The sequence below is a fragment of the Bacillus sp. FSL W7-1354 genome (genome assembly GCF_038002405.1).
GTDB classification, from domain to species: Bacteria; Bacillota; Bacilli; order Bacillales; family Bacillaceae; genus Bacillus; species Bacillus paralicheniformis.
The window spans coordinates 286,880-397,625 of the sequence record NZ_JBBOCL010000001.1; the positions used below are offsets into that span (position 1 = coordinate 286,880).

At 46.2% G+C, this 110,746-nt stretch carries 125 protein-coding genes, 1 tRNA gene, 5 pseudogenes, 3 riboswitches and 1 other annotated feature (2 of these 135 cut by a window edge); of the genes and pseudogenes, 80 read left to right on the forward strand and 51 right to left on the reverse strand.

Features of this window, described 5'->3' with window-relative positions; genetic code table 11:
• The 3 genes from metH to MKZ04_RS01480 all read right to left on the reverse strand — a co-directional run.
• Positions 1-1,556, reverse strand: the 5' portion of a protein-coding gene (metH, locus tag MKZ04_RS01470; protein ID WP_341045118.1) for a methionine synthase. 1,861 nt of this gene lie to the left of the window's left edge; only the first 1,556 of its 3,417 coding nucleotides appear in the window; its start codon is at positions 1,554-1,556; the stop codon falls past the left edge of the window.
• On the reverse strand, positions 1,549-3,378 hold the full coding sequence (locus MKZ04_RS01475; protein WP_341045119.1) for a bifunctional homocysteine S-methyltransferase/methylenetetrahydrofolate reductase: 1,830 nt from the start codon (positions 3,376-3,378) through the stop codon (positions 1,549-1,551). The genes metH and MKZ04_RS01475 overlap by 8 nt, the downstream gene beginning before the upstream one ends.
• Positions 3,379-3,456: 78 nt before the next feature.
• Positions 3,457-3,568, reverse strand: a riboswitch (SAM riboswitch).
• A gap of 77 nt (positions 3,569-3,645) precedes the next feature.
• A complete protein-coding gene (locus MKZ04_RS01480) occupies positions 3,646-4,137 on the reverse strand; it encodes a YajQ family cyclic di-GMP-binding protein (RefSeq protein WP_003180528.1) in 492 nt (163 codons plus the stop codon).
• A gap of 140 nt (positions 4,138-4,277) precedes the next feature.
• Here MKZ04_RS01480 and MKZ04_RS01485 point away from each other — a divergent pair.
• A pseudogene (locus MKZ04_RS01485) lies at positions 4,278-5,146 on the forward strand (CvfB family protein).
• 37 nt (positions 5,147-5,183) lie between these two features.
• Here MKZ04_RS01485 and MKZ04_RS01490 read toward each other — a convergent pair.
• A complete protein-coding gene (locus tag MKZ04_RS01490) occupies positions 5,184-5,306 on the reverse strand; it encodes a DUF3941 domain-containing protein (RefSeq protein WP_023856637.1) in 123 nt (40 codons plus the stop codon).
• A 155-nt stretch (positions 5,307-5,461) separates the two neighbouring features.
• Between MKZ04_RS01490 and MKZ04_RS01495 the strand changes: the two genes are divergently transcribed.
• Positions 5,462-5,668 carry a spore germination protein gene (locus MKZ04_RS01495; RefSeq protein ID WP_020450910.1) on the forward strand — a complete coding sequence of 69 codons (207 nt, stop codon included), beginning with the start codon at positions 5,462-5,464 and terminating at the stop codon, positions 5,666-5,668.
• Positions 5,669-5,911: 243 nt separating this feature from the next.
• Here the strand turns inward: MKZ04_RS01495 and MKZ04_RS01500 are convergent, their stop codons facing one another.
• Positions 5,912-6,772 carry a DegV family protein gene (locus MKZ04_RS01500; protein ID WP_341045121.1) on the reverse strand — a complete coding sequence of 287 codons (861 nt, stop codon included), beginning with the start codon at positions 6,770-6,772 and terminating at the stop codon, positions 5,912-5,914.
• Between the two features lie 163 nt (positions 6,773-6,935).
• On the opposite strand from MKZ04_RS01500, the gene MKZ04_RS01505 reads away from it, so the two are divergent.
• Entirely contained in the window at positions 6,936-7,778 is an 843-nt protein-coding gene (locus MKZ04_RS01505) for a YitT family protein (protein WP_020450912.1), read from the forward strand.
• 15 nt (positions 7,779-7,793) lie between these two features.
• Positions 7,794-8,246 (forward strand): BsuPI-related putative proteinase inhibitor, encoded by a 453-nt coding sequence (locus MKZ04_RS01510; RefSeq protein ID WP_341045122.1) that lies wholly within the window; start codon positions 7,794-7,796, stop codon positions 8,244-8,246.
• Between the two features lie 87 nt (positions 8,247-8,333).
• Here MKZ04_RS01510 and guaC read toward each other — a convergent pair whose 3' ends face one another.
• The 4 genes from guaC to MKZ04_RS01530 all read right to left on the reverse strand — a co-directional run bounded on the left by guaC (position 8,334) and on the right by MKZ04_RS01530 (position 10,732).
• A complete protein-coding gene (guaC, locus tag MKZ04_RS01515; protein WP_341045123.1) occupies positions 8,334-9,314 on the reverse strand; it encodes a GMP reductase in 981 nt (326 codons plus the stop codon).
• Positions 9,315-9,490: 176 nt separating this feature from the next.
• Complete coding sequence (locus MKZ04_RS01520; RefSeq protein ID WP_020450915.1) at positions 9,491-9,679, reverse strand: DUF3813 domain-containing protein; 189 nt, start codon at positions 9,677-9,679, stop codon at positions 9,491-9,493.
• 1 nt (position 9,680) lies between these two features.
• Positions 9,681-9,821 carry a hypothetical protein gene (locus MKZ04_RS01525; protein ID WP_003180548.1) on the reverse strand — a complete coding sequence of 47 codons (141 nt, stop codon included), beginning with the start codon at positions 9,819-9,821 and terminating at the stop codon, positions 9,681-9,683.
• Positions 9,822-9,919: 98 nt separating this feature from the next.
• Positions 9,920-10,732: a Cof-type HAD-IIB family hydrolase gene (locus tag MKZ04_RS01530; RefSeq protein ID WP_020450916.1), complete on the reverse strand. Its 813-nt coding sequence runs from the start codon at positions 10,730-10,732 to the stop codon at positions 9,920-9,922.
• Positions 10,733-10,854: 122 nt separating this feature from the next.
• Here MKZ04_RS01530 and MKZ04_RS01535 point away from each other — a divergent pair, with 122 nt between their 5' ends.
• From MKZ04_RS01535 to argF, 9 genes are all read left to right on the forward strand, one after another.
• Entirely contained in the window at positions 10,855-11,622 is a 768-nt protein-coding gene (locus MKZ04_RS01535; protein ID WP_003180551.1) for a prolyl oligopeptidase family serine peptidase, read from the forward strand.
• 62 nt (positions 11,623-11,684) lie between these two features.
• Positions 11,685-11,993, forward strand: coding sequence for a metal-sulfur cluster assembly factor (locus tag MKZ04_RS01540; RefSeq protein WP_003180552.1), 309 nt, complete (start codon positions 11,685-11,687; stop codon positions 11,991-11,993).
• A 350-nt stretch (positions 11,994-12,343) separates the two neighbouring features.
• Positions 12,344-13,381: an N-acetyl-gamma-glutamyl-phosphate reductase gene (gene argC, locus MKZ04_RS01545; RefSeq protein ID WP_341045126.1), complete on the forward strand. Its 1,038-nt coding sequence runs from the start codon at positions 12,344-12,346 to the stop codon at positions 13,379-13,381.
• Positions 13,382-13,400: 19 nt separating this feature from the next.
• Positions 13,401-14,621 carry a bifunctional ornithine acetyltransferase/N-acetylglutamate synthase gene (gene argJ, locus MKZ04_RS01550; RefSeq protein ID WP_050820921.1) on the forward strand — a complete coding sequence of 407 codons (1,221 nt, stop codon included), beginning with the start codon at positions 13,401-13,403 and terminating at the stop codon, positions 14,619-14,621.
• Positions 14,622-14,634: 13 nt separating this feature from the next.
• A complete protein-coding gene (gene argB / locus MKZ04_RS01555) occupies positions 14,635-15,411 on the forward strand; it encodes an acetylglutamate kinase (protein ID WP_020450920.1) in 777 nt (258 codons plus the stop codon).
• Positions 15,408-16,565: an acetylornithine transaminase gene (locus tag MKZ04_RS01560; protein WP_143261161.1), complete on the forward strand. Its 1,158-nt coding sequence runs from the start codon at positions 15,408-15,410 to the stop codon at positions 16,563-16,565. The genes argB and MKZ04_RS01560 overlap by 4 nt, the downstream gene beginning before the upstream one ends.
• A 68-nt stretch (positions 16,566-16,633) precedes the next feature.
• Entirely contained in the window at positions 16,634-17,698 is a 1,065-nt protein-coding gene (locus MKZ04_RS01565; RefSeq protein WP_020450922.1) for a carbamoyl phosphate synthase small subunit, read from the forward strand.
• A complete protein-coding gene (locus MKZ04_RS01570; protein ID WP_050820919.1) occupies positions 17,691-20,780 on the forward strand; it encodes a carbamoyl phosphate synthase large subunit in 3,090 nt (1,029 codons plus the stop codon). Before MKZ04_RS01565 ends, MKZ04_RS01570 begins: the two co-directional genes overlap by 8 nt.
• Positions 20,768-21,718, forward strand: coding sequence for an ornithine carbamoyltransferase (argF, locus tag MKZ04_RS01575; RefSeq protein WP_020450924.1), 951 nt, complete (start codon positions 20,768-20,770; stop codon positions 21,716-21,718). The genes MKZ04_RS01570 and argF overlap by 13 nt, the downstream gene beginning before the upstream one ends.
• Before the next feature lie 37 nt (positions 21,719-21,755).
• Here argF and MKZ04_RS01580 read toward each other — a convergent pair whose 3' ends face one another.
• Positions 21,756-22,568 (reverse strand): undecaprenyl-diphosphate phosphatase, encoded by an 813-nt coding sequence (locus tag MKZ04_RS01580; RefSeq protein ID WP_020450925.1) that lies wholly within the window; start codon positions 22,566-22,568, stop codon positions 21,756-21,758.
• Positions 22,569-22,749: 181 nt separating this feature from the next.
• Between MKZ04_RS01580 and MKZ04_RS01585 the strand changes: the two genes are divergently transcribed.
• Positions 22,750-22,929, forward strand: a complete 180-nt coding sequence (locus MKZ04_RS01585; RefSeq protein ID WP_003180573.1) for a YjzC family protein — start codon at positions 22,750-22,752, stop codon at positions 22,927-22,929.
• Positions 22,930-22,992: 63 nt separating this feature from the next.
• Here MKZ04_RS01585 and MKZ04_RS01590 read toward each other — a convergent pair whose 3' ends face one another.
• Entirely contained in the window at positions 22,993-23,187 is a 195-nt protein-coding gene (locus tag MKZ04_RS01590) for a YjzD family protein (RefSeq protein ID WP_009328851.1), read from the reverse strand.
• A gap of 231 nt (positions 23,188-23,418) precedes the next feature.
• Between MKZ04_RS01590 and MKZ04_RS01595 the strand changes: the two genes are divergently transcribed.
• The 4 genes from MKZ04_RS01595 (at position 23,419) to MKZ04_RS01610 (ending at position 26,049) form a co-directional block, all read left to right on the forward strand.
• Positions 23,419-24,153, forward strand: coding sequence for a hypothetical protein (locus MKZ04_RS01595; protein ID WP_023856643.1), 735 nt, complete (start codon positions 23,419-23,421; stop codon positions 24,151-24,153).
• Positions 24,154-24,238: 85 nt separating this feature from the next.
• Positions 24,239-24,814 (forward strand): hypothetical protein, encoded by a 576-nt coding sequence (locus MKZ04_RS01600; RefSeq protein WP_003180580.1) that lies wholly within the window; start codon positions 24,239-24,241, stop codon positions 24,812-24,814.
• 85 nt (positions 24,815-24,899) lie between these two features.
• Positions 24,900-25,853 carry a BMP family ABC transporter substrate-binding protein gene (locus tag MKZ04_RS01605; protein WP_080131315.1) on the forward strand — a complete coding sequence of 318 codons (954 nt, stop codon included), beginning with the start codon at positions 24,900-24,902 and terminating at the stop codon, positions 25,851-25,853.
• 10 nt (positions 25,854-25,863) lie between these two features.
• Positions 25,864-26,049, forward strand: a complete 186-nt coding sequence (locus tag MKZ04_RS01610) for a ComZ family protein (RefSeq protein ID WP_011197761.1) — start codon at positions 25,864-25,866, stop codon at positions 26,047-26,049.
• A gap of 52 nt (positions 26,050-26,101) precedes the next feature.
• Here MKZ04_RS01610 and MKZ04_RS01615 read toward each other — a convergent pair whose 3' ends face one another.
• Positions 26,102-26,344, reverse strand: a complete 243-nt coding sequence (locus MKZ04_RS01615) for a hypothetical protein (RefSeq protein WP_003180586.1) — start codon at positions 26,342-26,344, stop codon at positions 26,102-26,104.
• A 168-nt stretch (positions 26,345-26,512) separates the two neighbouring features.
• Here MKZ04_RS01615 and MKZ04_RS01620 point away from each other — a divergent pair, with 168 nt between their 5' ends.
• The 10 genes from MKZ04_RS01620 (at position 26,513) to MKZ04_RS01665 (ending at position 38,029) form a co-directional block, all read left to right on the forward strand.
• Entirely contained in the window at positions 26,513-27,451 is a 939-nt protein-coding gene (locus tag MKZ04_RS01620; RefSeq protein ID WP_003180588.1) for a beta-ketoacyl-ACP synthase III, read from the forward strand.
• A 21-nt stretch (positions 27,452-27,472) separates the two neighbouring features.
• Complete coding sequence (gene fabF, locus MKZ04_RS01625) at positions 27,473-28,711, forward strand: beta-ketoacyl-ACP synthase II (RefSeq protein ID WP_003180590.1); 1,239 nt, start codon at positions 27,473-27,475, stop codon at positions 28,709-28,711.
• A gap of 85 nt (positions 28,712-28,796) precedes the next feature.
• Positions 28,797-29,585, forward strand: a complete 789-nt coding sequence (locus MKZ04_RS01630; RefSeq protein ID WP_080131316.1) for a DUF2268 domain-containing protein — start codon at positions 28,797-28,799, stop codon at positions 29,583-29,585.
• Between the two features lie 191 nt (positions 29,586-29,776).
• Positions 29,777-30,751, forward strand: coding sequence for an ABC transporter ATP-binding protein (locus MKZ04_RS01635; RefSeq protein ID WP_003180594.1), 975 nt, complete (start codon positions 29,777-29,779; stop codon positions 30,749-30,751).
• 42 nt (positions 30,752-30,793) lie between these two features.
• A complete protein-coding gene (locus MKZ04_RS01640; protein WP_341047048.1) occupies positions 30,794-31,777 on the forward strand; it encodes an ABC transporter ATP-binding protein in 984 nt (327 codons plus the stop codon).
• 112 nt (positions 31,778-31,889) lie between these two features.
• Positions 31,890-33,533, forward strand: coding sequence for a peptide-binding protein (locus tag MKZ04_RS01645; protein ID WP_003180598.1), 1,644 nt, complete (start codon positions 31,890-31,892; stop codon positions 33,531-33,533).
• A 78-nt stretch (positions 33,534-33,611) separates the two neighbouring features.
• On the forward strand, positions 33,612-34,562 hold the full coding sequence (locus MKZ04_RS01650) for an ABC transporter permease (protein ID WP_145624423.1): 951 nt from the start codon (positions 33,612-33,614) through the stop codon (positions 34,560-34,562).
• 19 nt (positions 34,563-34,581) lie between these two features.
• Positions 34,582-35,496 carry an oligopeptide ABC transporter permease gene (gene opp4C / locus MKZ04_RS01655; RefSeq protein WP_003180601.1) on the forward strand — a complete coding sequence of 305 codons (915 nt, stop codon included), beginning with the start codon at positions 34,582-34,584 and terminating at the stop codon, positions 35,494-35,496.
• Between the two features lie 292 nt (positions 35,497-35,788).
• On the forward strand, positions 35,789-37,054 hold the full coding sequence (locus MKZ04_RS01660; RefSeq protein WP_341045134.1) for an MFS transporter: 1,266 nt from the start codon (positions 35,789-35,791) through the stop codon (positions 37,052-37,054).
• A gap of 222 nt (positions 37,055-37,276) precedes the next feature.
• Entirely contained in the window at positions 37,277-38,029 is a 753-nt protein-coding gene (locus MKZ04_RS01665; RefSeq protein WP_003180605.1) for a YjbA family protein, read from the forward strand.
• 244 nt (positions 38,030-38,273) lie between these two features.
• On the opposite strand, the gene trpS is transcribed toward MKZ04_RS01665, so the two are convergent.
• Positions 38,274-39,266 (reverse strand): tryptophan--tRNA ligase, encoded by a 993-nt coding sequence (gene trpS, locus MKZ04_RS01670; protein ID WP_025808301.1) that lies wholly within the window; start codon positions 39,264-39,266, stop codon positions 38,274-38,276.
• Between the two features lie 52 nt (positions 39,267-39,318).
• Positions 39,319-39,540: a binding site (T-box leader), on the reverse strand.
• A 461-nt stretch (positions 39,541-40,001) separates the two neighbouring features.
• On the opposite strand from trpS, the gene MKZ04_RS01675 reads away from it, so the two are divergent.
• The 7 genes from MKZ04_RS01675 to spxA all read left to right on the forward strand — a co-directional run bounded on the left by MKZ04_RS01675 (position 40,002) and on the right by spxA (position 46,966).
• Positions 40,002-41,627: a peptide ABC transporter substrate-binding protein gene (locus tag MKZ04_RS01675; protein WP_020450931.1), complete on the forward strand. Its 1,626-nt coding sequence runs from the start codon at positions 40,002-40,004 to the stop codon at positions 41,625-41,627.
• 94 nt (positions 41,628-41,721) lie between these two features.
• Positions 41,722-42,657 carry an ABC transporter permease gene (locus MKZ04_RS01680; protein WP_020450932.1) on the forward strand — a complete coding sequence of 312 codons (936 nt, stop codon included), beginning with the start codon at positions 41,722-41,724 and terminating at the stop codon, positions 42,655-42,657.
• 4 nt (positions 42,658-42,661) lie between these two features.
• Entirely contained in the window at positions 42,662-43,579 is a 918-nt protein-coding gene (locus MKZ04_RS01685) for an ABC transporter permease (RefSeq protein WP_023856653.1), read from the forward strand.
• A gap of 13 nt (positions 43,580-43,592) precedes the next feature.
• Positions 43,593-44,660, forward strand: a complete 1,068-nt coding sequence (locus MKZ04_RS01690) for an ABC transporter ATP-binding protein (protein ID WP_025808305.1) — start codon at positions 43,593-43,595, stop codon at positions 44,658-44,660.
• A gap of 1 nt (position 44,661) precedes the next feature.
• Positions 44,662-45,585 carry an ABC transporter ATP-binding protein gene (locus tag MKZ04_RS01695; RefSeq protein ID WP_025808307.1) on the forward strand — a complete coding sequence of 308 codons (924 nt, stop codon included), beginning with the start codon at positions 44,662-44,664 and terminating at the stop codon, positions 45,583-45,585.
• Positions 45,586-45,814: 229 nt separating this feature from the next.
• On the forward strand, positions 45,815-46,393 hold the full coding sequence (locus MKZ04_RS01700; protein WP_341045139.1) for a GNAT family N-acetyltransferase: 579 nt from the start codon (positions 45,815-45,817) through the stop codon (positions 46,391-46,393).
• A 177-nt stretch (positions 46,394-46,570) separates the two neighbouring features.
• Entirely contained in the window at positions 46,571-46,966 is a 396-nt protein-coding gene (gene spxA / locus MKZ04_RS01705; RefSeq protein ID WP_003180621.1) for a transcriptional regulator SpxA, read from the forward strand.
• 30 nt (positions 46,967-46,996) lie between these two features.
• Here spxA and MKZ04_RS01710 read toward each other — a convergent pair whose 3' ends face one another.
• Positions 46,997-47,659 (reverse strand): TerC family protein, encoded by a 663-nt coding sequence (locus tag MKZ04_RS01710; protein WP_020450936.1) that lies wholly within the window; start codon positions 47,657-47,659, stop codon positions 46,997-46,999.
• 178 nt (positions 47,660-47,837) lie between these two features.
• On the opposite strand from MKZ04_RS01710, the pseudogene MKZ04_RS01715 reads away from it, so the two are divergent.
• The 3 genes and pseudogenes from MKZ04_RS01715 to MKZ04_RS01725 all read left to right on the forward strand — a co-directional run bounded on the left by MKZ04_RS01715 (position 47,838) and on the right by MKZ04_RS01725 (position 50,142).
• Positions 47,838-47,963: pseudogene (locus MKZ04_RS01715) on the forward strand (hypothetical protein).
• Positions 47,945-48,583, forward strand: a complete 639-nt coding sequence (mecA, locus tag MKZ04_RS01720; protein WP_003180627.1) for an adaptor protein MecA — start codon at positions 47,945-47,947, stop codon at positions 48,581-48,583. The pseudogene MKZ04_RS01715 and the gene mecA overlap by 19 nt, the downstream one beginning before the upstream one ends.
• Before the next feature lie 254 nt (positions 48,584-48,837).
• The gene (locus MKZ04_RS01725) at positions 48,838-50,142 is read left to right on the forward strand and encodes a glycosyl hydrolase family 8 (protein ID WP_130569361.1); all 1,305 of its coding nucleotides are present in this window, start codon (positions 48,838-48,840) and stop codon (positions 50,140-50,142) included.
• Positions 50,143-50,220: 78 nt separating this feature from the next.
• On the opposite strand, the gene MKZ04_RS01730 is transcribed toward MKZ04_RS01725, so the two are convergent.
• The gene (locus MKZ04_RS01730; protein WP_341045142.1) at positions 50,221-50,631 is read right to left on the reverse strand and encodes a hypothetical protein; all 411 of its coding nucleotides are present in this window, start codon (positions 50,629-50,631) and stop codon (positions 50,221-50,223) included.
• A gap of 170 nt (positions 50,632-50,801) precedes the next feature.
• On the opposite strand from MKZ04_RS01730, the gene MKZ04_RS01735 reads away from it, so the two are divergent.
• Positions 50,802-51,950: a competence protein CoiA family protein gene (locus MKZ04_RS01735; RefSeq protein ID WP_003180643.1), complete on the forward strand. Its 1,149-nt coding sequence runs from the start codon at positions 50,802-50,804 to the stop codon at positions 51,948-51,950.
• 212 nt (positions 51,951-52,162) lie between these two features.
• Complete coding sequence (gene pepF, locus MKZ04_RS01740; protein ID WP_341045144.1) at positions 52,163-53,992, forward strand: oligoendopeptidase F; 1,830 nt, start codon at positions 52,163-52,165, stop codon at positions 53,990-53,992.
• 57 nt (positions 53,993-54,049) lie between these two features.
• On the opposite strand, the gene MKZ04_RS01745 is transcribed toward pepF, so the two are convergent.
• The 5 genes from MKZ04_RS01745 to MKZ04_RS01765 form a co-directional block, all read right to left on the reverse strand.
• Positions 54,050-54,217 (reverse strand): hypothetical protein, encoded by a 168-nt coding sequence (locus MKZ04_RS01745; RefSeq protein WP_003180648.1) that lies wholly within the window; start codon positions 54,215-54,217, stop codon positions 54,050-54,052.
• A 411-nt stretch (positions 54,218-54,628) separates the two neighbouring features.
• A complete protein-coding gene (gene spxH / locus MKZ04_RS01750) occupies positions 54,629-55,531 on the reverse strand; it encodes a protease adaptor protein SpxH (RefSeq protein WP_003180650.1) in 903 nt (300 codons plus the stop codon).
• A complete protein-coding gene (locus MKZ04_RS01755; RefSeq protein WP_003180652.1) occupies positions 55,528-55,926 on the reverse strand; it encodes a globin domain-containing protein in 399 nt (132 codons plus the stop codon). The genes spxH and MKZ04_RS01755 overlap by 4 nt, the downstream gene beginning before the upstream one ends.
• Before the next feature lie 283 nt (positions 55,927-56,209).
• Positions 56,210-56,863 (reverse strand): lytic transglycosylase domain-containing protein, encoded by a 654-nt coding sequence (locus tag MKZ04_RS01760; RefSeq protein WP_025811634.1) that lies wholly within the window; start codon positions 56,861-56,863, stop codon positions 56,210-56,212.
• Between the two features lie 12 nt (positions 56,864-56,875).
• Positions 56,876-57,448, reverse strand: coding sequence for a CYTH domain-containing protein (locus tag MKZ04_RS01765; RefSeq protein ID WP_161513181.1), 573 nt, complete (start codon positions 57,446-57,448; stop codon positions 56,876-56,878).
• A 130-nt stretch (positions 57,449-57,578) separates the two neighbouring features.
• Between MKZ04_RS01765 and MKZ04_RS01770 the strand changes: the two genes are divergently transcribed.
• Genes MKZ04_RS01770 through MKZ04_RS01785 form a run of 4 tightly spaced genes read left to right on the forward strand, consistent with a single transcriptional unit; the run spans position 57,579 to position 60,332 of the window.
• Positions 57,579-57,944 (forward strand): UPF0738 family protein, encoded by a 366-nt coding sequence (locus MKZ04_RS01770; RefSeq protein WP_003180659.1) that lies wholly within the window; start codon positions 57,579-57,581, stop codon positions 57,942-57,944.
• 31 nt (positions 57,945-57,975) lie between these two features.
• The gene (locus MKZ04_RS01775; RefSeq protein ID WP_003180661.1) at positions 57,976-58,611 is read left to right on the forward strand and encodes a GTP pyrophosphokinase; all 636 of its coding nucleotides are present in this window, start codon (positions 57,976-57,978) and stop codon (positions 58,609-58,611) included.
• A gap of 18 nt (positions 58,612-58,629) precedes the next feature.
• Positions 58,630-59,430 carry an NAD kinase gene (locus MKZ04_RS01780; protein ID WP_023856668.1) on the forward strand — a complete coding sequence of 267 codons (801 nt, stop codon included), beginning with the start codon at positions 58,630-58,632 and terminating at the stop codon, positions 59,428-59,430.
• 26 nt (positions 59,431-59,456) lie between these two features.
• Positions 59,457-60,332 carry an RluA family pseudouridine synthase gene (locus tag MKZ04_RS01785; protein WP_020450950.1) on the forward strand — a complete coding sequence of 292 codons (876 nt, stop codon included), beginning with the start codon at positions 59,457-59,459 and terminating at the stop codon, positions 60,330-60,332.
• Positions 60,333-60,348: 16 nt separating this feature from the next.
• On the opposite strand, the gene prpE is transcribed toward MKZ04_RS01785, so the two are convergent.
• Complete coding sequence (prpE, locus tag MKZ04_RS01790) at positions 60,349-61,089, reverse strand: bis(5'-nucleosyl)-tetraphosphatase PrpE (RefSeq protein ID WP_145929667.1); 741 nt, start codon at positions 61,087-61,089, stop codon at positions 60,349-60,351.
• 264 nt (positions 61,090-61,353) lie between these two features.
• Here prpE and MKZ04_RS01795 point away from each other — a divergent pair, with 264 nt between their 5' ends.
• The 10 genes from MKZ04_RS01795 (at position 61,354) to MKZ04_RS01840 (ending at position 70,166) form a co-directional block, all read left to right on the forward strand.
• On the forward strand, positions 61,354-63,198 hold the full coding sequence (locus MKZ04_RS01795; protein ID WP_341045146.1) for a monovalent cation:proton antiporter family protein: 1,845 nt from the start codon (positions 61,354-61,356) through the stop codon (positions 63,196-63,198).
• Positions 63,199-63,257: 59 nt separating this feature from the next.
• A riboswitch (TPP riboswitch) is annotated at positions 63,258-63,366 on the forward strand.
• Between the two features lie 83 nt (positions 63,367-63,449).
• A complete protein-coding gene (gene tenA, locus MKZ04_RS01800; RefSeq protein WP_023856671.1) occupies positions 63,450-64,151 on the forward strand; it encodes a thiaminase II in 702 nt (233 codons plus the stop codon).
• The gene (gene tenI / locus MKZ04_RS01805; RefSeq protein ID WP_023856672.1) at positions 64,126-64,737 is read left to right on the forward strand and encodes a thiazole tautomerase TenI; all 612 of its coding nucleotides are present in this window, start codon (positions 64,126-64,128) and stop codon (positions 64,735-64,737) included. Before tenA ends, tenI begins: the two co-directional genes overlap by 26 nt.
• Entirely contained in the window at positions 64,721-65,830 is a 1,110-nt protein-coding gene (gene thiO, locus MKZ04_RS01810) for a glycine oxidase ThiO (RefSeq protein ID WP_105979040.1), read from the forward strand. The genes tenI and thiO overlap by 17 nt, the downstream gene beginning before the upstream one ends.
• Entirely contained in the window at positions 65,827-66,030 is a 204-nt protein-coding gene (gene thiS, locus MKZ04_RS01815; RefSeq protein WP_105979039.1) for a sulfur carrier protein ThiS, read from the forward strand. The genes thiO and thiS overlap by 4 nt, the downstream gene beginning before the upstream one ends.
• Positions 66,031-66,036: 6 nt before the next feature.
• Positions 66,037-66,804 (forward strand): thiazole synthase, encoded by a 768-nt coding sequence (locus MKZ04_RS01820; RefSeq protein WP_020450957.1) that lies wholly within the window; start codon positions 66,037-66,039, stop codon positions 66,802-66,804.
• Complete coding sequence (locus tag MKZ04_RS01825) at positions 66,801-67,811, forward strand: thiazole biosynthesis adenylyltransferase ThiF (protein WP_020450958.1); 1,011 nt, start codon at positions 66,801-66,803, stop codon at positions 67,809-67,811. Before MKZ04_RS01820 ends, MKZ04_RS01825 begins: the two co-directional genes overlap by 4 nt.
• Positions 67,812-67,834: 23 nt before the next feature.
• Positions 67,835-68,653: a bifunctional hydroxymethylpyrimidine kinase/phosphomethylpyrimidine kinase gene (thiD, locus tag MKZ04_RS01830; protein ID WP_341045150.1), complete on the forward strand. Its 819-nt coding sequence runs from the start codon at positions 67,835-67,837 to the stop codon at positions 68,651-68,653.
• Positions 68,654-68,807: 154 nt separating this feature from the next.
• Complete coding sequence (gene fabI / locus MKZ04_RS01835) at positions 68,808-69,584, forward strand: enoyl-ACP reductase FabI (RefSeq protein WP_003180687.1); 777 nt, start codon at positions 68,808-68,810, stop codon at positions 69,582-69,584.
• A 102-nt stretch (positions 69,585-69,686) separates the two neighbouring features.
• Entirely contained in the window at positions 69,687-70,166 is a 480-nt protein-coding gene (locus MKZ04_RS01840) for a CotO family spore coat protein (RefSeq protein ID WP_003180690.1), read from the forward strand.
• 36 nt (positions 70,167-70,202) lie between these two features.
• On the opposite strand, the gene MKZ04_RS01845 is transcribed toward MKZ04_RS01840, so the two are convergent.
• From MKZ04_RS01845 to MKZ04_RS01865, 5 genes are all read right to left on the reverse strand, one after another.
• Positions 70,203-70,652: a CotY/CotZ family spore coat protein gene (locus MKZ04_RS01845; RefSeq protein ID WP_020450960.1), complete on the reverse strand. Its 450-nt coding sequence runs from the start codon at positions 70,650-70,652 to the stop codon at positions 70,203-70,205.
• Positions 70,653-70,802: 150 nt separating this feature from the next.
• Positions 70,803-71,285, reverse strand: a complete 483-nt coding sequence (locus MKZ04_RS01850) for a CotY/CotZ family spore coat protein (protein ID WP_026579896.1) — start codon at positions 71,283-71,285, stop codon at positions 70,803-70,805.
• A gap of 131 nt (positions 71,286-71,416) precedes the next feature.
• Positions 71,417-71,929, reverse strand: a complete 513-nt coding sequence (locus MKZ04_RS01855) for a spore coat protein (protein ID WP_026579895.1) — start codon at positions 71,927-71,929, stop codon at positions 71,417-71,419.
• Positions 71,930-71,999: 70 nt separating this feature from the next.
• The gene (locus MKZ04_RS01860; RefSeq protein ID WP_149169386.1) at positions 72,000-72,404 is read right to left on the reverse strand and encodes a spore coat protein; all 405 of its coding nucleotides are present in this window, start codon (positions 72,402-72,404) and stop codon (positions 72,000-72,002) included.
• A 48-nt stretch (positions 72,405-72,452) separates the two neighbouring features.
• Complete coding sequence (locus MKZ04_RS01865) at positions 72,453-72,839, reverse strand: spore coat protein (RefSeq protein ID WP_328056130.1); 387 nt, start codon at positions 72,837-72,839, stop codon at positions 72,453-72,455.
• Positions 72,840-72,986: 147 nt separating this feature from the next.
• Between MKZ04_RS01865 and MKZ04_RS01870 the strand changes: the two genes are divergently transcribed.
• From MKZ04_RS01870 to MKZ04_RS01890, 5 genes are all read left to right on the forward strand, one after another.
• Entirely contained in the window at positions 72,987-73,343 is a 357-nt protein-coding gene (locus MKZ04_RS01870) for a DUF1360 domain-containing protein (RefSeq protein ID WP_341045159.1), read from the forward strand.
• Between the two features lie 77 nt (positions 73,344-73,420).
• On the forward strand, positions 73,421-73,546 hold the full coding sequence (locus MKZ04_RS01875) for a hypothetical protein (protein ID WP_254926386.1): 126 nt from the start codon (positions 73,421-73,423) through the stop codon (positions 73,544-73,546).
• Positions 73,547-73,629: 83 nt separating this feature from the next.
• Positions 73,630-73,839: a hypothetical protein gene (locus tag MKZ04_RS01880; RefSeq protein ID WP_341045161.1), complete on the forward strand. Its 210-nt coding sequence runs from the start codon at positions 73,630-73,632 to the stop codon at positions 73,837-73,839.
• A gap of 79 nt (positions 73,840-73,918) precedes the next feature.
• Positions 73,919-74,038 carry a YjcZ family sporulation protein gene (locus tag MKZ04_RS01885; RefSeq protein ID WP_341045163.1) on the forward strand — a complete coding sequence of 40 codons (120 nt, stop codon included), beginning with the start codon at positions 73,919-73,921 and terminating at the stop codon, positions 74,036-74,038.
• Positions 74,039-74,164: 126 nt separating this feature from the next.
• The gene (locus MKZ04_RS01890; protein WP_003180710.1) at positions 74,165-74,422 is read left to right on the forward strand and encodes a stage VI sporulation protein F; all 258 of its coding nucleotides are present in this window, start codon (positions 74,165-74,167) and stop codon (positions 74,420-74,422) included.
• Positions 74,423-74,460: 38 nt separating this feature from the next.
• Here the strand turns inward: MKZ04_RS01890 and MKZ04_RS01895 are convergent, their stop codons facing one another.
• Entirely contained in the window at positions 74,461-76,740 is a 2,280-nt protein-coding gene (locus MKZ04_RS01895; protein ID WP_341045165.1) for an ATP-dependent helicase, read from the reverse strand.
• 121 nt (positions 76,741-76,861) lie between these two features.
• Between MKZ04_RS01895 and MKZ04_RS01900 the strand changes: the two genes are divergently transcribed.
• The gene (locus tag MKZ04_RS01900) at positions 76,862-77,119 is read left to right on the forward strand and encodes a hypothetical protein (RefSeq protein ID WP_003180714.1); all 258 of its coding nucleotides are present in this window, start codon (positions 76,862-76,864) and stop codon (positions 77,117-77,119) included.
• Between the two features lie 39 nt (positions 77,120-77,158).
• On the opposite strand, the gene MKZ04_RS01905 is transcribed toward MKZ04_RS01900, so the two are convergent.
• The 10 genes from MKZ04_RS01905 to MKZ04_RS01950 all read right to left on the reverse strand — a co-directional run bounded on the left by MKZ04_RS01905 (position 77,159) and on the right by MKZ04_RS01950 (position 84,129).
• Positions 77,159-77,746: a DedA family protein gene (locus tag MKZ04_RS01905; RefSeq protein WP_020450968.1), complete on the reverse strand. Its 588-nt coding sequence runs from the start codon at positions 77,744-77,746 to the stop codon at positions 77,159-77,161.
• Positions 77,747-77,841: 95 nt separating this feature from the next.
• The gene (gene galE, locus MKZ04_RS01910; RefSeq protein WP_023856677.1) at positions 77,842-78,828 is read right to left on the reverse strand and encodes a UDP-glucose 4-epimerase GalE; all 987 of its coding nucleotides are present in this window, start codon (positions 78,826-78,828) and stop codon (positions 77,842-77,844) included.
• A complete protein-coding gene (gene galU, locus MKZ04_RS01915) occupies positions 78,825-79,721 on the reverse strand; it encodes a UTP--glucose-1-phosphate uridylyltransferase GalU (protein ID WP_161517303.1) in 897 nt (298 codons plus the stop codon). The genes galE and galU overlap by 4 nt, the downstream gene beginning before the upstream one ends.
• Before the next feature lie 16 nt (positions 79,722-79,737).
• Positions 79,738-80,133 (reverse strand): GtrA family protein, encoded by a 396-nt coding sequence (locus MKZ04_RS01920; protein WP_023856679.1) that lies wholly within the window; start codon positions 80,131-80,133, stop codon positions 79,738-79,740.
• A gap of 176 nt (positions 80,134-80,309) precedes the next feature.
• Positions 80,310-80,729, reverse strand: coding sequence for a GNAT family N-acetyltransferase (locus MKZ04_RS01925; RefSeq protein WP_003180726.1), 420 nt, complete (start codon positions 80,727-80,729; stop codon positions 80,310-80,312).
• Between the two features lie 9 nt (positions 80,730-80,738).
• The gene (locus tag MKZ04_RS01930; RefSeq protein WP_003180728.1) at positions 80,739-81,248 is read right to left on the reverse strand and encodes a YjcG family protein; all 510 of its coding nucleotides are present in this window, start codon (positions 81,246-81,248) and stop codon (positions 80,739-80,741) included.
• A gap of 64 nt (positions 81,249-81,312) precedes the next feature.
• A complete protein-coding gene (locus MKZ04_RS01935; protein WP_128822764.1) occupies positions 81,313-82,035 on the reverse strand; it encodes an esterase family protein in 723 nt (240 codons plus the stop codon).
• Between the two features lie 111 nt (positions 82,036-82,146).
• Positions 82,147-82,602 (reverse strand): helix-hairpin-helix domain-containing protein, encoded by a 456-nt coding sequence (locus tag MKZ04_RS01940; RefSeq protein ID WP_003180732.1) that lies wholly within the window; start codon positions 82,600-82,602, stop codon positions 82,147-82,149.
• An 11-nt stretch (positions 82,603-82,613) separates the two neighbouring features.
• The gene (locus tag MKZ04_RS01945; protein WP_341045171.1) at positions 82,614-83,102 is read right to left on the reverse strand and encodes a DinB family protein; all 489 of its coding nucleotides are present in this window, start codon (positions 83,100-83,102) and stop codon (positions 82,614-82,616) included.
• A gap of 79 nt (positions 83,103-83,181) precedes the next feature.
• On the reverse strand, positions 83,182-84,129 hold the full coding sequence (locus MKZ04_RS01950) for a helix-turn-helix transcriptional regulator (RefSeq protein ID WP_328066510.1): 948 nt from the start codon (positions 84,127-84,129) through the stop codon (positions 83,182-83,184).
• 127 nt (positions 84,130-84,256) lie between these two features.
• Positions 84,257-84,373, forward strand: a riboswitch (SAM riboswitch).
• Positions 84,374-84,438: 65 nt separating this feature from the next.
• Between MKZ04_RS01950 and MKZ04_RS01955 the strand changes: the two genes are divergently transcribed.
• On the forward strand, positions 84,439-85,563 hold the full coding sequence (locus MKZ04_RS01955; protein WP_003180736.1) for a methionine biosynthesis PLP-dependent protein: 1,125 nt from the start codon (positions 84,439-84,441) through the stop codon (positions 85,561-85,563).
• On the forward strand, positions 85,553-86,728 hold the full coding sequence (metC, locus tag MKZ04_RS01960) for a cystathionine beta-lyase (protein ID WP_020450974.1): 1,176 nt from the start codon (positions 85,553-85,555) through the stop codon (positions 86,726-86,728). The genes MKZ04_RS01955 and metC overlap by 11 nt, the downstream gene beginning before the upstream one ends.
• Positions 86,729-86,772: 44 nt before the next feature.
• On the opposite strand, the gene MKZ04_RS01965 is transcribed toward metC, so the two are convergent.
• The gene (locus tag MKZ04_RS01965) at positions 86,773-87,963 is read right to left on the reverse strand and encodes a DUF819 family protein (RefSeq protein ID WP_341045175.1); all 1,191 of its coding nucleotides are present in this window, start codon (positions 87,961-87,963) and stop codon (positions 86,773-86,775) included.
• 172 nt (positions 87,964-88,135) lie between these two features.
• On the opposite strand from MKZ04_RS01965, the gene MKZ04_RS01970 reads away from it, so the two are divergent.
• From MKZ04_RS01970 to MKZ04_RS01985, 4 genes are all read left to right on the forward strand, one after another.
• Positions 88,136-88,705, forward strand: a complete 570-nt coding sequence (locus tag MKZ04_RS01970; protein WP_195536183.1) for a MarR family winged helix-turn-helix transcriptional regulator — start codon at positions 88,136-88,138, stop codon at positions 88,703-88,705.
• Positions 88,695-88,979 (forward strand): hypothetical protein, encoded by a 285-nt coding sequence (locus MKZ04_RS01975; RefSeq protein WP_101560727.1) that lies wholly within the window; start codon positions 88,695-88,697, stop codon positions 88,977-88,979. Before MKZ04_RS01970 ends, MKZ04_RS01975 begins: the two co-directional genes overlap by 11 nt.
• A gap of 160 nt (positions 88,980-89,139) precedes the next feature.
• Positions 89,140-90,513: a serine hydrolase gene (locus tag MKZ04_RS01980; RefSeq protein ID WP_212930469.1), complete on the forward strand. Its 1,374-nt coding sequence runs from the start codon at positions 89,140-89,142 to the stop codon at positions 90,511-90,513.
• Between the two features lie 94 nt (positions 90,514-90,607).
• Positions 90,608-91,042 carry an SMI1/KNR4 family protein gene (locus tag MKZ04_RS01985; RefSeq protein WP_145645486.1) on the forward strand — a complete coding sequence of 145 codons (435 nt, stop codon included), beginning with the start codon at positions 90,608-90,610 and terminating at the stop codon, positions 91,040-91,042.
• Positions 91,043-91,129: 87 nt separating this feature from the next.
• Here the strand turns inward: MKZ04_RS01985 and MKZ04_RS01990 are convergent, their stop codons facing one another.
• The 4 genes and pseudogenes from MKZ04_RS01990 to MKZ04_RS02005 form a co-directional block, all read right to left on the reverse strand.
• Positions 91,130-92,080 (reverse strand): glycoside hydrolase family 43 protein, encoded by a 951-nt coding sequence (locus MKZ04_RS01990; RefSeq protein ID WP_445662239.1) that lies wholly within the window; start codon positions 92,078-92,080, stop codon positions 91,130-91,132.
• Between the two features lie 618 nt (positions 92,081-92,698).
• The gene (locus tag MKZ04_RS01995) at positions 92,699-92,782 is read right to left on the reverse strand and encodes a putative holin-like toxin (RefSeq protein ID WP_033155145.1); all 84 of its coding nucleotides are present in this window, start codon (positions 92,780-92,782) and stop codon (positions 92,699-92,701) included.
• A gap of 327 nt (positions 92,783-93,109) precedes the next feature.
• Positions 93,110-93,442: a hypothetical protein gene (locus tag MKZ04_RS02000; protein ID WP_020450980.1), complete on the reverse strand. Its 333-nt coding sequence runs from the start codon at positions 93,440-93,442 to the stop codon at positions 93,110-93,112.
• Between the two features lie 11 nt (positions 93,443-93,453).
• Positions 93,454-94,894, reverse strand: a pseudogene (locus MKZ04_RS02005) (lipase family protein).
• Between the two features lie 53 nt (positions 94,895-94,947).
• Here MKZ04_RS02005 and MKZ04_RS02010 point away from each other — a divergent pair.
• Entirely contained in the window at positions 94,948-95,286 is a 339-nt protein-coding gene (locus MKZ04_RS02010; protein WP_020450982.1) for a DUF1433 domain-containing protein, read from the forward strand.
• Positions 95,287-95,363: 77 nt separating this feature from the next.
• On the opposite strand, the gene MKZ04_RS02015 is transcribed toward MKZ04_RS02010, so the two are convergent.
• On the reverse strand, positions 95,364-95,564 hold the full coding sequence (locus tag MKZ04_RS02015; protein WP_020450983.1) for a helix-turn-helix domain-containing protein: 201 nt from the start codon (positions 95,562-95,564) through the stop codon (positions 95,364-95,366).
• Between the two features lie 319 nt (positions 95,565-95,883).
• Here MKZ04_RS02015 and MKZ04_RS02020 point away from each other — a divergent pair, with 319 nt between their 5' ends.
• The 5 genes and pseudogenes from MKZ04_RS02020 to MKZ04_RS02040 all read left to right on the forward strand — a co-directional run.
• Complete coding sequence (locus MKZ04_RS02020) at positions 95,884-96,153, forward strand: hemolysin XhlA family protein (protein WP_020450984.1); 270 nt, start codon at positions 95,884-95,886, stop codon at positions 96,151-96,153.
• Positions 96,154-96,168: 15 nt separating this feature from the next.
• Positions 96,169-96,432, forward strand: a complete 264-nt coding sequence (locus MKZ04_RS02025) for a phage holin (RefSeq protein ID WP_020450985.1) — start codon at positions 96,169-96,171, stop codon at positions 96,430-96,432.
• 51 nt (positions 96,433-96,483) lie between these two features.
• The gene (locus MKZ04_RS02030; RefSeq protein ID WP_262481421.1) at positions 96,484-96,636 is read left to right on the forward strand and encodes a hypothetical protein; all 153 of its coding nucleotides are present in this window, start codon (positions 96,484-96,486) and stop codon (positions 96,634-96,636) included.
• A gap of 32 nt (positions 96,637-96,668) precedes the next feature.
• A pseudogene (locus tag MKZ04_RS02035) lies at positions 96,669-97,196 on the forward strand (peptidoglycan recognition protein family protein); the annotation flags it as partial.
• A 108-nt stretch (positions 97,197-97,304) separates the two neighbouring features.
• Positions 97,305-97,562 (forward strand): annotated as a pseudogene (locus MKZ04_RS02040) (peptidoglycan-binding domain-containing protein); the annotation flags it as partial.
• Between the two features lie 134 nt (positions 97,563-97,696).
• Here the strand turns inward: MKZ04_RS02040 and MKZ04_RS02050 are convergent.
• A complete protein-coding gene (locus tag MKZ04_RS02050) occupies positions 97,697-98,068 on the reverse strand; it encodes a UPF0715 family protein (RefSeq protein WP_146874217.1) in 372 nt (123 codons plus the stop codon).
• An 81-nt stretch (positions 98,069-98,149) separates the two neighbouring features.
• On the opposite strand from MKZ04_RS02050, the gene MKZ04_RS02055 reads away from it, so the two are divergent.
• Positions 98,150-99,508, forward strand: coding sequence for a DUF3238 domain-containing protein (locus tag MKZ04_RS02055; protein ID WP_188016673.1), 1,359 nt, complete (start codon positions 98,150-98,152; stop codon positions 99,506-99,508).
• A 54-nt stretch (positions 99,509-99,562) separates the two neighbouring features.
• Here the strand turns inward: MKZ04_RS02055 and MKZ04_RS02060 are convergent, their stop codons facing one another.
• Both MKZ04_RS02060 and MKZ04_RS02065 read right to left on the reverse strand, forming a co-directional pair.
• Positions 99,563-99,883, reverse strand: a complete 321-nt coding sequence (locus MKZ04_RS02060; RefSeq protein WP_146874213.1) for a YolD-like family protein — start codon at positions 99,881-99,883, stop codon at positions 99,563-99,565.
• 115 nt (positions 99,884-99,998) lie between these two features.
• Positions 99,999-100,071: transfer RNA gene (locus MKZ04_RS02065), tRNA-Val, on the reverse strand.
• A gap of 172 nt (positions 100,072-100,243) precedes the next feature.
• Here MKZ04_RS02065 and MKZ04_RS02070 point away from each other — a divergent pair.
• Positions 100,244-100,423, forward strand: coding sequence for a hypothetical protein (locus MKZ04_RS02070; protein ID WP_011197793.1), 180 nt, complete (start codon positions 100,244-100,246; stop codon positions 100,421-100,423).
• Positions 100,424-100,460: 37 nt separating this feature from the next.
• Positions 100,461-101,039, forward strand: coding sequence for a maltose acetyltransferase domain-containing protein (locus tag MKZ04_RS02075; protein ID WP_023856696.1), 579 nt, complete (start codon positions 100,461-100,463; stop codon positions 101,037-101,039).
• Positions 101,040-101,121: 82 nt separating this feature from the next.
• Here the strand turns inward: MKZ04_RS02075 and MKZ04_RS02080 are convergent, their stop codons facing one another.
• Positions 101,122-101,481, reverse strand: a complete 360-nt coding sequence (locus tag MKZ04_RS02080) for a hypothetical protein (RefSeq protein WP_023856697.1) — start codon at positions 101,479-101,481, stop codon at positions 101,122-101,124.
• A gap of 136 nt (positions 101,482-101,617) precedes the next feature.
• Positions 101,618-102,508: a LysR family transcriptional regulator gene (locus MKZ04_RS02085; protein WP_020450991.1), complete on the reverse strand. Its 891-nt coding sequence runs from the start codon at positions 102,506-102,508 to the stop codon at positions 101,618-101,620.
• A 317-nt stretch (positions 102,509-102,825) separates the two neighbouring features.
• Between MKZ04_RS02085 and MKZ04_RS02090 the strand changes: the two genes are divergently transcribed.
• Together MKZ04_RS02090 and cysI are read left to right on the forward strand one after the other, a co-directional pair.
• The gene (locus MKZ04_RS02090) at positions 102,826-104,655 is read left to right on the forward strand and encodes an assimilatory sulfite reductase (NADPH) flavoprotein subunit (RefSeq protein ID WP_341045185.1); all 1,830 of its coding nucleotides are present in this window, start codon (positions 102,826-102,828) and stop codon (positions 104,653-104,655) included.
• A gap of 27 nt (positions 104,656-104,682) precedes the next feature.
• Positions 104,683-106,401 (forward strand): assimilatory sulfite reductase (NADPH) hemoprotein subunit, encoded by a 1,719-nt coding sequence (gene cysI, locus MKZ04_RS02095; protein WP_341045187.1) that lies wholly within the window; start codon positions 104,683-104,685, stop codon positions 106,399-106,401.
• 56 nt (positions 106,402-106,457) lie between these two features.
• On the opposite strand, the gene MKZ04_RS02100 is transcribed toward cysI, so the two are convergent.
• Positions 106,458-107,345 carry a LysR family transcriptional regulator gene (locus tag MKZ04_RS02100; protein WP_341045188.1) on the reverse strand — a complete coding sequence of 296 codons (888 nt, stop codon included), beginning with the start codon at positions 107,343-107,345 and terminating at the stop codon, positions 106,458-106,460.
• A gap of 91 nt (positions 107,346-107,436) precedes the next feature.
• Between MKZ04_RS02100 and MKZ04_RS02105 the strand changes: the two genes are divergently transcribed.
• Together MKZ04_RS02105 and MKZ04_RS02110 are read left to right on the forward strand one after the other, a co-directional pair.
• Complete coding sequence (locus MKZ04_RS02105; protein WP_023856700.1) at positions 107,437-108,309, forward strand: DMT family transporter; 873 nt, start codon at positions 107,437-107,439, stop codon at positions 108,307-108,309.
• Between the two features lie 48 nt (positions 108,310-108,357).
• Positions 108,358-108,735, forward strand: a complete 378-nt coding sequence (locus MKZ04_RS02110; RefSeq protein WP_023856701.1) for a VOC family protein — start codon at positions 108,358-108,360, stop codon at positions 108,733-108,735.
• Positions 108,736-108,779: 44 nt separating this feature from the next.
• Here MKZ04_RS02110 and MKZ04_RS02115 read toward each other — a convergent pair whose 3' ends face one another.
• Positions 108,780-109,328 carry an IseA DL-endopeptidase inhibitor family protein gene (locus MKZ04_RS02115; protein WP_341045189.1) on the reverse strand — a complete coding sequence of 183 codons (549 nt, stop codon included), beginning with the start codon at positions 109,326-109,328 and terminating at the stop codon, positions 108,780-108,782.
• Positions 109,329-109,778: 450 nt separating this feature from the next.
• On the opposite strand from MKZ04_RS02115, the gene MKZ04_RS02120 reads away from it, so the two are divergent.
• Complete coding sequence (locus MKZ04_RS02120; protein WP_025811608.1) at positions 109,779-110,519, forward strand: 3D domain-containing protein; 741 nt, start codon at positions 109,779-109,781, stop codon at positions 110,517-110,519.
• A 57-nt stretch (positions 110,520-110,576) separates the two neighbouring features.
• On the opposite strand, the gene MKZ04_RS02125 is transcribed toward MKZ04_RS02120, so the two are convergent.
• Positions 110,577-110,746, reverse strand: the final stretch of a protein-coding gene (locus tag MKZ04_RS02125; RefSeq protein WP_026579875.1) for a DHA2 family efflux MFS transporter permease subunit. Its footprint extends 1,255 nt past the window's final position; the window shows 170 of its 1,425 coding nt (coding positions 1,256-1,425); its start codon lies beyond the right edge, outside the window; it ends in the stop codon at positions 110,577-110,579.

The following is a 110,746-nucleotide window of genomic DNA, read 5'->3' on the forward strand; positions in this document are numbered from 1 at the left end:
TCGATCGTTTCTTTAGCTGAGCCGATGTATTGTTCATCACCTGTTCCGACAGGGAAGACGAGCGGATCGAAGATGATATCGCTGGCCGGTATTCCGTACTTTTCGGTGAGCAGCTGATGCGACCTGACGGCGACGGCCAGCTTCTTTTCCGCGGTGACCGCCATTCCCTCTTCATCGATCGTGCCGACGACGAGTGCCCCTCCGAACTGTTTGACGAGCGGGAGGATGTCAGCGAACCGTTCTTCGCCGTCTTCAAGGTTGATCGAATTGATGATCGCTTTTCCCTGTGAGTATTTCAGCGCCTTTTCAATCACCGTTTTGTCCGTCGAGTCGATGACAAACGGGGCTTTTACTTTTTTCATCGCTTCTGTTAAGAAGCCTTCCATATCTTCCGCTTCATCGCGGTCCGGGTCTGCAAGGCAGATGTCGATGACATGGGCGCCGTTTTTCACTTGGGCTCTCGCGATTTCGGATGCTTCCTCAAATTTCTGTTCAGCGATCAGCCGCTTGAATTTTCTCGATCCGATGACATTTGTCCGCTCCCCGACAAAAAGGGGACGCATCGTTTCTTCATAAATTAGTCCGTCGATCCCTGAGACGGTGTGCGGCTTTTTTTCCGAAGGGACCGTCCGCGGCGGCAGCGAGGCTACTTCATCGGCCAGCGCTTCAATATGGGCGGGCGTCGTTCCGCAGCAGCCGCCGACAATGTTCAGCCAGCCTTCTTCTGCAAACGCCTTGATTTTTTTCGCGAGCGATTGCGGTGATTCATGGTATTGTCCCTCCTCATCGGGGAGGCCGGCATTCGGATAGCAGCTGACGGCCGTCCTCGCAAGGGAAGAAAGGGTTCTGATGTGATCTGTCATAAATTCCGGGCCCGTCGCGCAATTTAAACCGACGCTGACTGGCTTCATATGCTCGAGTGAGATATAGAACGATTCGATATCCTGGCCGGCCAGTGTCGTGCCCATCGGTTCGATCGTGCCTGATACCATGAGGGGAAGGGTTTTGCTGGTTTTTTCGAAGGCTTGTCTGATACCGATAAAGCCCGCTTTAACGTTCAGCATATCCTGGCTCGTTTCGAGCAGCAAGAGGTCGGCTCCCCCTGTGATCAGCGCTCTTGCCTGTTCCTCGTAATTATCGATCAGCTCGTCAAAGGTCGTGCCGCCGGTGACGGAAAGGGTTTTTGTCGTCGGACCCATCGCGCCGGCGACAAACCTTGGCCATTCAGGTGTGGAAAACTTTTCGGCGGCGGCTTTGGCGAGTTTGACTGAAGCGAGGTTGACTTCATAGGCGCGCTGCCCGAGGTCGTACTCGTCCAGAACGAGCCGTGTGGCTCCGAATGTATTGGTTTCGATGATATCGGCTTTAGCGGCTAGATAGGCTTCGTGGATGCCCTGAATGATATGAGGTGCCGTGATGCTTAGAAATTCATTGCACCCTTCATAGGCCTCGCCGCCGAAGTCAGCGGCGGACAAACCGGCATTCTGGATCATCGTTCCCATCGCACCGTCAAGGACGAGGATTTTTTTCTTCAGCTGGTCATTGATGTTAGACATTTGTTTTCTCCTTTTCTTTCTGGTGGATATATGCCGTCAGTTCGGCGGTTAAATCAGACCGCAAAAACGGTGTGATCAGATAAATGCCGTTGAACAGGTCGCACGCCGTATCAAGCAGGGAGCGGGCGATCGCGAGCCCTTCCTCGGCCTGTTTTTGTTTGTCATTTCCCGCCAGCGCCATCTTTTCGCGGATTGAATCGGACAGTTTGATGCCGGGGATTTCGTTGTGGATGAATTCCGCGTTGCGGCTGCTGGTCAGCGGCATGACGCCGATATAGATCGGTGTTTCAAGATGCTTTGTTTCTTCGTGGATTTTGATGAGCTGCTCCTCTGAATAGACAGGCTGGGAAATGAAATAGTCTGCGCCGCAGGCGATTTTTTTCTCAAGCCGTTTCACCGCTTTGTCAATGTGTCTGACATTCGGATTGAAGGCGGCCGCCACTGAGAAATTTGTTTTCTTGCCGAGCGGTTTACCTGAATATGACAAGCCTTCGTTAAACTGTTTGATCAGGCTGATCAAATCGAACGATGTCAGATCATAGACGGAAGTCGCTCCCGGAAAGTCGCCGATTTTCGACGGATCGCCGGTAATCGCCAGCACGTCTGACAGCCCCAGTGTATCGAGCCCCATTAGATGGGACTGCAGGCCGATCAGGTTGCGGTCTCTGCATGTAATATGGATCAGCGACCTCATATCGAGGCGCTGTTTTAAGAGCGCGCCGCAGGCGACATTGCTGATCCTCGGTGTGGCAAGCGAGTTGTCCGCCAATGTCAGTGCATCGATTCCGGCTGATTGAAGCTCTTTAGCGGCGTGCAAAAATTTCTCAAAGTTTAATTGTTTTGGAGGATCGAGTTCGACGATAATGGACCGTTTTTGCTTGGCCAGATCGTCGAGAACGGGCTCTGTCCTTTCGTTTTGAACAGCAAGCGCCGCTTTCTTTCTGATTTTCACGTGTTTTTCGGTGACTGGAGGAAGCCCTTTGACCGCCTCAGCCATCGCCCTGATGTGGTTCGGCGTGGTTCCGCAGCAGCCGCCGATGATCCGTGCGCCTTGATTGCGGAATTCCTCCGCGCTTTCCCTGAAATATTCATCATCTGTCTCATAAACAAGCCTGCCTTCGACAAGGGACGGGAGGCTGCTGTTCGGATAGACGGAAAGATAGGCGTCTTCTAAAAGCGGGACTTCTTCAAGCGCTCTGATCATATGATAAGGGCCGAGGCGGCAGTTGATGCCAACGACGTCTGCGCCGAGGGATGCCAGCTGCTTCAGACCGTCCGCAAGCGGGGTTCCGTCCTGAAGAACGCCCTCTTCGTGCATTGAGACATTCAAAATGATCGGCAGCTCTGTTTCCTTTCTGGCAATCTTTAAAACTTCGCGCGCTTCTTCTAAATCATAATAGGTTTCGAGCAGAAGTCCGTCCGGCTGCTCATTTAACAGAAGATAGAGCTGTTCGCGGAAGCTTCTTTTAATGTCCTCGAGAGAATACGAGTTTTTGTTGAACGTCCGGATTCCGCCGAGCGTACCGAGAACATAAGCAGAACCGGCGGCGGAGCGGGCGAGACGGACCGCTTTTTCGTTGATTTGTTTTGTTTCGTCTTCGAGCCCGTATCTGGACAGCTTGATGAAGTTTGCGCCGTACGTGTTCGTTTGAATGATATCGGCGCCGGCCTGTACATACGCTTCGTGGACGCGTCTCACTTCTTCGGGCTTGGAGATGTTCAGTTCCTCAAAACACCTGTCGATCCCATAGGAATACAGAAGTGTGCCCATTGCGCCGTCCGCGATTAACGTTTTGCTTTTTATATCCTCCAAAAAACCCATCGTTTTCCCCCTTAAGCATTTTTGATAAACAAAAAAGTCTTCTGTGAAGCAGAAGACTTTTCATCGACATTGTCCGTCTTCTTATCTTCCAAGCAGACTGCTTGCTGGATTTAGCACCTTGGTCATGAATATTCATTCACCGGTTGCTGAGGCTTCATTGGGCCAGTCCCTCTGCCTCTCTTGATAAGAACAGCTATTTAGTTTCTATTGATTACTTTTACTCAATTTACCGAAAATCGGGGGAATAATCAACAGTAAATTAAGAATTTATCGAAAATTTATAAATTGGACATCAATCGGCAGGTCGGCTTCCCTCACCATCGCGATGATTTGCTGAAGGTCGTCTTTATTTTTTCCGGTTACGCGGACTTGATCATCCTGCACTTGCGATTTAACTTTCAGACCCGATTTTTTTATCAGGTTATTGATTTTTTTCGCGTTTTCTTTGTCGATGCCCTGAACTAGTTTTCCGCGCTGTCTGACCGTGCCGCCTGAAGCGTTCTCAAGCTTTGAGTATTCGATGTTTTTCGTCGGGACGTTCCGCTTGATCAGTTTGCCGACAAGCACGTCTTTCAGCTGGTTCATTTTAAATTCGTCGTCCGATACGAGAACGAGCTCGTCTCCTTCGAGTGTGATGCTGCTTTTTGACCCTTTGAAATCATAGCGTGTGCCGATTTCCTTGAGAGCGGTCTGAATTGCGTTTTGAACTTCAGGCAGTTCAACCTTTGAGACGATATCAAATGAGCTTTCTTTCGCCATGTGAAAACCTCCATCCATTTTACTTATGAGTCAATTATAGTAGAATAAGGTGAAACTTCCAATATCGAGCGGTTTGCCTGGCCGCGATCCGGCAATAATTTTAACATTGGAGGAATAATAAGAAAAAGAAAAACAGGCGGATAAGAAAGGAAGAAACAGTATGAAACCAGGACAGCAGCTAACATTGAAAATAGATCATAAAGCCGATTACGGTTACTTTTTGACGGACGGCGAAACGGCGGTCCTTCTGCATCAGAGCGAGATCACGGAGGATATTGAAGACAGAGAAGAGGTCGATGTCTTTTTATATGTCGATCATGAAGATCGCTTGGCGGCTACGATGAGAAAGCCGATGATCAGCGCTGAACAGTACGGCTGGGTGGAAGTCGTTGATGCCGTCAGCGGCATGGGGGTTTTCGTCGATGTCGGGCTCTCGAAGGACGCCCTCGTTGCGACAGAGCATCTCCCGCCGTATGAATCAGTATGGCCGCAAAAAGGGGACAGGCTGTACTGTATGCTGAAAATCACGGGGCACGGAAGGATGTTTGCCAAACCGGCGCCGGAGGATAAGATCAGCGAGCTGTTTAGTGAAGCTTCACCCGGTCTGATGAATAAAGAGCTCACCGGAACGATCTACCGCTTGATCGCATCAGGCTCTTTTATGATTTCCGAAACCGGCATCAGAGGCTTTATCCATTCTTCTGAGCGAAAGGAAGAGCCGAGGCTTGGGGAAAAGCTGACCGCAAGGGTGATCAAAGTAAAAGAAGACGGTTCTGTTAATCTGTCGCTTCTGCCAAGAAAGCAGGATGCCCTATCGGTTGATGCAGAACAAATTTTGACTTATATGAGAACGAGAAACGGCGCGATGCCGTTCTGGGATAAAAGCGACCCTGAGGATATCAAAGAGCGCTTCAACATGAGCAAAGCAGCATTTAAAAGGGCGCTCGGCCATCTGATGAAACAGGATAAAATCTATCAGGAAGAGGGCTGGACATACGAGAAAAAATAAATATGAGGCGGCGTCCGATGAGGACGCCGCCGGTTTTTTACAAGTGATCAGGCTTCTTTGATTCCTGGTGTTTACCGGCTTGTCTGTTCTTTTCAGCGAGCCGGTTTTTCTGCTGGTTGACGGCGTTGTTGTCAACTGGCTTTTTATCATCATCTTTCATGAGGAAGCACCTCCTGTCAAAATGTCGCTTTTAGCTTGCACACTGCCGGCGAAACTATGTACTCTCCCAACCGCGATGTTTTTTGCCGGGAAGTTTATGCCTCCTTGTACCGCCAGCATACACATATCATAAGACCCAAAAAAAGGAGACTTGGTATGAAACATTGCTGCTCAGTTTACATTCAAAGTGTTTCGGCAGGAGGAGTCGTCAATTTTGGCGGTGCGTTTAAAATTTGTCCGATCACAATGGAAAAAGTGGTCGAGGGGTCTGGAGGTCCTGATGTCGCGACAGCGGCTGCCGGTTTTCTTGATGGAGCGCTTACACCGGCCGCCGCTGAAGGAACAGTCACCGAAGACAGCTGACGAAGAAGGCCTGCTTTTATCAAGCAGGCCTCAGCGTGTCGACAAACCCTCGCATTCGTTGTCAGGCCTGCGCGTCGGTGCTCACGAATTGCAACATTCGCTCCGCTCCGATGCTCGGCCTTCCTAAACTGCAAGGGTTTTCAATCACGCTGATAGGATGACAAAATCCCAAAACTAAGAGCCGTTTTGGGATTTTGTCAACAATCTAAGGCCTGCTTTTATCAAGCAGGCCTCTGTTTTACCTTATCTTTTGTCTTTCCCCGGAAAAAAGACCGCCAATGTTCCGGGGCCGGAATGGGCGCCGACCGCTGAACCGACCATGTTGACGACGATTTCCCCCGGCTGAAATTCGGCTTCGATCATCCGTTTGACCTCTTCGGCCGTCTCTTCGTCATCTCCGTGGCTGATGCCGACCGTCTGTCCGCTCAAATCGACGCTTCTTTCTTTCATCAAATCGATCATCCGTTTGAGCAGCTTCTTTTTGCCGCGGATTTTTTCCAAGGGGACAAGCTTGCCGTCTTCAACATGCAGGAGCGGTTTAATATTCAGCAAACCGCCGACAAATGCCGATGCTTTGCTGATTCTTCCGCCTCTTGCCAAATAAGTCAGGTCATCTACGGTAAAAATATGTTCAAGATGTTCGCAAAAGTCCTTTACAGACGATTCAATTTCTTGTATTGTATTGCCGTTAGTTGCGAGTTTAAGGGCGTGCTTAACCGCGAGCCCATAGCCTAATGAAGCGCATTTTGAGTCGATGATCCGCAGATCGAAATCAGGGAACTCTTCCTTGACTTCGTTTGCTGCCATCACAGCCGTCTGGTATGTTCCGGAAAGCTCTGAAGAAAAGGCGATATAGAGAGCGGGGTTGTTTTCGCCGGCCAGCTCGCTGAATGCATTCTTGAACCGCATCATGGACGGCTGGGACGTTTTCGGCGCTTTGCCTTCGCGCATCGCTTCATAAACGTCCAGAGGCTGAATCGTCAGAAGGTCATCGTACTCTTTTTCATCAAGCAGCACCTTTAACGGAATAAATGAGATGTGATGTTCATCATAAAAAGATTTCGGCAAATCTGCCGCACTGTCTGCTAAAAGGTGAACGTTCATTTGAACCCCTTCTTTCTAAAAAATGGTTGAAAAGGACGCCAAACTGTCCTTCGGTATATTTCGTTTTTTAGGTCAACTATATCATATATTTTTACATTGACGTTTTCAAAATATTGTTTTAAGGGTAAACCAAATATATACGAAAGTAGCGGAGGAACTAAATATGGTCATAGCTGAAGCAAAAAAATTGTTCATTGTCATCATCGGCGCCTTGTTAAATGCCATCGGATTGAATCTGTTTCTGATTCCCGCCGATGTTTACGCCAGCGGCTTTACGGGGGTAGCGCAGCTTTTATCGAGTGCGCTTGACCAGTACAGCCCGATTTACTTTTCAACGGGGACGCTATTGTTTATTTTAAACATTCCCGTCGGGATTCTGGGTTGGCTGAAGGTCGGGCGCTCATTTACGGTTTACAGCATTTTGAGCGTAGCCTTGACGACGGTCTTTTTAGGAATGCTCCCTGAGGCGAGCCTGTCAAACGATATTTTGCTGAACGCCGTGTTCGGCGGGGTGATCGCCGCGGTCGGAATCGGCCTGACCCTTAAATACGGGGCTTCAACGGGCGGTTTGGATATTATCGCGATGATCCTGGCGAAGTGGAAAGACAAACCGGTCGGCACCTATTTCTTTATTTTAAACGGTGCGATCATTTTAACAGCAGGATTATTGAACGGGTGGGAGAAAGCATTATATACGCTCGTTACACTATATGTGACAACCAGGGTGATCGATGCCATCCACACCCGTCACGCCAAGCTCACCGTTATGATTGTCACAAAGAAAGCGGAGGAGATCAAAGAAGCGATTTACGGAAAGATGGTCCGCGGCATTACAACCGTTCCGGCGAAAGGCGCCTTTACGAATGAACAGAAAGAAATGATGATCATTGTGATTACAAGATACGAATTATACGACTTGGAAAAAATCATTAATGAAGTGGATCCAAATGCTTTCACAAACGTCGTGCAGACAACGCAGGTTTTAGGGTTTTTCCGCAAAGATTAATGAAAGGGTGAATGAATGCGGCTGATTTCCATGATGGTAATGTTGCTGTTTGTCGGTGGATGCGGGCAAAACGGGGATCAAGTCCCCGATAAGGAGGTATCAGGGGAAGTGAATAACGGGAGTGTAACATTAACGGTTGAACCCGTTCAGAAGCAGGGAGAAATCGAATTTCGGATGTCGGTTGTCAACCATACGGATGATGTGGCAGAGTTTGAATTCAGCAGCGGACAGAAATTTGAACTGATCGTCAGCGACAAAGAAGGGAATGAAAGGTACCGCTATTCGAAAGGAAAAATGTTTACGCAGGCGTTCCAGACGATGACGCTCAAACCGAAAGAGTCTTACGATTTTACTGATGTATGGAAAGAGGTGCCTGAATCCGGCACATATGAAGTAAACGTGACATTTTTGGGAAGATCGGAACAGTTTGCAACTTTGAGGGCCGGCAAATCGTTTGAAGTGAAATAGCCGTCAAAAAAGGCATCCCGGGAAGGATGCCTTTTTGTATGCTGTCAAGCAGAAGGGAAGGCGGCTGCCTGAACACGCCTGTGACCGTTAATATTGATCCCCGTTGAAAATAGAATTTTTAACGATAACGTAGTCTACGTTGCGGATCGCATCGAGCTTGTTTCCTCCCGCGTAAGAAATGGATGACTGCAGATCCTGTTCCATTTCTGTCAGCGTATCCATGATCGCGCCTTTATGCTCCACGTACATTTTTTTGCCTTCGACATTTTTCTTTTCACCTTTTTGGTACTCAGAAGCCGAACCGAAATATTCTTTGTAAAGCTTGCCGTCTTTTTCGATCGTTGCCCCCGGCGATTCTTCGTGTCCGGCAAACAGCGAACCGATCATGACCATTGTCGCTCCGAATCTGACCGATTTGGCGATGTCCCCGTGAGTGCGGATGCCGCCGTCTGCAATGATCGGCTTGCTCGCCGCTTTTGCACACCAGCGCAGCGCAGCCAGCTGCCAGCCGCCCGTTCCAAAACCGGTTTTAATTTTTGTAATGCAGACTTTTCCGGGACCGATGCCGACTTTTGTAGCGTCGGCGCCGGCGTTTTCAAGTTCTCTCACAGCTTCGGGCGTTCCGACATTTCCTGCGATCACGAAGCTGTCCGGAAGATGTTTTTTAATTTGCTGAATCATATTGATGACGGCGTTCGAGTGACCGTGAGCGATATCGATCGTGATGTAATCAGGCGTGAGATTCTCTTTCACCAGCTCTTCGATAAACGCGTATTCGTCATCTTTGACTCCGACGCTGATTGAAGAAAACAAACCGCGCGCCTTCATGTCTTTTACAAAATCGATCCGTGTTTCCGGCTCAAAGCGGTGCATCACATAAAAGTAACCGTTTTCCGCTAATGAAACAGCCAGCTTTTCATCTATAATGGTCTGCATATTGGCGGGCACCACAGGCAGTTTAAATGTTCTTCCGCCGAACTGCACGGACGGATCACATTCAGAGCGGCTCTTGACGATGCACTTTGCAGGAATTAGTTGAATATCCTCGTAATCAAACACGTTTTCCAATATAAAAACCCCCAAAAACGAATATTTATTTATTTGTTATATAAAATGTTCGCCTTTTATAATGTACTTCCTTTTGCTTCCGATGTCAAATTTTTATGTTTTGAAATTTGAACATAAAAAAGGAGCCGTGCCGATGGCACAGACTCCTCTCCGGCTGTCAAAAAGCCGGCGTGTTGTTATGATCGTTGATCTAGCTGCTCCTGAAGATCGTGAAGCTGGCGCCGTTCGGCATCAGTTGAATTGGCGTATGCCGAGGAAAGGGCGTTTTTGGCTCTTGCAACGGCTTTCGCCTTTTCGCCTGAATCCGTCGAAGCTTCAGCTTCATGAACGGCTGCTTTGGCCATTTGAAACAGTTCGTTTCTCATGTTACAGCCCTCCGCATTCCGTCGGGCCGCTCTTTTGTTCAGCCTCTTCTAATGTGGAGCGGTAAGGGAACCTGGCGGCATGCTGTTTAAGCGAATCCTTGCCTTGCTGAATAAACCGTTTTGATTTGCTGCGTTTACCCATCTTGAAATTCCCCCTTAACACGAGTGACGGTCCGGTGCGGCCGTCTTCTCATAGTATTGCCGTTTTGAAAAGCCGTTTATGAATGGCAAATTATAATATTATAAAGCGAAGTAGTCCTTCAAAAAGACTGCGATTCCGTCTTCTTCGTTTGATTTTGTAACCTTGTTTGCAACGCTTTTTACCCCTTCGATGCCGTTGCCCATCGCCACGCCGCAGCCCGCGAACTCAAGCATTTCAAGGTCGTTGTCTTCATCGCCGAAGGCAATGACCCGCTCAGGCGGTATCCCGTAATAGTCCGTGATTTTCTCTAAGCCGACCGCTTTATTGATGCCGCTTTTAATCAGTTCGATCACATGCCACGGAGCCGCCCATCTTCTATGATCGACCATCTCCGCGTGAACGTCTGACAGGTAGGAGCGGATCGCCGGAACATCCTCTTCTTTTGCGTGGATCAGTACGCTTGTCACATCTTGGCCGAGGTTTGTCCTTAAATCTCCGACCGTAATATTCGGGCTGCCCATCGTAAAGACATCAATCAGTTTTTCGTCATGATAATGAAAATAAACATCATCGACAATTTCAGCAAGGATATTATGTACGTTGTATGTCTCGCTGACTTCAATGATCTGTTTGACCACCTCGAGATCAAGAGATGTATGGAAGCGTCCCCAGCTTTGATCTTTAGGATGATGGACAAACGCCCCGTTGAAATTGACGATCGGCGTATCGAGCTGGAGCTGATCATAATACACGGAGCTTGCTCGGAACGGTCTTCCCGTAGAAATGCACACGTAATGTCCATCTTCCCGCAGCTTGCGGATGACGTCGCTGGAGCTTTCCGAGATGGTCTTGTCGTCTTTTAATAATGTACCGTCTAAGTCCAATGCAATTAAATATGGTTTTGTCTCCATAAATGCTCCTTTGTTGTGAATTTGAAAGTTCTGACTTACCTATAGTGTATCTTTTTACCTTCTTTATTGTCTACATGTTAAACTTATGATGATGGACATCCTAAAAGGAGGAAGAAACAGTCGTGATCATAATCGAGAAGCAACATATTTCAAACATTCCTCTTTTGCATATTGTAAAAGAGGAGAAAAAAGAGAAAGCTCTTCCTCTTGTTTTCTTCATACATGGTTTTACAAGCGCAAAAGAGCATAACCTTCACTTCGCATATCTGCTTGCCGAAAAAGGAATGCGCGTGGTCCTGCCTGAGGCTCTTTATCACGGGGAGAGGGAAGAACAGCTCACTCAGGAAGAGCTCGCCCCGAGGTTTTGGGAGATCGTCACGAATGAAATCAAAGAGCTCGAAGTGCTGAAAAACCACTTTGAACAGGAAAACCTGATTGAAAAGGGCCGTATCGGCGCCGCCGGAACTTCGATGGGCGGTATTGTCACGCTCGGCGCTTTGACACAATACGAATGGATTACAACTGCCGTCAGTTTAATGGGCAGTCCCGCCTATGTAGAATTTTTTGATCAACAGCTCGCTTTTATGCGTGAAAAGAAAATTGAACTTCCTTTCACAGAAGGACAAATCGAACAGCAGCGCGATAAACTGAAGCGTTTTGACTTGAGTCTGCAGCCGGACAAATTGAAGATGAGGCCGCTTTTATTTTGGCACGGCAAACAGGATGGCACCGTTCCGTTTGCTTTGGCGCGCCGCTTCTATGAATCGACGATTCCGCTGTATGAAACTCGGCCTGATTTGCTGCATTTTATCGAAGATGAGCGGGCCGGGCATAAAGTATCAAGGGAAGGCCTTTTGAAAACAGTCGAATGGTTTGATGCGCACCTTTAAGTGCTATCGGTTTAGAAAATGAAAGAAGTGCGTTATACTGATGAAAAAAGGAGTGAGGAAGAGTGGATGAAGCATTAAAAGAGAACATCATGGGCGCCCTTGAACAGGTCGTTGACCCTGAACTGGGCGTCGATATCGTCAATCTCGGCCTTGTATATGACGTGGATATGGATGAAAACGGAAAAACTGACGTGACTATGACTTTGACTTCAATGGGCTGTCCGCTGGCGCCGATCATTGTGGATGAAGTCAAAAAAGCGCTCGCAGATATTCCCGAAGTCAAGGAAGTTGACGTTCATATCGTCTGGAATCCGCCTTGGACACGGGACAAAATGTCGCGATATGCGAAAATCGCACTTGGCATCCAATAAACGTTTCCAGAGCCTGCTCAACCGTTGACAGGCTCTTTCTGTTTTGAAAAGGGAGCCGCCGTAATAGATAACACGGGCGTATCCAGGCAGATCGCTACTCCCGTTATAAAAAGAACGCTTGTACAAGCGTTCTTTTTTTATTGCAAAAACGCCAGCCGGCACATTCTCCGGTTTGAAAAGCGGAGAATCCGGGAAGATGGGAACGACCAAGCCGCTGAAAAAGGACTGCCGGCGGGAGGAAAGAACCAATATGAAAGATGAACAAAAAATATTAAATATACAATTGAATTAATTTTTATTCATGTTATAATGTTAAATAATTTCACAAAGACCAAGAAGGTGAACTTGTTTTGAAAATAGGTATTATAGGTGCTACTGGCTATGGAGGGGCAGAGATTATGAGGATTATGAAGTTGCACCCTTATGCAGATGAATGCATATTGTATTCATCGAGTGATGAGGGAGCCCGCTATGATGCCGCATACCCGCACCTTATGAAACTGACAGATCAACACCTGCAACCGATCGAAGTAAAGAAAATTGCGAACGAAATCGATTTTTTATTTATGGCTGCGCCTTCGGGGGTATCCAGCCGGCTGACGCCACAGTTTGATGCATATGACATACCGATCATTGACCTGTCCGGCGATCTCAGGCTGCAGAACCCGAGCGTCTATGAAAAATGGTATAAAAGGGAAGCCGCGCCTGAACACGTGCTTCAAAAAGCGGTATACGGACTGTCTGAGCTGAATCGGGAAGACATTAAAACGGCGCAGTACATAGCCAATCCAGGTTGTTTCCCGACAGCGGTTCTTCTCGGCTTGGCGCCGCTCGTCAAAAGCGGCAGCATCAACGAATCTTTTGTCATCATCGATGCGAAAACAGGGGTATCGGGAGCAGGCAGAAAGGCGTCGATGGGCACTCACTTTTCAGAGATCAATGACAATTTCAAAATATATAAGGTAAACGAACACCAGCATACGCCTGAAATCGAGCAGATTGTTAAACAATGGGACTCCGCATTTAAACCGATCACATTCAGCACGCATTTAGTTCCGATGACAAGGGGCATTATGGCGACCATCTACACAGAACTGAAAGACAGCATGGATGCCGAACAGCTCCAACTTATTTTTTCAAAATTTTATAAAGATTCATACTTTGTCAGAGTGAGAGAACCCGGTTCGTTCCCTGCAACTAAAGAGGTGTACGGCAGCAATTTTTGCGATATCGGCGTTACCGTTGATGAACGGACGAACAGAGTGACAATTGTGTCAGTGATCGATAACTTGATGAAGGGAGCCGCGGGTCAGGCTGTTCAAAACTTCAACATTATGAACGGCTGGAGCGAAACCGCCGGGCTTGAATTTACGCCAATTTATCCATAAGACGGGAGAGAACAAACATATGATTCAGGTGAGTCAAGACAGCATAAAAAAAACAGACGGAAATGTCGCTTCGCCTAAAGGCTATTTGGCAAAAGGGGTTCACTGCGGCCTCCGCTATTCAAAAAAGGATCTTGGAATTATCATCAGCTCAAGACCGGCGGTGAGCGCCGCCGTTTATACGCAAAGCCACTTTCAGGCTGCGCCGATCAAGGTGACGCAGGAAAGTCTCAAAAAAAGCGCGCATCTGCAAGCCGTCATCGTCAACAGCGCAAATGCCAACGCATGTACGGGAGAGCAGGGCTTAAAAGATGCATATGAGATGCGCCGCCAAAGCGCTGATATGCTTGGGATCGAGCCGGAACTGGTGGCCGTGTCCTCAACCGGCGTCATCGGCGAATACCTCAATATGGAAAGCATTACAAAAGGCATCAGCCTTCTCGCCGAGACTGAGCCTGCCGAAGGCGATTTCGAAGAAGCGATCTTAACGACAGACACGGTGATCAAACAAACGTGCTATGAACTGACGATCGGCGGTCAAAGAGTGACGATTGGCGGAGCAGCCAAAGGGTCGGGAATGATCCACCCGAATATGGCGACGATGCTCGGCTTTGTCACAACAGATGCATGCATCGAAGAAAGCGCGCTGCAAAGGGCATTAAGGGAAATTACGGACGTTTCATTCAACCAGATCACAGTCGACGGCGACACATCGACTAACGATATGGTGCTCGTCATGGCGAACGGATGCGCCGGAAATGAGCGCCTCCATGAAGAACACGAAGATTGGCCGGTTTTCAAAAAAGGCCTGCAGCTTGCCTGCACAGACCTCGCCAAACAAATCGCGAGAGACGGGGAAGGGGCGACAAAGCTGATCGAGGTTGAAGTGAACGGTGCGAAAAGCAATCTTGAAGCGCAAATCATCGCCAAAAAAATCGTCGGCTCAAACCTTGTAAAAACCGCGGTTTACGGAACGGATGCGAACTGGGGCAGAATCATTGTCGCGATCGGAGACAGCATGGCTGCTGTGACACCGGAGAAGGTAGAAATCTACCTGGGCGGCCAATGCCTTTTTAAAAATAACGAACCGCAGCCGTTTTCAGAAGAGCTGGCCAAAACATATTTAGAAAACAGCGAAGTGAAAATCGAGGTTCGCTTGCAGGAAGGTGACGGAAAAGGTACGGCTTGGGGCTGCGATTTAACTTATGAATACGTCAAAATCAATGCGAGCTATCGGACGTAAAAAGGGGATCACAATGGATAAAACAATCGTTTTTAAATGCGGCGGAAGCGTCATCCGCGAACTATCGGACGAATTTTTTCAAAATCTGAAAGAGCTGACCGAAAGCGGCTGGAAAATCGCACTCGTCCACGGGGGCGGGCCCGATATTACAAAGATGCTGAAGAAACTCAATATTCGAAGCGAATTCGTCAACGGACAGCGTAAGACGACAAAAGCGGTTCTTGAAGTCGCTGAAATGGTCTTATCCGGTTCGATCAACAAATTTTTCGTTGCCGAGCTGACAAAGCACGGCCTTCCGGCTGTCGGAGTATCAGGAAAAGACGGGGGACTGCTCCTTGCCGACTATTTAAATGAAAAAGAATACGGTCAGGTCGGGCGCATTAAAAAAGTAAACGGCCGAATGGCCGAAGCGCTCATGGAAAAAGGCTTTATTCCGGTTATCGCCCCCCTCTCGATGACGGATGGCTGTGAGACTTTGAATGTGAACGCCGATTTGGCGGCGTCGGCTGTTGCGGCAGCCTTGCACGCTGACAAATTAATGTTTGTGACAGACGTTAAAGGGATTATGAAAAACGAAGAAATGCTGAAAGAGCTGACGCCGGCAGACATCGAAAGCCTGATTGCTGAAGGCGTGATCTCGGGAGGCATGATACCAAAAGTGCATTCTGCAAAAGAAGCCCTCACAGATGAAGTGGATGAAGTGATGATCGTGAGCGGAAAAGGATCTTTCCTCACGAAAGACGATTTCATCGGCACGAAAATCATTAAACAAAAGGAGGCCGTATCGTGAGTCATTTATTTCAGACGTACAGCCGCTGGAATATCAATATTAAAAAAGCGAAAGGCACGATCGTTCAGGATGAGAAGGGGAACGCTTATCTTGATTTCGTCCAGGGAATCGCGGTCTGCAATCTCGGGCATTGCCCCGATTCAGTGACAGCTGCTGTCAAAAAACAGCTTGATGATGTCTGGCATGTTTCCAATCTGTTTCAAAATGAGCTTCAAGAAAAGGTTGCACAGCTTCTTGCCAAAAACAGTGCAGGCGATCTCGTCTTCTTTTGCAACAGCGGGGCAGAAGCGAATGAAGGGGCGGTGAAGCTCGCACGAAAACATACGCAAAAAACAAAAATCATAACGTTTCAGCAATCGTTCCACGGACGCACGTATGCGGGAATGGCCGCAACCGGACAGGAAAAGATCAAGCTCGGATTCGGACCGATGCTTGAAGGATTCCACTACTTACCTTACAACGAGCCGAAAGCATTTGCCGAATTGCAGGATGAAAAAGATATCGCGGCAGTGATGCTCGAGCCGATTCAAGGCGAAGGCGGCGTCATCCCTGCGAGCAGGGAATTTCTGCAGAGCGTTCAAGATTTTTGCCGCGATAAGCAGGCTCTCCTTATCGTCGACGAAGTTCAAACCGGAATTGGACGCACCGGTAAAGCTTTCGGATATGAATACGAAGGGCTGTCACCTGATATCATCACCGTCGCGAAAGGACTGGGCAGCGGTTTTCCGGTCGGAGCCGTGATCGGGAAAAAAGAGCTTTCAGAAGCGTTCTATCCGGGTTCCCACGGCTCGACATTCGGAGGGAACATGCTGGCGATGGCTGCGGCAAACGCCACGTTGGAGACCATTTTTGAAAGCAGCTTTCTTGAAGAAGTGAGCGCCAAAGGAGCATTTTTGCATCAACAGCTGAAAGAAAAGCTTCAATTTCCGCTTGTAAAAGATATCCGCGGGAAAGGGCTGATCGCCGGAATCGAGTGCAAGGAACCTGTACAGCCGCTGATCGAAGCGCTTCAAAAGGAAGGTTTGCTCGTTCTTCCCGCGGGTCCGAACGTCATCAGACTTCTGCCGCCATTGACGGTTGCGAAAAGTGAAATCAAAGCGGCCGTGGAAAAACTGAAAGCTGTCATGGCAGATCATTCAGCTGTAAAACAGTAATTTTTTTTCGATATGTAAGTATAAAAATTCATGAATATCATTATTTATTCATCAAAGGTGGGCTTAAGATGGAAGGATATTTAGTTCTTGAAGATGGTACATCCTTCAGCGGTGAACTGGACGGTCTTGACGGCTGCACCGGTGAAGTCGTCTTTTTTACGGGCATGACCGGCTATCAGGAGGTTTTGACAGACCCTTCTTATAAAGGCCAGATTATTGTCTTTACGTACCCGCTGATTGGCAACTACGGAATAAACGAAAGCGATGATGAAAGCAAGCGGCCTCAGGTGAAAGGGGTTGTCGTCTATGAAGCGTGCGACAGGTTTTCCCATCATCAGGCGACAGAAAGCCTTCGGGAATACTTGGCGAAGTGGGATGTTCCGCTTTTATCGCACGTGGACACAAGAGCGGTTGTTCAGCATATCAGGGCAAAGGGGACGCTGAATGCCAGACTGACGAAACAAAAGGACGGCATTCCGGCTCCGCGCCAGCTGGAAAACTATGCGGCACAGGTTGCCGGACAAAACGAAAACGGCGCCTTTAGGGAAGGCAATACGCATATTGCGGTGATCGATTTCGGCTATAAAAAGTCGATCGCTTCATCGCTTGCAAACCGGGGCTGCAAAGTAACGGTCGTTCCCTATCAAGAGATGGACGGCATTTCAAAGCTGAATCCGGACGGGATCGTCCTTTCAAACGGGCCGGGCGATCCGAAAGCGATCCTTCCATATATGGATGCACTCCGGGATATCATCTCTTCCTATCCGACTCTCGGCATCTGTCTCGGGCACCAGCTGATCGCGCTCGCATTCGGAAGCGACACGTATAAGCTTCCGTTCGGCCACAGGGGAGCCAATCATCCGGTCATGGACAAAGAGACCGGACGCGTGTTCATGACAAGCCAAAACCACAGCTATGTCGTCGATCGGGACACCATCAGCGAAAATGAATTTTCCGTCAGATTTTATCATGTCAACGACGGTTCAGTAGAAGGGCTGATGCATAAAACACTGCCTGTCATATCCGTTCAGTTTCATCCGGAAGCCCATCCGGGACCGGCTGAAAGCGAGTGGATATTCGGCGAATATTTGCAGAAATTGAACGAAGCAAGGAGAGAGATCGCCCATGCCTAAAGATCAAACCATCAAAAGCATTCTCGTTATCGGGTCGGGGCCGATTATCATCGGGCAGGCCGCTGAATTCGACTACTCCGGAACCCAGGGTTGCATGGCGCTGAAAAGCGAAGGCTACCGGGTGATTCTTGTCAACAGCAACCCGGCGACCATCATGACCGATGAATCTTTTGCAGATGAAATCTATTTTGAGCCCTTGACAGTGGAAAGCCTCACACAAATCATCAAGCGCGAAAAACCGGACGGACTGCTCGCCAATCTGGGCGGACAGACAGCGCTGAATTTGGCCGTCGAGCTCGAAAAGGCCGGCATTCTTAAAACATACGGGGTAAAGCTGCTTGGAACATCTGTTGATACGATCGAAAAGGGCGAAGACAGGGAAAAGTTCCGCGCCTTGATGAAGGAGCTGAACGAACCTGTGCCGGATTCAGAAATTGTTGACAATCAAGATGATGCGCTTCGTTTTGCGCTCTCAATCGGTTTTCCGATTATCGTGCGGCCGGCCTATACATTGGGCGGAAAAGGAGGCGGCATCGCGGCGACGAAAGAGGAGTTCCTGCCTTTAATCGAAAGCGCCCTCCTCGCAAGCCCGATTCACCAATGTCTTGTCGAAAAAAGCATTGCCGGTTTTAAAGAAATCGAATACGAAGTCATGCGTGACAGAAACAATACATGCATTACCGTCTGCAATATGGAAAACATCGATCCGGTCGGCGTCCATACGGGGGATTCGATCGTTGTCGCCCCGTCGCAGACATTAACGGATGCGGATTATCAAATGCTTCGTTCTGCCAGCTTAAAGATCATTTCCGCGCTCGATGTCGTCGGCGGCTGCAACATTCAATTCGCCCTGGACCCGGAAAGCAAAAATTATTATGTCATCGAGGTGAATCCGAGAGTAAGCCGTTCATCGGCGCTCGCCTCAAAAGCGACCGGCTATCCGATCGCAAAAATGGCGGCTAAACTGGCTGTCGGCTACACGCTTGCCGAGCTGAAAAATCCCCTCACAGATTCGACATACGCCAGCTTCGAGCCTGCGCTTGACTATGTCGTCGTCAAATTTCCGCGCTGGCCGTTCGACAAATTCAAACAAGCCGACCGTAAGCTCGGCACGAAAATGAAAGCGACGGGAGAAGTCATGGCGATTGACCGCAATCTTGAAGCGGCCCTGCAAAAAGCGGTCGCATCCCTTGAGCTGAAAACGTCAGGAACCCATTTGCCCGAACTTGGCGGCGCATCTTCAGAAGTGTTGTGGAAGCTGCTTGAGACTCCTGATGACCGCCGTTTCTTTGCGGTCATGGAGCTGCTGAGCAGGGGGGCTTCCATCAGCGAGATACACGAGAAAACGAAAATCGATAACTATTTCCTTCATGTGTTTTCTAACATCATTCAGCTGGAAAACATGTTGATGGAACAGGGAGACGCGCTGTCCGTCAGCCTTTTGAAAAAGGTAAAAGAAAAGGGATTTACCGACTTTACGATCGCTTCCCTCACCGGAAAGACGGAAGAAGAAGTGCGCGCGTTCCGCAAGAAAATGGGCATTGCCGCATCCTTTAAAATCGTCGATACATGCGCAGCTGAATTTGATGCGAAGACAAACTATTTTTACTCGACGTATTTTGGGAAAAGCGACGGAGACATCTCTCAAAAAACGAAAAAGCGCGCCCTGATCATCGGTTCCGGCCCGATACGGATCGGCCAGGGAGTCGAGTTTGACTACAGCGCCGTGCACGGCGTCATGACGCTGAAAAACCTCGGGTTTGAAACGATCATGCTGAACAACAACCCGGAAACCGTCAGCACGGATTATGAAATGGCAGACCGCCTGTACTTTGAACCGATTACACCCGAGCATATTCTCAATGTCGCTGAAGCGGAAGATATCGATTTTGCGATTGTTCAATTCGGCGGCCAATCCGCCATCAATGTGGCTGAAGCGATTGAAAAAGCGGGCATCACGCTGCTTGGGACATCATCGGAAACCCTTGACATACTTGAAGACCGTGATCAATTTTATCAGCTTCTTGACGAGCTCGGCATTTCCCATGCTAAAGGAGAAACGGCTTCATCAAAAGCGGAAGCGGTGCAGAAAGCAAACGAAATCGGCTATCCTGTGCTGATCAGGCCGTCATATGTGATCGGCGGCATGGGCATGATGATCGTTCACTCCGAAGCAGAGCTCAGAGAGCTGCTGGGCGGAGCGTCGCAAATGCCTTACCCGATTCTGATCGATCAATACGTATCGGGAAAAGAGTTTGAAATCGACCTTGTCAGCGATGGCGACGATCTCTACATCCCGACTTATATCGAGCATATTGAAAAAGCGGGCGTGCATTCAGGTGACAGCTACGCGATTTTGCCGGGGCCTTCGGTCACTCCGGAGATGAAAAGCGCCGCGCGGGATGCTGCCGCAAAAATCGTCCGCAAGCTCGGATTTAAAGGTATTATGAACATTCAATTTATAGCGGACGCGGATGAACTGCTCATCCTTGAAGTCAATCCGAGGGCGAGCCGGACGGTTCCGGTTGTCAGCAAGGTGATGGGGGTTCCGATGATCCCGCTTGCGGCGCAGCTGTTGGCCGGTTCGTCACTCAAAGAGTTGAAGCCCGCCGCCAAAAACTCACGCGGCGTTGCCGTGAAGTTTCCGGTCTTTTCATCGCACGCTATCCAGGATGTCGATTTGAAGCTTGGACCGGAAATGAAATCGACCGGAGAAGGCATGTATGTCGGCTTCAATCCGGAAAGCGCCCTGAAGAAAATCTTTGCGGGAATCTGGCAAACGAAAGGCTGCATTTACATGGAAGGGGCCGGCGAGCTTCGTTCTCTCGCAGAACAGGCGGGTTTCACCGTACAGTCGGACGATTTTCCAGGCTGGATCAAACGGAAAGACAAAGCGCTGCACATCCATTTAGCCGAATCAAAAGAGGCGAGCAAGCAGCGAATGGAAGCCGTCACCCACGGTGTGGCGGTGATGACAGAGGAAGAGACGGTACGGGCATTTTTGACGAGCGGGCATGGAACGACTAAAGCCGTGTCGCTTAAAGATTTATATAAAAAGGAAGTGGAGACATGTCTACTGTAAACATCGGGGCGACCCGGGAAATCAATCTGACGGGTAAGGATTTTTTAAGCCTGAAAGACTTTTCAAAAGAAGAGATCGTTTATTTGCTGAAAGAGGCAGCAGCGATGAAGCAAAATAAAATTCAAGACATCTTTAAAGGAAAAACATTGGCGATGATCTTTGAAAAGTCGTCGACGAGAACGCGCGTATCGTTTGAAGCCGGAATGGCGCAGCTCGGCGGAAACGCCCTGTTTTTAAGCAGTAAAGACATGCAGCTGGGCAGAGGGGAAACGATCGCAGATACCGCGAAAGTGCTTTCGGGTTATGTCGACGCGATTATGATCCGCACATTCGAACACGAAAAAGTCGAAGAGCTTGCCAAGCACGCCGAGATTCCCGTGATCAACGGATTGACCGATCTTTTCCATCCGTGTCAGGCGCTTAGTGACCTCTTGACGATTCAAGAGACGAAAGGAACATTAAAAGGGCTGAAAGCCGTTTATGTTGGAGACGGAAACAATGTCGCGCATTCGCTGTTAATCGGCTGTGCGAAAGTGGGATGCGACATTACGGTCGCTTCGCCTGAAGGGTATGAGCCGAATCAGGAAGTGGTAAGACTGGCCGAGGGATTCGCCGAAGAGTCCGGAGCGGCCGTCACAATCACAAATGACCCCGTGTCAGCCGTTCAACAAGCGGATGTCATCTATTCTGATGTGTTTACAAGCATGGGCCAAGAGAAAGAAGCCGAAGAACGGATGAATATCTTTGCTCCTTACCAGGTCAACAGAGCGCTTGTCTCCCATGCCAAACCGGATTACGTCTTTCTGCACTGCCTTCCTGCCCACAGGGAAGAAGAGGTCACCGCAGAGATCATCGACGGCCCGAATTCAGCGGTATTCCAGCAGGCTGAAAACCGCCTGCACGTCCAAAAAGCTTTATTAAAAGCATTGTTATCTTAAATAAAAAACAGCTGATCACAATTGATCAGCTGTTTTTTTAGGCGAATATCAAAACGGCGATGCCGATGACAAAGCAGTAAATCGAGAAATAAACCAAGTTTCCTTTCGCCATAATATTCATGAACCAGCGCAATGAAAAGTATGTAGCGATAATCGATGCAATGAACGCAAACAAATAAGGAAGGAAAAGCTCCCCTAAACGCGGATCATGAAAAATATCGGTAATGCTTAAAATGGTCCCGCCAAGACTGACCGGTATGTACAGTAAAAATGAAAACCTGAGCGCGGTTTCAGATTTGAGGCCGAGCGCCATCGCAGGGACGATCGTCGCTCCCGAACGGCTGATGCCGGGAACAAGTGCAACCATTTGCGACAAGCCGATGATCACGGCGTCTCTCAGTCTGATTTCGCCGTCGTTTTTGCGGCCGCGCAAATTGCGAATGAGAAACAATGCCAGACCCGTGATCAGCAAAGTAACCGCGGTGATCCGGACGCCGTCTTTAAAGAAAGCCGAAATCTCATCATCAAATAAAACACCGATGACACCGGCAGGAATCGTGGCGATGATCAGATAGATGATAAACCTGAAGTCCGCTTTTCCTTTTTCATTTTTTGATGTGACATAAGACAGTCCGTTTACCGCCAGCCTGAAAATATCGTTTTTATAAACGAGCAATACGGCAATCAAAGAACCGGCATTCATTAAAAGCTCAAAACTGAAGCCTTCAATGTTCAAGCCTAAAAAGTGCTGTGCCAGCACCAAGTGGCCGCTTGAAGAAACAGGAATCGGCTCTGTGAGTCCCTGAAGCAACCCTAAAAGGATATACTTGATCAACATTAAAAAATCCATGATACTCCTCCGTTTCCCACAAGTTGTGACGCCCTTTTAAAAGACGGAATGAACGGGCGGTTCGTTTTAATTTTCGGAACACTTTTCTCATTAAACTATACAAAGCAAACAGATGTAAAGATAAAATCGACATGTTTTTTGGGAGAGTGGGGCAATCTAATAATAAAAGGGAGTGAAGCAAATGGGACAGCAGCGTCAATTCCGGCCGGGCCAAAAAGCGCCCAATAATGGAGTGTATGTGGAGATCGGCGAAACGGGAAGCATGGTTCAGAACCCTCAACAAATCAAATTGAGCGCCGGCGAGTTCTTCCCTGAAACCTCCAACCATAACCGGCTCTGGACATATAAAAGAAAGCCTTAAAAAAACAGCCGTCCGACGGCTGTCTGTCTAAAGCAAAAAACCCCGCTTTCAAAAGCCGGGGTTTTAATGTTGACTTGCATCCTGTTTAACAGGCATAATTTCTCCAAGAACAATAACGGCTGCGGTGATGATAAAGCCCATAATGACACTGGTTTGAAGGTCATACCCAGCACCGTTCATGGCGCCGACAATGTAGCAGGCCATCTGCGTCAAAAGAAATGTCCAGAAAAAAGCGACCACAAATCGCACGTTTCCCACCTCGTCCTTCTCATTCAATTCTAAAACTTATCATACCATATACATAGCCAGCTGGAAAAGACATTTTAGTGAACAAGACAGGGCTTTCAACTCTGTTTTCAGAAATATCAGAAAGGGTATTTCATTAAAGTTTACTTTTCATCATGAAGACTGGGACTTTTCCTTATTCGTTTGCTGCACGTACGACATAAAATAATGAGCAGATTACGGCAGGAAGGAGGCAGGCAAGTGATGAAAATAACCGAACGTTTTTTTCAAATGGATTCAGAATGGAACGTGGTTCATCTTCCGTACAGGCCGAACGGTTTTCTGGTGTTCATTTTCGGCGACCGGAACCATTTTGTCGGGGAAGATTCGAGCTTCTGGCTTCAGCATTACGGAAGAAATCAGCTTCTAACGAGCCTGAGAAACAAAGGCTATACCCTGGTAAACAGCAATTTGTTCGGCAGGCACTGGGGCTCCGAAAAAGCGGTTGCATACGCCAAACAGCTGATTCATTACGTGTTCAAACAAGAGATTTTAAATGAAAAAATTCATCTATTGGCGGAAGGCACAGGGGCCCTCATTGCAGATGAGCTCCTTCGCTCGATCCCGAACCAAATACGTTCTGCAGCGATGGTTAATCCTTGCCTCGATCTTCAGGCTCATCATAAACGAGAAAAAGAAAACAAGTTTTTCTACAAACAGTTTATTAAAGAAATTGCCGAAAGCTACGGAATTACGGAGCGGAAGGCAGCCGATTATCCGTTCAAAAGCATATCCCCTTATCACAATCTCGTACCCGTTCATATTTGGCAAAGACTGAACGGCTCACCGTATCCGTATATGATCCATGCCAAAACGTTTGAGGAGCGCCAGCTTAAAGGCCGTCACAGCGTGGGGCTTACCTTGCACCTGTCCGAACATCCTCAGCGCATTCATTCAGCAATCGCGAACTTTTTCAAAACGCATGAAAAAGTCTTATAGAGAATAGAATAATAGCAGCCCGAAAATGATGAAAGGGCTGTTTTTTGCTTGGTAAAAAAAGCTGAAACGAAAGGTGGTCCATCGAATGAAGCCGGCACTTGTATATGGAGCAGATGAGTTCTTCGGCCTTTCATTTTGTGAACATCTACTTGAAGAGGGTGTTGACATAGATGTAAAGCTGGAACAGACAAGCGACGAAAAAAAGCTGATGTATCTCGAAGAGCGGCTGATGTGGCTGGGAAGAAACGAGCATTTCCGTCTCATCGAAAAAGAGCTTGAAGCCCCGTACGAACAAGTCTTCATCCAATACACAGGCTCAGTGCCGGAAGAAGCGCTGGCTGCAGGCGTTGAAAACAAGCCTGTTATTCTGTTTGTCTACCAGGAACAATTCGAAGAGGATTTACGCGCCGGCATGGAGGAAAAGGGTGTTGAACTGATCGTGCTTCCGGATCTGTTCGGTCCGTGGGACGTCAGGGCAGAGGATAAACAAAACAGGGACGGAGCGCTTTTTGTGAACGACGCGGCCGCACAAGCCGCTGCCTGTGCTGTTGAAAAAGATTTTTCAGATTTGCAGTTTGTACAGAAGACGCCATACGATAAAGCCGATGAGATCATTGAAGAATGGATCAGACAAATGTCTACATTTTTCGACAAAAAATAAGAAAGATCTTCCTAATTTACACTTGAAAGGATACAATAAAGATAGATTTGAATTGCTGTTTTTTCGAAAGGGAGTTGAACATGGCATGGTGTACAGGCTTGTCGCGATTTTTTTCATTCTCCTGGCGCTAAGCGGCTGCGGACAATCGCCGCTGAAAGGGAAAATTGAAAAAGTCGGTTTGCTTGTCCCTGATACGATAAATGACCAAGTATGGGGAACCAAAGGATATAAAGGATTATTAAGAATACAATCCGTCTACAATGTCGACGTCTATTATAAAGAGGGAATCGATAATGACGCTGCCATTAAAATGGCTGTAGAAGATTTTCACAAAAAAGGCGTCAACCTCATCTACGGGCACGGAAGCGAATATGAAAAAGCCTTTAATGAGATATGCAAAGATTATCCTGATATTCATTTTGTTTTAATGAACTCGAAAGCCGATCACCCAAATGTGACAAGCATATCGCTTGAAGGAGCAGCGATGGGGTTCTTCGGCGGAATGACGGCGGCCCATCAGTCAAAAACAAAGAAAATCGGCGTGCTCGCAACGTATAAATGGCAGCCTGAAGTAGAAGGATTTTCCGAAGGGGCTAAATACCTCGATCCGGACATTGAGGTGATGACAGAATATGTCGGCCAGTGGGACGACAGCGAAAATGCCGTCAAACTGTATGAAAAAATGAAGAAGGCAGGCGCGGATGTTGTGTATCCGGCCGGAGACGGGTATAATGTCCCTGTCATTGAACAAATCAAAAAGGACGGGCTGTACGCTATCGGATATGTAAGCGACCAGTCGGAATTGGGTGAGAATGTCGTTTTGACAAGCACCATACAGCATGTAGACGACGCTTATGAACTCACCGCCGACGAGTTTAATAAAGGAACGCTTAAAGGCGGCAAGCGCTCATTTGACATTCAAGACGGCGTCATCGAAATGGGAGAATTCAGCCCTGTTGTCGATCAGTCATTTCAAGAAAAGATGAATCGGCTGATTGACGAATACAAAAAAACAAACAAACTGCCAAACGAACATTGAGGTGATCAAGATGCACGAAAAATCAATGGAATTTTTGCAAATTGCCATGAAATACGTTCCTGAAGCGAAAGCAGAGATGGAGAAAGCGGGAATCGAACTTTCCCCGGAAATGCTTGAGCCATTCATGAACTTGTTTACGAAAGTGATGGCCGAGGCTTACGAGCTCGGTAAAGCGGAAGCCGGTTCAGACGCCTGACTTAAACGCCCGCAAACGCTTAAAAAGCCACTTTTCAGAAGAAGTGGCTTTTTTATATGGAAATCTTATTTTTCAAAGCGCTGACCATTGAGCCGATTTCTTTAAACACAGGCTTCAGCTCATCGAGCGAATCCATAATTTCTCCAACCTGATTCAACACGTGCATATAATCGGCTTCCTGGGATACTTCAGCGTCTTCGGCGGTTTCCGCTTCCGCATCCGTCTCCGTCTCTTCATGCCTGCCGGGTGCGTTTGCGCCAAACATCATTTTTGTGAAAAAATCGTCGTTCGCCACTCTTCATCCCTCCTTTTTCATATATATCACTACTATATGAATGTTTTGGTCTGCTAGATTAGACGAATATATTGCCAACTAAAAAAAAATAGGGTAGGATTAGTACCAGATACTAATAATAACTCATAACATTAGTTGGAAAAAATCATGAATAAAGGAGTCTTTCCTATGAAAGCTGGAATTATTGGAATCGGCCGGTACATCCCTGAAAAGGTGCTGACCAATTTCGACTTGGAAAAAATGGTTGAAACTTCTGACGAGTGGATTCGTACAAGAACAGGCATAGAAGAAAGAAGAATCGCAGCTGAAGATGAGAAAACATCCGACATGGCTGTGGCCGCCGCTAGAAGAGCGATGGAAGACGCAAACATCGAGGCGGAAGATCTTGATATGATTCTCGTCGCCACCGTTACTCCTGACCAGGCATTCCCGACAGTGTCCTGCATGATTCAAGAAAAGCTCGGTGCATTCAATGCCTGTGCAATGGATATCAGCGCAGCGTGCGCCGGTTTTATGTACGGTTTAGTCACTGGAAAACAGTTTATCGAAGCCGGGACGTATAAGCATGTGCTTGTCATCGGAGTTGAAAAGCTTTCAGGCATTACGGACTGGGATGACCGCAATACCGCTGTTCTGTTCGGAGACGGAGCGGGCGCCGCAGTTGTCGGGCCTGTCAGCGACGATAAAGGGATTTTGTCTTTTGAGCTCGGTGCAGACGGCAGAGGCGGAAAGCACTTGTACTTGGATGAAAAAGATCATACAATCATGAATGGCAGAGAAGTGTTCAAGTTTGCCGTCCGCCAAATGGGCGAATCCAGTGTGAATGTCATTGAAAAAGCCGGATTATCCAAAGAGGATGTCGACTTTTTGGTGCCGCATCAAGCCAACATCCGGATCATGGAAGCGGCGCGCGAACGTTTGGAGCTTCCAGTCGAAAAAATGTCTAAAACGGTTCATAAATACGGAAACACATCAGCTGCTTCTATTCCGATTTCTCTTGTGGAAGAGCTTGAAGCTGGTAAAATAAAAGACGGTGACGTCATTGTGATGGTCGGCTTCGGCGGAGGTTTGACATGGGGAGCCATCGCCATGCGCTGGGGCCGATAAAAGAAAGGTGAGGTGCAACTTATGAATAGTAAAAGAGTAGTCATTACCGGATTAGGAGCTTTATCACCTCTTGGTAATGACGTCAAAACGAGCTGGAACAACGCGGTTAACGGGGTTTCCGGAATCGGCCCGATTACAAGGGTGAACGCGGACGAGTATCCAGCTAAAGTAGCCGCGGAACTGAAAGATTTTAAGATAGAAGATTACATGGATAAAAAAGACGCGAGAAAAATGGACCGCTTCACACAATATGCCGTTGTGTCGGCGAAAATGGCCGTGGAAGACGCGGGGCTCGACATTAACGAGAGCAACGCAGACCGGGTCGGCGTCTGGGTCGGTTCTGGGATCGGCGGCCTTGAAACGCTTGAACAGCAGTTCGAAACATTTTTAACAAAAGGACCGCGGCGCGTCAGCCCGTTCTTTGTACCGATGATGATTCCTGACATGGCGACCGGCCAGATTTCGATTTCTCTCGGTGCAAAAGGGGTCAACTCTTGTACGGTGACGGCTTGCGCGACGGGTACGAACTCAATCGGCGACGCCTTTAAAGTCATTCAGCGCGGCGATGCAGATGTCATGATCTCCGGCGGAACGGAAGCCCCGCTTACAAGAATGTCGTTTGCCGGCTTTTCCGCCAATAAAGCGCTCTCCACTAATCCGGATCCGAAAACGGCAAGCCGCCCGTTTGACAAAAACCGCGACGGCTTCGTCATGGGAGAAGGAGCGGGAATCGTCGTTCTTGAGGAGCTTGAGCACGCGTTAAACCGCGGAGCGACAATCTACGCGGAAGTGGTCGGCTACGGATCAACGGGAGACGCCTATCATATCACGGCTCCTGCGCCAAATGGGGAAGGCGGCGTCAGAGCCATGAAAGAAGCGATCAAAGATGCGGGTCTGTCTCCTGATAGCATTGATTATATCAATGCGCACGGAACAAGCACGCCGTACAATGATAAATTTGAAACGATCGCCATTAAAGAAGTGTTCGGAGAGCATGCCTACAAGCTTGCCGTCAGCTCGACAAAATCGATGACAGGGCACTTGCTCGGGGCTGCCGGAGGCATCGAAGCGATTTTCTCCGTCCTTGCCATTAAGGAAGGCATCATTCCTCCGACAATCAATATCGAAACGCCTGATGAAGATTGCGATCTGGACTATGTACCGGATCAAGCCCGCCGCCAGGACGTAAATGTTGTGCTCAGCAACTCGCTCGGTTTCGGCGGACACAACGCAACGCTGATTTTCAAAAAATATGAATAACCGCAATAAAAACGGCTGCCATTTTAGATGGTGGCCGTTTTTTTTAGCGTGCATACCATACAGATGAAAAAGGAGTGTGATCTAAATGAGTATAGCAAGCACGTATGAATGGCTTGAACAGGCTTCATCCGTGCGGGAATTGTCAAGCTTTCTCCTGCCGTATTTTAAAGGCACTTCAAAAGCGGATGCGGCGGCGATTGTCAGCCACCTGCAGACCCACGGCATGTTCCGTTCGTGGACGGACGGCGAGCGTACGATGAAGCAGCTTAAGAAAAACAGCGTATTTCAGCATGTCAGACGGGAAGAACAGCTGCTCTGCAAAAGATGGAATGGGCCGGATGTTCCGATTTTCATCCTGCCGGTCGATGAAAGAAACCGCAAAATCCGCGTCGAATTCGGCTCGAAATCAGGCCTTGCGTTCAGCGACAAATTATTTTTGTTTTTATCGGCCGATCTTCCCCGGTCATCGATTTCTGCGATCATGACGCACGAATATAATCACGTTTGCCGGTTAGAAAATATGCCGAAAGAAGAAAAAAAGATGACGCTGCTTGATACAATCATTCTCGAAGGCATCGCGGAATATGCCGTTTTCGAACGGTTGGGGGAAGCCGAAACAGCTGCATGGACGTCATATTACTCCGAAAAACAGCTTCGTCATTTTCAGGATCGGTTCGTAAAGCCTCATTTCGAGCTGCGCCGACATGATAGCCGACTATTCTCCAATATTTTATTTGGAAAAGGGCATTACCCCGACATGCTCGGATATGCTGTCGGTTACAGTATTGTAAAAAAATATTTATCGGCTCGAAATTTGAAGGTTGCCGACATTTTATCCTTCCCTTCAGAAGACTTTATAAAGCTATCGCTTTAAAATACTAAAATTATGGGATTAAATTAATATTATTACAAAAAATAAAAAAACTCCTTGATTTTGTAATGATTATGTAATAATATACAACTATAAAATTTTAAGATAATTCAGTCATATTAAGAAAATTCTAAAAAAGTAATATATTAGTTTTTCGTAATATTTAACTTCTGGTCTATGGAAGGGGAATCTGGATGAGCGCATTGCTGGAAGTCAATGATTTAAAAACTTATTTTTTCAGAAAAAAACAGCCGATACCCGCAGTGGACGGCGTCGATTTTTCAATCAAAAAAGGAGAAACCGTGGCGCTGGTCGGTGAATCGGGATCCGGTAAAAGCATCACGTCTCTGTCAATCATGGGACTCGTCGAGGGCTCGGGCGGAAAGATCATGAACGGTTCCATCAAGCTCGAAGGACGGGATCTCGTTACATACAAAGAACAAGATTTATGCAAGATCCGCGGAAATGAAATCTCGATGATTTTTCAGGAGCCGATGACCTCGCTCAATCCGGTTTTGACGATCGGCGAACAAATCACAGAGGTGCTGATCTATCATAAAAAGCTATCGAAAAAAGAAGCTGCCAAAAAAGCGGTAGAATTATTAAAGCTTGTCGGATTTTCGAGGGCAGGCGAGCTGATGAAAGAATATCCGCACCGCCTGTCGGGCGGCATGAGGCAGAGGGTGATGATCGCCATTGCCTTAAGCTGCAATCCGAAGCTGCTCATCGCGGATGAACCGACTACAGCGCTTGACGTCACCATTCAAGCGCAAGTGCTGGAACTGATGAAAGACCTATGCGACAAATTCGATACCTCCATACTTCTCATTACCCACGATCTCGGCGTTGTGTCCGAAATTGCGGACCGCGTGATCGTCATGTATTGCGGACAAGTTGTTGAAAATGCCACAGTAGATGAACTATTCGATGAACCCCTGCATCCCTACACAAAAGGACTGTTAAACTCCATCCCTGTTATTGAAGGCTCCATTGAAAAATTAACAGCCATTAAAGGAAATGTGCCGACGCCTGACAACCTTCCGGCCGGCTGCCGGTTTGCTCCGAGGTGTCCGAGTGCGGGCGACAAATGCTGGGGCGCGCAGCCGGACTTGAAGACGCGTCCGGACGGCCGGTCTGTCAGATGTTTTTTATATGAGGAGGGAGAATAAGGGATGACTTCATCAGCTGAACGATTACAGCCCGGACAGGAAATGAACCCGCAAGAATCCCTTCTGGAGCTGAAAGATGTCAAAAAGTACTTTCCGATCCGCTCAGGGATATTTCAGAAAAAAATCGGCGACGTCAAAGCGGTGGACGGCATCAGCTTTTCGCTTAAACGCGGCGAAACGCTCGGCATTGTCGGTGAATCGGGCTGCGGAAAGTCGACCGCCGGACGGACGATGATCCGCCTTTATAAACCGACGGCAGGACAGATCTTTTACAAAGGCCGCGACATTTCAAGTTTGTCGGAAGAAGCGTTGAGAAAGAGTGTCCGCAAAAACATCCAGATGGTTTTCCAAGATCCGTTTGCCTCACTGAACCCGAGAAAAACGCTGCGTTCCATCATCAAAGAACCCTTCAACACGCATCATATGTACAATTTCAAAGAGCGCAACGAAAAAGCCGAAGAGCTTTTGGCTAAGGTCGGGCTGCCCCCGTCGTTTGCGAACCGCTATCCCCACGAATTTTCCGGAGGGCAGCGCCAGCGGATCGGAATCGCGCGGGCGCTGGCTTTAAATCCGGAGCTTATTATCGCCGATGAACCGGTATCCGCATTGGACGTGTCAATCCAGGCTCAAGTGATCAACCTGATGGAAGAGCTTCAGGAAGAATTCAATCTGACATATTTGTTCATTTCCCATGACTTGAGCGTCGTCCGCCATATCAGCGACAGGGTCGGCGTCATGTATCTCGGCAAAATGATGGAGCTGACAGACAAGCATGAGCTGTACGACAACCCGCTTCATCCATACACGCAGGCGCTTCTGTCCGCCGTTCCCGTCACTAGGAAGAAAGGCGGAACAAAGCGGGAGCGAATCGTTTTAAAAGGCGAGCTGCCGAGTCCCGCAAACCCTCCGAAAGGCTGTGTCTTTCATACGAGGTGTCCGGCCGCAAAAGCGATTTGCGCGGAAGTCGAACCTGCTTTCAAGGAAGTGAAAACAAACCATTTCGTGGCATGTCACCTTTACGAATAAAGGGGAAGGCCGTCACATATTAAATCCTTGAGAGGGGGAATGTCTTCTTTAAAAAACGGGGGTCAATCGGGTGGAAAGAAGGACAACAGTTTAATAAGGGGGAATTCATAAAATGAATAAACGCAAAACAGGATTTTCAATTTTAAGCTTGCTGCTGATCTTATCGATTTTTCTAACGGCCTGCAACAGCGGCGAAGTCGGAGGGGATGAAAAAGAAGGCAAATCTGACGGGAAGCCGCAGCAGGGCGGAGATCTGATTGCTGGATCCACAGGTGAACCGACGCTGTTTAATTCACTGTATTCAACTGATACAGCAAGTTCAGATATTGAAAGACTGATCTACAACACTTTGTTAGACGTTAATGAGAAACTTGAAGTGGAAAACCAACTCGCTGATGAAGTAAAGGAATCGGAGGATGGGTTAACATTCGATGTGAAGCTAAAAGAAGGTGTCAAGTTTCACGACGGTGAAGAAATGACAGCCGACGATGTCGTTTTTACTTACAGCATTCCGATGAGTGATGAATACGTTGGAGAACGCGGCTCAAACTTTAAAATGATAGAGTCTGTCACGAAAAAAGGTAAATATGAAGTGCAGTTTAAATTAAAGAAGCAGGATCCGTATTTTTACAATGTTACACTTGCCAGTTACGGTATTCTGCCTAAGCACATTTTAAAAGATGTCCCAATCAGCAAACTCGGTGAACACGAATTCAATCGAAAGAATCCGATTGGAACAGGACCGTTTAAATTTAAAGAATGGAAAGAAGGACAATATGTAAAGGTTGAGGCTTTTGATGATTATTATGCCGGGCGTCCTCATTTAGATTCGATCACGTATAAAATTATTCCGGATTCAAATGCAGCGCTGTCACAGCTGCAAGCTGGAGATGTCGATTACTTGGTCGTTACACCAGGACCAGACTATAAAACGGCCGAGAAATTTAACAATGTGAAGATGGAAACCGATTTAGGTTTGAATTATACGTATATCGGCTGGAACGAAAGAAATGAGCTGTTTAAGGATAAAAAGGTTCGCCAAGCGCTGACACATGCGCTTGACCGCCAGGCGCTCGTTGACCAAGTTCTAGATGGAGATGGGGAAATCGCGAACATCCCGGAAAGCCCGCTTTCATGGAACTACCCGGATAACAAAGATAAGTTTAAAACGTTTGAATACGATCCAGAGAAAGCAAAAAAACTGCTCAAAGAAGCAGGATGGACAGACTCAGATGGTGATGGGATTTTAGATAAGGACGGCAAAAAGTTTTCTTTCGTTATTAAAACGAACCAAGGAAACAAAACACGGGAAGACCTCGCGGTTGTTGTTCAGCAGCAATTAAAAGAAATTGGGATTCAAGCAAAACCGCAGATTGTTGAATGGAGTGCTTTAATTGAACAAATGAACCCGCCGAATTGGGATTTTGATGCGATGATCATGGGCTGGAGCCTTGCTACGTTCCCTGATCAGAGCAACATTTTCCATTCGAAAGAAGCTGAAAAAGGACTAAACTATGTTTGGTATCAAAATGAAAAGCTTGATAAACTGCTGGATGAAGCTAAAACGTTGAAGGACCGTGAAGAATATAAAAAGGCGTATGAAGATATTTACGAAATTCTGGCGGAAGATCAGCCGTATACATTCTTGTATTATACGAATTACCATAGAGCGATGCCTAAAAATATGAAAGGCTACGTATTCCATCCGAAAGAAGATTTCTATAAAGCCGAAGACTGGTGGCTGGATCAAAAATAACGAGAATCCCTTGAGGGAAGTGTAGCTTGCAGCTTCCTTCCCTTCCTTCTTAATGACTTTTAAAAAAGGGGATAAAAAATGATTACATATATCATTCGAAGGACGCTCATGTCGATTCCAATATTATTTGGTATTACAATTTTGTCATTTGCGATTATGAAAGCAGCGCCGGGAGATCCAATGGCATTGATGATGGATCCGACCATCAGCGCGGGAGACCGTGAAAAATTCATTGAAAAATACGGGTTGGATGAACCTGAACACGTTCAATATTTAAAGTGGCTCGGAAATATGGTTCAAGGTGACTTCGGTACTTCAATCGTTAGAAAAGGAACGCCAGTGACTGATTTGATTATGGCGAGGCTGCCGAATACGTTATTGTTAATGCTCGTTTCAACCATTTTGGCTCTCCTCATATCGATCCCGCTTGGAGTGCTTTCAGCTAGGCGGCCATATTCTAAATTGGATTATGGCATCACATTCACATCATTTATCGGTCTTGCTGTCCCAAATTTTTGGCTTGGACTGATTCTAATCATGTTTCTTTCTGTTAATTTAGGATGGTTTCCAACCGGGGGCGTTATGACTCTGAATGCTGATTTTAGTTTATGGGATCGCATTCATCATCTAATTTTGCCTGCATTCGTCCTGGCGACCGCAGATATGGCGGGACTCACCCGCTACACGAGATCGAGCATGCTTGATGTGCTCAGGCAAGACTACATGCGGACAGCGAGAGCAAAGGGTTTTAAAGAAAATCGTGTCGTGTACAAGCATGGGCTTCGAAATGGTTTGCTTCCGGTTATTACGATCTTTGGTCTGATGATTCCTTCTTTCATCGGCGGAGCTGTCGTTACTGAACAGATTTTCAGTTGGCCAGGACTTGGAAAGCTGTTTGTCGACTCTGCTTTCCAGAGGGACTATCCTGTCATTATGGCAATGACGGTTATTTCAGCCACACTTGTTGTCATTGGGAATTTAGTTGCGGATATTCTTTATGCAATGGTCGATCCGCGGATTGAGTATTAATGAAGGAGGGAATTGATTCATGACACAGACAAATCCATCGACACCTTCGCCGGAGATCACATTGCAGGAAAATGTCGCACCAAAGCCCGAGACAATGACAAAAATCTTTTTTGAAAAGTTTTATAAAAACAAGCTGGCGGTAATTGGAGGAGTTTTATTATTTATTATTATCCTATCAGCGATTTTTGCTCCGGTGATCGCTCCATACCCGCCGGAACAGCAAAACCTTCTGAATAAGCTAAAACCGCCAAGTGGTGAACATCTAATGGGAACAGACAAGTTTGGCCGAGATATTTTCAGCCGTTTACTTTATGGGGCTCGGGTTTCTTTACTTGTAGGCTTTGCCTCTGTACTTGGATCGATTACGATAGGTACGGTGGTCGGCGCAATCGCCGGCTACTTTGGCGGAATAATCGACGCTATTATGATGAGACTGGTGGATATTGTATTATCCATACCCGACATCTTTCTGTTAATCACGCTGGTCACCATCTTCCAGCCGGGCATAGATAAACTGATTTTAATATTCGCCTTGACGAGATGGACGACGACAGCGCGCCTTGTCCGGAGCGAGTTTTTGTCCTTGAGGTCGAGGGAGTTCGTCTTGGCGGCGAAAACGATCGGTACAAGAAATTACAAAATCATTTTTTCTCATATCCTTCCGAATGCGATGGGGCCGATTATCGTTGCCGCGACGCTTTCCGTCGGTACCGTAATCCTTGCGGAATCGGCATTAAGCTATCTTGGATTCGGGGTTCAGCCGCCGATGGCAAGCTGGGGAAACATGCTTCAGGATGCACAGAACTTTACGATCATGATCCAGGCGTGGTGGTATCCGCTGTTCCCGGGCCTGATGATCCTGCTCACTGTGCTGTGCTTTAACTTCTTAGGCGACGGACTCCGCGATGCGCTTGATCCGAAGAATATTAAATGATTTATGCAGTGTATTACAGAGGAAATATTTTAACAAAATGGAAGGTCAATAGATTTAGTTTCAATGAATGTATGTAGTGGACATTGAACGAATGTTTCCTGTTAGTCGATAAAGAACACTTTCATAAATGAGGTACCAAAGGGAATATCATTCGTAAATCTTTGGTATCTCACTTTGTTCAAACAGAAGCAGGTCTTCCAACTCCTGAAGATCTTTTGGAACTGTTAGATGAAGAAGTGAACGTCGTAGCAAAAAAATAAATCGCTTTTTTAAATGAATAGAGGTTTTAACGATGTTAAGCGTATTGAAAAATAAAAACTTTTTATTCTTGATATTGGGGCGTTTGGTAACCAATATTGGGGACAGTATGTATACAGTTGCGGCAATGTGGCTCGTGTTTGATTTATCAAAAAGTACATTTTATTCTGGATTAGCTGGTTTTTTAACGATGTTTCCCACTGTTTTGCAGTTTTTAACAGGTCCGATTGTTGATAAAGTCAGATTAAATAAAGTTTTGGTTTGGAGTCAACTCATTCAAGCTATTTTGGTGTTGATTATTCCGCTTTTTTATTTCATTGGGTATTTGAACATTTGGATCATCATGATGATTATGCCTCTTATCGTATTCATTGAGCAATTTACTTATCCAGCGCAATCTGCCGCACTGCCTAAAATAATCAAAAATCAAGATCTGGTTAAAGCAAACTCACTTATGTCATTTTCATATCAGGGTACAGATATTATATTTACCGGTATTGCAGGTATTGTGATTGCTTCGGCAGGAGCTATAAGCATATACTTAGTTGACTCTTTCACTTTTTTGTTAGCGGCGCTGTTTTTTAAGTGCGTAAAATTAGAACAAAAAAATGAGATAGAACATAAGCCCCGATTCCACTTCAAAAAAGTCATACACAATTATACATCGGATATAAAAGAGGGATTTACACTCATTCGTCATTCTCTCATTCCAAAAATCCTCTTGGGCTCGATGATTTCCAATTTCATGCTTAGTGCGACGATTGTGATATTGCCAAGCTTCTCTTCGATTAGAGGAGGAGAAGAATACTATGGATATTATTTGGCTTCCATGTCATGCGGCTTACTGTTAGGTTCAATATTAGCAACAGTGTTTGGCCGATTCGCGATAGGATCACTTACGATATACGGATTTTTCATTTCAGGGGTTTTATGGAGTATTTCGGCGATCGCCACCTCTTCATACATATCGATTATTTTATTTGGTTTGTCTCAAATATCCATCGGCGTGACAAACGTTATTTTCATGTCCATTTTGCAAAGCATACTGCCGGAAGAGTTTATAGGGAGAGTTTTTTCTTTTATCGCAAGTTTGACAAGCATAGCAGCTCCTTTTGGATCTTTGCTGGGAGGGTTTACTGCGTCATTGATCGGCAGCGATAAGGTTTTCTTTATAGGAGGAATTGCCATGCTGTTTGTATCTGTTTATTGGGTGTTTCAGTCTTCTTTAAGATCAATTCCTTCATCTGAAAGAATAAACGCTAAAGAATATAGCTTTTTTACAAACGCTCTAAATAAATAATGTGTGAGCTTGACTGGAATTGCTTCATTAGTCGTGATGATTTTGCCCATTGTCTGAACTCCGCGATGCGCTTGATCCGAAGAATATTAAATAAAAAGCTGAGGGATGCAAGCCCTTGGCTTTTTTGATGGCGATTGCCATAATCTCATCCGCTTGGAATAAATTCCTTCCCCCTTGCCTATACTGTGGACAACAGTTTTTATTAAAAGTGAGGGGTTAGAAATGTTGTTTCTTCATGATGTGTGGGTGAATTGGTTTGAGGGAGAAGAAAATGGCTACAACGTCTGCCACTTTCATGAATGGCGGAAGGAAGACAGTGTTGAATTGCTTGACCAGGTGCCTTTGTTAAGGGTGTCGTCCGTTTTGTTTCACTACATAGAAAATGATTTGTCAGAGCTTCCGGCCGAATTATTGAACGAGGTTCATCAAAAAGCGTATATTCGCAAAAATCATGAGCGGACACAGCTTGATCATTGTTTTGTCGTAACGGACGGCATTGGTATTCTCGCGGTCGATACGGCCGGTTACACAATACCGGTAAGAAAAAGCCGCCTCATTCCGAGACAGGAGCAGCTCGTTTATGAAATGGTGAAGGACGTTGAAGCGGAAACTTACGAGTTTGCACCAGAGAAGCTGCAATCTTCCAAAGAATACCACATTTTATCCTTATCACCGGAGCATGTCAGAGGATTAACGAGAAAAGAACGCCAGCTCAAACAGCTGCTGTTCATGGCGCTCGATCAGCTCAAAGGGCTCCAAAACCGGGCCGAGATCGCTTATTGGTACACCGAATGGAATCCGTATATGTATGAACAGATCAAGCGCATGACATTTGAAGAAATCTGGGACATGCTTTTCAATGAGACGATCGACGGATGGTCAGACAAACACAGGGACTTTTGTGAAAATTTGATTAAAGGACAGCCGTTTTTTGAAAAGCTTTGGGAAATTGAGAATGAGTCTAAAGTCAACTAAATTAAGAATAAAGACTGCCGGAAGTGCGGCGGTCTTTTTATTTGTAAAAGCGAAAATTCTATATTGAAAAATAAAAAATATGAGCTGTCTTCCTGACAAAGCGGTCAATGAAGGACTGGAGACATGTGTTTTGAATCATTTATTATAGAAATATCGTGATCCGGAGGCAAGTGAATGCGGAGCTGCGGCTGTTCTCTATGAAAAACACCTTCCGATTATCGTACAATCGGAAGGTGTTTTTGGATCAGCGTCTTTTTCGGCCGAGTCCCATCGCGTTTTCCATTTTTTTCAGCATCTTGTTTGCTGTTTGATTTGCGCGTTCGGCGCCTTCGTCCAAAATCCGGTCCAGCTCTTCAGATTCGATCAATTCGTTGTAACGGTCTTGAATCGGCTTCAGCGCGCCGATGACGACTTCGGCAAGTTCTGATTTAAATTCGCCGTAGCCTTTGCCTTCGTATTTTGCTTCAAGCTCTTCGATTGAGACTTGTCCGAGAATCGAATAGATCGTCAGAAGGTTGGATACACCGGGTTTGTTTTCTTTATCATATTTGACGATTCCGTCGGAATCCGTGACAGCGCTTTTGATTTTTTTCTCGAGCTGTTTTGGTTCGTCGAGCAGGGTGATGAACGCTTTTTGGTTCGGATCTGATTTGCTCATCTTTTTGAGCGGGTCGGCAAGCGACATAATGCGGGCGCCGACCTTCGGTATTTTAACCTCCGGAACCGTAAAAATGTCATTATATTTCTTATTGAAACGCTCCGCCAAGTTCCGGGTTAATTCAAGATGCTGCTTCTGATCTTCTCCGACAGGGACGACGTCTGTTCCATAAAGCAGAATGTCCGCCGCCATTAATGGAGGATATGTCAAAAGCCCGGAGACGACGGCTTCTTTTCCGGCTGATTTATCTTTGTACTGCGTCATGCGCTCAAGCTCGCCGATGTAGGCGACACACTGGAGCATCCATCCCGCCTGGGCGTGTGCAGGCACTTCCGATTGGATAAACAGCGTCGCTTTTTTCGGATCGAGGCCGATCGCCAAATACAGCGCGGCAAGGTTCCGGATGTTCTTTCTCAGCGCGAGCCGGTCCTGCGGGACTGTGATCGCGTGCTGATCGACGATGCAGAAGTAACAGTTGTAGTCATCCTGCAAGTCGACAAACTGCTTCATCGCTCCGATATAGTTACCGAGGGTGACAGAGCCGCTCGGCTGGATACCGGAAAAAATCGTTTTTTTCATGTGAATCCCTCTTTCCATTTCAAAATAAAAAGGCCCATTCTTCCCTTAAAAGAAAAGGGACGAATGAACCGTGGTGCCACCCTGATTATTTCATTATGGTCAAAATGAAATCGCTCTAGACGTTTGTAACGGAGTCTTCTCCGGCTGAGCCTACTTATCCGTGTTCGGTCAGCTGCTCCGAAGCCCATTCCACATTCGCCATTATCCGCTCCCAGCACCGCGGACTCTCTTTAAATGGGAAGAAATGTGTACTCTTCTTCTTCATCGCATGTTATTCATAATTTTATTATATATAAATTTTAAATGAAAGTCGACAGCCTTGGGGAAAAGAAAACGAATACCGGGCTGAATAAAGTTGGCGCGGCGGCATCTGGTTCGATATAAAGAATGGTTAATGTTATATGTGTAAAACGTTTTAACCTGTAAAACATAAACTTTCCTTTTAATGTGGTTACGCTTTAAAACAGAGAAGTGTATTTGTACATTTGGCAGAAAACCTGACAATCATAAATAGTTTGAATAAAAAAATAATTGAAAATTAATATTGCAATAAATTATTCTATTAATTATAATGAATTTGTTCACCTCGGTGTTACAGGTTTCTTACATAACAAATATTCAGAAAAGACGAAACAGAGGAAAAAGTATGGCAAGTGGGCCTATTACTTTTTTATGATAAATCTGAATGTTCAGGAGTAAGGAACTAAAAAAACAAGAAATTGGGGGGGTTTCTCTTTGAAGAAGCGTTTGTCATTTATCAGTTTAATGCTCATTTTCACACTCGTCCTCAGCGCCTGCGGCTTCGGCTCAAGCTCCGGTGACGGCGGTAAAAAAGACAGCAAAGGGAAAGACACATTAAATGTCAACATTAAAACAGAACCGTTTTCACTACATCCGGGACTCGCAAACGATTCGGTGTCTGCAAACGTGCTTCGTCAGACTTTTGAAGGATTGACGACAATCGGTAAAGATGGAAAGCCGGTTGAAGCGGCAGCCGAAAAAATCGAAGTCAGCGACGACCAAAAAACATACACATTCACGCTCCGCGACGCGAAATGGTCAAATGGAGATCCTGTAACAGCAGAGGATTTTGAATACGCATGGAAATGGGCGCTCGACCCTAAAAACGAATCGCAATATGCGTATCAGCTTTACTACTTAAAAGGCGGAGAAGCAGCGAACACCGGCAAAGGGAAAATTGAAGATGTCGGCGTTAAAGCTGTTAATGATAAGACTTTAAAAGTCGAGCTTGAAAAACCGACACCGTATTTTACTGAACTGACAGCATTCTACACATATATGCCAGTCAATAAAAAGGTAGCAGAGAAGAATGCGAAATGGTACACAAACGCAGATGAGAACTACGTATCTAACGGACCTTTCAAAATGGCGAAATGGAAGCACAGCGGAAACATCGTGCTGGAGAAAAACGACCAGTACTGGGATAAAGACGCTGTTAAGCTGAAGAAAATCAATATGGCGATGGTCAACGATCCGAACACTGGTCTGAACATGTACAAAAAAGGCGAGCTAGACTTTGTAGGACAGCCGCTTGACCAGATTTCAACGGATGCGATTCCAAGCCTGAAAAAAGAAGGCCTGAACATTGATCCGTTCGCATCGGTTTACCTGTACAAATTCAACACTGAAGCGGCTCCGCTGAACAATGTCAACATCCGTAAGGCGCTGACATACGCGATCAACCGCGAAGCGATCGTCAAAAACATCACGCAAGCGGAACAGCTGCCTGCGATGGGATTAGTGCCGCCGGCAGTCCACGGCTTTGAGTCAAATAAAGGCTATTTCAAAGACCATGATGTTGATAAGGCGAAAGAATACTTGGAAAAAGGCTTGAAAGAGCTCGGTTTGAAAAAAGCGTCAGACCTTCCGAAAATCACGCTTTCCTTCAACACGGATGAAGCACACCAAAAAATCGCTCAAGCCGTTCAGGAAATGTGGAACAAGGAACTGGGCTTAGATGTCGAATTAGGCAATGAAGAATGGAACGTATACATCGATAAGCTCCATGCAGGAAACTATCAAATCGGCCGTTTAGGCTGGACCGCCGACTTTAACGACGGAATGAACTTCCTTGAAACATACCGCGACAAAGAAGGCGGAAACAATGATACGAACTGGGAAAACGCAAAGTATAAAGAGCTGCTGAATAAAGCATCGAGAGAAACTGATTCAGCGAAACGCATCGAGCTGATGAAAGAAGCAGAAAGCATCATCATGGATGAGCTGCCGGTCGCACCGATCTACTTCTACACAATGCCGTATCTTCATGATGAAAGCTTAAAAGACTTTGTTTTAACTGGTACTGGTGAGATCTATTTCAAAACCGCGCATTTTGAATAAAATTGCATGAAAGTATATGGGGTTTAGACTTCCCCCCATATACTTTTATTTATGAAAAGAAGTTAATAGACTGAATATTCGGAGGTGTGTAAAATTGATTAAATTTTTAGGCCGTCGTCTTGTTTATATGTTAATTTCTCTCTGGGTTATCGTCACAGCTACCTTCTTCCTGATGAGAGCGATACCGGGCGGACCCTTTTCAGGCGAGAGGAAACTTCCCCCTGCAATTGAAGCCAGTCTCAATTCCTACTATGGTTTAGACCAGCCTCTTTTTAAACAATATCTCGATTATTTAGTATCGGTAGCAAAGTGGGATTTCGGGCCGTCATTTAAATATAAGGGACAAACTGTGAACGACTTGATCAGCTCAGGTTTTCCGATTTCTTTTACACTTGGATTGGAAGCGATTTGCCTTGCGCTCGCTTTCGGCGTATTGTTCGGCGTGATCGCTGCGCTGAAGCGAAACAAGTGGCAGGACTACACAGCGATGATCATTGCGGTTGTTGGGATCTCTGTTCCGAACTTCATCATGGCTGCACTTCTTCAATACGTGCTGGCAATGAAGCTGGGCATGTTCCCTGTCGCACAATGGGAGTCATGGGGACATACTGTGCTTCCTGCCATCGCAGTCGCCTCGATGCCGATGGCGTTTATCGCCCGTTTGACTCGTTCGAGCATGCTTGAAGTGTTGAGCAGCGACTATATCCGCACGGCACGTGCAAAAGGTTTGAGCACACCGGCAGTTACGTTTAAGCATGCGATACGAAATGCCATCATGCCGGTTGTTACATATATGGGGCCAATGGCGGCGTCCATTTTGACAGGAACGTTTGTCGTCGAAAAAGTATTCGGTATACCGGGACTCGGCATGCACTTTGTCACCAGCATTACGAACCGAGACTACACGGTGATCATGGGTGTTACCGTCTTCTTCGGGGCAATCTTGCTGCTTTGCGTCTTGATTGTCGATCTTTTATACGGCTTAATTGATCCGCGCATTAAACTGTTTGGCGCTAAGAAAGGGGAGTAAGAGGATGCAGCAAATACCAAAAGACATGTTTGAACCTGCAGCTGTTGACCATAGCGAAGCCGAAAAGATCTCAAAGAAAAACCTTTCATTTTGGACAGACGTATTCTTGAGATTTAAAGAAAACAAGCTGGCGCTGTTTGGACTGGTGGTTCTGATCCTGATCGCTCTGATGGCTATCTTCGCGCCGGTATTCTCAAGCTTTCAATATGAAGAAACGGATTTAACGAATGCGAACCAGCCGCCGAGCGGCGAGCACTGGTTTGGAACAGATGACCTTGGAAGGGACGTATTCGTCCGTACATGGGTCGGCGCACGCATCTCGCTGACAATCGGACTGGCTGCCGCGCTGATCGACGTTTTGATCGGTGTGATATGGGGTGCGATATCAGGCATCAGAGGCGGACGTACTGACGAAATTATGATGAGAATTGCAGATGTTTTATGGGCGATTCCTTCCTTATTAATGACGATCCTGCTGCTCGTAGTGATGGGAAAAGGCTTGGTCACGATGATCGTCGCGATGGTTATTACGGGATGGATCAACATGGCGAGAATCGTCCGTGGACAAGTACTCCAGCTCAAAAATCAGGAGTTTGTGCTCGCCTCAAGAACTTTGGGAGCGAAAAACTCGCGCATCATCAGAAAGCACTTGCTGCCCAACATCATGAGCCCGATCTTGGTCACCATGACATTAACCGTGCCTACGGCTATTTTCTATGAAGCGTTTTTAAGCTACCTCGGCCTCGGGGTTCCGCAGCCGCTTGCAAGCTGGGGAACGATGGCTACAGACGGTGTGCAGGGATTGGAATATTACCCATGGCGCCTGTTCTTCCCGGCTACTTTTATCTGTCTGACCATGTTTGCATTCAACGTTATCGGCGACGGACTGCGCGACGCTTTAGATCCGAAGCTGCGTAAATAAAGGAGTGAGAAAGATGAAACACTTACTTGAAGTGAAAGATTTAGCCATTTCTTTTAAAACATACGCCGGAGAAGTACAGGCGATCCGCGGCGTCAACTTTCATGTTGACAAAGGAGAGACGCTTGCGATCGTCGGAGAATCCGGATCAGGCAAAAGCGTCACTTCGCAGGCGATTATGAAACTGATTCCGATGCCGCCGGGCTATTTTAAAAACGGACAAATTTTATTTGACGGACAAGATCTGGTTCCGAAAACGGAAAAACAAATGCAGTCAATCAGGGGAAAAGAGATCGGCATGATCTTTCAGGATCCGATGACTTCTTTGAACCCGACGATGAAAGTCGGCCGTCAAATCACAGAAGTGCTGTTTAAGCATGAAAAGATCTCAAAAGAAGAGGCCAATAAGCGGGCGGTAGAGCTTCTCAGCCTGGTCGGAATTCCGATGCCTGAACGCCGCGTCAACCAGTATCCGCACGAATTCAGCGGCGGGATGCGGCAGCGCGTCGTCATCGCGATGGCGCTTGCAGCCAATCCAAAGCTTTTAATCGCGGACGAACCGACGACAGCTCTTGATGTGACGATTCAGGCGCAGATTTTAGAGCTGATGAAAGAATTGCAGAAAAAGATCGAGACATCCATCATTTTTATTACGCACGATCTCGGCGTTGTCGCGAATGTCGCAGACAGAGTCGCCGTCATGTACGCGGGACAAATTGTGGAGATCGGTACGGTCGACGAGATTTTCTACAACCCGAAGCATCCGTATACATGGGGGCTTTTGGCATCAATGCCGAGCCTTGACAACGACGGTGATGAAGAATTAATGGCGATACCGGGGTCTCCGCCTGATTTGACCAATCCGCCGAAGGGCGATGCTTTTGCATTAAGAAGCCCTTACGCAATGAAAATCGATTTTGAACAAGAACCGCCGATGTTTAAAATATCTGATACACACTATGTGAAGTCATGGCTTTTGCACCCGGACGCTCCAAAAGTCGAGCCGCCGGCGGCTGTCAAAAGCAAGATGAAGGAGTTTAGAAATCAGTATGAAAAACCGGTTGAAGTGAAAGAAGGTGAATGATGTGGCAGAAAAACTGCTCGAAATCAAGAATTTAAAACAGCACTTTTCAACGCCGAAAGGGATTGTGAAAGCTGTTGACGGAATCTCTTTTGACATTTACAAAGGAGAAACGCTCGGTCTTGTCGGTGAATCCGGCTGCGGAAAGTCGACGACCGGCCGTTCGATCATTCGTTTGTATCAAGCGACTTCCGGAGAAGTCTTGTTTAAGGGAAAGAATGTCCACGACAAAAAGTCTGCCAAGGACCTTCTCGAATTCAACCGGAAGATGCAGATGATTTTTCAGGACCCGTATGCTTCCTTGAACCCGCGGATGACGGTTGCCGACATCATCGCAGAAGGAATTGACATCCACGGTTTGGCCAAAACGAAAAAAGAGCGGCTTGAGCGCGTTCATGAACTCCTCAAACTCGTCGGCTTAAATAAAGAGCACGCGAACCGCTATCCGCACGAATTCTCCGGCGGACAGCGCCAGCGGATCGGAATCGCAAGGGCGCTTGCGGTCGAGCCGGAATTCATCATTGCCGATGAACCGATCTCCGCTCTGGACGTGTCCATTCAGGCGCAAGTCGTCAATTTAATGAAGGATTTGCAAAAGGAAAGAGGGCTTACATACCTTTTCATCGCTCACGATCTGTCGATGGTCAAATATATCAGCGACAGGATCGGCGTCATGTATTTTGGGAAGCTTGTTGAATTGGCGCCGGCAGATGAACTGTATGAAAATCCGCTTCATCCGTATACACAATCATTGCTTTCCGCCATTCCGCTCCCTGATCCGGATTATGAGCGTACACGCGTGCGGAAGACGTATGATCCAAGCGTCCACCAGCTGAAAGGCGACGAACAGATGGAGCTTCGCGAAGTAAAGCCCGGCCATTTCGTCATGTGTACAGAGGAAGAATTTAAAGCCTATCAAACCAAATAAACGAAGCAGGAAGACAGCCGTCACAAGGCTGTCTTTTTTTTATGCCGAACAACCGCCGGCAATTTTTCGAGAAAAAATTTGAAACCTTCGCGGGAGACAACCGTCTTAGTATATGTAGGTAACATGCTCAGCTTCACTGAAGCTCCTTTCTAAAAAGATTTTGTTTAAACTAAAAAGAAAGCGGGTATATCTAAAGTGTGAAATTAGAACATCCATAAGGAGCAAATCAATGAACTGGTATGAGAAGCTTAGCGAGTATTTCCCAATTGAAGAAATGAAATCAAAAGAGCACATGGAAGCATTGTTAAAGGAACAAAACGATATTTACCATAAAGAAGAAGGCCGTCATCATGTGTTGATGTACGCCGAATTCGACTCTTTTATTTTCATCGACTATTTATTCGTTTCTAAAGACGCGCGAGGACAGGGACTTGGTTCCAAGCTGATTGAGAAGCTGAAAAAGAAAAACAAACCGGTCCTCCTCGAAGTCGAGCCCGTGGATGAAGATGATGCCGATACGGCGAAACGTCTTAAATTTTATCAAAAGGAAAACTTTAAACACGCTGAGTCGATTGGTTACCGTCGCCGGTCACTCGCAACCGGCAAAGTGAACAAAATGGAGATTTTGTATTGGTCTCCAAAATCAAACACAGAGAAAGAAGTATTTGACGCGATGAAAGAAACGTACGAAAAAATCCATACATACAAAGATGAGAAGTGGTATGGAGAATCTTATGAAGATGTGGATGACGTCCTTACGATTGTTGACGATCATAAACAAAAGAACATTTTCGATGAATTGAGCTAAATGAGAATAACAGATGGCATAAAAAAGCAAAAGTCGCTGGATTGTCAAAAAATTTCTGTTACAGACTGTTCACACTTACTTTTTTATAGTATAATACTCAATAAAGATTACTTTTTTAGATTTATTTCAATTTAAGAATACGCTAATTTCATTCTACTTTTTAAGGAGTGAAGCAATATGGTTACATTATATACATCCCCAAGCTGCACGTCTTGCAGAAAGGCGCGCGCATGGTTAGAAGAACATGATATTCCGTATACGGAAAGAAATATTTTTTCAGAGCCTTTATCAATTGATGAAATAAAAGAGATTTTACGAATGACGGAGGACGGAACAGACGAAATTATTTCAACCCGTTCCAAAGTGTTCCAAAAATTGAACGTCAACCTTGAAACAATGCCGCTTCAAGAGCTGTACCAGCTCATCAATGAACATCCGGGCCTTTTGCGCCGTCCGATCATCATTGACGAAAAGCGCCTGCAGGTTGGATACAACGAAGACGAAATCCGCCGCTTCCTGCCGCGCAAAGTGCGCACATTCCAGCTTCGTGAAGCGCAGCGTCTCGCAAACTAAAAGAAGGCTGAATTTTTCAGCCTTCTTTTTTTAATGCTTTTCACTCGTCTGTTCATAATAAATACTGGCTAGAATCACAAAAATCACCGTCAGGACGGGCAGCAGCATTTCGAGGGTGCTGTGCTGCGCCATAAAGGAAGACAACTCCTGCTCCCTGACGATCATTTCGCCGCCGGTATAAGCGAGCAGTCCGCTTCCCGCGTATATGAAGAGCGGAAACTTTGCAAGGGCCGCTTGAATCAGCCTGCTGCCCCAAATGATGACCGGGACGGAGACCATCAAGCCGACAACGACTAGCATCAGGCGTCCGTGCGAAGCTCCAGCGACCGCAATCACATTATCGAGCGACATGAACAAATCGGCAATCACGATGATACGGATCGCCTTAAATAAAGATGTCCCGCCTTTGACATGCTGGGCATCTTTTTTCTCAATCAAAAGCTGATATCCTAAGTACAACAGGAAGATTCCTCCGATAAATTGCAGATAAGGAACCGCGAGCAGGTACACTGCTGCCATTGTTAGCGCGATTCTCATCATGATGGCGATCAATGTGCCGATGATGATCGCTTTTTGTCTTTGCCGTGGAGGCAAATGACGGCTTGCCATTGCAATCACAACAGCGTTGTCGCCGCCAAGTATGAGATCGATTCCGATGATCACAAGGAACGACATCAGTACATCGTGTTCCATCAACTGGCACCTCGCTTTGCCTTTGCATCGGGACTTGCCTAAAAGGCACCCGCTTCTACAGCTGCTGCTTGTACAACTAATATATGAAGCAGGCCGGAAAATATGTTAGCTTGGCCTTGGAGGCGTTTTTATTTCTTTTCCGCCTTTTTTATCATAAAATAGAAAATAAAGATTGATCATGGATAAGGTTAAGAAGTGGACGTAATGGGTAAAGTGTAGTAAAGTACAATTAATTGGGAGCTTAGTTATCCCTTCAACATCTTACAAAGAAGGGAAGGTTGGCAAATGGAAATCGAAAGAATAAACGAACATACGGTTAAGTTTTATATTTCCTACGGTGATATCGAAGACCGCGGGTTTGACAGAGAAGAAATTTGGTACAATCGAGAACGCAGTGAAGAGCTTTTTTGGGAAATGATGGACGAAGTGCACGAAGAAGAAGAGTTTGCCGTTGAAGGCCCCCTTTGGATTCAAGTGCAGGCCCTTGATAAGGGATTGGAAATCATTGTGACAAGAGCTCAGCTGTCCAAAGACGGACAAAAGCTGGAACTGCCGATTCCTGAAGATAAAAAACAGCATGTAGCAGAAGAAAGCCTTGATGCTTTGCTTGACGACTTTCAAAAAGAAGAGCAGGCAGAAGAGCAGAAACTGCAGTTTGTTTTAAAGTTTGACGATTTTGAGGATTTAATCTCACTGTCAAAAATGTCTATCAGCGGCTGCCAAACGACATTGTACTCTCACGAGAACCGCTACTATTTATTCGTGGATTTCAGTGAACTGCCTGATGAAGAGGTGGAAAACCAGCTGAGCATTCTGCTGGAGTATGCCTCAGAATCAAAGACGACGATTCATATGCTGAAAGAGTATGGAACACTGATTGCAGCGGATCATGCTCTTCATACAATAAAAAAGCACTTCGCATAAAAAAGCACTTCGCATAAAAAAGCCGGTTTCTTTTGAAGCCGGCTTTAACTTTCTGGAACAAATATAACAAAGAGCTTCAATTCTCCACAACTTCCCTCCTCCCGCTCTACATCTTTCAAACGGCTCACCACTTTCAAAAGAAAACGATCATTTCGGACCAAACCAAATAGGGTCAATCTGATCTATACACTTCCAGTTTCATTGATTAAGATGGATTGGTGTTATGACAAATTTTGAAAGGTGAGATTGATTTGATGCGAAAAAGTTTAAAATGGATCATGGCTGTCTTTATTGGTTTAACATGTTTTTGTGCCGCTTATTCTCAAACAGCCATGGCAGCCGTACATTCCAAGACTCCGGATATTCTCGGAACAACGGGTAAAAACAATTTGAATCAGGCCTATAAAAAATACTTTGATACAAAAGGCGATGGTAAAGGCGGATCGCTGTTTCATTATATGAAGGACGGTTCAGCTTACATCGCTTCGACGACGGACGATAACCTGGGAAATGGCTACTACAGCGTCAAAACAGAGGGTATGAGTTACGGGATGATGATTACGCTGCAAATGAATGATGAGTATAAGTTCCAAAAGCTGTGGGATTTCGTCCGTAAATATATGCGCCATTCCGACAGAAGCGACAGTTTGTACGGCTACCATAGCTGGCATATGAAAACGAACGGCTCAGACGTGCAAACCATTGATCAGAATGTTGCATCTGACGGCGAGGTCTGGTTTGCGGCAGCGCTCATGATGGCATCTGGCCGCTGGGGAGATAAAAAATACCCGTACGATTACAAAGAGCGGGCTCAAGACATGCTTGACGCTTTGGCCGGTGATGGAGAATACGCCAACACCGGTAAGGAATCGCGAGTGTTTATTAAAAACAGCAAGGATCAGCGCTATGCGATGGTTCGATTCGGCCCTTATGTCAATTGGACGGACCCATCCTACCACGTTCCTGCTTTTTTCGAGTTGTTCGCTAAAAGCGCCAGAAGCAGCCAGCAGTATTTTTGGAAAGATGCAGCAAACAAATCTCGAACATACTTGTCAGAAACAACGTTTAAAAGCGTGTTAAATAACGGATCAACCATCACCAATGCGGCCACAGGGCTGTTTCCCGATGAAGCCGGCTTTGACGGCGTAAGCGATGCGGCTCATTCCTCAACGGAAACAGACCGAAATTTCAGCTATGATGCTTGGCGGACGGTGTCTCATATCGCTATGGATCATACACTTTGGTCCTCGGCAGATAACGCATATCGCGCCAGCGAGCAAAAAGCGGTTAACAAGTTCTTGACGTTTATGAAACGGGAAAACTACGGGAGAACGGCCCATGAATATACGCTGAATGGGACGGCCGTCAAAAAAGGAAGCCCGGTTGGCCTGATCGCCGCCAATGCGGGCGGCGCGACTGCAGCAAGCGATGCATCATTAAGGACGGGATTTGCCAATGCGTTTAACAGCACATATATTCCAGAAGATTATTACGGATCATGTCTTTACATGCTGAACAGCCTTGTGGCAAACGGCAAATTTGCGATGTACCTTCCTTAAAAAATGTAATATCAAATTGAAAGACTGACCCTTCTCTGCGGAGAGGGGTTTTTAATTGGTCAGAAGTTGATCCCATAATTATCCTTTTTCCTTAAGGATCGGGGCTTTGCCCCTGATGGCTGGGCCAAGCGTGCCGACGGCTTCCGAAATATATGCTTCCCCTTTTTCAAGAGCGCGCTGATTGTCTCCGCCGACCATCGGTTTGCCGATTTTTCCCGGGTCCGGATGAGCATAGCGAATCGCATCCGCCGAGCCGATCACAATGTATTGCGCACCGGACTGCTTTCTCGCGTTTTCTGCAATTGGCTGAAGGATTCGGGACGGATCGTCCGTTTCAAAGGCTTCCTGGACGGAAGGCATCTGGGCGAGCGTTTTCGCCATATCGAGCGCTCTGGCTTGAATTTGTGTTTTTAACGAATTTTCTAAAATGATTAAATAGAGGCCGCTCATAACAGAAAGCAAGATGAATAGCAGGGTGAGAATCAGCAATGTAAGCTTGGTGGTCAGCTTCCGTTTGATGTCAAAAACTCCTTTTCTAAAAATTTCGAGTTCTATAATACTACTTTATATAAAATCAGCCTGAATTTGAAGCGTTTTCAAAAAAAGGAAAGCTTCCGCGCATGTTGAATACTTGATCAAACAGGAAGGAGAGAGACAATATGTTCAGTGCAATGATCGATCAAGAAGAGATCATCTGTCTTGCCGACGGATACAAAACCGAAGATCTCAAGCGATTGAGAAAAAGACATGCATTTTACTGTCCGGTTTGCCGGTGTGAACTCGACCTGAAAGTCGGTGCCGTCAAGCTCCCGCACTTCGCTCATAAGCCGGGTGCAGCATGTCCGGTGCAACATGAACCGGAGAGCTCCTATCACCTGAAAGGAAAACGGCTGTTGTACGAATGGCTCGGCAGACAAGGCTTCCGCCCGGTGCTTGAACCGTATTTGCAAGAGATCAGACAAAGGCCCGATTTGCTTCTGGAATACGGAACCCGCCAGGTTGCAGTTGAATTTCAATGTGCGAATCTCGATGCGGCAGCGTACCGAAAAAGAACGGACGGCTTTCTCAAACTGGGAATCGAGCCGTTGTGGATTCTGGGAGGTAACCGGGTAAGACGCTTGGCGAGGAGTTTTTTTCAGCTTTCAGGGTTTCACTGGCAGTTCGCTCAGAAAAGGGATAAGCCTCCTAAGCTCCTGTTTTTTTGCCCCGAACAAAAGGCTTTCATCATCCTCGAACACTTGATTCCCTTTCAAACAAACAAAACATCCGCATCCTTGCGTTTTCTCCCACTTGCTGAAGCAGGCTGGCATGATTTAACCGCATGGGAAAACTGTTCGCCTCTCCAGCTTAAAGGTTGGAAAGAAAACATCCGCAGCTTTCGAATGTCGACCGTGCGTTTTTTATCAAAAGAAGCGAAGCAGATGGCCGCGCTCTTTTATGAAAAGTTCCGGCTCCCGCTCCCTTTTTTCCCCTCAGAAGTCTTTCTCCCGGTGCCGTCAGGCTATATTTTTGCCCACCCGGTTTATGTGTGGCAAGGGCACCTTTTCTTATTTATAACGAAGCATGATACGTTTCGCCTGCAGTCTGCGGTTCATTATATGGACTGGCTCGTCAAGGGCAAAAGGCTGAAGCTGAGATGGAGCGGGCAGCAAACGGCTGCTGATGCCGTTTGTGAATACATTTGTTTTTTGCATAAAAAAGGATTTTTGGAGAGGAAAGAGGAATTTTATTATTCCGCGGGTCCTGTTGCTCCGGAGCCGCGGCTGGAGGCGCTGTTAAAAAGGGATGAACATTATTTTTCCGAATGATTATCAAGCCTTTCGTTCAACCTAAAGAAAGGAAGGTGGTGTCCGGGCTGTTTCAGATCAAAAGATATGTATTTTATTTTTTAACGGCGGGATTTTGCGTCTTTTTTTTCGCATATGATTTGACAAAAGACGGTGAAAAAACAGAAGATAAACACAATACAAGTTTATTGGACAACAATGGACTTGGAGTAAAGAAAGCGAGGGGATTGACAGTGGCTGAAGAAAAAAAATCGAAGAAACTGCCTTCAAGAGAAGAGGTGAAGCAAGAAGACACGTGGAGACTTGAGGATATCTTCCCGTCAGATGATGCTTGGAGCGAGGAATTTCAAGCCGTTAAAGAACTGCTGCCCAAGCTTTCCGAATTCAAGGGCAGGCTCGGCCATTCCGCCGATGATCTATATGAAGCGCTGACTTATCAGGATAAGGTGATGGAGCGTCTCGGGAAGCTGTATACTTACGCTCACATGCGCTATGATCAGGATACTGCAAATTCTTTTTACCAAGGTCTCAATGATAAAGCGGCCAACCTCTATACCCAGGCAGCGAGCGCAACGGCCTACATGGTGCCGGAAATACTATCGATTCAGGAAGAAAAGCTTCAGCAGTTCCTGCTGGAAAAAGAGGAGTTAAAGCTTTACTCGCATGCTCTCGAAGAAATCAATAAAGAGCGTCCTCACGTACTGAGCGAGGAGGAGGAAGGGATTTTGGCCGAAGCGTCTGATGTTCTTTCATCTTCTTCCAACACGTTCGGCATGCTGAATAACGCCGATATGGAATTTCCGGAGATCACCGATGAAAATGGAGAAAAGGTACAGCTCACACACGGCAATTATGTCACCTTTTTGGAAAGCGAGAACCGCGATGTCCGCCGCTCGGCATTCAAGGCGGTTTACGAAACATACGGCCGCTTTAAAAACACGCTCGCTTCCACGCTCAGCGGAGCTGTGAAAAAAGACAACTTTTATGCGAAGGTTAAACATTATAAATCGGCGCGGGAAGCTGCTTTGTCGCGAAACAGCATTCCTGAAGAAGTCTATGACAATCTTGTCAGCACGATCAACAAGCATCTCCCGCTTCTTCACCGCTATGTTGAGCTTAGAAAAAAAGTGCTTGAGCTTGATGAGGTACACATGTATGACCTGTATACTCCGCTGGTAAAGGACTCTGGAATGAAAGTTACCTACGAGCAGGCAAAGGACTATATGCTAAAAGGTTTGACGCCTTTAGGGGAAGAATATTCATCCATCCTGAAAGAAGGCTTGAACAACCGCTGGGTCGATGTGTATGAAAACAAAGGAAAACGAAGCGGCGCTTATTCTTCAGGAACTTACGGAACAAATCCGTATATTTTGATGAACTGGCAGGACAACGTCAATAATTTGTTTACGCTCGTCCATGAATTCGGCCATTCCGTGCACAGCTACTATACGAGAAAATATCAGCCTTACCCGTACGGAAACTACAGCATTTTCGTAGCCGAAGTAGCTTCTACGACGAATGAAGCACTTTTGGGAGAATACTTGCTGAATACAATCGACGATGAAAAACAGCGGCTCTACATTTTGAATCATATGCTTGAAGGCTTCAAAGGAACGGTTTTCAGACAGACGATGTTTGCCGAATTTGAACATGAGATCCATATCAAAGCCCAGGAAGGGGAACCGCTGACACCTGAGCTGTTAACGAGCATCTACTATGATTTGAATAAGAAATATTTCGGTGACAATATTGAGATTGATAAGGAAATCGGTCTTGAGTGGTCAAGAATACCGCATTTCTATTACAATTATTATGTGTATCAGTATGCGACAGGCTTCAGTGCAGCCCAGGCACTCAGTCAGCAGATTTTAAAAGAAGGCAAATCGGCTGTTGACCGCTATATTGAGTTCTTGAAAGCGGGTAGCTCGGATTATCCGATTGAAGTGCTGAAAAAAGCCGGTGTTGATATGACAACTTCGGAGCCGATCGAAGCTGCGTGCAAAAAGTTTGAAGAGCAGCTGAACGAAATGGAAGAACTTTTGCAAAAAGTCAATCATTCATAATAGGCGAGTATATAGAAGAGGCTGCCGGTCATACCGGCAGCCTTGTTCGCGATGAGGTCAAAAACCTTTAAATGTTTTGCGGTGGTTGAGGCGGTTGAGCGTAAAAAGGATTGATATAAATAAGAGAGGGGACGTAATATAAAGGGGAAACATATTCATCAAACCTAAAATATTCAAGACGAAAAAAAATAATATTGATGCAAGTCCTAAAATGATCTGAAGCATAAAAACCCTCCTAAGGACCGATAAAATTTCACAGGGGGAGACGAGGCGCAAAAAGGCAGCAAAACCGGGCGCCAGTTCGCATAAATCGCGGTATGGCAACGTGCGGCGGGCTCGTTTTCTTTGTTACTTTGATCATATGATGGACATCTATTTTTTATGTTTTTGTGACAAAAATGTGAAAACTAATGAAATCAGTTGTCAAAACTCGACATGATTTGATATTATAAAGATGTGAAATTGATCACAAACAAACATTTACCCCTTTGTTTGACCGTGAAAAATTTCTCCCATCCCCTTTGTTGTCGTTAAGACATAATTAGAAACCGCGCTTATCCCGGCGCGGTTTCTTACTGCTTCAAAAAGGAACGTGCGTTCGTTTTAGCGCGAAAAAAAACACGGGAGAAACCCGTGCTATTTTTCGCATTGATAAAGCGGTCCGGCATCATGATGTCCGTTTATATAGCGCCAGAACATGCCGTGTTTCGCTTCCACTCTTTCGACTTTGCGGGCGAACGCGAGCTTTTTCATTTCCCGTTCCACCTCTTCCAGCGTCCAGTCGTAAACGACGGCAATTTCTTTGTCGGCTACAAATTGAAAGTATTCGATAAAAAGTTCGAGCGGAGGTGTTTGTGAAGGCTTCGGCTCATCGCCGAGCATCTCAAACAATACTTCTTCGTAAATCTCGTATGAATAATTTCCGGTTACTTTTAAGCCTTCTCCTTCGCGGAGACTGTTAAAAAACGTAAGAGTCGGGACAGATGCCACTTCCATTTCGGCAGCGATTTTCAAATCGCATTGCAGGGCTTTCACGGCGCTCTGCGAATGAAGATCCCTTTTAAATTCCTCCAGATCGAGCTGTGTATGCTCTGCGATCGCCAGCAGCACCTGTTCCTCGGTGATATCCTGCCGATTGAGAAACAGGCTTTCCTGCATGCATCTCAAAAACTGCAGCCCTGCTTTTCTGCCTTGCAGTTCCGCCGCTTTTAAAGCGAGTGAAGCGAGGTATGGTGCGGAGAGCGCTTTGTCATGCAGGAGCGTCCCGTCACAAGACATGCCTGATCTGCATGCGATCTTTTCCCATGCCTCTGCGAGGCGGTGCTTTTTACGTTTCTGAACGTTCAGCGCTGTGATGCTGCATGCGGCGATGATCCTTAGTGTGAAAAAACGGCCGTAGCGGATTTTCAACTTTTTGATCGCCGGCTCCAAAGCCCAGCATTCGGGAGACAAAGGGTCGACAAACATATAAATTTCCATCGGTTTTTGCGGATGTCCATGGCAATGGGAGAAAAATTGGTCACGCTGATTTAGTGTCAATGTGAACCATCCTCCATTTTAGGCTGATTTACCATATGTCTGGCTGTCAATGTCAGCCTTTCAAAAAGAAATTCCCTTATTTCGCCCTTTAAACCGACATGATCCATTGCCTCTTTCATACACGAAAGCCATGCGTCTGCCCGTTCCGGTGTGATTGGAAACGGCAGGTGCCGCGCCCTCAGCATCGGGTGTCCGTGTTCTTCTGTATAAAGCGGCGGACCGCCTAAATATTGCGTTAAAAATTGCTTCTGTTTTCTTGCCGTTTCCGTTAAGTCGTCCGGAAAAATCGGGTAGAGCAGCGGATGCCGCTTTACACGCTCATAAAAAGTATCAACAAGTTGCGATAGAAGCTCTTCTCCAATCGCTTCATAAGGTGCGTTAAACGATTGTCCCATGTTGACTACTCCTTTTAATATGGCTAATAGGAAAATATACCGATTCCTATTGCAAAAAAATATTTATCTTGTGCATCATTTATTATTTCACGATTGTATATACTTATTTTAGCAACCTCGTTCCATTTCTACAAACAAACCGACTTCTGCCTGCGGGCGAAAATCGCTGATTTTGTTTCAAATATCATATCATATTCGCTTCTTAAATGTGTATTTTTAATACCGGGAGGATCAAAGAGGAAGTAAATGCGGACAAAAAAAGCCGGAAAGCATCCTTTCCGGCTTAAGCATAGTAATTTGAGGTGATTCTTTTTACATAATTTTGCGTTTCTTTAAAAGGGGGAATGCCTCCGTATTTTTGGACATTTCCCGGTCCGGCATTGTAGGCCGCTAATGCGAGGTTCACATTCCCGCTGTATTTATCGAGCATCTGCTTTAAGTATTTTGTTCCGCCTTCTATATTTTGTACGGGGTCAAAAGCGTTATTCACGCCGAGCGCTTTCGCCGTTGACGGCATGAGCTGCATCAGGCCCATGGCGCCGGCCGGGCTGACCGCTTTTTCCTGGTAGCGCGATTCCTGCTTGACGACGGCATGAATCAGCTTCTCATCGACTCCGTATTTTTCTGCGGCGTTTTTGATGATCTGGTCAATGCTCTGATTTTGGCCGCCGAAAGAGACGGGTTTCGCTGCGGCAGATGGGACGGCCGCAATTGCCGCAGGCTTTTCGGCTGTCAGCGGCGCCTGGAGCTGAGACCCTGTCGACACGGCCGGAACAACCGCGGGCTGTGAAGACTCCAAACCACCGACATTGCTTAAATATTGGTTTAAAATCGAGCTGAAATCAAAACCAGCATCTTCGGAACCGCTGTCTGAAGCCGGATAAAACGACCGTATCGCCTGTAGTTCCAAAAGGGCGGCCAAATGGTTGACGTTCATTGTTTTCCCACCTTATTGATCTTTAAGTTTTTGTTCATAAAATCGGACGATTTTATTTTTGGTTTCACGCTCAGGGATGCCGAACGATTTCAGCAGTTCAGAGAAATCCCGTTTTCCGCGTTCATAGTCTGTCACTTCGAATTCAACTTCAAAGTCTTCTACCATTAAGTATCGGCTGTGATCCAAAACAATTAAGCCCTGCGGCAATTTTTTTTCTGCACGGCTTGTTGCAAGCGTTCCGAAAAGGATGAGCTCGTCCGGTTGAATGCCGAGGCGCTTCAGGCGATCGTATACCGGTCCATGCGGAATTGTGAACGTTTCAAATTCGGGCTTCCCGGTCAGCTCCTGGTGGGTTTCCATCAGACCTACAGGTGCCGGCTCTTTTAATGTCAGTACATATCGCTGCTGTTTTTCGCGAATTCTTAAAGCCGCTCCTTTTTCTTTTAAAGAAAAGGAGGACGTATCGTAATAATGGTTTTTTTGTATAACAAATTGCTCGGAAGTAAATTGATAATATGATTTGATTTTCTCAAATTCTTTTTTTGTCAGCATATTTTTAAATTCGATTTCAAGTTCCTGGTCCATTCTTTAATTTTTTCATCCTCTCAGCTGGTAAAATTGCATTTTCCTTATTATCTCTTGAGAAGGAACGTTTATCAATATTGAAGCTGATATGATAAAATGAATCTGTACTTTTATTGTAAAGGAGAGCATTATGCAGAACAGAATTGAGATTACAGAAGCCAATCTGCGAAACGACCGGCTGGTGTTGACCAGCGAAATCAATGACGGAGCGGAGCGGAAACCGGCCGGACGCATGCTGACAGACTCCGATCATTTTGCATTTGTATACATACTTGAACAGGACGATTCCTTTGAATACGTCATTTTAAACGAAGGCATCTGGTCCGATCTTAAAGCGGCCCTCGACGCCAATCTTCCTGTGTTTTTACATATCGGAAACACGGAGCTGGAGCTTAACGGGTTCCATGATGAGCTCGGATATTTAATAGAGAATATTAAAGATAATGCAAATTATGGCGAAGAAATGGAAGAGAGAGTGAAACGGATATTCCTCTAGAAAAAAAGGCGATGAAATTGGGGGAAGGTTTATGGACGAAAAACAATGGGAGCAATTTTTAGCGCCGTACCGGCAGGCTGTTGAAGAGCTGAAAGTGAAGCTGAAAGGGATCCGGACCCTTTACGAATACGAGGAGGAACATTCGCCGATCGAATTCGTGACAGGGCGGGTGAAGCCTGTTCCGAGTATTCTTGAGAAGGCCAAGCGGAAAAACATTCCTCTGCACAACATTGAAAGCATGCAAGATATTGCCGGGCTCAGAATCATGTGCCAATTTTTTGAGGATATTCGCATTGTCGTCGATATGCTTCTGGCGAGAAAGGACTTCACGGTCGTGGATAAGCGCGACTATATCGCGGAACATAAAGAGAGCGGCTACCGCTCCTACCACCTCGTCGTGCTGTACCCTTTGCAGACAATCAACGGGGAAAAACAGATTTTGGTTGAAATTCAAATCCGGACGCTGGCGATGAATTTTTGGGCGACAATCGAACATTCTTTAAATTATAAATACAGCGGCAACATTCCGGAAAAAGTAAAATTAAGGCTTCAAAGAGCTTCTGAAGCAGCATCAAGGCTCGATATGGAAATGTCCGAGATCAGGGGCGAGATTCAGGAGGCTCACGTGGCATTTTCACGCAAGAAAAAGGATGAGGATGACGGTTAGGGGAAAGGAGATGGAATGATGAAGTTTGCGGTATCGTCCAAAGGAAATGATGTTTCCGATTCATTAAAAAGCAAAATTCAAACATATCTGCTCGACTTCGGTCTTGAATGCGATGAAGAAGAGCCGGATATCGTCATTTCCGTCGGCGGTGACGGAACGCTTTTATACGCATTTCACAAATACAGCGGCCGCCTCGACAAAACGGCCTTTGTCGGGGTTCATACAGGACATCTCGGCTTTTATGCCGACTGGGTGCCGACCGAGATTGAAAAACTCGTAATCGCGATTGCGAAAACGCCGTATCAAATTGTTGAATATCCGGTTTTGGAAGTTATCGTCCGCTACAATGACGGCAGCGATGAAGCGAGATATTTGGCGCTGAACGAATGTACGATCAAGAGCATCGAAGGGACGCTTGTGACAGATGTCGAAATTAAAGGGGAACTTTTCGAAACGTTCCGCGGCGACGGCCTTTGCTTATCGACCCCATCGGGAAGCACGGCATATAACAAGGCGCTCGGCGGTGCGATTATTCATCCGTCCATCAGAGCGGTCCAGCTGGCTGAAATGGCGTCGATCAACAACCGGGTGTTTCGCACGGTCGGATCGCCGCTCATTCTGCCTGAGCACCACACTTGTTTAATTAAACCGATTAATGATGTGACGTTTCAAGTCGCGATTGACCATTTGACATTGCTGCATAAAGACGTCAAGTCAATTCAATGCCGCGTCGCAAACGAAAATATCAGGTTTGCCCGCTTTCGGCCGTTTCCGTTTTGGAAAAGGGTCCAGGATTCCTTTATCGGAAAAGGAGAATAGGAAGGTTTGCTGTGAGCGATTTTTTGATGAAACAGATCATAACAGAAGAGGACAGCGGGGTTCTTTTGAAAGAATACGTCCAGCGGCTGGGCATTTCAAAAAGGATGCTGACGGACATCAAATTCGGCGGCGGGGATCTTTTGGTAAACGGCGGGCATGTAACGGTCAGATACGTTCTTCAAAAAGGGGACGAGCTCGTCATACAGTTCCCTCCGGAAAAAATGAGCGAATCTTTGCGCCCGGAAGAAATTCCGCTTGATATTTTGTTCGAAGATGACCATGTCCTCGTATTAAATAAACAGCCATGCCTGTCGTCGATTCCCTCGCGCGAGCATCCATCAGGCAGCTTGGCGAACGGTCTGATTCATTATTACCAGCGGACGGGCGTGCGCGCGACCGTTCACCTGGTGAGCAGGCTTGACCGCGACACATCGGGTGTCATGCTTGTAGCCAAGCACCGCTTCGCCCACTCGCTTTTATCGGGACTGCAAAAAAAGGGAGCCGTCAAACGGCAATATCGGGCGGTCGTCCACGGTTTGATCGCAGAAGAGCAGGGAACGATCGATGCGCCAATCGGCAGAAAATCATCGAGCATCATCGAGCGTGCGGTGATCCCCGACGGGCAAAAAGCGGTGACGCATTTTTGGGTGAACAGGCGCTTCAGCGGTATGACGGATGTCTCCATCCGTCTGGAAACCGGGAGAACCCATCAGATCCGAGTTCACATGAGTCATATCGGATATCCTTTGTGCGGTGATACGCTGTACGGAGGAACCCGCGGCTTCATTAATCGGCAGGCGCTCCACAGTGAGACGCTGACGTTTTTTCATCCCTTCACAATGGAAGAGCTGACGTTTCAAGCGCCGGTTCCGCATGATATGAGTCAGTTGATAGAGAGCTGAATTAAGCTCTCTTTTTTTATGGCTCCAAACGGAATCTTGACTCATCATAAGGCAATGAAGAGGGGACAGATTCGGTTGTCAGTTCGGGGTATCTGAAAGCGGTCAGCCTGTTGCCGAATACACAACCGGTATCGATATTGATCGTATGATGTATCATTCGCGGACGTTTGACAGGAGTGTGGCCGTACACCACCCACGGATCGCCTTTGTAATGAGCGGCCCAGTCCCGCCTGACCGGCCGTCCGTCAGGCAGCGTTTCTCCTGTAATATCTCCGTATAGCACAAACTGTTTTACTTTTCCGACAGGCTTTTTGCCGATGTCTTCCGCTTTGATGCCGGCATGTGCGACGACAAGTTCGCCGTTATGCAGGATCTCATAAAGCGGGGCGTTTTCATAAAGGCGCATGAAAAGGTCTCTGATATCCTTCTGTTTATGTTTCGGAAGGTTTCTGTATTCCGCCGCCGTCGTCTCCAGCCCGTGCTGCAGCTTCACCGGATTGCCTTTGAAAAAACGGTACAGCTTATTGCAGTGATTGCCGGGCACATATCGCACAGCTCCTTCTTCAACGGCCCGTCCTACAAATTCAACGACCTCCAGCGATTTTGGCCCTCTGTCTGTTAAATCCCCGAGAAAGACAAGTGTTCTGTTTTCCGGATGAACGGGAAACCCCGATGACAGCGAGTAACCGAGCTTTTCAATCAGCGCAATCATTTCGTCATAGCACCCGTGAATATCGCCGATTACATCATATTTCATGCGTTTTCTGCCTCCTGTCTGCGTATGTATATACATTGCCCAGTCCATATATAAATCAAGCTTCAGCGACTTTCGTCGGAGAAAATCAGGCAAATTACTTTTTTTTCTGAGCGAGCATTGTTAAAATCGATTTTTACACCTGTGAGAAAAGTGTTCAGACGGTTCTTTTCCCACATGAAAATGTCTAAAAAGATGTCCCTTTTATTTTTAAAAAAGGGAACGCTAATCATACCCGGAAACCGGTTTTAGAGGAGGTACCAGTTTATGGAGCACACATCTGTCTCATCTTTAGTTGTCGTACTGATTATCGCATTTTTAACGCCCATCCTGCTGCACCGTTTCAGGTTAAGCATACCGGTGGTTGTCGCTGAAATTATCATGGGTCTTATTATCGGAAAAAGCGGGTTCGATCTGGTCGCCCAGCACGATACATGGCTCGAAACTTTATCGATGCTCGGATTTATCTTTTTAATGTTTTTAAGCGGGCTTGAAATCGATTTTTCCGCATTTGAAAAAGGAAAGAAAAAGCAGCTGCTTCCGAGCGGAAAGGAAGCGCCGAATACATTTAAAACGGCTTCGGTCATCTTTATTGCCGTCTTTATTTTATCGCTCGGCCTTTCTTACAGCTTTGTCATGGCAGGATTTATTGACAACGCCTTTTTAATGACGCTGATCATTTCGACAATTTCGCTCGGGGTTGTCGTTCCGACGCTGAAAGAAGAGCGTCTCATGAAGACAAATAGCGGCCAGATTATTTTGCTTGTCGCCGTCATTGCCGATCTTGTCACGATGATTCTGCTTGCAGTGTTCGCCTCAATCTACGGGGACGAAAACAGCAATATGTGGCTGCTGATGATCTTATTTGCCGCCGGCGTCGTTTTATACCTGTTCGGAAGGATATTTAAAAAGCGGCCTTTTGTCGAAGTGCTGTCAAAAGGAACGATCCAGATCGGCACAAGGGCGATATTTACGCTGATCATCGTACTTGTGGCGTTGTCCGAGTCGCTCGGTGCAGAAAACATACTTGGCGCGTTTTTGGCCGGGGTGCTTGTTTCGCTGCTTTCGCCGAACAAGGAGCTCGTTCAGCAGCTCGATTCATTCGGCTACGGATTCCTCATCCCGATCTTCTTTGTGATGACAGGCGTCAAATTGGACATTTGGTCACTGTTTGGCAATCCGAAAATTTTAGTGATGATCCCGCTTCTGTTTGTGGCTCTGTTAATCAGTAAAGTCGTTCCGGTGCTGTTTTTGAAAAAGTGGTATGACATGAAAACCGTGCTGGCTTCCGGTTTTCTCCTGACTTCCACGCTTTCTTTGGTGATCGCGGCGACAACGATCGGCGAGCGCATCGGCGTCATTGACGCGCAGATGTCCGGCGCGCTGATTCTGGTCGCTGTCATTACATGCATCATCACACCGACCGGCTTTAAAAAATTAATGCCGAAAACGGAAAGCGAAAAAGAGAAAAAGACGATCACCTTTATCGGCGCAAATCAAATGACGCTGCCGGTCACGCTCGAACTTTCTCCGGAAGATTATCACGTCAGAATCCTGCATGTCCGGCAGGAAAAAAAGGAAGAAAATCTGGCGGATCCGGTGTTTGATGTTGAAGTTTTGCCTGATTATGAATACGAGACGCTTCAATCATTCGGCGTTTTCCAAACGGATATACTCGTCGTGGCCACTGGCAGCGAAGAGCGCAATACAGGGATCGCGCTTTTTGCGAAGGAGCAGAAAGTCGCGAGAATTATCGCCAGCGCAGATTCTCCAGACGCCGAATCCAGACTGAAAGATAACGGAATTGATACCTTCTCCATTCTGCTTTCTACAAAAACGCTGCTACGCGCGCTTATCGAGGCGCCTGGCGTTATGAAACTCCTGACGAACCAGGATGCGTCGCTGTATCAGATCAATATGAGCAATGAGCGATTTGACGGTGTTCTGTTAAGGGAGTTTCCGTTTACGGGAGATGTTATCTTCGTCCGAATTTTCCGCGGGGTGGACAGCATCGTGCCCCACGGGGATACAAGGCTGCAATTGGGTGACAGGCTGATCGCCACCGGTTCGCGCGAATATATTGCGGAATTGAGAAAAACGCTTGGAGACTGATGCTTGACCATTTTGCAATTCGTGATAAGATAAAAGTATAAACTGAATGAACAAGAAATGTTTTCCACTAGGGGAGTCCTTGATAAGGGCTGAGATAAAAGTGTGACTTTTAGACCCTCATAACCTGAACAGGTTCAAACCTGCGTAGGGAAGTGGCACGGTATTTGAGTATGTATTTATGCAAATTCCAAACCACTTTCCTTGCGGGAAAGTGGTTTTTTTATGTTCAGAATCGAAGGAGGAGCCTCGAAATGAAGTTTTCAGAAGAATGCCGAAACAGCGCTGCAAAATGGTGGGAAGGCAGTTTTGTCCATCCGTTTATTCAAGGGATTGGAGACGGCACACTTCCGGTTGATCGATTTAAATACTATGTCATGCAGGATTCCTACTATTTGACCCACTTTGCCAAAGTCCAATCCTTTGGTGCGGCATATGCTCGCGATTTATATACGACAAGCCGGATGGCTGAACACGCGAAAGGCACATATGAAGCCGAGATGTCGCTCCATAGGAAATTCACCGATCTATTGGGAATCACAAAGGAAGAACTGGAGTCGTTTCAGCCGTCGCCGACAGCGTATGCGTACACATCGCATATGTACCGTTCTGTCGTGAGCGGCAGTTTTGCGGAAATACTGGCCGCTTTGCTTCCTTGCTATTGGCTCTATTATGACGTCGGTGAGACGTTAAAAACGTGCAGGCCTGACAGCGCGGTTTATCAGGAATGGATCGCGACATACGGAGGCGACTGGTTTAAAGAACTTGTGACAGAACAGATCAACCGCTTCGATGAGCTGGCTGAAAACGCCGATGAGAAAACGCGCGCGAAGATGAAGGAGAACTTCGTCATCTCCAGCTTCTACGAATACAGCTTCTGGGATATGGCCTACCAAAAAGAAAGCTGGTCAAAAAGCGGGGTGGATCAGCTTGCATCTGCACGCGATCACCGATGACAAGCACTCTGTGGAAGAGCTTGCTGCAAAAATCATCTCGATTCAAAATGCCGTTGACTTTATCCATATCAGGGAAAGATCAAAAAAAGTAAGTGAAATATCAAGTTTAATCGACCGCCTTGCCGAAGAAGGGGTTGATAAGCGGAAACTGATCATCAACGACAGGGTGGATATCGCTTTGTTTCATCACATTCACCGGGTTCAGCTGCCTTCACACGGCTTTTCCGTCAAAAGTGTGAGGAGCCGTTTTCCGCATTTGAAAATCGGAAAGTCCGTCCATTCGCCAGAAGAAGCGGTTCAGGCTGAAACTGAAGGTGCAGATTACGTGCTGTTCGGCCACATTTTTGAAACGGACTGTAAAAAGGGCCGGAAAGGAAGAGGGGCTCTCAGTCTGGCTGAAGTGAAGGCGGCTGTCCGCATTCCGGTCATTGCGATCGGGGGTATTACCGAACAACGACTGGCGGAAGTCAAAATGGCAGACGGCATCGCCGTGATGTCGGGGATCTTTTCCCATGACAGACCGGATGAGGCGGCCGCGCGGCTTGCCTGTCTCGCGAAGGGAGATTCATATGAGAAAGCGCTATGATACGATCGTGATCGGCGGAGGCATCATCGGGACATCCATCGCTTACCATCTTGCGAAAGCGGGGAAAAAAACGGCCGTGTTTGAAAGCGGAGAAGTCGGCAAAAAAGCGACGAGCGCGGCGGCGGGCATGCTCGGCGCCCATGCGGAATGCGATAAACCCGGTACCTTTTTCGAATTTGCCAGAGTCAGCCAAAAAGCCTATCAGCGGCTGACGGGCGAATTGAAAGACATAAGCGGCATCGATATCAGAAAGCATGACGGAGGGATATTAAAGCTGGCATTTTCAGAAAGCGACCGCGAACACCTGATGCAAATGGCTGCACTGGATTCAGTGGAATGGCTTGAAGCCGCTGAAGTATATGAGCTGGAACCGCATGCCGGAAAAGGGATTCTCGGCGCTAATTTCATTCGGGACGACATCCATGTCGAACCGGCCGCAGTGTGCAGGGCATTTGCCAGGGGGGCCCGGATTCTCGGTGCCGAGGTCTTCGAGTTTACCCCCGTTTTATCGATCGAATCTGAAGCGGGGGCCGTCCGCGTCACTGCTGCTTCATGCACCGCGGAGGCGGAGCACGTTGTCATTGCAAGCGGTGTGTGGAGCGGTGCTTTCTTTAAACAGATCGGCATAGACAAAAGCTTTTATCCTGTCAAAGGGGAGTGCCTGTCTGTGTGGAATGACGGCATCCCTTTGACGAGGACGCTTTACCATGATCATTGCTACATCGTTCCGCGCCATAGCGGAAAGCTTGTCGTCGGCGCGACAATGAAGCCCGGGGATTGGAATGAACAGCCGGAACTTGGCGGAATCGAGGAGTTGATCCGAAAGGCCAAGTCGATGCTCCCTGACATTGAATCCATGAACATCGACCAATGCTGGGCCGGATTGCGCCCGGAAACAGGGGATGGCAATCCATATATCGGCAGACACCCTGAAAATGACCGGATATTGTTTGCTGCCGGACATTTCAGAAACGGCATCCTCCTGGCACCTGCAACCGGTGAGATGATAGCTGACATGATCCTCGGCAATCCGGTCAAAACAGAGTGGGCCGAGGCGTTTAAAGCAGAGCGAAAGGAGGCTGTGCACAGGTGAACATTCAACTCAACGGCCGGAAAATAGAGTGGAGAGATGACGGCGGCACGATTTACGATTTGCTCGCATTCTACAGTTTGGAAAATCGTGTTGTCGTTGTTGAAAGAAACAGGCAGATTATCGGAAAAGACCAATATCAAACAGTCAAACTGGAAGAACACGATGTCATCGAAATCGTTCATTTTGTCGGAGGGGGATAAACCGTTATGTTAAAAATCGCAGATCGTCAATTCTCATCAAGATTATTGCTCGGCACAGGGAAGTATCCGTCATTTGAAATTCAAAAAGAGGCTGTCAGTGCATCTGAATCGGAGATCCTGACCTTTGCCGTCAGACGGATGAATATTTTTGAAGAGTCTCAGCCTAATTTTTTGGAGCAGCTTGATTTAAGCCGTTATACGCTTTTGCCGAATACGGCCGGAGCAAAAACGGCTGAGGAAGCCGTCCGGATCGCCAAGCTTGCTAAAGCGAGCGGTCTTTGCGACATGATCAAAGTCGAAGTGATCGGCTGTGACCGTTCGCTTCTGCCTGACCCGGTAGAAACGCTGAAGGCGTCAGAAGCCTTGCTTGAAGAAGGCTTCATTGTGCTGCCGTATACATCGGACGATGTCGTCCTTGCGAGAAAGCTTGAAGAGCTCGGCGTACACGCCATTATGCCCGGGGCCTCTCCAATCGGTTCGGGACAGGGAATCGTCAATCCGCTTAACCTGTCGTTCATCATTGAACAGGCTAAGGTTCCTGTAATCGTGGATGCCGGAATCGGTTCTCCGAAAGATGCGGCATACGCAATGGAACTCGGCGCTGACGGAGTGCTTTTGAACACGGCAGTGAGCGGGGCGAAAGATCCGGTCCAAATGGCGAAGGCTATGAAGCTCGCCGTTGAAGCGGGCAGACTCGGATACCTTGCCGGACGAATTCCGGAAAAGAACTACGGCATCGCCAGCAGTCCTGAAGAAGGGAAGTTGACGATTTGACCGGCAGGTATTCAAGACAGGAGCTTTTTCACCCGATCGGACCGGACGGCCAGGAAAAATTAAGTCGCGCCCGCGTCCTGGTGATCGGTGCGGGGGCATTGGGCGCGGCCAGCGCAGAAATGCTGGTGAGGGCCGGAGTCGGTTCGCTGACAATTGCCGACAGGGATTATGTGGAATGGAGCAATCTCCAGCGCCAGCAGCTCTATACGGAACAGGATGTGGTTGATCATATGCCAAAGGCAGCCGCTGCCGAAAAAAGGCTGCGCCTGATCAACAGCTCTGTTCAAGTGACCGGCATTGTAGCAGATGTTACCGCGGAAAAAGCGCTCGAGCTTGCGGAGAAAGCGTCCCTGATCGTCGATGCGACCGATAATTTTGAAACGCGGCTGATCATGAACGATGCGGCGGTCAAGTTAGGCATCCCTTTTCTGTACGGCGCGTGTGTCGCAAGCTATGGCATCACATATACCGTCATTCCGGGGAAAACACCGTGCCTTCACTGTCTTTTGGGGCATTTGCCCGCGAATACCATGACGTGCGACACAGCAGGGGTGATCGGTCCGGTTGTTCAGCAGGTTGCCGCTTACCAGGTAACAGATGCCCTGAAGCTGCTGACCGGGCATGAACCGTCAGGAATGCTTCGCTCATTTGATATTTGGACAAATGAGCGCTCTGAAGTCCGGGCTGACGCGCTTAAACATGGCTCGTGTCCGACGTGCGGAAAAGGCGAGTTTCCGTTTCTTTCAGCTGAAAACGAAACAAAAGCAGCCGTTCTTTGCGGCAGACAAACGGTTCAGATCAGGCCGGCCGCGGAACAGCCGCCGGAGCTGGAGCCGCTTGCCGCCAGATTAAAAAAAGCCGGTTTGGATGTGACGGGAAATCCTTATTTATTATCTTGCCGTACGGAGGATTTTAAGTTCGTGATTTTTCGGGACGGACGCGCTTTGATTCACGGAACGAACGATATCAATCGCGCGAAAACGATATATCACAGGTGGATTGGCTAAAGGCCGAAGGGAGTGCAAACATCATGAGCATATACAAAGCATTAACAATCGCCGGGTCGGATTCAGGAGGCGGCGCCGGCATTCAAGCCGACATTAAAACATTTCAGGAGCTTGGCGTCTTCGGCATGACGGCTTTGACAGCGGTCACTGCGCAAAATACAACAGGGGTTCACGGCGTCTACCCGCTATCTCCGGAAGCACTCGGCACGCAGATTGATGCAGTGGCGGAAGATTTAAAACCTGACGCCGTGAAAACAGGGATGCTGTGGAGCGTGGAGATGATTGAGGTCATTGCTGAAAAAATTGCAACATACGAGCTTAAACGTGTGATTGTCGATCCTGTCATGATCGCCAAAGGCGGCGCTTCACTATTGAATGAGGAAGCAGTTGAAACATTGAAACGGCGCTTGCTTCCGCTTGCTTATGCGGTAACGCCGAACATACCCGAAGCCGAAGTGCTGACAGGGAGAAGCATTCAAACAATGGAAGACCGCAAAAAAGCGGCTCGTGAATTGCATGAAATGGGCGTCCGCAACATTATCATCAAGGGAGGGCATCAGCCCGAGGATGGCAAAGTAACCGATCTCCTCTTCGATGGAGAGGTGTTCACGGAAAAAACGAACACCTATATTAAGACGAAAAATACCCATGGAACAGGCTGCACATTTGCCGCCGCTCTTACCGCGCAAACAGCGAAAGGAAACGGCATTCAAGGAGCTTTCAGCATCGCTGAGGCTTTCGTCCACGAAGCGGTTGCACACAGCCTTGATTTCGGAGCCGGCCACGGACCGACCAACCATTTTGCATATCAAAAGATATCCAATGCAGGGTTGGAACTGTAGTCCCGCAATAAAAATGAAAAATATCGCGGCAGACATCAAAAACGGTCTCTGCCGCTTTTTATATTCTGAAATTGTCAGCCTGCTATTAATTGTGATACTATATATTATGATCAGGTACTAATAAAATGTTAATCATTAGGAGGATTTCATACATATGAATTTATCACTGGAAGGCCGGAATATCGTCGTCATGGGTGTAGCAAATAAACGAAGCATCGCTTGGGGAATCGCCCGCTCGCTTCACAATGCAGGCGCAAGACTGATTTTTACGTATGCGGGTGAGCGGCTTGAAAAATCGGTCAAGGAGCTGGCCGATTCTTTGGAGCGGAACGATTCAATCGTACTTCCTTGTGATGTCACAAATGACCAGGAAATTGAAGCGTGCTTCGCCGACATCAAAAAAGAAGTCGGGGTCATCCACGGCATTGCACACTGCATCGCTTTCGCAAACAAAGAAGACTTGGCTGGAGAATACTTAAATACCACCCGCGACGGTTTTCTGCTCGCACACAATATCAGCTCTTACTCACTGACAGCGGTCGCTAAAGCGGCGCGCGGCATTATGACTGAAGGCGGAAGCATCGTCACGCTGACATACCTTGGCGGCGAGCGCGTTGTATCCAACTACAATGTCATGGGTGTTGCGAAAGCATCGCTTGATGCCAGCGTCAAATACTTGGCGAGCGATCTCGGAAAAGACGGAATCCGCGTCAACAGCATTTCCGCAGGGCCGATCCGGACATTGTCCGCAAAAGGAATCAGCGACTTCAACTCGATTTTAAAAGAAATCGAAGAACGCGCACCGCTTCGCCGCACGACGACTCCGGAAGAAGTCGGCGACACGGCTGCTTTCCTGTTCAGCGACCTTTCCCGCGGTATGACCGGCGAAAACCTGCATGTTGATTCAGGCTATCATATCATCGCGCGATAACATAACGCTAAAAAGCAATCCGTTAAAGGATTGCTTTTTCTTTTCTTCTGATTTCTCCTTTTTTGCATATAGATATACCATGAACAGATCGGAGGGATCAAGATGTCTAGCAGAAAAAACGATGCGGAGCAAAAGCCGCTCATGTATATTGTGCAGCCGGACTATGATAAGGCAGAAGCGAACATGCAGGATATTCTGATTAAAAGAAAGAAGAAAGCAAAACCCGACGCTTCCGAACAAAAAGCCCGGCGAAAGGAACAGCAGGATGAAGCCGTCCGGCCAGACGAAAAGGATGGCGCCGAAGCGGTGCTTAGCGATGAGGCGAATCGGTCAGAAAAAGGAGTCAAACCGATTAAAAAGCCGCTCAGCAAGATGACCATCGCCGAGAAAATCGACTTTTTGGCAAGCCTTCCCGGCAATATGCCGAAAACCCTTTGCCTCATTGAAGCAGACGGGAAGACATACAGAGGAACGATCGCCGGAAAGAAAGGCGGTTCCGTATTTGTCAAAACGTCGAGCAAAGGGGCTCCGGCGGAACTGCAAATCGAGAGTATTACTTCCTTGCACCCGCTTGGCTTTTAAATTACACGATAAAAAAAGTCCCGATTCAGGGACTTTTTAATTTGAACGATTGATCAGTTGCGGATTTAAGCATTCGATCGCACAGAAGCATTCCAGATCCACTTCGACGCAGAAATTTGTTTTTTCCAAGCGGAACACATCGCAAATTTTGTCTTTTTCTTCTGTGAAATCGAGAACGCGGCGATTTTCATCAAAGGCAATCAACAGTCTTAATGTAGCACAGCAGTCCTTAATGTCTTCAACTCTGAAAAACACAGTGCTGAAGCAAGGGCCTGCCTGAAGTTCTCCGACATTTCCAAACGCTACGAACGGCTTAGACTTTGAGGTGTATATAATAAATGGAATGGTGTCGCCTAAGTGCCTCGAAGGGGAAAGCAGGTTGCTGAAGCAGCTTGTCGGGCAGCCTTCTTCCTCAATGGCGTTTTGCAGATCGTGAATGTTTTCAACGGCTTCGCACACGCAATTTTCAGCTGAACATTTTGTCATGTTATGATCCCTCCCAGTTCAGGATATAAAATTTCGTTTTTCGGCCTGGCTTTTCTATTGGTAAAAGGAGCTGCCGAAAGCCGGCAGCTTTCGTGAAAAGACTGGCATCAAGCCGATCATAACGGCCGGCTTGATGCAGTCCGACACCTTTTAACCGTGGTGCTGATTGTGTTTTTTGTCTGTTGCGCGATCAACTAGTTCAGGTGACAGACATTGAATTGCGCAGAAACAAGTTAAGTCAACCTCGATGCAAAAGTCCGTTTTTTCAAGCCCGAAAAAGTCAGGGTCACAAGGATGGCAGACGCTTAATGTGTCGCCGTTTATGTCCACAGGCCTCAGGATTGAAAGCGTTGCACAGCAATCTTTTAGATTTTCTGCCCGGAAGAAAATCGATTCGAAGCACTGCATATCATCTGAAAATCCGCCGACATTTCCAAATGTTGAAAACAAACCGCCTTTTTTGTCGTATATAAGGAACGGAATGGTGTCTTTACCGGAAACCGTCGGACTCAGCAGATTGCCGAAGCAGCTCGTCGGACATGTTTCTTCAACTGCATCCTGTTCTTTTATAATTTGTTCTACTGCATCGCATACACAATTTTCATGCCGGCCATGATGTTTTCCGCAGCTCATGGATTTCAGCTCCTTTTTATAGGGATATTTGACTTTAGTCTTTAACAACATATGTACCCGTGCCCTTGTTGGTGTGGGTAATCGTCTATAAAAATGAAGAAAAGCAGAGCTTGATGGCTCTGCTTTTTGAATTATAGAAGGCCGACGATAAGGGCGACGATGGTGATTGTAACAGTTTGAACAAATGTGCTTACGATGACGGCTGTGTCTGTATCTTCGGTTGTGACATGTACATTTCGGGAATTATCAATCACCAATTTTTGTCTGTTCGTTTGTTTATTGGCAGTTACTTGCAGCAAATCAGATGTTACAAGTTCGGCTAGATCAGGATCATCGATAATGGCGAGAACAATCGTTACAGCTAGTGTTTGCACAGCTGTCATGACTGATACCAACGTTTGTGTGTCTTCAGTTGAGACTTGAACATCACAAGAGTCTTTAATGATGATCGTTTCATCTGAGAGCTGTTTGTTAAGATGAAGTTGATCTAGGTCAGAATCGATAAAGCCATTTTGCCCTTTCCTACCACAGTTGCAAGTATAGTCGTCACATAATTTTTTCTTAGGATAACTAGGGTGATAATCGTTACCTGGATGTTCGCATTCCGGGTCAAGCGCAACCCATGAATATGGTCTTGTTTCCATTTCATTTCCTCCTTCCATTTACTATTATTAAATGTTGTAACTCCTTAACTTGTATAAGACAGATACCCTGCTACAAATCCCCATTTTTTTCTTCGTTTGCTGCTGAAGTATCCGACTCGGTTGAATTTTCCGCTGTTGCTGTGTTTTCTTGTTCCCTCCGTTGTCTAAGTTTATCTCTCAATCTATTTGTTCTGTTTCTTCTTCTTCTTGTTCTCTCACCATTTTCTGAAGACGCATCAGCGTTCTTTTCTCTCTTTGTCCCTTTTTCCTTCGCTGCGGCTATTTCTTTCTGTCTTTGAACTAAAGCATCGGATTGTTTTTTTAGATCTTCCAGCATATTGAAAATATTTTCTTTTTCTTCTTCTGAAAGCTTCCGAACTTTATCGCTGGTTACTCCCCGATTTTTCAAGATATTTTTAACAACTGATTTCATTATCGGATCTACGTTCTCTTGGAGTTTTTCAAAATCTGCCAATTGTTTCTCACCTCAATTTCTCAAAAAATATTAGAAAGAAAGGAAGGCTTAAAGTATGTCAAGCTCTGTGATAAGCGCGATCAGCACTTCGGTTAAAACTTGGACGGAAAGCAGGATCTCCAGCGAGGAAAGCGTAATCGTGACATTGCGGCTGCCGATGACTTTGATGATGACTCTTCTCCTGCTTTGCAGCCTGTGTACGGCTAAAACATGTTCTGAGACGATGTCTGCTGTATCCTCGTCTTCGATCGCAAGCTGAGCCGATAAAATCGTCAAAGAGATCACAGTGGCTTGTAAAGAGAGAGCTGCTGTTATGTTTGCCGTGTTTACAGTGACATCTTCGGAATCAATCACTTCAATGAGCTGGTCATATTCCCGGTATAATTCGTCAAATGTTTCTGCGTACAGCGCTTCGGCTTTTTCATGAAACGACATAACTTTCACTCCTTTCTTATCCACACTTTATTAAATGCAGATCGGTAACTTAGCGGAATGAGGAAAACATACATTTCAGCACCCAAATTTGCTGTTTTAGGGAAGGCGGTTCCGGCATATATTTGGAAGCAGGAAAGGGGGTGCCCTGTGATACAAAGCTGGCTTTTATATATTCTATTTTCTATCGCGGTATTTCGGCTGACGCGGCTGGTCGTGTTTGACACGATTATGGCGCCGTTTAGAAGCCTGTTTCACGAAGAGGTTGAAGAAAAAAACGAAAAAACGGGAGAGACCGAGACGTATCTTATCATGAAAGGAAAAGGCGTGAGAGCTTGGATCGGCGAGCTGTTGAGCTGTTATTGGTGTACGGGTGTGTGGTGTACCGCGTTTTTGCTTGTTCTTTACGCATTTGTTCCGACCATTGCCGAATGGCTAATTCTTCTGCTTGCCATCGCGGGTCTTGCTGGGGTACTGGAAACGATCGTGTCCAAATGGCTCGATTGAATGGGGATTTATCATTGGCAACTTATGAAAAGAAGACTCATATAATGGCGTATAAGCATGAGAAAGGAAGGAATGCAATGAGACAAGTGAAAAGAAGGCAGCAAGGCCGATTAACGAACGCTTCCAGCAATCATCAGTCCACTTTCTCAAAAAAAGTGAAGAAAAAAGGCTGCGGATGCGGCAAAAAGAAGAGAACCTATTAATATCAAAAAAAGCCGGATACAGTCCGGTTTTTATGTTGCCAATTTTTCTTCTGATGCATACACCATCATAAGGGGGAAAAGCGATGAATGTATTTGAACAGCTGGTTGAATCAATATGCCGTAAGCACGATCAAACGCAAGCCGGCCATGACCGGGTGATCTTTGAGCAGCAGAAGGAACTGGAGACATTTGAACGTTCTGCCGAACAGTTCGGCAGGCAAGTCGAAGCGTTTGCAGAGAATGCCGAAAAATGGCTGGGAGAGGACGTGAGTCTGCCGGGCATCTATAAATAATCCACGGAAGCCCTATGCATCAATCCAAGCGAATCCTATCAACTGTCATATCGTGTAGAGAGAAAAGGAGGTGCTTTAGATGGGCTTTTGTGGCGGAGGCTACGGCGGCGGCTATGGCGGCGGCTATGGTTCAACGTTTGTATTGATCGTTGTCTTGTTTATTCTTCTCATTATTGTCGGCGCTTCTTTTAAATATTAGTTTTTGAGTTGAAGCGAAGAGGGCGGCGGCATGTGTGCCGGGTCCTCTTCTTTTTGAACGGGAAAAGCACAAGGCTTTTCAAAGATGCATAAGATAGCGTATCACTCCCAAAAAGGAGGCATAGGTATGGACAATCAATTTTTCAAAAACATCGAAAAGAAAACGGGCGTCAGCATGAATGACGTCATGCAGCTCGCAAATTCGCTGCAAAATGCCAACTTCAAGGATGAAAAAACGGTCCGCAGCGTGATTAAGCGCGTCGCTAAATTGGCGAACAAACGGGTTCCGCAGGAAATGGAAGATAAGATTGTTGAATCCATTGTAAGCGGCAAGGAAAAAATGGATTTCAACACGATCGCGAAAATGATGAACAGCAAAAAATAAACACCGCGCCTTCCGATAAAAGGAGGGCACGGTGTCTTTTATTGCAGCTGGAGCTGGGGATTCGGGCGTAAAACAGGCTGCAAAAACCTTGAGCGGTATGCCGTTCTGCCCCTTCTGACGGAAGGGACGCTGATATACAGACGATCCTCGGCCCGGGTCATGGCGACATACAGCAGCCTCCGCTCTTCTTCAAGAGCGGTTTCGTCGCCTTTTCTCGCTGTCTCAAGGGCAAAGTCATGCGGAATCGAGCCGTCCTGCACCCCCAGGATATAGACCGTTTTGAATTCAAGCCCTTTCGCACGGTGGATTGTTAAAAGCTGAACACCGTATCCGTCAGCTTTTTGCTTTTCCGCTGCTCTCATATGATCGACATGCTCAAGAAATTCGGGGATCGTTTTGAATTTTTTTGCCGCTGTTTTGAGATCCCGCAGATCGTCAGACCCTTTTTCGAGCTTGTTTCCTTCGTTACCGCGCTTTTTCAAGTAATCGGAAAATCCCATTTTTTCCTCTGCGAAAGAGATCGCTTCAACTGGTTTCATCGTTTTTAAGCCTGTGAAAAAAGGAACGATTTTCTTTATTTTATCAAGCTGAAACGGTTTGATGTCGGTTAGTTTTTCAAGCGCGTGAACCATCGTGCAATCTTCGGTAATCGAGAGCGCTTTAAGCGTATTTAATGCGGACTGCTTGAGAAAGAGGGCGGGTAAAATCTGTTTGACGGCTTCCGCGTCATCCTGATTTTGGCTTAAGTAGAGATAAGCCAGCATCTGCCGGACGATTCTCCTGCTGTAAAACGACCGGACGCCTTGTTCAGCCGTGTACGGAATAGCTGACTGGTGCAGACGTTCAAAGATTGCGCGCCCGCTGCTGTTTGTCCGGTATAGGATGGCGAAGTCATCAGGCTTAGCGCCCATTTCAATTTTTTCTTGGATATCAGAGACGATCATAATCGCTTCTTCCTCTTCATCATAAGGATAAAATATAAGCGGTTTTTGGCGGTCATCTCTCGCGGCACTTAATGTTTTCGGAAAACGCTTTTTATTTTTCCTCACGACCATATCGGCGCTTGCCACAATCGGATGGCTCGATCTGTAATTCGTCGTGAGGCGGACCGTTTTCGCCTTCGGATAATCTTTTTCAAAATCGAGTATAAAAGAAGGGCTGCTGCCTCTGAACGCGTAGATTGACTGGTCATCATCCCCGACACAGGTCAGGTTGTTTTCCGGGCTCGCCAACAGCTTGATGATGGCATACTGAACAGGGTTAATGTCCTGAAATTCGTCGATCAAAATCGCGTGAAAGCGCGTCTGATATCGTTTTAAAATGTCTGGCTGTTCTTGAAACAGCTGCCAGCATGCAGATGCCATATCGTCGAAATCGAATTGGCGCCGCGCAGCTTTTTGTTCTTCATATTGACGGTACAGCCGGTGAACCCGCTTTTCCCATTCGTCTTCCAGCGGAATCTGTTCGCCCGGAAGATAAGCGTTCTTCCAGTAGCCGATCTGCTGGATCGCCTGATCAACCGGAAAATCTTTTTCATCAAGCCCTTCTTCGGCAAGGGCCATTTTGATGTATTGTTCTTTTTGCCATTCCCATTTCAGCAGGTGCTCGCCATTCCATCTTGCCGGATCATGGTGATAAAGAATTTTGTAGAAAAAGCTGTGGAAGGTGCCTGTCACGAGGCGGTTCACAGTCTGCATCGGCAATCCGTATTGCGAGGCCATCCGCTCTTTCATTTCTTTCACGGCTTTTGTCGTGAATGTGACGAGCAAAATGGCGGAAGGCGGGATATCGAGCCGGGATATCATATAAGCCGCTCGCGCGGTTAATACCCGTGTTTTTCCGCTTCCCGCGCCGGCCAGAACGAGAAGGGGTTCTTCGGGGGCCGTCACGGCGGCAAGCTGTTTCTCATTCAGCGGCACATTCGGAAAGACCGGTTCCGGGGCCGTTTCTTCCGCTGGGGAGAAAGGAAAATGGATGGAAGCTTCGCGAGGCGGCGTCCAGAAGTCCGCATCCGTCTTCTTTTCCTCTCCGATCGCTTTGCCTTTCGGGAGACGGAACACGCCGCTTTCTGTATAGTCGTTCTGTCTGGTTTGCTCTGTCTTCTCGTTTAAGCAAGCTGCTTCACATTGAGAAAAATCCCCGTTTTCCCGGTGGAAAAAATGTGGTTCTTCATGAATCGACAATTTCAGTCTGAGCGGCAAGCCGCAATGTTTACACGTGATTCTGTCTTTTCTTGCTTCATCAAAGAGGAATTGCAGGTGTTCTCTCGAATATGTATGTATATGAATGTCTCGGTTATTGAATCGGGCGCATTTCAAAAAGAGGTCCTCCAATTAATGGGTAATCGTCTAGTGTTATGAGACAACGTCTATCATATCAAATGAAAACCGTTTAAAACAGTAGATTTTTGGGAATTAAAGCTGATGAGGAGGAGATCGAATGGGATATTTGCCGCCTGTCCATCATGATCAATATACACAGTACGCCAATCGTAGCATCAGCCAAAAATCGAACTATGCGCATATACAAAAAACCGCCAATATCCCAAGCGAGCGCGCCTACCGCGAAGTCGAAAAAAGAGAGGAAAACCAGACTGCGGCTTTTAGGCGGGTCTTGGAAAAGAAGCGAAAAAAAACGCTGAACCGCCGTGTTGCGGAAAAGGCGGAAAGCGGACGCTACGTTAACGAGTCCGTTTGAAAGATGAAACAAACCCCGGCTTTTATACCGGGGTTTTCGTTATTTTTTGCGCAGTTTTTTGAGTCCGAAATACAGAATAATCATAGCGGCCGCTCCGATCATAATCGGAGTCGTGTACGTTCTCGCCACATTTTCAACATGGTCCCACCGGCTGCCGAGCTGTATGCCGAGGTAGACGAATAATATCGACCACGGTATGATGGCCAGCACGGTCAGACCCGTGAATTTTAAAATCGGCATTTTCGCAATTCCTGCCGGAATGGAGATGGCGTGCCTGACCACGGGAATGAAGCGGGCGGAAAAGACAACGCCTCCGCCGTATTTCTCAAACCATTTTTCGGCCGTTTGAATGTGATGCTTTTGGATCAATAAGTACTTTCCGTATTTGTATAAAAACGGCCTTCCGCCGTAATAGCCGATCCAGTATAAAAACAATTGAGCAATCGTTCCCCCGATGACGCCGGCGATCACGGCCCCTGTCATCGTAATGGAGCCGCTTGACACCAAGTATCCGCCGTAGGCCAGTACGATTTCACTCGGGATGATTTCGATCATTAAACCGATTGCAATGCCGAAATAGCCAAGATCGGTCAGCCACATTAAAATATCATTCACTATGCTTCCCATTTTCGTTTTTTCTCCCTGCTTTTGATTTCATCAGCCGAACGTTGGAGCAGCCGCCGGGATGTTTCCCTGCCGTCCGCGCGGGAAACAAGCGAATCTCAAAAACCGTCCGGATGCGCCCTGTGCCATTGCCACGCGCTTTGAATGATGGTTTGTAAATCGCTGTATTGCGGCTTCCATCCGGTATCTTCCATCAGTGTCCGGCTGTCCGCCACAAGCACTGGCGGATCCCCCGCTCTGCGCTCGTCCGTTTTTGCTGCAATGCTTCGCTCTGTCATGTTTTCCGCGGTTTCAATGATTTCTTTTACGGAATGTCCGGCTCCTGTCCCTACATTATAAACATTTTGCTTCAGTCTGTCTTCATATAACCTGTCAAGAGCCGCCAGGTGGGCGGAAGCCAGATCGAGGACGTGAATATAATCCCTGATGCATGTTCCGTCCGGTGTCGGGTAATCATCTCCGAAAATGGACAGCTGCTTTCGCTGTCCCAAAGCCGTCTGCAGGACGAGGGGAATGAGATGGCTTTCAGGATCGTGATCCTCGCCGATCGCTCCGTTTAAAGCGGCGCCGGCCGCGTTGAAGTAGCGGAGGGCTGCCCATTTGACACCGTGCGTTTTCCCGACCCAGTGCAAGTATTTTTCGATCATCAGCTTCGATTCCCCGTAAGGATTGACAGGGGAGAGGGGGGCTGTCTCTTTGATCGGGACGTTCTCCGGGATGCCATATACGGCGGCGGTCGACGAAAAGACGATGTTTTTGACGCCTTCCTTGATGACCGTTTCGAAGAATGCACAAGACTTGAGCGTGTTTTCCCTAAAGTAGAGCTCAGGCTTTTCGATCGATTCGGACACAAGGCTTTTGGCGGCGAAATGGATGACAGCATCGACATCATGATGTTTGATGATGGCTTTGACAAGTGCCGCATCACCGATGTCGCCTTCGTAAAAGCTGATCCCGCTGACGGCTTCCCTGTGTCCGGTAGATAAATTGTCAAGCACGACGACGGAGCGGTTTTGCTTTGTTAATTCGAGTACGGTGTGGCTGCCGATGTATCCGGCTCCTCCTGTAACGAGTACGGATGTCATTGCCATGCTCCTTTCTGCGCCTCTTTTTTTAGGACGCTTTCCAGGTAGGCGAGCAGTTTTGGCCGCATCTCGTCCCGCATAAGAGCGATTTCCGTACTCGCTTTTAAACTGCCCAGCTTGTCGCCGATATCAAAGCGGCTTCCTTCCAATTTGCGCGCATACATGCTTTGTTCCCGGCAGATTTCCCTTAGTGCGTCAGTCAGCTGAATTTCATTTCCCGCACCGCGCTTCGTTTGTTCGAGCACAGGGAAAATCGAAGGCCTCAGCACATAGCGGCCCATAACCGCGATATTTGAAGGGGCTTCTTTGACAGACGGCTTTTCCACTAGATCGTCAATTTGATATACTTTGTTCTTTTGCGCGGACGTCTGAATAATGCCGTATTTGCTCACGTCCGCCGGATCGACTGGCTGAACGCCGATTACTTCTGTCTGATATTCTTCAAATACTTCGAGCAGCTGCCGAAGCGCCGGCGTTTCTGACACCATGATGTCGTCGCCGAGAAGGACGGCAAACGGCTCATCACCGATGAAATGCTTGGCCGATAACACCGCATGTCCGAGACCGAGGGGCTCCTTTTGCCGGATATAATGAATATTCGCCATATCGGCGATGTCGCGTATCTCTTTTAACACATCATTTTTTCCTTTGGCGAACAGGTTTTGCTCCAGTTCAACAGAGCGGTCAAAATGGTCTTCAATCGAACGCTTATTTCTTCCTGTAATGATAAGGATGTCTTCTATTCCTGATTGAACAGCTTCTTCCACGATATATTGTATAGCCGGTTTATCGACAATCGGCAGCATTTCTTTCGGCTGCGCTTTTGTTGCCGGCAAAAACCTTGTACCCAAACCGGCTGCTGGGATGACTGCTTTTTTTACTTTCATGGTTATTCACTCCTGGTCTTTTTTATGAATCTGTTCCGGGTTCTTGAAACACCCAAAGCCTGTTTCCGATAAAGTTGATCGCCATTCCTGCGACTGTTGCGGACATTTTGCTGACAAAAAGGGAAAGGCCGGCTTTTTGAAAAATATACAGAAGGACAAATGTAGCGCCCGCTGCTGCAAGATTGATTATGATAAACCGGACGATTTCCGCGCCATGTGCTTTTTCCTTTACTTGAAACGTCCATGTCCGATTCCAGATATAGCTGTTTGCTACGCCTGCCGAATAGGAAAACAGCTGTGCGGCCAGATAGGGTACGCGGAGGGACGTAAGGATGAAAAACACGGCGAAATCAACGAGTGTGTTTCCGGCTCCGACTATCCCGAAACGGGCGAGTGTGGTGATGTTTTTTTTGTTCATAACGGCATTCGGCTGTTTACCTCCCGTCTATTTTGTGTAGGGCTTCGTAAAAGCTTAGAAACAACTTTAATAGACAATGTTGAATAAACGATAAACAAAAGATGAACAAAAGATGAACAAACTATGAAATGTTTTCTGAGGAAAAGAAAAACCGTTCCGCTTAAAAAGCGGAACGGTTACTTTTTGACCATTTTGACATGGGGGATATTCGCATCTAAAAATTCTTCAGACACGACTTTATAGCCGTGTTTTTCGTAAAAGGGAACAGCCTGTGTCTGCGCGTTCAGCATGAATTGAACCGCGCCTTGCTTGGCGGCTTCCTCTTCAAGCGCCTGAATGATCAGGTTGCCGATGCCGAGGGAGCGGTGGCTTTTCAGTACACAGATTCGTTCAAGTTTGCCATAGCCGTCGACAAGCCGTAGCCGGCCAGCGCCGATCGGCTCTTTTCCGTCATAGATGACGAGATGTGAAGATTCCTGATCGAGATGATCCATTTCTTCTTCCGGTGATACGTGCTGCTCCTTGATAAAGACTTCCTTTCTAACAAAGAAGGCGTCTTCAAGCTGTTGTTGATTCTTCACAATGACGGCTTCCACTGGCTTTCTTCACGCTCCTAAAATAAAAGTTTCATAGACGGTCCAAGATCCGTTGTCCAATTGATAAAGCAGGTGAAAGCGGTCGATGACTTCTTCGTGCGACGCGTCTCTCATTTTCAGCGTGCCAAGGACGTCGGAATGCTCATCATCTGACAGCTTTTGTGCGACTGTGACATGGGGAACAAACGCATATTCGGGTTTGTCTTCCAAAACGCCGCTGTACATTTTTTCATGAAGCTGCGTCAATTCTTCTGTCGGTTCGGCTTTCATATAGATGACATTATTGACAGGGGCAAAGGAACTGAATTTTGTAATCTTCAGCGTGACCGGTTTCAGCTCTTTTGAAAGTTCCCTCAGGTGTCCTACGACGCTCGCGATCTCGTCTTCGGACACTTCAAAAGGTGTTCTTAATGTAAGGTGGGGCGGAATTAAAGCGTAATTCGGGTCATAGCGTTTTCGGTAGGAATTTGCAATGTCCTGAAGTTTTTTTGATGGAAATAGCACAATACCGTATTTCATTTTGTTCCCTCCTTAAACAATTGATATGGTTTAGTATATCAAAGATGGGCCGATATACAGAGAGCTACAGCATTTTTTTTAAAGCGGGGGTGATGAGCGGCTGCCAGTATGTCCACTTGTGATCCCCGTCGAAAGCTTTGAAATCGTAGTTTGTCTGCTTTTCTTCAAGCAATTCTTTTAATTGCTCATTTGGACCGGTGAAATCCAAAATTTGATCATCAGTCGTTTTGACGGCGGTTTCTTTCTCTCCGATTTGGTGGCAAATTGAAATAAGCTGCAGGGAATTGGACTGTTTCACTTTATCGAGAACATGGCGGTCGACATAAGGTGACTGCATAATGACGTTTCCGAACATATTCGGATAGTCAAGCGCCGTCATGAGGGAAACCGTTCCTCCGAGCGAATCCCCGATCAGCGTCCTGCCTGATCCGACTTGGTATGTCGGGTACTCACTGTCGGCGAAAGGGACGAGTTCATTTGCCAAAAAACGTTTATACGCTTCGAATTTTGACCCTTCCGGATGGTATGTAAGCCTTCTTTCCTGTACGTTTTTGTACGGAATGCCGATGATGATGCTTCTTTCGATTTCGCCGTTTGCCAGCAGTTCTTCCACCTGTCTGCTGATGCGCCCGAGGCGGAAATAGTCATGTCCATCCTGTGCGATGATCACATGATATTTGTAAAGCGGCGAGAAGGATGACGGCAAATAGACGAGAAGCTCCATTTCCTCGCCGAGCTCTTCCGAAAAAAGCTTCTTCTCCTGAATGACTCCTGTTTTCATAGCCAAGATGAATTCCTCCAGAAATAATGTTTGTGAACGTTTCCATTCATTTTAACACGAAATTCTCTTGTGAAAGAAGCGAAAAGGGCTGCCAAACTGTTCGGCAGCCGTGATTTTTTATGTCCGTTTTTTTTCGTACCAGGGCGTTGACGGTCTATCCGGAGGGTATCCGCAGCGTTCGCGGTACATTTTTCTTTCCTCTGTGAAATCCCACCAGCTTTTAGCGCTTTCGGGATCGTTGGCATAATGGACGATGCATCGCAGCGCATCTTCTGCACAAGGATCTTCCCAGTAGCCTTTCAGTTTTTCGAGGCGGATGATCAAATCCGCACCTGATTCATGCTTGATGTCGCCAAGGGAATAGTAGCCCAGGTCAACGGCGCACTGCGCCATTTTCGGCCCGATGGAAGGAGCGGTTTGAAACTGGGCGAGCGCCTTGATGTATGCGGCGCGCTCCAAAGACGAACCGAGCGTATGTGCAAGGACGGACAGATCCATATATGCCGTGTTTTTTATTTTTACCTTGGCTGTCCTTAAGTTTGACCGTTCTTTTTTTGTCAGAGGCAGCTTCATATGAACACCTTTTAAAGATACAGATCGAACATGTTGACGTCATAGCCGAACTGTTTTAAATAATTAAACAGCTGGGCCCTGTGATGGAAGACGTGGGTGAGCGTTTCCGTCAGCCAGCGGCTTTGGGTCATCCCTTCATCAAGGTAAAACGGCTTTGTTTTTTTCGTCAAAAATTCCTCGTCGGAGAGGGAAGTCATATACGTTTGAAAAGCAGCGAATCCTTTCTGCATAGCTTCAGCCATTTGGTCAGCCGACTGCAATGCACTATACTTCTTTTCAATTCGGGAGATGGCGGCCTCTTCCTTTTCCTGCATGATAGCCATGTCGGCTTCTGGGATGGCCGTCAGATGGCTTGCCAGTTCTTTCAGGCTTCGCATGCGGTCGGCGGGCCGGTAAGACCAGTCAGATTCCTTCACTTTTTTCAGAAGATGACACGTGGAGCGGATGCCCGTCTCCATCTCGTGGAACAAATCGCTCCGCAGGGCTTGAACTTGCTTCATTTGCTTCATCCTTTCCATTTTGCTTTATTCTAAAAGTATCACCTAATCCTGACAGGCTTTGTCACGATTCTAAAAAAAATCAGTCGTACCTTGCTAAAATGTCAGCAGCCTTCCGTTTCAGCTGAAGCTTGATTTCTGCGGGTTCTTTGACAGTTGCCTCAGTGCCGAGGTTCCACAAAAGTTCCCCGAAATACTCAAGTTCTGGTCTGGGGAGGTTTGCATCGATCGCCCCCGTCCCGTCATCCCGCATGGTGAGGATCTTGAATAAGTCCACATCAGCCGCAGCCCGCCTGGCTCCTCTGCGTGTCAGTTCCGCTTGCAGCCGCACCGGTTCAGAGCACTCGCTCTCCGAATGTTTGATCCAGCTGAGAACCGATGGATAGGGAAGCTGGCGGGCCAGCGGGCTGGCCGCTTTTTCCGCCCGAAGGATGCGGTCGGCGCGGAACAGTCTGAACGCCTGCCTTTTAAAGCAATAGGCCGGACAGTACCAGAAGCCGTTCCAGCTGAACAAGCCGATGGGCTGGATGGATCTCTCCGCGCAATCGTCAGTTCCGTCATAAACGACCGTCAAAACGGATTGATTGATGGCTGCATCAAGAAGCGTTTCTAAATGTTCGGCGGCTTTTGGACGATGCGGATTCCAGAACACGATTCTGTCTTTCATCGCATCAATCCGCTCCTGTGTTTCCACGGGAAGGTGGCGGTAGAACTTTTTTAAAACCATCCGCGTTTCCGCATCAAAGGGAAGCGATCCGAAAAACTGCAGAGATTGATACGCGAAAAACATAGCCGCCGCCTCTGATTGTGTAAAAAAGAGCGGCGGAAGCACAGGTTCATTCAGCAAATAATAGCCTCCGTTCGCGCCTGTTTCAGAATAGATCGGGACGCCGAGCGCGCTCAGCTCGTCCAGATCGCGGAGAATCGTGCGGTAGGAAACCCCGAATTCTGCTGCGAGCTCCCCGGCCGTAAATTTTCGTTTTGTATGAACGGTCATCATCAATTCGATTAATCGCTCTGTTTTTGGCATCTGATTCCTCCGGTTCCGTCGTTTGGTTTCATCATACCATGTTCAATATGAGGAAAGATTTAAAAATGACCCTTGAAAAATGTCTTGACTTAGGTTAAAGTAAAGAACAATCAGAAAATTGAAGAGATTCTTATCACGAGAGGTGGAGGGACTGGCCCTTTGAAACCTCAGCAACCGGTCTGCACTGACGATGTCAGTGTACCAAGGTGCTAAATCCAGCAAGCAGATGCTTGGAAGATAAGAAGAAGCGCATAATCCCCCTTCTTCTTATGAAGAAGGGGTTTTTTATTTTTAAAAGGATGGTGTCATATGACTGAACATGTACAAACAACGCTGGCGCAAATCGGCAACCGCAGTGATGAAATAACGGGAACTGTCAATCCTCCCGTTTATTTCTCTTCTGCGTACAGGCACAAAGGGATCGGGGAATCCACAGGGTTTGATTACATTCGCACAAAAAATCCGACAAGACAGCTTGTTGAAGATGCAATCGCGAAACTCGAAGGGGGAACGCGCGGCTTTGCGTTCAGTTCCGGTATGGCTGCCATTCAGACGATCATGGCTCTGTTTCAAAGCGGGGATGAGCTCATCGTTTCGTCCGATTTATATGGGGGAACGTACCGCCTTTTTGAAAACGAATGGAAGAAATACGGACTTCGCTTTTTCTACGACGATTTTTCAGACGAAGACTGTATCAAGTCGAAAATCACGAACAATACAAAGGCACTGTTTGTAGAAACGCCGACAAATCCGCTCATGCAGGAAGCTGATATTCAAAAAATCGCGCAAATCGCCAAAGAGCACGACTTGCTGCTCATTGTTGACAATACGTTCTATACACCGGTTCTGCAAAAGCCGATTGAGCTCGGCGCTGATCTTGTCATTCACAGCGCGACGAAGTATTTGGGCGGTCATAACGATCTTTTGGCGGGGCTTGTCGTTGCAAAAGGCGAAGAGCTGTCTGAGGAAATGTTCCAGCACCAAAACGCCATCGGCGCGGTTTTATCGCCGTTCGATTCATGGCTCTTAATGAGAGGGATGAAGACGCTCGCTCTCAGGATGAGACAGCATCAGGAAAACGCGCGGGAACTTGCGGCCTTTTTGGAAGAGCAGGAGGAAATTGCAGATGTTCTTTATCCGGGAAAAGGCGGCATGCTGTCATTCCGCGTTCAAAAAGAAGAATGGGTTAATCCGTTGCTGAAAAATCTCAAGACGATCTGTTTCGCCGAAAGCCTCGGCGGAGTCGAAAGCTTCATCACCTATCCGGCGACACAGACCCATATGGATATCCCGGAAGACATCCGAATTGCAAACGGCGTCTGCAACAGACTTCTGCGCTTTTCAGTCGGAATCGAACACGTCTCCGATTTAAAGCAGGATCTAAAAGCTGCGCTGGAAAAAGTAAAAGGGGAGGCGGTTCCGCATGAGTCATGAAAACTGGACGCTTGAAACAAGGCTTGTTCATAACCAAAATAAAACGGACGGAGCAACCGGAGCCGTCAGCGTGCCGATCCAGCACGCCTCAACCTTTCATCAAGGTTCTTTTGACAAATTCGGCGAATATGACTACAGCCGGTCAGGAACACCGACAAGAACGGCGCTTGAAGACACGATAGCCGAGCTTGAGGGAGGGACGAGGGGATTTGCTTTTTCATCCGGAATGGCCGCGATTTCCACCGCCTTTCTGCTTTTGTCAAAGGGCGATCACGTGCTTGTCACAAAAGATGTGTACGGCGGCACTTACCGGATGATTACGGAAGTGCTGAGCCGCTTCGGGATTGAACATACTTTCGTCGATATGACGGATTTAAATGAAATTGCTTTAAACATAAGGGAAAATACAAAAGTCATCTACCTTGAAACACCGTCAAATCCGACGCTCGGCATTACGGATATCAGAGGCGTCGTCAAGCTTGCCAAGGCGCACGGCTGTCTGACGTTTCTTGACAACACGTTTATGACCCCGGCGCTGCAGCGGCCGCTCGAGCTCGGCGTCGATGTTGTGCTACACAGCGCGACGAAGTTTTTAAGCGGACACAGCGACGTATTATCAGGACTTGCCGTTGTGAAAGACAAAAAGCTCGGGGAAGAACTTTATAAGCTGCAAAATTCGTTCGGCGCTGTTCTCGGCGTCCAAGACTGCTGGCTTGTGCTGAGAGGGCTGAAAACACTGCAGGTTCGGCTTGAAAAAGCATCTCGAACAGCTCAGCAGCTCGCTGAATTTTTTGAAAAGCATCCGGCCGTCAAACAAGTGTATTATCCGGGGCTGTCTTCGCATCCGGGTGCGTCAGTTCACAGGCACCAGTCATATGGCGCCGGCGCCGTCCTTTCGTTCGAGCTGGAGAATGCAGAAGCCGTGAAAAAGATTGTGGAACGCGTCTCTCTTCCGGTCTTTGCCGTCAGTCTCGGCGCTGTGGAGTCGATCCTTTCCTATCCGGCAAAAATGTCACACGCCGCTATGCCGAAAGAAGAGCGGGAAAAACGGGGGATTACCGACGGCCTTCTGCGGCTGAGCGTCGGTGTGGAACATGCCGATGATTTGCAGGCCGATTTTGCCCGTGCATTGGAAGCCGTATCCGGAGCGTTCGCCCGATCATAAAAGAAGCCGCAGACTCTTCAGGGAATCTGCGGCTTTTTTTGCGTTTAAACCAGGGTAGAAAACCATGTGCCCAAGAGGGTGCCGACATAATTGCCGATCAGATATCCGAACGTCCCGACCAGCATAACCGGAGCGACGAGGCTCTGCCAGCCTTTGGCGATCGCCATCGCCGCCGCTGTTGTCGGACCGCCGACAGATGCGTTGCAGGCCAAGAGAATTTCCTTGAGCCGAAAACGCAACAGCTTTCCTGCGGCAAGCGTTACGAGCAGGTTGGACATGGCAACCACAAACACAAATGCCAAAAGGAGCGGTGCGTTCATGAGAATGATCCGCAAGTCTGCCGGAATGCCGATCACCACAAAGAATAAGTAAATCAAATAAGTCCCGATTTCCTGTGTGCCGCGCAGCCGTTCAAAATAGCGGGGAAAGGCGATTGTCAGCAAAATTGTCAGCGTCGTCAGCAGCAGGAACTGGTCACCCAAGATAAAGGCAAGAAACTGAAACCCGCCGTCAGAAGAAAAACGCTCTTTGAAAAAGGCCGCTGTTTTTACAGACACAGCAACGATCGCGAAGGCGGTTCCGATGTTTAAAGCAATGTCCTGCAAGGACATCTCTTTTCTTTTCCAATAGGCTTCCGCCTGATTTTTGCTGCCGGCCGTCTCTTCAGGAACGCCAAAGCGCTTTTGAAACCATTTAAGCGCCGGTATCCCCATTAAAATGAAAAAAAGAAGAGCCATCATAAAATTATCCGCAACCACCGTCGATGATACATATTCACCGGGAGTTGAGAACTTCGCGGCCATCGCCGCAAAATTCACGCCTCCGCCGATATAAGAGGCACTGATCATCCCGCCGATTTGGTCAAGGTGCGGAATCTGCTGCTTAAACAGAAAAAAAGCAATCACGCTTCCGGCAGCAGTGCCCAGGGCGCTGATGCAAAAGATCATCAAAAGCCTGCCGCTTTCTTTCAGGATCTTCCGCACATTGATTTGAAAAAGCAGCAAAGGTATCGCAAGCGGAACAACATAGGACCACACCGCATCATAGACGGGGGACTCGGCCGGTAGAATCCCCGCATTCGTAAACAGCATCGATCCGCCCAGCGCCAGTACAGCCCCCGATACTGCCGCAGCCCAGCGATACCGCTGCTCCAAATAAATACTCACCGCCGCCCACACCGCAATAAACCCCCAAAGCATCCATGCATCATCCGCTGAAATGAGTGAAGAATTCATTATATTCCCCCTATTCTCATCCTATATTTTTAATTATCAGATAATTAAATAGTGTAAAACGGAATGTCCAATTGATCAATCACGAAAAAAATAGTCACCATGTTGACAAAATTAACGAGAAAGAGTATTGTATATTCGTCAGCATGTTGACTATATTCAGAGGAGAGAACAAATGGATACCAACAGCTTAATCAACGAATTACATTTGATGCAGCAAAGCTATGCGACATTGTTTTCAGTTGTCAATAAGGTGCAAACCCGAGGTGACGAATACATGGAAATAGTAACTTCAAGGCAACACATGGCACTCATCGCCATCGCGCATTTGCCGACTGAAACTGCCACGCTTACGAATATCTCCAAAAAGCTTGGCACAACCAAACAGACCGCCAACAAGCTGATGACAGGTCTGATCAAAAAAGGCTATGTTAAATCAGTGCCAAATCAAAAAGACAAACGCTCTATTAATATTGAAATGACCGCTGAAGGAAAGAAAGCGCTGGTGGATTGTTCCGAAAGGTCCGTCTATTTCTTGGCCGACTTGTTTCAGCAGTTTACAGCCGAAGAGGTTGCGACATTTTGGCGGCTGCTGCAAAAGCTTTACCGTTTTGACGGTGAAGAACAAGACGGCTTTGAGGAGAATGCAAACATTCAGCTTGGCGTAGGAAATTCATTAGATACAGAAAAGATTCTCGGAGAATTTGAGAAACGCCGCTACGGAGGAGAAAATGATGAAAAATAATCTTTATGTAAAAGCAACAACTTTTAAAATCAAAGGAAAGGAGAAGCTCTATCATGCAAAAGATAAATTCCTGCAGACAAAGGAAACCATTCGCCGCGGCACAAAATTAGACAGGACAGGACCCTTTTTCTCAAGCTGCATTGCTCTGATCATCATTGGATATTCCTGGGGGACAAAGGCGGAATGGCTCGTCTGGTTAGGGGCGGCAAGTCTTTTGAGCAACGTTTTATTGCTGTTTGCAACATTTTTTCGCCGATATCAAAAATCGATTTGACATTCGTTTGTGCAGGATCTAGTGGCTCGCATCGTAGATCAATGAATGACTTGAAAAGGATGTTGAGAAACTTATTAGAATTGTAGAATGGTGCCATTCTTGTCTTTTTTTGTTGAAACCTCTTATTTCCATATGCGTATAAAGAAAGGGAGGTGGAAAAGTGAAACAGAAAAAAAGAGAACAACTTGTTAACCTGTTTAGTGTGTTAAATGAAAAAAAGCAGATCAACGCGGCGGTATTAGTCGCTGAAGACGGAGACATTCTTTTTCAAGGCGCCTTCGGTTATGCAAACTTGGCAGATAAGCGTTTATTGCAGGAGGATTCCTTATTTGAATTAGCATCGCTATCCAAGCCGTTCACTGCTTTGGGCATCCTTCAATTAGCACAGCAAGGGGTATTGAATATTGAGGATCCCGTAGAACGGTGGATAACCGGATTTCCTTATCAGGGCATAACGATTCACGATTTGTTGACACATACGTCGGGTCTGCCCGATTATATGGAGTGGTTTTTACAACATTGGGATCATAACAAGATTGCTGTTAATCAAGATATCGTTGATATGCTGATGAATCATCAGCCGCAACGCTATTTTGCCCCGGGTGAAGGTTGGCTGTACAGCAATACGGGATATGTGCTGCTTGCGGTTATCATTGAAAAGGCATCCGGTCTGAGTTTTGCCGAATATATGAAAAAAAGTATTTTTGAACCGGTGGAAATGCGGAACTCAAGGGTGTATAACAGAAGGCTTCAACCTGAAACCATTGAGAACTATGCGTATGGATATGTGTATGACGTGCATACAGAACAGTACGTTCTGCCTGATGATGTTGAAGAAACAAAATATGTCTCCTATCTTGACGGGATTCAGGGGGACGGAACCGTAAACTCAACCATTCATGACTTATATTTGTTTGACCAGGCCTTATATACAGATTGTTTGATCAATCAAGTCTCAAAAGAGCTTGCTTTTACTCCCGCGTCTCTGAAAAACGGAGAGTCTGTAGATTACGGGTGTGGATGGGTGCTTCGGGACAGTCCTGAAACAGGGCGAATTGTCGGTCACAGCGGCGGCTGGCCAGGCTATTCAACCGTAATGATCCGATATATCGATCAACGAAAAACCTTCATTTATTTGAGCAATGTGGAACAGGATGATGAATATGAACAGGCCATCTTTGAAGCCGTTGAAAATATCCTGTTTGACAAGGCCTACAAAATCCCTGATCGCCCTGCCGATAAAAAGAAAAAAGAGATCGATCCGGCCATTTACAAAAGATATGTCGGAAGTTATTCACTTCAGGATGGCACCGCCGCTGATGTGACAGTTGATAAAGAACGGCTTTATATGCAAATCACCGGACAGATCCGTTTTGAATTATTTCCAGCCTCGGAAACGCGCTTTTTCCTCAGGTCATTGTCTGTTGAAGTGGAATTTATTTTGGAGGATGGTGTGGTCACCCGCTTGATTATTTATCAAAATGGCGCAGAGGAAGAAGCGGTGCGGATAGTGGAATCAAGCAGCAAGGTATGAACGTTGTTTGTCATGAAGAAAATTAATCGTTCGAAGTTGTGGGGATATCAGCCTGGCTGAATTTCTGATGCCATCTATAAGGAGGTTCATGAGGCTGAACAAATTTAATTTTATAAAAAATAGTCATCATGAGTTTTATGAGTTAAAAGAAAACGATCTAATAAAAGCGGAAGATAGACTTGGTTTCCGATTTCCTAAAGAACTCAGAGAATTTTATTTAGAAATTGGGTACGGGTTTATAAGAGGGAATAAAAGTGCAATAAACAGATTTTTAGATCCCGCTACTATCACAGATATCACTTTAAGGGAAGATATTTACGAATTTGACCCTGATTTAGATGATATATATGAAGATGAAGACAGGCTTGTTTTTTATGAGGTAAATGAAGGTGTATATTTAACGCTTGATTTAAATGATACCGATAAGTCATCGGTATTCTTTTTTGATAAAAAAATAGCTGACTCTATAGAGGGATTTATCAAAAAAGTTGATCAAAATGATCGATACTTTGAAGATATGAAAGATTAAACATTTTTTTGGATGGAGTTCTTACAAAGCTGGACTGCTAAAACAACAGAAAAAACCGAGCAGAAAAATATCTGCTCGGTTTAAAAACTAATACCTCGGCCATCCTTTGGAATCCCAGTATAAATCATTAATCAGCAGCTTAGGCGCTCCATTGTCAAGCGCATCATAACCATGTCTGACGATGATGTTGCCGTTCACGATATCTGCGCCGCCCGGGCCCTTCCATTGGTTGTTTCCAGAGTCGAGGATTGTGCCTCCGCCTTCCGTCATTTTCTTGCCGCTTTTGTCATAGTAAGGTCCCGTAATTTTTGTTGAGCGGCCGTAAGCGATTTTATACGTGCTGTTCACACCTTGACAGCATTTATCGAACGAAACGAATAAATAATAGTAGCCGTTTTTATATGTGATAGACGGCGCTTCAACCGCTCCGCCATGGCTCGGCCTTGATGCGATCGAATAAACCTTCCCTGTAGGTTTCATCGTTTTTTTATCAAGCTTTGTCAGCTTGATGCCGCTCCAAAACGAGCCGAAGGACAGCCGCGGATTTCCTTCTTTATCAATGACTAACTCAGGGTCGATCGCATTATAATTGTTCGAGGTCGTCGTCCGGGTGACAAGCCCGTCGTCGCGCCAATTTCCGGAAGAGATCCGGTCTGTTGAAGCCAGTCCGATCGCCGAAGTATTGGAGCCGAACGCGGATACCGCATAATAAAGCCAATAGCGACCATTGTAATAGCTGATATCAGGCGCCCATTGGTTTTTTTCATGGTTTGGCACGTACTTTTTCCACCATGATAATGGAGTTGTAAAAATACTTGGCGCTGGGCTCCACGTTTTTCCGTCTGTCGATTTGATGACGCGGATTCCATTGCCGATACCAGTACCGAATGTATACCATGTATTTCCTTCTTTAATCATGGAAGGATCATGAATAACGTTGTCTCCTTTTGTATCCCAAAAAGCCGCTGATGTTGGCTCAGCTCCCGAAAAAATAAGCAGAAAAAATAAAATAAAACCAGAAATAATCGTCTTAGCCACAGTTGTTCTCCTTTCAAATCTCGATGTCCTTTAACAATCGGTCCTCCTTTGAGAAATATTTCCCAACAACACGCACTTTATTTTAGCAGGGGTTCGGTCTCTCTCAATCAGACAAAGGACTTGTTTTGTAGTCCTGAAATAAAGCGAAAAACCCAGAAAATATCCATGTTTAAAAAACAATCAAACAAAAGTCATTTTTTCGTCTGAATTGTAAAGAGTTGGAAGTGATTAATTCGACTTATTTTGGAGTATTTTGGATGTTGTGAATTATGAACAAATAATGTGGATGTTCAAAAGCGTTGGAAGAAGAAGCACGGTTTACGCTCGAATATTTTCATTTATCCCGAGAGGTGAATGACACTATTAGTTGATTTAGTGGGTTGAAATTGGTAATATGAATTTGAAGATAGACTGTCAAAATCATAAAAAGACCACAGGTGTGTCATCAACGTATCGCTCAAACGTTCAGGTGTATTTTTTAAAAAGAAATGCATAAAATAAAAAAGACCCGACTGCGCCAACAGTCGAGTCGAGTGTACAAAGCGGCCCAACAAGGGCTTGGCTCAGTCATTTTAAATATAGACTTCCCTTTGAACTTTACCAGGGCTCAAGGGAAGTCTATTTTTCTTTCTTCGACAACACGGCAATTAACATGCCGAAAGCAATCATTAACGAGATTGTTTCGTATGCTGTCATAAGCATCACCCCCTTTCATAGGGGATGAGCCAACTTCCCTTGAGTGAGCCCGAACTTTGTACAAACAATATTTTACCATAACTCTTTCGATCAGCGACTGTTTTTTGTTGAATGAAGACATATAGAGTATGAGAGGTAAGAATGGAAAAAATCAAACGCAAAAACGGCAGAAAATCCGTTGAAAATCAACGTTTTCCTGCCGTTCGATTCGGTATGATTCCGACTGGGCTCGAACCAGCGACCTCTACCCTGTAAAGGTAGGCGATAGCAATCCTATAAGTCAACGGTCAGTCAGTGGTATGTTAACGAAAAAAGACGCCTATTTTGGCGCCTCTATCTCGTCTTAAATCCGTTCACAAAGCTCTCTCCGTCCTTTTCTGTCGCAATAAGCTGCTGGGCGCTTTGGCTGATTCGCTGAGCGAGCGCCTGCCGCGCTTTTCCTTCGAAGCTGTAGAGAAGCGATGAATAAACGCTGTTCATTTCTTTTTGTATATCGTCTATTTTAAACTTCGGTCTTAGTGTCGTTTTAATGCCTTCAAGCTTAGTTGCGGCCGTTACTCTCATGCCCGTTTTCAGCATTTGAAGCTGATTGCGTCGTATGAGGAGCGTATCTTCTTGATCACCGTTTAAGTTGTTGAGTGAGGCGAGTTTATTGAAATTTTCCATTATGTCATCTCCTAAAGCTTAAGCCAGTTTGCCAGCATTTTATCTTTCGATTTAAAATCTTTTGCGATCTGCGCAAGGTACCCGCTGATGTCTTCTAAATCTGAAATCGTATTTTTTAATGAGGCGATGTACGCTTTTTCGGCATGAACATCGTAAAAGAGCGGATTGCCTTTTTTGTCAAACGACTGCGCCAGGTTTTTCAGCGTATTGTTTACATCTTCGAGTGTCAGCTTGTCGTATAAACCGTGGCCGACCTGACGGTAGGTATCGTGTTTCAGATCGTTGATCTCGGCGTCGTGTTCCTGATAAGCGTTTTCGGCTTCCCGTTTCATCGTCCGGAGATCGTTGATCATCGCATTTACTTTTTGCGCGAGCTGCTTAGCGACTTCGGGTGTTACTTTAATTGCGCCACTTCCGGATGCAACTTCCGGTGGAAGCATTGCTTTTAAATTTTTATCGTATACGAGCTCATCGCCCTCTATATTTTGAACATTGCCGTTTTCGTCGAAGGTAAAGTTGCCTTTGTTGAGTCCGTGTGTATCCGGCATTCCCATTGCTGTCGTAGCAATGTAGTCTACAGCGACATTAAACACTGTGCCAAATATACCGCCGTTATACTTCGGATCTAGTCGTATTTGTCGTTCCACACGCGAAGTAGAGGGGTCTTTGGTATATATTGTTCTGCCTGCGTGTCGTTCGTACTCATCCCACCAGCCGGAACCAGTCATATCATCCGGATTGACAATCGCTTTTACAGACGAGTCATATTTGCCGCTTCGGATCTCCTTTTGCTTTTCTTCAGCATGCAATTTAACGACGGAAGGATTGTTGAATGCGACTGCGCATATATCATTGTTCACAGCGCTGTATTCAGCCTCTGCGCCGCCAAGAGAGTGTCCGGTTGTTGAAATAACCGTCGAGGTGCCTTTATACTTTTGTTTAACTTCCCGTACCAGATCGTCAGCTTGCCCGATTTGGGACGTTTTCGTAATTAATTTGTATTTACCGGTGCTAAGCATCGCGTCTTGTGAGGGGGTTGCGTTGTATTTTCCTATTGTTTTTGATGTATCCTTCGCATCTTTTTCGATTATGTATTGCGATTTCTTTTTCGGATCAAGACCCATAACAACGTTACCGCCGTCAGCGTCAACAACATCTTGAAAGAATTGGCTTTTAGGATCAGTTCCTGCGAAGGCTACGACGACATTTTTAGGGTTATCTGATTTTACCCACTTACCACCTTCAGTTTTTTTGCCCTGGGAAAAAACTACGGCATCTAGTCCTGTATCATGGTCTCTCTTAATCTTTTCGACAAACCAATAGGTTTTTTGATCTGTTTGTATTGGTTTCCCTGTCTTTAACTTACTATCTAATCTATCGCGATTGTAAGATTTGACTTAGCGTATAATAAGTTTTATCTGTTATTTTTGGAACTTTTATCTTGTCGCTCATATACATCGCCTCTTTATTTTTGTAAAATAGGATAAGAAAGGGTTGATTTTCAAATGAAAAAGTACATAATTATCCTTATTTTAATAATTATAGCAGTTGGGGGATTTTTTATGAAGCATCAGCACGATCAAAAAGAAAAAGAGATTGCTTTATTTGAAGAAGCTCAGAATCATATGGAAAAGTTTTTAAAAACCAATTATAAAGATGTTGATAATATCCACTTTTCCGATGATTATTATATTAATCCAATGGGAGGTATAACAGTAGAGGGGCATACGAACGGAGATAAAGAGTTTGAAGGTTTGTATGATCCGGGAAATAAAGAAATATTGTCATATACCGTGGATGCTGAACCTAAAGAAGAATGTAAAGATGAGTTGTGTACTCGATGATAGAATAATAGCCCGCTCACCAGAGACGGGCTTTTTTCTTTATATGCGCTTTTTCATGCCCTACCGCACTATATGGTTTACTGTTCGTCTTTAATCTCCTTAACATACTCTATAGGCACGTTTAATCCTCTACTAATAATAAATAATGTTGTGATGTCATATCTGTTATTCGTTTTAAATCTGCTTATTGTTGCCTCTGTAGTACCAACCAACTCAGCTAATTCCTTTTGACTTTGAATTCCCTTTTCTTTCATAACCTCAATCGATCGGCAGGTCATCAGCTTGGACTCGCGATTTATCTTTATGAAAAGACGAATCTGAGTGTTCGCATGACTTACATCATCCCGGGAACAAGCAACTATACCCTGAAGGGTTATGAAGATGTCATTGTATTAGAAAATAATGACCGAGACGCTCAGAAGGTTGATTTATTAGCTGCCTCTCCGCGACTTATGTTGACCAATAACGGAGAAACAGACGTGAAAATTAAAAACCTTGTGGTTACTCATTTCTTGTAAGATCACGCCGTAAAAAACGGTGTTTTTATTTTGCCTCGGAGGAGGTGAAAACGATGTGAGAACGGGAGGATTAAGGGAGATGTCGCAAACAAACGAATACGAAGTTTTTCAGAAAGAGATTAAAGAGATCAAGGCGGATCAAAAAACGCTTGAGAAACGTGTCAGCACCCTGGAAAGAACTTCTGAACGCCATGATCAGCAGATTATCTCTATCAATGAAAAGCTGAACAAGATCGAGGAAAACACAACTTGGATCAAGCGCAGTATCACCGGCGCGATCATTACAGCGGTCAGCACCGGCATCATTGGCGGCGCAATCGCTGTTTTTTATAATCTACTGCAGAAATAAGGAGGTAAACACAATATGAAAAACTTAGACAAAGGCACGGTCATCAGGACGGTGCTTCTTTTTGTTGCATTGGTAAACCAGACATTGATCATGTTTGGAAAATCAGCTTTGCCGATCAGCGAGGATCAGGTCAATACGTTGGCCGACGCTTTGTATTTGGCCGGCTCCACGATTTTTACAATCGTCACGACGTTGGTCGCTTGGTTCAAAAACAACTATGTCACAAGCAAAGGAAAGTTGCAGAAAGAGACTTTGAAACAAAAGGGATTAACGAAATGAGGTTGCCGGCTGGCAGCCTTTTTTATTTAAAACAAAATTGGAGGAGTTCAAATGGTTAAAGTCGTGAAAAACTTTGTGAAAGTCAATCAATATACTCGGCCAGGGCTGAAGTTGGCAGGAGTGAAAGGGATTGTCATGCACTATACGGCGACGCCGGGCGCTTCTGCATTGAATGAGAGGATTACTTCAATGGCACATGTATAGCCATTAAACGCAAAGCTTCAGCTCATTATTTTGTGGACCGTAAAGAAGCGCAGCACATCATTCCTGAAAATGAAGTCGCGTACCATGCACATGATAAAAACCGCTGTTATGTGAGTTTTCTTAAACCGAACGCCAACACAAAGTCAATCAGCGTTGAAATGTGTGTCGAAAAAGACGGCATGATTCACAGTGAAACGGTTCAGAATGCCGCTGAATTGGTTGCCGACCTGTGCAAGCGTTACGGTCTTTCTACTAACAAAATCGTCCGCCATTACGATGTAACAAACAAAATTTGTCCGGCACCGTGGGTGAGCGATTCCAGCCAGCTGACGACATTCAGGAAAAAAGTCGATTCCCTGCTTGGAAATAAAACGGTGTCAAAGACAACATCATCAACGAGCCAGTCAAGCAAATCCACAGGGACCATTCTGAAAAAAGGGGCGTCCGGTTCCCAGGTCAAGGCGCTGCAGAAACGTTTGATTGCCGCTGGCTTCTCACTGCCGAAATACGGGGCTGATGGGTCTTACGAAAATGAAACGGTGCAAGCTGTCAAAGCGTTACAAAAGAAAGCGGGTATCGCGGTGGATGGAATTTACGGTCCAGCAACGGAAAAGGCCCTTGCAGCCATTGGAGCGAAAAAGAAAAAGCCTTCCTCTAACGGCAAAAAAACATCCTACCCGCTGCCGTCTGGCATCTATAAGGTGAAAAGCCCACTGATGAAAGGGACAGGCGTCCGACAGATTCAAGAGGCTCTAGCTGCCCTCTATTTCTATCCAGACAAAGGAGCGAAGAATAACGGCATAGATGGTTATTACGGGCCGAAAACGGCGAACGCAGTCAAACGGTTCCAGCTTATGAACGGGCTGTCTGCTGATGGTATTTATGGGCCAAAAACGAAAGCGAAATTGGAATCATTATTGAAATGAGGCCAACATCCATTAAGACGCTGTAAGCATGGAACGGCATCAAGAATGCAAACAAGATTTATGCAGGACAAAAGATACGAGTAAAATGAACAAAGGCCCTTAAAAAAGGGCCTTTTATTAAAGAAAAGTGGTTATTAACTATTCGTAAAAATTGAATCCCAAAACCAATAAATAATAGCAGCCGCACAACTGTAAAAGTAAACCTCCGGTCTCTCTATTAAACTTGGGTATGCTGGAGTGCTATGGAAAAAAAAGATCAAGAAGTTAGCAACGAGAGACAAACCTAAATAATAAATTAAATGAATCATTGAGAACTTCTTACTAGTCTTTTTATTAAGAAAATACTGCAAAGGGAGGGCAAATACTAAGTAAGCCAGAAAAAAATAAAAAGCAAAAACCAAAATAATATAAACCTCTGTAAATGCACCAGTAATGAAATACTGTATAAGGCCTAAACACAGGGAAGAAACAATGGCAGTTAGGGAGAAATGTTTAATCTTTTTCAAAAATGACCTTCCTTTCTTTTGGTTGATATGGTAAAGTATTCAAATATAGGGAGATTTACCATAAAAGTAGGAGGGGTAAAGTTGAAAAAACTTGTATCAATATTATTTTTTATTTCTACGTTAGTTTTGTCTTTTGTCTTTTCGAATTCTGTTTTGGCTAAAGAACCGTCCCCCGTTAGTTATGAAGTCCATGAAGGATTCGTCACACTCAATATAAATGAAAGTGGAGATATGTACAAGGTTCTTAAGAATGATGAAATTCTATATGAAGGACCTTCAAACCAATATAAAGACAAATTAACAGAGGACGTCCAAAAATACAAAATAGGAGTATATGAGGGTGATAAAATAAAAAATATCTTTAGAGTCAGAGTGGCTAATTCCGAAAAAACAACATTACAATCCTCTAAGATTAACATTGCACAAACCCACAAAAGTTTTGAAACATCCTCTTTTGAGCAAAAAATCTACAACACAGCTATTGAAACCGTTACGGACAACAGTTCGGTAATACTAAAGTGGGAAAAGATCCCGAACAAAGATGGTGTATATGAGATATATAGAGACGAAGATAAAGTTGCACAAACAAAAGAATTAACTTTTATAGACAATGATGTGACACCAGGAAAAGAGTACATATATACTATTAAAACATCCATTGATATGCCTAGTAGGGAACAAAATAAACTAGAAAAGAAGTTGAAAGAAAAAGATATTACATTAACAAAAGAAGATAAAGAAACGCTCTTTTCTATCAATGGTTCCATCTCAACTCAAGTAAAGGTACCCACAAATACAGAAGACGAATTAAATAAAACTGAAAAAATTGTTGATGAAAAGATTCACTCTAAACAGAAATCCTCAGTTAATGCAATTCCTAAAGACAACATGTACTCTTTTGTTTATAAAACATTTATTCCTTACAAATCAGTGAAAGATCCCCATCCTCTGGGAACAGGTTATCTAAAGGGGGATAATCGAGGTTTTTCTTTTTATTCTAACAAATTCAGAACTGAATCAGATATACATGTACAATTTTCAGGACCAACAAGCCTTGTTCATAGAAAATCAATAGGGAAGTCTTATAGATGCAAAGATGCAGATTGTAAAACCATTCTAGAATCAGGTACAGCTAGCAGTAAAGGACTTATACACGAAGTTATCTCAAAATCAAGTTCTAAAATGGGTTGGTATGTTAGCCATGCCATAGCTTTCCCCTTTGGTATTACTTACCCTAATATTGACTACAGTTACCAAGCAGAACTTACAAAATATAAGCTAGCTATTAACGGTAATCATGACGGGGCGCCTAATCATGAATTTTACTTGCTAAGTCCAAGTGACAGTAAAATTCTCTACCAGTATCAAGTGAAAAGCAAGAATGACTTTTGGAAACTGTTAGATATGGGTTTAACAAACCCTTGGAGTGTAAGATACTAGATCCAAAAGTGACCAATAAAAAATCTAAGATATAGCCCTTCTTGTAAGAAGGGCTTACTTTATTTCCACACCGACCACATCCTCAAATTTAATGAGATTGGTATCTCCTTTTGAATCCACGACATGGAAAGTTTTCTGCTGCTGGTTTATGTAATGGATATTCCCCTCAATTTGGATGATCGCCCCGGTTTCCGAACCGTTAAGCATTGGTAGCGGCTTAAATACAGAAAAACGAACTGGTTTATTAAACTCCATTGCTTCACTTATGATCATTTCCATATCTTCGATCTGAGACATGTCAAGAACCGGCCTTTTCACTTTGTTCTGGTTACTTTCTAATTTGCGGAGCAGGCCGACATGTTCCGGCAGCATCATTGTCGTTGATTAAAAAAAGTATTTGCCAACAATTCGCCAACAATTCAATTCATCAGGGTGTATTTAAAGTAATGCATAAAAAAACAAACCCTTGATATACAAGGGTTTGTTGGTATGATTCCGACTGGGCTCGAACCAGCGACCTCTACCCTGTCAAGGTAGCGCTCTCCCAGCTGAGCTACGGAATCATGATATGTAACACTGGGTATTTGTTTTGCTGACAAGTTCTATTATATGCAGATTAGATGGGTTCGTCAACAGTTTTTTGATTTTTTTTTGAGAACTGGGAAAGAGTCTTGCAGTACGCCGCGCGTTATGAAAATATTGTCTTATATAGAAGTCAAAAGGGAGCAGAATTGGATGGATCTGATACTTAAAAGTGTTGATAGTATTTTAATCGTATTTTTAGCAATCTTTTTTATGTGGAAATTCGTTTATGAAATTAAACATGAGAAGCGGAAGGCTGTTATCTTGCTTTTGCTGCTCATCAATGTCTATTTTATTGTAAAAGTGTTCAATCTCGTGTTGCAATTGATGTAGCCAATATCAAAATGCAGTTAAGGAGACTAAAAAACCAATGAAAACAGAAAAGCAAAAAATGCTGGACGGAGAGCTTTATCTTGCTTCTGATCCGGTGCTGTGCCATGACAGACTCAAGGCGCGCAACATTACGAATGAATTCAACCATTCGAACGAAATCGACGACAATAAAAGGACCAAGCTGATCAAAGAGCTGTTTGGTTCAACAGGGGAAACGCTCCACATCGAACCGGTGTTTCGCTGTGATTACGGTTTTAATATACATGTCGGGGAAAATTTCTTCGCCAATTTTGACTGTGTTTTCCTCGATGTATGCGAAATCCGGATAGGCGATCATTGTATGCTCGGACCGGGCGTTCATATTTATACGGCGACCCATCCGCTTGATCCGTTCGAAAGGATAAGCGGTGCGGAGTACGGGATACCTGTCATCATCGGACGTAACGTCTGGATTGGCGGCAGAGCGGTCATCAATCCCGGCGTCAAGGTCGGCGACAATGCAGTGATAGCTTCCGGAGCCGTCGTGACAAAAGATGTCCCGGACAATGCCATCGTCGGCGGAAATCCGGCAAAGATCATCAAATACGTTGATAGCAAAAACACCAATTCTATGTGATTGGTGTTTTTATATAGACGCGGTGAATGTTGGAGCTGATCAAACATCCGCGGGAAGCAGATTTCTCCCGCGGATTTAAGTGTTATCGGGTGACCGTAATATTGTTGATGACCAGCTGTCCCAATGAATTGAGATACGAAAATGTCGCTTTGCCTGGGCTGACGGCTTTTACGTACACGCGGTCCGAGGTGACGCTGACGGTAATGGCGCTGCCGCTGTAGGACACGTTTGAAATGCCGACGTATTGATCTTCCTGTCCGACTTTCATCGGCCTGTTGATGACGATCGCCTGAGGGGCGAAGATTCCTTGTGCAGATGCGTGAGAAGAGAGACTTTCAGTTTTAGAGAGTTCCTGGGCTTGTACATGCATGGGACTTCCCGAAACAGCAAGCATACCTGCCAGTAATGATGAAGCAACTAAACTTTTACTTAACCACTTCATAACCATCATCTCTTTTCCTATGTGATAGTTCCAGGATATGGCATCTCCAGCCGGCAGTCAATCGTTTCCAGTGATGATTCACACATTGGACAAACGAAAACAAACATTTCGTGAAGCGGGCAGGAAGAACGGATCATCATTCCGAAGCTGTTCTTTGGTTCAAAGCGTTAATAAAGGTTTTTACATTTTTTTTGTCTTGCATGACGGGTGAATATATATATGAAAGCGTCCTGGTAAAGGTTTGATTTTTCAGCCGGATCACGGAAAGGTTTCCATGCTGCACGTCTCTTTCAATGACGCTTTCAGACAGGAGTGACAGGCCGATGCCTGTCATGAGCGTTTCTTTGATCCCCTGGTTGCTGCTGATCGTCAGAAACGACTTGACTTTCAAACCGTTTGAACGGATGACATGGTTTAAGTATTCGCGTGTACCTGAGCCGACTTCGCGTGTTACCCATGTTTGATTTTGCAGATCGGCCATTGTCACGTCCTGTTTGGCGGCAAGCGGGTGATTACTTGAAGCGGTGATAAACAATTCGTCCTGCATAAAGGCGTGGACAGAAAGCTCTTTTTCATTTGTCTGGCCTTCGATCAAGCCGATGTCCACTTTGTACAGGCGGACGGACTGCACGATTTCTTCCGTGTTTCCAATGACCGCCTTGAGTTCGAGCTCAGGATATTCTTTTTGAAGGTCGAACAAGAGCGATGGCAAAATGTATTCGCCGATTGTGAAGCTTGCACCGATTTTCAGCTCGCCTTTGATCGAGTTGTGGTGATCGAGAATGTCTTGCCGCGTTTGTTCATATATGGTGATCATTTGTTTGGCGCGGTCGTATAAAATTTCACCGGTCGGCGTGATTTTCAAATATTTCGGAGAGCGTTCAAATAATTTCGTCTGGAACTCTTTTTCAAGATTTTTAATGTGCATGCTCACGCTCGGCTGTGACATGAGAAGAAGCTCGGCCGTTTTTGTGAAATTTTTGACTTCTGCAAGGGTAACGAATGTCTTCAGCGCATCATAATGCACACGAATCTCTCCTTTATTAAAAATTTTAATAGCTGTGATAATTAATATATATTTTACTAATGTTGAGTATTCCAGTAAACTTTAAATTAGAATCTTTTTTAGGAATGTTTGGTTTGAAGCAGGCTGACGCCGAGCGGCAAAGGGGTTGTGGTGAGTGAGCGCTTACAATATTTCTTTGCAGCAAAGCCGTGATCGACAGATGTTTTGCGTCAATAAAACCGATTTGATTTATAGGAATAGTGGATATATGATGAATGTAATCCTTTTCCGTTTCAAACAAGTCATAATTTTTTTATTCCTTAGTGAGGTGGATATCGTTGCAACTTCAGGTAATGAACAGTCCTTTTAACCAGGAGCAGGCAGAGCTCCTCAACCGCCTTCTGCCAACTTTGACGGCATCACAAAAAGCCTGGCTGAGCGGTTATCTGGCGGCTGTGCAAACCGCCGATGCCGCGGCGGCGCTTGAAACATTGCCGGCGGAAGCTCCGGCTGCAAGTCCGGCCCAGCCTGTTTCCAAAGAAGTGACCATTTTATTCGGGTCGCAGACAGGAAATGCACAGGGACTTGCTGAAAACGCGGCTAAGACGCTTACAGAACGGGGCTTTCAAGTCACCGTCTCTGCAATGAGCGATTTTAAGCCGAACCAATTAAAAAAATTAAAAAACCTTCTCATCGTCGTCAGCACGCACGGAGAAGGGGATCCGCCGGACAACGCGCTGTCATTCCATGAATTTCTCCATGGCAGACGGGCTCCGAAGCTCGATGATTTCCGTTATTCTGTGCTGGCTCTTGGCGACACGTCGTATGAATTTTTCTGCCAGACCGGAAAAGAGTTTGATCAGCGGCTTGGTGAGCTGGGGGGCACAAGGCTCCATCCGCGCGTCGATTGCGATCTCGATTATGATGAACCGGCTGCAGCATGGCTTGAGGGTGTCATCTCAAGCTTAAACGAAGGACAGGAACAGGGCGCAAGCTCAGCACCTGCTCAAACGGCAGCACCGCAAGCAGCAGGAGGAGAAACGGTATATTCGAGAAAAAATCCGTTCAGAGCGGAAGTGCTGGAAAATTTGAATTTAAACGGCCGCGGATCAAATAAAGAAACGCGCCACCTTGAATTATCGCTCGAAGGCTCAGGCCTGACTTATGAACCTGGCGATGCGCTCGGCATTTTTCCGGAAAATGACCCGGAACTCGTCGACATGCTGCTGGCCGAGCTGAAATGGGATCCGAATGCTACCGTCACGGTTGATCAAGGGGAAAACCTTTCCCTGAAAGAAGCGTTGACTTCTTACTATGAAATTACGGTGCTGACAAAAAAATTTATTCAGCAGGCGGCAGAACTCATTGCAAATGAAAAGCTGCGCGAGCTTGTCGCTCAGGAAAACGCGGATCAATTAAAAGCATATATCGCAGGCCGCGACCTGATTGATTTCGTTCAGGATTTCGGTCCGATCGCAGTAGCTCCGCAGGATTTTGTTTCGATTCTTCGAAAAATTCCGCCGCGTCTTTATTCGATCGCATCAAGCTTCGCTGCAAATCCGGATGAGGTGCATTTGACGATCGGCGCTGTCCGCTACAATACGCACGGCAGAGACCGAAAAGGGGTCTGCTCGGTTTTATGTGCTGAACGCCTTCAGCCTGGCGACACGCTGCCTGTTTTTATGCAGCCGAATAAAAACTTTAAGCTGCCGGAAAATCCGGAGGCTCCGATTATCATGGTCGGTCCGGGCACAGGTGTTGCGCCGTTTAGGTCATTTATGCAGGAGCGCGAAGAAACCGGAGCACCGGGGAAATCGTGGATGTTCTTCGGCGACCAGCACTTCGTCACCGATTTCTTATATCAGACAGAATGGCAAAAGTGGCTGAGTGACGGCGTGCTGACAAAAATGGATGTCGCGTTCTCGCGGGATACGGAAGAAAAAGTATATGTACAGCACCGCATGCTTGAGCACAGCAAAGAACTGTTTGAGTGGCTTGAAGAAGGAGCGGCTTTCTACGTTTGCGGCGACAAGAACAACATGGCCAAAGATGTTCAGAACGCATTGCTTGAAATTATCGAAAAAGAAGGCGGCAAAAGCCGCGAGGAAGCTGAAGCCTATCTGGCAGAAATGAAAAAGCAAAAACGTTATCAGCGCGATGTATACTGATTTTGATTGAAAGGGGACTTTTTCAACATGGGGAACGAAATATTAAAAGCGCCTGAAGGCCCGCCGAGTGATGTAGAACGCATTAAGAAAGAAAGCAACTATTTGCGCGGCACCCTGAAGGAATCGATGCTTGAGCCGCTTTCAGCCGGAATTTCCGATGACGACAACCGTCTGATGAAGCATCATGGCAGCTATTTGCAGGATGACCGCGATCTCCGCAATGAGCGTCAAAAGCAAAAGCTTGAGCCGGCGTATCAGTTCATGCTGCGCGTCCGGATGCCGGGCGGTGTCGCAACGCCTGAGCAGTGGCTTGTCATGGATGAGCTTGCCCGGAAATACGGAAATGGCACATTGAAGCTGACAACCCGGGAAACCTTCCAAATGCACGGCATTTTAAAATGGAACATGAAAAAAACGATTCAATCGATCCATTCAGCCATGCTGGATACGATTGCAGCATGCGGGGATGTTAACCGGAACGTCATGTGCGCTTCCAATCCGTATCAATCAGAAATCCACAGAGAAGTGTATGAATGGTCGAAAAAGCTGAGTGATGACCTCCTGCCGCGCACACGTGCGTATCATGAAATCTGGCTTGATGAAGAAAAAGTGGCCGGCACGCCTGATGCGGAAGAAGTCGAACCGATGTACGGACCGCTGTATCTGCCGCGGAAATTCAAAATCGGCATCGCCGTTCCGCCGTCAAATGATATCGACGTATTTTCCCAGGATCTTGGGTTTATCGCGATTATGGAGGATGACAAACTCATCGGCTTCAACGTCGCGATCGGCGGCGGTATGGGCATGACCCATGGAGACAAAGCAACGTATCCGCAGCTTGCCAAAGTCATTGGCTTCTGTAAGCCTGATCAGTTATATGATGTCGCCGAAAAAACGATTACGATTCAGCGGGACTACGGAAACCGCTCGGTTCGCAAAAATGCCCGCTTCAAGTACACAATTGACCGCCTCGGCTTGGAAACGGTCAAAAACGAGCTGGAAAACCGCCTCGGCTGGAGCCTCGCTGAAGCAAAGCCGTATCATTTCGAGCATAACGGCGACCGCTACGGCTGGGTAAAGGGTGTAAACGGAAGATGGCACTTTACAATGTTTGTTGAGGGCGGCCGCGTCACTGATTATGATGATTACAAGCTGATGACCGGCTTAAGGGAGATCGCCAAAGTTCATACCGGCGATATCCGCCTCACAGCCAATCAAAACTTGATCATTGCCAATGTCACAAGCCAAAAGAAGAAAAAGATCAGCGAACTGATCGAACAGTTTGGTTTGACTGACGGCAGGCATTATACAGCGCTCCGCCGCAGCTCGATCGCATGCGTCGCACTGCCGACGTGCGGATTGGCGATGGCCGAAGCGGAACGATATTTGCCAAAGCTGATTGACAAAATTGATGAAATCATTGAAGAAAACGGCTTGAAGAATGAAGAGATTACCATCCGCATGACGGGATGCCCGAACGGCTGCGCCCGCCATGCGCTCGGCGAAATCGGCTTCATCGGAAAAGCCCCTGGCAAGTACAACATGTACCTCGGCGCCGCTTTTGACGGCAGCCGTCTAAGTAAAATGTACCGGGAAAACATCGGTGAAGAAGAAATTTTAAAAGAACTTCGCGACATTCTTCCGCGCTATGCGAAAGAACGCAATGAAGGAGAACGGTTCGGAGATTTCGTCATCCGCGCCGGAATTGTTAAAGAAACGACGGACGGAACGAATTTCCATGATTGATGAGCATTTTTTAAAAAACGCCTCAGCCCTTTGATCGGTGCTGAGGCGTTTTCTGTTTACGAAAATGATCGAACCGTTTCCGACTCGATGATCATTTTCATAAACTCGGCAGCCGCCGGTGTTGCTTCTTCAAATGAGGGTGTAATCATGCCGACCTCGCGGATAATTTGAGGAGAGATGTCTTTTTTGATCAACCGATGGGATACGGAGGAAAGCGAAAAGTTAGAAATCAAGCCGATCCCCAAGTTGTTATTGACCATATTGACCAATGTTTCCGCGTTTTGCACAGTCAGATTTTCTTTTAATTCGAGGCGGTGTTTTTGAAAGATTTGAGATACCGCGACTTCGTGCCCGCCCTTGCAAAAGATCAATTCATTTTGATGTTTTTTCAGATCAATGAAAGGTGCGTCTTTTAAGTGATGATATTGCTCAGGGATGACGGCCGCCATCCGGTCTTGAAACAATACTTGACTTTCGAAACCGTCAAAGGGAGAGGCGACGATGCCTAAATCAACCAGGCGTGTTTCGACCCATTGCTGGATTTGGTCGGAGGTTCCTTCGACCAGCTCGATTTGTACGAGCGGATACTTTGACTTGAAGGAGGCGATAGCCTGCGGCAAAATATTCGCTGAGACGGCGGGGAACGAGCCAACTTTGACTTTCCCCCTGAGCAGATGATTTTCTTGATCGGCCACTTGGTATATTTTGTTTTCAATCACAATCATCTGTCTGGCCAGTACGGCGATTTCCTTTCCCGCGTCAGTAAGCTTTAACTTGTTCTGTTTATCCCGAATCAACAATTTGACCCCGAGCGACGTTTCCATGGTTTTTATGGCTTTGCTCACGGCCGGCTGTGAAATATACAGCTCGTTGGCGGCTTCTGTCATATTTAGTGTCTCCGCGACTTTCACAAAGATGTGAAGACTGTTCATGTTCATAACCAAATGGTTATACCTCCGATAATAAAAATGTATTTCAGTTATCATCCAATATAGCATATGCTGTACATGAAACAAAGAAGAAAGGTGACGGTTTATGTTTAAAGTACTGTTGGGGATCATCTCTGTAACGCTTATTTGGGGGTATACCTGGGTGACGATGAAAATCGCAATCACTGACATTCCCCCTGTTTTATTTTCGGCACTGCGGCTGTTCATTGGAGCCGTTCCTTTGTTTGTAATTCTCTTGATCAAAGGAAGGAAGCGTTCAATAGGAAAGGAGAATATCAAGCATTATCTGGTGATGAGTTTATTGATGGGTTTAGGTTATATGGGGGTGTTAACTTACGGCATGCAGTTTGTCGATTCGGGAAAAACGTCTGTATTGGTGTATACCATGCCGATTTTTGTCACTGTCATCAGTCATTTTAAATTAAACGAGAAAATCAATGTGTATAAAATGCTCGGTTTATTTTCCGGGTTGATCGGTCTTTTGTTTATATTAGGAGGAGGGATTCTGCATGTTGATCAAAATGTCATATTTGGAGAGCTTTGTGTTTTAATCGCAGCGCTCAGCTGGGGCATCGCCAATGTATACAGCAAACTGAAATTTAAAGATACAGATATGATTCATATGAATGCATGGCAGCTTCTAACAGGGGCGGTGATGTTACTGATCTTCTCTTTTATACTGGAACCGTCCCGGCCGATTCACTGGTCAAATGAAGCGATCTTATCTCTTTTATTTAACGGTTTATTCTCTACGGCTTTGACGTTCGTCATTTGGTTTTGGATCCTGAATCAAATCGAAGCGTCAAAAGCATCGATGGCTTTAATGTTTGTTCCCGTATTAGGCCTTTTATTCGGCTGGCTGCAGCTGCATGAACCGGTCACAATCAGCATCCTGATCGGCGCCTTCATGATCTGCATCGGGATTTTTATGAATACTTATCAATTTAAAAAGGTGTAAAAAAAGGCAGAGGGTCTATATGGTATGATGAAATGGGAGGGAGATTTTATGAAAATCGAACACATCGCTATATGGACGAACAATTTAGAGGAAATGAAAGACTTTTATACCCGGTTTTTTCACGGAAAGGCGAATGAAAAATACGTCAATCCGAAAAAGCATTTCGAATCCTATTTCATTCAGTTTGAATCGGGAACACGGCTTGAGCTGATGAGACGTCCCGACCTTGCAAAAGGAGAGGAAAACGCTTCCGGCTATGCACATATGGCGTTTTCCTTAGGGTCGCGGCAAGAGGTTGACGAGATGACAAGCCGCTTTGAAAAGGAAGGATACCAGGTTGCCGGAAAGCCGCGCGTCACGGGTGACGGGTATTATGAAAGCGTCATCCTGGATCCTGACGGCAACATCGTTGAGCTGACCGTTTGACGGAAAAAAGCTAATGTCCGTTTTTAGACATTAGCTTTTTTCGTTTAGATGGCAGCATCGAGCTGATTGATTTTCCATTTGTTGTCTTCTTTCACAAACGTGATCTTTCTTTTCGCAGTCACTGATCCATCCAATGCCGGTACGGAAAATTCATAGGTGCGGGTATTGTTTTTTCGAGAAATCAGTTTGATTGTTGCTTTGTCCCATCCTAAGAGGTTGTCCCCATCGCCGACAGGAACGGCCATTTTTCCTTTATAAGACATAATGTTGTATTTTTCAAATCCTTTTTTAATGGCGTCTTTTGTGAAAACCGGTGCCAAGTAATCTGTTAACTTTGCTTTTGTGCTGAATTCACTGCACATATACGTATATGGAAGACCGCGGTATTCAAATGTTTTGGTTTGGCAAGTTGAGTTTTTCGCTTTTGGATTGTGGCCGCTCATCGTATTCCAAAAGTGCTCCCGTGCCTGCAAAGTCATTTGCATGACTTGTTTATTTGTTAAATTCCCTGATGTTTGGTTTTTCGCTGCGAGAGATGCTCCGGCAGGTAAGATGAGTAAAACAGCTAATAAACAAACGATTAACTTTTTCATGTTCCTCTCTCCTTAAATATATCTCTTATGTTACAAATGTTACAATAATTACAGATGGATTACAAGAGATTTGCGAGAAAAATTTTCCTCCGCTGTTTTCTAATATATGACGACATAAAAGCGACTGGGGTTATATGTTTAGGAAAATAAATTACGTCTATTGATTCGTTTTCCCGAATTTCTCTTCTCATAAACAAAAAAGCTTCATGTTGAAAAAACATCTTATACTGAAAAAGAATTCCAGCTTGAACCATCGTCAAGAGCAGGAAAGAGGACGTCTGAAACATAAAGGAATCATGTTGTTGAAAATCAGAATTTTACATAAAATCAAACTTTATCAGTAAAAAAACTGTAACGAAATTCGCATCAATCTGTCATAGCGGTGACATTTTGCTGTGTTACGATTTTCCCTGTTAGTTTCAAAAGGGCTAACAAGGGAGGATTTAACTTATGAAGAAGACAATCATGTCCTTGGCTGCAGCCGCAGCTATGTCGGCGACTGCATTCGGAGCGACTGCCTCAGCAAAAGAAATCGAAGTTCAAAAAGGAGACACGCTCTGGGGGATTTCTCAAAACTACGGAATGAACCTCAAGGACTTAAAAAAATGGAATCAGCTTTCATCAGATCTGATTTTACCGGGTCAAAAGCTGAACATTTCTTCTCAAGAAGAAAAATCTGAAGAAAAGCAGTACACCGTTCAGCTAGGGGACACGCTCTCAAAAATCGCAAAAGAGTTCGGTGTAACTGTAAGCGATCTTCAAAAACGGAACAATCTGAAGTCGGACCTGATTATTGCAGGGCAAACGATTGCGATAAATGGAGAAGCAGGAGAGGCTGCTGCTGCAGCGCCTGTGAAACAAGAGTCCGCGCAAAAACAAAACGATCAGCCTGTCAACGTGCAAAAGGAAATCACAGTGACTGCAACTGCGTATACGGCAAATGACGGGGGCATTTCAGGCATCACAAAAACGGGAGTCGACCTGAATGCGAACCGTGATGCAAAAGTCATCGCGGTTGATCCAAGCGTGATTCCGCTCGGTACGAAAGTATATGTGGAAGGCTACGGCGAAGCGACGGCTGAAGACACCGGAGGCGCCATTAAAGGCCATAAAATAGACGTATTTATTCCAGATAAAAAAGACGCTTTCAATTGGGGCGTCAAAACCGTAAAGGTCAAAATTTTAAACTAATATCAAAAAATGCAGGAGGCGCTTCATGCCTCCTGCATTTTTTTGATGGATCGATGTTTATGCTGGATGATGTTCCCCGCGACTGCTTTTCACAAAAACCGAAATCACAAGAGCAGCTGCTGCAAAGACGATGGCTACGAAATAAACCATATGAACGCCTTCTGTCATACCTTGCATGTGCAGCTCCTGACGGCTGGCTCCTGAAGAATGCGCGATAAAGCGATTCG

What these genes read in the sequence shown, in the direction of transcription:
- MKZ04_RS01510 (WP_341045122.1), top strand. Translation starts at nt 7,794, where the DNA reads ATGCGGCTGATTTCCATGATGGTAATGTTGCTGTTTGTCGGTGGATGC.
- MKZ04_RS01685 (WP_023856653.1), top strand. Translation starts at nt 42,662, where the DNA reads ATGCAGCAAATACCAAAAGACATGTTTGAACCTGCAGCTGTTGACCAT.
- MKZ04_RS02075 (WP_023856696.1), top strand. Translation starts at nt 100,461, where the DNA reads ATGAAAACAGAAAAGCAAAAAATGCTGGACGGAGAGCTTTATCTTGCT.
- MKZ04_RS01520 (WP_020450915.1), bottom strand. Translation starts at nt 9,679, where the DNA reads ATGAGAAACGAACTGTTTCAAATGGCCAAAGCAGCCGTTCATGAAGCT.
- MKZ04_RS01610 (WP_011197761.1), top strand. Translation starts at nt 25,864, where the DNA reads ATGCACGAAAAATCAATGGAATTTTTGCAAATTGCCATGAAATACGTT.
- MKZ04_RS01950 (WP_328066510.1), bottom strand. Translation starts at nt 84,129, where the DNA reads ATGCCAAAAACAGAGCGATTAATCGAATTGATGATGACCGTTCATACA.
- mecA (WP_003180627.1), top strand. Translation starts at nt 47,945, where the DNA reads ATGGAAATCGAAAGAATAAACGAACATACGGTTAAGTTTTATATTTCC.
- MKZ04_RS01530 (WP_020450916.1), bottom strand. Translation starts at nt 10,732, where the DNA reads ATGGAGACAAAACCATATTTAATTGCATTGGACTTAGACGGTACATTA.
- MKZ04_RS01505 (WP_020450912.1), top strand. Translation starts at nt 6,936, where the DNA reads ATGGTCATAGCTGAAGCAAAAAAATTGTTCATTGTCATCATCGGCGCC.
- MKZ04_RS01605 (WP_080131315.1), top strand. Translation starts at nt 24,900, where the DNA reads ATGGTGTACAGGCTTGTCGCGATTTTTTTCATTCTCCTGGCGCTAAGC.
- MKZ04_RS01690 (WP_025808305.1), top strand. Translation starts at nt 43,593, where the DNA reads ATGAAACACTTACTTGAAGTGAAAGATTTAGCCATTTCTTTTAAAACA.
- MKZ04_RS01580 (WP_020450925.1), bottom strand. Translation starts at nt 22,568, where the DNA reads ATGGATTTTTTAATGTTGATCAAGTATATCCTTTTAGGGTTGCTTCAG.
- MKZ04_RS01630 (WP_080131316.1), top strand. Translation starts at nt 28,797, where the DNA reads ATGAGTATAGCAAGCACGTATGAATGGCTTGAACAGGCTTCATCCGTG.
- MKZ04_RS01995 (WP_033155145.1), bottom strand. Translation starts at nt 92,782, where the DNA reads ATGCTTATGACAGCATACGAAACAATCTCGTTAATGATTGCTTTCGGC.
- MKZ04_RS01755 (WP_003180652.1), bottom strand. Translation starts at nt 55,926, where the DNA reads ATGGGACAATCGTTTAACGCACCTTATGAAGCGATTGGAGAAGAGCTT.
- MKZ04_RS01500 (WP_341045121.1), bottom strand. Translation starts at nt 6,772, where the DNA reads ATGAACGTTCACCTTTTAGCAGACAGTGCGGCAGATTTGCCGAAATCT.
- fabF (WP_003180590.1), top strand. Translation starts at nt 27,473, where the DNA reads ATGAATAGTAAAAGAGTAGTCATTACCGGATTAGGAGCTTTATCACCT.
- MKZ04_RS01600 (WP_003180580.1), top strand. Translation starts at nt 24,239, where the DNA reads ATGAAGCCGGCACTTGTATATGGAGCAGATGAGTTCTTCGGCCTTTCA.
- MKZ04_RS02120 (WP_025811608.1), top strand. Translation starts at nt 109,779, where the DNA reads ATGAAGAAGACAATCATGTCCTTGGCTGCAGCCGCAGCTATGTCGGCG.
- MKZ04_RS01930 (WP_003180728.1), bottom strand. Translation starts at nt 81,248, where the DNA reads ATGAAATACGGTATTGTGCTATTTCCATCAAAAAAACTTCAGGACATT.
- MKZ04_RS01475 (WP_341045119.1), bottom strand. Translation starts at nt 3,378, where the DNA reads ATGGGTTTTTTGGAGGATATAAAAAGCAAAACGTTAATCGCGGACGGC.
- MKZ04_RS01940 (WP_003180732.1), bottom strand. Translation starts at nt 82,602, where the DNA reads ATGAAGCTGCCTCTGACAAAAAAAGAACGGTCAAACTTAAGGACAGCC.
- thiD (WP_341045150.1), top strand. Translation starts at nt 67,835, where the DNA reads ATGAGCATATACAAAGCATTAACAATCGCCGGGTCGGATTCAGGAGGC.
- MKZ04_RS01490 (WP_023856637.1), bottom strand. Translation starts at nt 5,306, where the DNA reads ATGAAAGATGATGATAAAAAGCCAGTTGACAACAACGCCGTCAACCAG.
- MKZ04_RS01760 (WP_025811634.1), bottom strand. Translation starts at nt 56,863, where the DNA reads ATGAACGTCAACCATTTGGCCGCCCTTTTGGAACTACAGGCGATACGG.
- MKZ04_RS01850 (WP_026579896.1), bottom strand. Translation starts at nt 71,285, where the DNA reads ATGAGCTGCGGAAAACATCATGGCCGGCATGAAAATTGTGTATGCGAT.
- argB (WP_020450920.1), top strand. Translation starts at nt 14,635, where the DNA reads ATGGATAAAACAATCGTTTTTAAATGCGGCGGAAGCGTCATCCGCGAA.
- MKZ04_RS01880 (WP_341045161.1), top strand. Translation starts at nt 73,630, where the DNA reads ATGAATGTATTTGAACAGCTGGTTGAATCAATATGCCGTAAGCACGAT.
- MKZ04_RS01570 (WP_050820919.1), top strand. Translation starts at nt 17,691, where the DNA reads ATGCCTAAAGATCAAACCATCAAAAGCATTCTCGTTATCGGGTCGGGG.
- MKZ04_RS01700 (WP_341045139.1), top strand. Translation starts at nt 45,815, where the DNA reads ATGAACTGGTATGAGAAGCTTAGCGAGTATTTCCCAATTGAAGAAATG.
- MKZ04_RS02015 (WP_020450983.1), bottom strand. Translation starts at nt 95,564, where the DNA reads ATGACCTGCCGATCGATTGAGGTTATGAAAGAAAAGGGAATTCAAAGT.
- MKZ04_RS01585 (WP_003180573.1), top strand. Translation starts at nt 22,750, where the DNA reads ATGGGACAGCAGCGTCAATTCCGGCCGGGCCAAAAAGCGCCCAATAAT.
- MKZ04_RS01875 (WP_254926386.1), top strand. Translation starts at nt 73,421, where the DNA reads ATGAGACAAGTGAAAAGAAGGCAGCAAGGCCGATTAACGAACGCTTCC.
- MKZ04_RS01900 (WP_003180714.1), top strand. Translation starts at nt 76,862, where the DNA reads ATGGGATATTTGCCGCCTGTCCATCATGATCAATATACACAGTACGCC.
- opp4C (WP_003180601.1), top strand. Translation starts at nt 34,582, where the DNA reads ATGACACAGACAAATCCATCGACACCTTCGCCGGAGATCACATTGCAG.
- MKZ04_RS02010 (WP_020450982.1), top strand. Translation starts at nt 94,948, where the DNA reads ATGAAAAAGTACATAATTATCCTTATTTTAATAATTATAGCAGTTGGG.
- fabI (WP_003180687.1), top strand. Translation starts at nt 68,808, where the DNA reads ATGAATTTATCACTGGAAGGCCGGAATATCGTCGTCATGGGTGTAGCA.
- MKZ04_RS01845 (WP_020450960.1), bottom strand. Translation starts at nt 70,652, where the DNA reads ATGACAAAATGTTCAGCTGAAAATTGCGTGTGCGAAGCCGTTGAAAAC.
- MKZ04_RS02110 (WP_023856701.1), top strand. Translation starts at nt 108,358, where the DNA reads ATGAAAATCGAACACATCGCTATATGGACGAACAATTTAGAGGAAATG.
- MKZ04_RS01645 (WP_003180598.1), top strand. Translation starts at nt 31,890, where the DNA reads ATGAATAAACGCAAAACAGGATTTTCAATTTTAAGCTTGCTGCTGATC.
- MKZ04_RS02070 (WP_011197793.1), top strand. Translation starts at nt 100,244, where the DNA reads ATGGATCTGATACTTAAAAGTGTTGATAGTATTTTAATCGTATTTTTA.
- MKZ04_RS01775 (WP_003180661.1), top strand. Translation starts at nt 57,976, where the DNA reads ATGGACGAAAAACAATGGGAGCAATTTTTAGCGCCGTACCGGCAGGCT.
- MKZ04_RS01620 (WP_003180588.1), top strand. Translation starts at nt 26,513, where the DNA reads ATGAAAGCTGGAATTATTGGAATCGGCCGGTACATCCCTGAAAAGGTG.
- MKZ04_RS01595 (WP_023856643.1), top strand. Translation starts at nt 23,419, where the DNA reads ATGAAAATAACCGAACGTTTTTTTCAAATGGATTCAGAATGGAACGTG.
- MKZ04_RS01945 (WP_341045171.1), bottom strand. Translation starts at nt 83,102, where the DNA reads ATGAAGCAAGTTCAAGCCCTGCGGAGCGATTTGTTCCACGAGATGGAG.
- metC (WP_020450974.1), top strand. Translation starts at nt 85,553, where the DNA reads ATGAGTCATGAAAACTGGACGCTTGAAACAAGGCTTGTTCATAACCAA.
- MKZ04_RS01710 (WP_020450936.1), bottom strand. Translation starts at nt 47,659, where the DNA reads ATGGAACACGATGTACTGATGTCGTTCCTTGTGATCATCGGAATCGAT.
- MKZ04_RS01660 (WP_341045134.1), top strand. Translation starts at nt 35,789, where the DNA reads ATGTTAAGCGTATTGAAAAATAAAAACTTTTTATTCTTGATATTGGGG.
- tenA (WP_023856671.1), top strand. Translation starts at nt 63,450, where the DNA reads ATGAAGTTTTCAGAAGAATGCCGAAACAGCGCTGCAAAATGGTGGGAA.
- MKZ04_RS02080 (WP_023856697.1), bottom strand. Translation starts at nt 101,481, where the DNA reads ATGAAGTGGTTAAGTAAAAGTTTAGTTGCTTCATCATTACTGGCAGGT.
- spxA (WP_003180621.1), top strand. Translation starts at nt 46,571, where the DNA reads ATGGTTACATTATATACATCCCCAAGCTGCACGTCTTGCAGAAAGGCG.
- cysI (WP_341045187.1), top strand. Translation starts at nt 104,683, where the DNA reads ATGGGGAACGAAATATTAAAAGCGCCTGAAGGCCCGCCGAGTGATGTA.
- MKZ04_RS01865 (WP_328056130.1), bottom strand. Translation starts at nt 72,839, where the DNA reads ATGTCGTTTCATGAAAAAGCCGAAGCGCTGTACGCAGAAACATTTGAC.
- MKZ04_RS01565 (WP_020450922.1), top strand. Translation starts at nt 16,634, where the DNA reads ATGGAAGGATATTTAGTTCTTGAAGATGGTACATCCTTCAGCGGTGAA.
- MKZ04_RS01820 (WP_020450957.1), top strand. Translation starts at nt 66,037, where the DNA reads ATGTTAAAAATCGCAGATCGTCAATTCTCATCAAGATTATTGCTCGGC.
- MKZ04_RS02000 (WP_020450980.1), bottom strand. Translation starts at nt 93,442, where the DNA reads ATGGAAAATTTCAATAAACTCGCCTCACTCAACAACTTAAACGGTGAT.
- trpS (WP_025808301.1), bottom strand. Translation starts at nt 39,266, where the DNA reads ATGAAAAAAACGATTTTTTCCGGTATCCAGCCGAGCGGCTCTGTCACC.
- galE (WP_023856677.1), bottom strand. Translation starts at nt 78,828, where the DNA reads ATGACATCCGTACTCGTTACAGGAGGAGCCGGATACATCGGCAGCCAC.
- MKZ04_RS01640 (WP_341047048.1), top strand. Translation starts at nt 30,794, where the DNA reads ATGAACCCGCAAGAATCCCTTCTGGAGCTGAAAGATGTCAAAAAGTAC.
- MKZ04_RS01785 (WP_020450950.1), top strand. Translation starts at nt 59,457, where the DNA reads ATGAAACAGATCATAACAGAAGAGGACAGCGGGGTTCTTTTGAAAGAA.
- MKZ04_RS02105 (WP_023856700.1), top strand. Translation starts at nt 107,437, where the DNA reads ATGTTTAAAGTACTGTTGGGGATCATCTCTGTAACGCTTATTTGGGGG.
- MKZ04_RS01495 (WP_020450910.1), top strand. Translation starts at nt 5,462, where the DNA reads ATGAAACATTGCTGCTCAGTTTACATTCAAAGTGTTTCGGCAGGAGGA.
- MKZ04_RS01650 (WP_145624423.1), top strand. Translation starts at nt 33,612, where the DNA reads ATGATTACATATATCATTCGAAGGACGCTCATGTCGATTCCAATATTA.
- MKZ04_RS01975 (WP_101560727.1), top strand. Translation starts at nt 88,695, where the DNA reads ATGAAAAATAATCTTTATGTAAAAGCAACAACTTTTAAAATCAAAGGA.
- MKZ04_RS01885 (WP_341045163.1), top strand. Translation starts at nt 73,919, where the DNA reads ATGGGCTTTTGTGGCGGAGGCTACGGCGGCGGCTATGGCGGCGGCTAT.
- MKZ04_RS01525 (WP_003180548.1), bottom strand. Translation starts at nt 9,821, where the DNA reads ATGGGTAAACGCAGCAAATCAAAACGGTTTATTCAGCAAGGCAAGGAT.
- MKZ04_RS02025 (WP_020450985.1), top strand. Translation starts at nt 96,169, where the DNA reads ATGAAAAACTTAGACAAAGGCACGGTCATCAGGACGGTGCTTCTTTTT.
- MKZ04_RS01780 (WP_023856668.1), top strand. Translation starts at nt 58,630, where the DNA reads ATGAAGTTTGCGGTATCGTCCAAAGGAAATGATGTTTCCGATTCATTA.
- MKZ04_RS01840 (WP_003180690.1), top strand. Translation starts at nt 69,687, where the DNA reads ATGTCTAGCAGAAAAAACGATGCGGAGCAAAAGCCGCTCATGTATATT.
- MKZ04_RS02020 (WP_020450984.1), top strand. Translation starts at nt 95,884, where the DNA reads ATGTCGCAAACAAACGAATACGAAGTTTTTCAGAAAGAGATTAAAGAG.
- MKZ04_RS02030 (WP_262481421.1), top strand. Translation starts at nt 96,484, where the DNA reads ATGGTTAAAGTCGTGAAAAACTTTGTGAAAGTCAATCAATATACTCGG.
- MKZ04_RS01725 (WP_130569361.1), top strand. Translation starts at nt 48,838, where the DNA reads ATGCGAAAAAGTTTAAAATGGATCATGGCTGTCTTTATTGGTTTAACA.
- MKZ04_RS01735 (WP_003180643.1), top strand. Translation starts at nt 50,802, where the DNA reads ATGTTCAGTGCAATGATCGATCAAGAAGAGATCATCTGTCTTGCCGAC.
- MKZ04_RS01635 (WP_003180594.1), top strand. Translation starts at nt 29,777, where the DNA reads ATGAGCGCATTGCTGGAAGTCAATGATTTAAAAACTTATTTTTTCAGA.
- MKZ04_RS01970 (WP_195536183.1), top strand. Translation starts at nt 88,136, where the DNA reads ATGGATACCAACAGCTTAATCAACGAATTACATTTGATGCAGCAAAGC.
- thiO (WP_105979040.1), top strand. Translation starts at nt 64,721, where the DNA reads ATGAGAAAGCGCTATGATACGATCGTGATCGGCGGAGGCATCATCGGG.
- MKZ04_RS01955 (WP_003180736.1), top strand. Translation starts at nt 84,439, where the DNA reads ATGACTGAACATGTACAAACAACGCTGGCGCAAATCGGCAACCGCAGT.
- MKZ04_RS01795 (WP_341045146.1), top strand. Translation starts at nt 61,354, where the DNA reads ATGGAGCACACATCTGTCTCATCTTTAGTTGTCGTACTGATTATCGCA.
- MKZ04_RS01855 (WP_026579895.1), bottom strand. Translation starts at nt 71,929, where the DNA reads ATGGAAACAAGACCATATTCATGGGTTGCGCTTGACCCGGAATGCGAA.
- MKZ04_RS01770 (WP_003180659.1), top strand. Translation starts at nt 57,579, where the DNA reads ATGCAGAACAGAATTGAGATTACAGAAGCCAATCTGCGAAACGACCGG.
- MKZ04_RS02060 (WP_146874213.1), bottom strand. Translation starts at nt 99,883, where the DNA reads ATGATGCTGCCGGAACATGTCGGCCTGCTCCGCAAATTAGAAAGTAAC.
- argJ (WP_050820921.1), top strand. Translation starts at nt 13,401, where the DNA reads ATGATTCAGGTGAGTCAAGACAGCATAAAAAAAACAGACGGAAATGTC.
- MKZ04_RS01765 (WP_161513181.1), bottom strand. Translation starts at nt 57,448, where the DNA reads ATGGACCAGGAACTTGAAATCGAATTTAAAAATATGCTGACAAAAAAA.
- MKZ04_RS01920 (WP_023856679.1), bottom strand. Translation starts at nt 80,133, where the DNA reads ATGAACAAAAAAAACATCACCACACTCGCCCGTTTCGGGATAGTCGGA.
- prpE (WP_145929667.1), bottom strand. Translation starts at nt 61,089, where the DNA reads ATGAAATATGATGTAATCGGCGATATTCACGGGTGCTATGACGAAATG.
- MKZ04_RS01745 (WP_003180648.1), bottom strand. Translation starts at nt 54,217, where the DNA reads ATGCTTCAGATCATTTTAGGACTTGCATCAATATTATTTTTTTTCGTC.
- argF (WP_020450924.1), top strand. Translation starts at nt 20,768, where the DNA reads ATGTCTACTGTAAACATCGGGGCGACCCGGGAAATCAATCTGACGGGT.
- MKZ04_RS01665 (WP_003180605.1), top strand. Translation starts at nt 37,277, where the DNA reads ATGTTGTTTCTTCATGATGTGTGGGTGAATTGGTTTGAGGGAGAAGAA.
- MKZ04_RS02115 (WP_341045189.1), bottom strand. Translation starts at nt 109,328, where the DNA reads ATGAAAAAGTTAATCGTTTGTTTATTAGCTGTTTTACTCATCTTACCT.
- MKZ04_RS01905 (WP_020450968.1), bottom strand. Translation starts at nt 77,746, where the DNA reads ATGGGAAGCATAGTGAATGATATTTTAATGTGGCTGACCGATCTTGGC.
- MKZ04_RS01965 (WP_341045175.1), bottom strand. Translation starts at nt 87,963, where the DNA reads ATGAATTCTTCACTCATTTCAGCGGATGATGCATGGATGCTTTGGGGG.
- MKZ04_RS01480 (WP_003180528.1), bottom strand. Translation starts at nt 4,137, where the DNA reads ATGGCGAAAGAAAGCTCATTTGATATCGTCTCAAAGGTTGAACTGCCT.
- MKZ04_RS01890 (WP_003180710.1), top strand. Translation starts at nt 74,165, where the DNA reads ATGGACAATCAATTTTTCAAAAACATCGAAAAGAAAACGGGCGTCAGC.